The following is a 115,343-nucleotide window of genomic DNA, read 5'->3' on the forward strand; positions in this document are numbered from 1 at the left end:
CGTGACGTCGCACTCGGCCGGGTCGCACCGCAGTATGGCGCCGTTCACCGGCCAGCCACTGGTCGACCTGCCCGTCTCGAGCACGCAAGACGTCGAACGCGCCGTCGACCGTGCCCGGGACGCCCAGCGGTTCTGGGCCGGGGTGCCCGTGCGCGAGCGCGCGCAGGTGCTCCTGCGTCTGCACGACATCGTCCTGACCCGGCAGTCCGAGGTGCTCGACCTCATCCAGGCGGAGTCGGGCAAGACTCGCGCCAATGCCTTCGAAGAGGTGGCCGATGTCGCGCAGGTGACCCGCCACTACGGCATGCGGGGACCTGCTTACCTCGCGCCGCGCCGAGTGCGCGGGATGCTGCCGATCCTGACACAGACCCGGGTGAACCGGCTTCCGGTGGGGGTTGTGGGCGTCATCGCGCCGTGGAACTACCCCCTGACGCTGGCGCTGGCGGATGTGCTGCCCGCCCTCGTGGCCGGGAACGCCGTCGTGCTCAAGCCCGACCCTCAGACGACGCTCACCGCGCTGTGGGCCGCGGCCGCGCTCGAGGCGGCCGGCCTGCCCGAGGACGTGCTGCAGATCGTCGCCGGCGGCGGCGACGTCGGGGCCGCGCTCATCGACGAGGTGGACCACATCGCCTTCACGGGGTCGACGGCCACCGGCCGCAAGATCGCCGCGCGCGCGGGTGAGCGGCTGATCGGGGCGACCCTCGAGCTTGGCGGCAAGAACCCGCTCTACGTCGCGGCAGACGCGGACGTCGAGGCCGCGTCTGCAGGCGCCGTGCGCGCCTGCTTCGGCAACACTGGGCAGCTGTGCATGTCGATCGAGCGCCTCGTGGTCCACGAGGCGGTCGCAGATTCCTTCGTCGCGAGCTTCGTGACCAAGGTCAAGGCCCTGACGCTGTCCCCGGCGATGGACTACTCAGCGGACGTCGGCTCGTTGACGAACGCGGCTCAGCTCGAGCGGGTGGAGAACCACGTCGACGACGCGATCGCGCGCGGCGCGCGGATCCTCACCGGGGGAGTGCACCGCGGTGACGTCGGCCCGCTGTTCTACGCCCCCACCGTGCTCGACGGCGTCCCCCCGGACGCGCTGTGCGCCCAGGAGGAGACGTTCGGCCCGGTCGTGTCGGTCATGGTGGTGCGCAGCGACGCCGAGGCGGTCACGGTCATGAACCAGACCGAGTTCGGGCTCAACGCGAGCATCTGGACCCGCAGCGTCCCACGCGGGCGCGAGCTGGCGCGGCAGGTGCGCGCCGGGACGGTCAACATCAACGACGGCTACGCCGCCGCCTGGGGCTCGGTCGAGGCGCCGATGGGCGGCTTCAAGGCATCCGGCCTCGGCCGTCGGCACGGCAGGGAGGGGATCGAGGAGTACACCGAGGCCCAGACGGTCGCCGCGCAGCTCGGGGTCGGCGCGGGGTTGTCCCTGGACGCCCTGTTCGCACTGCCGAACGGGCGCGGGCAGGCGATGCTCACCGGGGGGCTGCGGGTGCTCAAGTCGCTACGCGCGCGCTGAGCCGCGTGCTGGTCCGCCCAGGTGGACCTGTCGCCCGGATCCTGCCCGCGGATATCCGTTCACCCCCGCTTCTGTCCGATAACAACGGTACGAAACGTCTCTCTCGGGCATTTGGTGCCGTCAACTGTGAAGGTTTTTTTGTTTGGAGTTGCATTCAAAGATAAACGGGCGTAGACAAGTCCATACAGACATCCGAGCCGTCGGCGACTCGGATCAACGATGGAGTTGGACGTGTACGCACCTGAACGCCACCAGCAGATCCTGGCACTCGCCCGCACCGCGGGACGTGTTGACGTCAACAGCCTCGCGCTGACTCTCGACGTCACCCCCGAGACGGTCCGCCGCGACCTGTCCGTGCTCGAGCGCCATGGCTTCGTGCGGCGGGTCCACGGCGGTGCGATCCCGGTTGAGCGCCTCGGCTTCGAGCCCGGCATCGCCGACAAGGAGGCTCTCCTCTCCACCGAGAAGGAGCGCATCGCCCGTGCCGCCCTCGCCGAGCTGCCCGACGCCGGGACGATCGTCCTCGACGCCGGGACCACGACGGTGCGCCTCGCCGAGATGCTCCCCATCGACCGAGAACTCCAGGTCGTGACGAACTCCTTGCCGATCGCCACGGTCCTCGCGGCCCGCTCGAACATCTCCCTGCACTTCGTCGGCGGCGCGATCCGCGGCCGCACCCTCGCCTCCGTGGGCCCGTGGGCCGAACGGGCCCTGGCCGACATCCACGCCGACGTGGTCTTCCTGGGGGCGAACGGGATCACCCCGGACCGCGGCGTCACGACCCCAGACCTCGGTGAAGCCGCCGTCAAGCGGGCCCTCGTGCACGCCGCACGCCGCGTGGTGGTGCTGGCCGACCACACGAAGATCGGCCGGTCCGACTTCGCACGGATCGTCGGCCTCGACGAGATCGATCTGCTCGTGACGGACTCGGCGATCGACGACGAGCTCGTCGCCGAGCTGGAGACCGCGGGCCTGTCTGTGATCCAGGCATGATCATCACCGTCACCCCCAACCCCAGCCTCGACCGGACGTTCGAGGCCACCACGATCGAGCTCGGTGAGGTCAATCGGGCGCACGCGACCCACATCCACGCCGGTGGCAAGGGCATCAACGTGACCCGGGCGCTCGTCGCCGGGGGCTTCGACTCTGTCGCGGTGTTCCCCGCCGGCGGGTCCGACGGCGACCGTCTCGTCTCCGACCTGCGGCTCCGCTCGGTCCCGGTCCGCCCGGTCCGCGTCGAGGCCGACACTCGATCCAACGTCACGCTCGTCGACGCCGGCGGCGTCACCACGAAGATCAACGCCCCAGGCGCCGCGCTCACCCCGCAAGCTGTCGACGCACTGCTCGCCGAGCTGGCCGAGGAGATCACCCGAGCCACCCGTGCGGGCACCGTCCCGCTCGTGGTCGGCGCCGGCTCGCTGCCCGACGGCGCGGGGCCGGACTTCTACGTCCGGGTGACCGCGCTGGCTGCCGAGCTCGGAGCCCGAACGGTTCTCGACACCTCCGGTGAGCCGCTTCGAGCCGCCGTTGTTGCGGGTGGGTTGGCCCTCGTCAAGCCCAACGACGAGGAGCTCGCGGAGCTCGTGGGCCGGGAGCTGGTCACCGTCGCCGACGTGGTCGACGCGGCCCACGAGGTGATGGCCTCCGGCATCGATGCGGTCCTTGTCTCTCTTGGTGCGCACGGTGCCCTCCTCATAGGACCCGGCGAGCCGGCCTGGGCCGGTGGTGCCCCGCTCGTGCCGCTCTCGACCGTGGGTGCCGGCGACATCACGCTCGCTGGTTTCCTCTCCGGGCTCGCGCCGTCCACCCCGACGTCGCCCACCTCGTCCACCTTCACCGACGCGCTCGTGCGCGCCGTCGCCTGGGGCAGGGCAGCCGTCCTGCTCCCCGGATCAGCAGTACCGACGCCCGCCGACATCCACCCGGCAGACGTCACGCTCGCCCACCCACCCCGCCACATCGCACTGAAGGAGCTGTGACGTGAGCACTTCATCTCCCGCCGCACTGATCACCCCCGAGCTCGTTGCACTCGACCTGGTCGCCGCCGACCGTGACGAGGCCACCCGCCACCTCATCGACCTGCTGGCCGCGGCCGGTCGGGTCACTGACGCCGACGGCTTCCACGCCGACGTGCGCGCCCGCGAGGCGCAGATGGCCACCGGTATGCCGGGCGGCATCGGGCTGCCCCACGCCCGGTCCGAACACGTCACGGTGCCCTCCCTCGCGCTCGCGCGGGTGCCGGCTGGTGTCGACTTCGGCGCGCCGGACGGACCAGCGACGTTGATCTTCCTCATCGCCGCCCCCGCCGGCGGAGACTCCGACCACCTCAAGATCCTCGCCGCCCTCGCCCGCCGCCTCGTGCACGAGTCCTTCCGGGACTCCCTGCGCGCCGCGCCCGACGCCGCCACGATCGCCGAGATCGTCACCCGAGAGGTCGCCCCGTCATGAAGTTCGTCGCCGTCACCTCCTGCCCCACGGGCATCGCCCACACCTACATGGCCGCTGAGGCCCTCGAGCAGGCCGGCAAGGCCGCCGGCCACGACGTCCAGGTCGAGACGCAGGGCTCGGCTGGGACCATCGCGCTCGACCCGGCCGTCATCGCCGCGGCCGACGGCGTGATCTTCGCCGCCGACCTCGAGGTCAAGGACAAGGAACGGTTCGCCGGGAAGCCGACGATCGACGTCGGCGTGAAGAAAGCGGTCCACGACGCCAAGGGGGTCCTAGCCCAGGCGATCGCCGCCGTCGAGGCGGGTGTCGTCGCCCCCGCGGGTCCGACAGCTGCCGCGGGCGCTGCGTCCGGAGGCCTGTCGACCAAGGTCGACAAGAACGCCGGCGTCGGCACCCGCGTCCGCCAGTGGCTGATGACCGGGATCTCGTACATGATCCCCTTCGTCGCCGCGGGCGGGATCCTTATCGCCCTTGCCTTCATGCTGGCCAACCTGGCCTGGGACGTGGACGGCCCGATCAAGGTCACCCAGGTGACCGCGGAGCAGCTCATCAACAGCTTCTCGGTGACCTCCGGCCAGGACTGGGCCGCGCTGCTCAACCTCACCGGCGGTGCCGCCTTCGGCTTCCTCGTCCCGGTGCTCGCCGGGTTCATCGCCTACGCGATCGCGGACCGCCCGGGCCTGGTCCCCGGATTTGTCGGTGGTGCGATCGCCGTGACCGTCGGCGCCGGGTTCCTCGGCGGCCTTGCTGCCGGGTTCGTCGGTGGCTTCCTGGCCCTGTGGATCAGCCGCTGGAAGGTCCCGCGCGGAGTGCGCGGCATCATGCCGGTCGTCGTCATCCCGCTCGTGTCGACGTTCATCACCGGGCTGCTCATGTTCGTCGTGCTCGGCCGCCCGATCGCCGCGCTCATGGACGGCCTCACGGACTGGCTCAACTCCCTCTCCGGCGGCAGCACGATCCTGCTCGGCGTGCTGCTCGGCGCGATGATGGGCTTCGACCTCGGGGGACCGGTCAACAAGGTGGCCTACACCTTCGCGGTCACCGGCCTGGCTACCGAGGGCCTCGCATCCGACGCGACCCAGTACCGCGTCATGGCCGCGGTCATGGCCGCCGGCATGGTTGCTCCGCTCGCCATGGCGCTGGCCACGGTGGTCCGCAAGTCCTTGTTCACGCACGCCGAACGGGAGAACGGCAAGGCAGCCTGGCTGCTCGGTGCGTCGTTCATCTCCGAGGGAGCCATCCCCTTCGCCGTGGTGGACCCGCTGCGCGTGCTCGCCTCGACGATCGTGGGCTCGGCCGTCACCGGCGGGCTCGTCATGGCCTTCGACTCCACCCTGCGCGCCCCGCACGGTGGTATCTGGGTCCTGCCGCTCATCGGCAACCCGATCCTCTTCGTCCTCGCCGTGATCATCGGCACGGTCGTCTGTGCCGCCATCGTCATCGTGCTCAAGAGCCTCGGGACCAACTCGGTCGTCGCGGCCGAGCAGGCGGCCGACGCCCTCGCGGAGTCGCAGGAGACCACCGGCGTCACCGCTCCCGCCTCGGCCTGACGGCCGCACCCACCAGACGTTCCGACCACTCAGCTAAGGACACACCATGTCGACTCGCACCGTTGCCGTCGCCTCCAGCTCGGGGCTGCACGCCCGTCCCGCCTCGATCTTCACCCAGGCCGCCGCCGACTCCGGCATCGACGTCCTCATCGCCCATGGCGACGAGGATCCCGTGGACGCCGCGAGCATCCTGCTTGTCATGTCCCTCGGTGTCCCCAGCGGCGCCGAGGTGACGCTCAGCGCCGACGGCCCGGACGCCGACCGCGTGCTCGACGAGCTCGTCGCACTGCTGGCCACGGACCTCGACGAGGAGCCGTGAAGCTCACCGGAGCGGGGGTCGGACGTGGGGCGGTGATCGGACCCGTCGTCCGGATCGCGCCGGCCCCGGCCGCCCCTGCCCACGAACCCGTGCCCGAAGACCCGACGTCGGCCGCGGCCGACGTCGTCGCGGCCTTCGACGCGGTCGCCGCCGGCCTGCGCGCCCAGGCGGGCTCGGCCGAGGGGGCAGCTGTCGCGGTCCTCGGCGCGACCGCACAGATGGCCGAGGACCGCGCGCTGCGCAAGCAGACCCTCGCCAAGGTCGCGGCGGGCGAGGGGCCGGTCACGGCCCTCGACTCCGTCGTGGGCGGCTTTGTGGAGATGTTCACCAAGGCCGGGGGCATGCTCGCCGAGCGGGTCACCGACCTGCGCAGCGTGCGTGACCGGGTGGCCGCGCACATCCTCGGCGTCCCGGCCCCGGGTGTCCCGCACCTGAGCGTCCCCTCTGTCGTCGTCGCGCAGGACCTCGCACCCGCCGACACCGCGGCCTTGGACCTCTCCCTCGTCCTGGCGATAGTCACGGAGCTCGGTGGCACCACGAGTCACACCGCGATCATCGCTGGGCAGCGGGGAATCCCGTGCCTGGTGCGGGTTGCGGGAGCGCTTGAGCTCGCCGAGGGCGCCGTGGTCGCCGTCGACGCAGCCGCCGGTACGCTCGAGGTGGACCCGGGCCCGGAGGTCGCCGAGGCGTTCGCCCTGCGCGCCGACGTCGCCCGCCGCCTCGCCGAGGACGTGTCGCCCGGGGCGACCGCGGACGGGATGCCGGTCAACCTGCTCGCGAACATCGGGACAGCGGCTGACGCCGCACGCGTCGCCGGGGACGCGTGCGAGGGGGTCGGGCTCTTCCGGACCGAGGTGCTCTTCCTCGACCGCACGAGCGCACCTACCCGCGAGGAGCAGGCGGAGGTCTACGCCCAGGTGCTCCGCTCCTTCGCCGGACGCAAGGTCGTGGTCCGCACCCTCGACGCGGGGGCGGACAAGCCGCTGGCCTTCGCGACCCAGCTCGACGAGGAAAACCCGGCGCTCGGGGTGCGTGGCTACCGCCTCGTGCGCACAGCCCCCGAGCTCCTGGAGACCCAGCTTGCCGCACTCGCCGACGCCCAGCGGGTCACCGGGGTCCAGCCCTGGGTCATGGCACCGATGATCTCGACGCCGGGGGAGGCGCGCGACTTCGCGGCGGCCGCCCGCCGGCACGGCCTGACCACGGTCGGCGTCATGGTCGAGGTCCCCGCGGCCGCGTTGCGCGCGGACGCGATCCTCGCCGAGGTGGACTTCGTCTCGATGGGCACCAACGACCTCGCCCAGTACGTCATGGCCACCGACCGGTTGCGCGGGGAGCTCTCTGACCTCATCAACCTCTGGCAGCCCGCTGTGCTCGACCTCGTCGCCGCGACCGCGGCGGCAGGGCGTCGCGCCGGTAAGCCGGCCGGGGTGTGCGGGGAGTCGGCGGCCGACCCGGTCATGGCCGTCGTGCTCACCGGCCTGGGCGTGACGTCTCTGTCGATGTCCGCCGGCGCCGTGCCGCTCGTGCGCTACGCCGTCGCCCAGCACACCCTCGCCCAGGCGGAGGCTGTGGCGCAGGCCGCACTCGCGGCCGACTCTGCCGAGGCCGCCCGCGCCGCCGCGATCGCAGCACTGGTTCCCGGGGTCGCGGCGACGCTCGGGCTCTGAACTGTTGCCGGGTCAGACCTCGAGCTTGAGCGCCTGGCGCCAGCTCAGCGCGGTCCCGCCCTGCATGACGGCCCGCTGGTAGACACGTTCACCGAGGCGCAGCAGGGCGTACGCGGTCGCGATGACGACGAGGAGAGAGACGAGCGGCTCCCACATCGCCACGTTGCCGTCGAGCAGGCGCACCGGCATGGCGACGGAGGAGACCACCGGCACGTAGGACGCGACCGTGAGCCACGTGCCGTCGGCGAAGATCCCCGCGAACAGGGCGACCATGATCACCGTCGTGATCGGACCGGTGTTGGACTGCAGGTCTTCGCTGCGGCTCGCGAGCGAACCGAGAACCGCCCAGACGGCGGCGAGCGCGGTGAACCCGGCGACGAAGAACGCGATGAACCAGCCCGAGGCACCGAGCAGCCAGCCGAAATCGCTCGCGGCGCCGGTGAGGTTGAGCCCGACGAGCGCGACCACGGCGAACAGCCCGATCTGGGCGAAGGCCAGCAGGGAGTTGCCGATCACCTTGCCGTAGAGCAGCTGGCGGATGGGGATGGCGGTCGCGAGGATCTCCACGACCCGGTTCTGCTTCTCCTCGAGCACGGAGTTGGCGATCGCCATCCCGAAGATGATCGCGGCCATGTAGAAGAGGAAGGCGAAGGCGAACGAGGCGGCGGACTTGAGCGCGTTGCGCTCGTCGCTGCCCTCGAGGAGCTCGGTCGTGACCTCGGAGCCCGCGGTGAGGGTGGCAACGGTCGTGCCGGCGGCTTCCGCGTTGGCCGCCAGGACGGAGGAGGTGACGCTCGCGCTGAGCGCCCCGCCGAGAGTCCCGTCGACCGAGTCGCGGCCAACGAGGATCCACCCCTGGTCCGTGAGCACGAGCGCGACGTCGGCATCGCCGTCCAGCACCTGCTGGCGGGCGGCCTGCTCGTCGGCGGCCTCCTTGATCGTGAGGGTGTCGCCGGAGTCGCCGGAGGTGATGGTGTTGGTGGCGCCTGAGGCAACCTCGCGGCCCTCGCCGGAGGTCACCACGACGGTGTAGTCCGCGGTCCGCGACCCGAGGAAGGCCGACAGCCCGATGCCGGCGACGATGAGAACAAGCGTGAGCACGGTCGAGAGGAGGAAGTTGCGGTCCGTGAGCTTGACCGTGATCTCCCGGATGGTCACGACAAGCCAAGGGTTCTTCACCGCCGGCAGGTCGGTGGGCGCCGAGCCGTCATCGAGCCGTGGTGAGTGTGTCGCAGGGGCGGTGGTGCTCATCGTGTGACCTCCCGGTAGATGTCTGACAGGGACGGGACGAGCGGGGTGAACTCGCTCAGGCCGCGAGCGACCGCCTCGCGCAGGACCCGGTCCTGGGTGGCGGCGTCGTCGAGCTCGAGGACGGCGCGAGCGCCGTCGACGTCCACGACCTGCACCCCGGGCATGCCGCGGAGCCAGCCCGCGTCGGGTGCGGTCGTGATGGCGAACTGCCGGGGTCCACGCGCGCGCAGCTCGGCGCTCTTCCCGGCGGCCATGACCTTGCCGCCGGCGAGCACGACGAGCGAGTCGCACAGACGGTCGACGAGGTCGAGCTGGTGGCTGGAGAAGAGGACGGGGACACCCTCGCGGAGCCGGTCGCGCAGCAGGTCGACCATCGAGTCGACGGCGACCGGGTCGAGCCCGGAGAACGGCTCGTCGAGGACGAGTGCGGCGGGCCGGTGCAGGAGCGAGGCGGTGATCTGCACGCGCTGCTGGTTGCCCAGCGACAAGGACTCGAGCTTGTCCTTGAGCCGGTCGCCCAGCCCGAAGCGCTCGAGCATGCGCGTGGCCTCGGAGGCTGCGTCCTTGCGGGTCATCCCGCGCAGCTGGCCGAGGTAGATCAGCTGGTCGAGGATCGGCTGCTTGGGGTAGAGCCCGCGCTCCTCGGGCATGTAGCCGAAGCGGGTCCGGTCCCGCGCGGTGATCGGACGATCACCCCACAGGACCTCGCCCCCGTGCACGGTCAGAACTCCCATGATCATCCGCATGGTTGTTGTCTTGCCGGCGCCGTTCGCGCCGACAAAACCTGTCATCTGGCCCGGCTCGACGGTGAACGAGACGTCGTCGACCGCCGTCTTGTCGCCGAATGAGCGCATGAGATTGCGCACCTCGAGCGATGGCGTGTGGTTGGTCATGGTGACCCCTCTCCTGCGTCTCCTCCAGCCTAAGGAAAACGACCCGGGCGCAACTCCCCCACCAGGGGGAATGCCGACGCCGGATCGGCTGGGGGGAGGGTGCCGCCTCCCCCGCGCGGGGGAGGCGGGCGTATGCGGCTTACCCGCGGGGGTGGAGTCCGTTGCGGTAGGCGTAGATCACGGCCTGGACGCGGTCGCGGGAGGCTGTCTTTGCGAGGATGTTGGAGACGTGCGTCTTGACGGTCGCCTCGCCGAGGAAGAGCCGCGCGGCGATCTCGGCGTTGGAGAGGCCATCGGCGAGCAGCTCAAGCACCTCGAGCTCGCGGGGGGTCAGGCGTGGGGCGACCGCCCGCGCGATCGCTGGCGTGGCCGGCGACGCGGCGACCAGGTCCTGTGACGCACCGGGGGAGGCCTGCGTGAGCCGGGCGATGACCTTGAGCGTCGCCTCGGGGGCGAGCAGCGCATGGCCGTCGGCCACCGCGCGCACGGCCTCGACGAGGTCGCTCGGGTCGGCATTCTTGAGCAGGAAGCCGCTCGCTCCGGCCGCGAGACCGTCGAAGAGGTAGTCATCGCGGTCGAAGGTCGTCAAGATGATGACCTTGGCCAAGCCCGCGGCGACGATCTCCCGGGTGGCCGCGATGCCGTCCAGGACGGGCATCTGCACGTCCATGAGCACGACGTCGGCGGGGTGCTCCGCGAGGACGGCGAGGGCGGCCCGGCCGTCGGCGGCCTGACCGACCACCTCGATGTCGTCCTCGACCGAGAGCACCATGGCGAATCCCGAGCGGACGAGGGCGTGGTCGTCGACGAGCAGGACCCGGATGGCGGTGGTCATGAGGAGAGGCTCCCTTGGGTGGAGTCGAGCGGGGCGGCATCGATCGGGCTGAGGGGCAGCCGGACCCGCACCCGCCAGCCGGCGCCGGTCCGGCGCGGGCCGACCTCCGCCTCGCCGCGGTGCAGCAGGACCCGCTCGCGGATGCCCCGCAGACCGTATCCGGACCCGGCGGACCCGGCGCGGGGCTGCCCATCGTCGACGACCTCGACCTCGACCCAGCGTGGGCCGGTCTCGGGGGCGCCCGTGCGCACCGTGACCCGGGCGCGGGCCGCAGTCGAGTGCCTGGCGGCGTTGGCCAGCGACTCCTGCACGGTCCGGAAGAGGGACAGTGCGACCGGGCTCGGAACCGTGGCCAGGCTGCCGGCGTCCTCGACGACGGTGAGATCCACCTCGAGCCCGGAGTCGCGGTGCACTGCGATCAGGTCGCCCAGCTCCGCGAGCCCCGGCTCGGGGGCGCGACTGCGTCCGCTGGCACGCTCGGTGTCGGTCTCGGTGCGCAGCACGCCGAGCAGCGACCGCATGTCGCTCACGGCCTGCCGGCTCGATCCCTCGATGTTCCGCAGCGCCTCGGAGGCGGCCTCGGGGTCGCGGGTGAGCACCGTGCGGGCCGCGCCCGCCTGCACACCGATGACGGACACGTGGTGGGCGACGACGTCGTGCAGCTCGCGGGCGATGCGCAGGCGCTCGTCGACGACGGCGCGGCGGGCGAGCTCGTCGCCCTGCGCGCGGATGCGCTCGGCCTGCTGGCTCAGCCGGGCGCGCTGCAGGGCGCTGCGCCACGAGGCCCGTCCGGCGGCGATGGCGCCGCCGAAGTAGGCGAAGTTGATGAGCGAGGTGTAGACGACCGCCGCGACGAGCGGGGAGACCAAGCCGTCGGGGTCCACCTCCGGCCGGATGGTAGCCCCGTAGCCCGAGACCAGCGTGAACGTGATGACGAGCCAGAGGGTCATGGTGAGGATCACGAGCCCCATGGCGATCCACAGGGCCCGCCGGTTGCGGGCCCACGCGACGGCGGCGTAGAGCGCCGCGAAGTAGGCGATCTGGAACGCGATCTCGTACGCGGCCGACGGCGCCGCATAGCTGAGAGAGAGGAACAGCCCGCTCGAGACCACGAGGACGGTCAGCGGGAAGCGCCGGCGCACCGCGAGCGGGGCGATCATGAGGCAGAGCGCGCCATAGGCGTCCCAGGGGCCTTCGGCGTCGGGCATCCCCTGGACGCTCCGGGACATCACGAGGGTGACCAGCGCGACCACCATGAGCGTGAGCGCGCCGTAGACGTCGTGGCGCATCTGTCGCGGCGTCGGCGACGGTCGTTCCCACAGCGGTTCGTCGACGTCGTTGAGCCACGCATTGAGCCGTTCCGGGAGTTTCACGCGGGTGGTCGTCGGGTCGGCCATGGCTGGCACACTACGCCATCGCCCAGTACGCCATGGCCGACGACGCGATAGCAGCGAGGACCCCCGCTGCAGGTGCGCGGCGGGGGTCCTCGGAGTGGTGGCGGTCAGCCGTTGATCAGCTCAGGCGTCGATCATCGCCACGCACTGGCGGGCGATGGCCAGCTCCTCGTTCGTGGGCACGACCATGACGAGCGTCGAGGTCCAGTCGGGGGAGATGATGCGGGGTTCGCGGGAGCGCTCGTTGTTGCGGGCCGGGTCGATCGCGATGCCCAGGCTCTCCAGGCCGGCCACGGTGAGGCTGCGGACGATGTCGTCGTTCTCCCCGGCCCCGGCGGTGAAGACGATGACGTCGACGCGTCCCAGGATCGCGTGGTAGGCGCCGATGTACTTCTTCAACCGGTGGATGTAGACGTCCAGGGCCAGCTTGGCGCCCTCGTTCCCGGCCTCGATGAGGTCGTGCAGACCGCGGAAGTCGTTGTCCCCGGCGAGGCCCTTGAGGCCCGACTTCTTGTTCAGCACGTCGTCGATCTCGTCGATCGAGAGTCCGGCGTTGCGGTGCAGGTGGAAGATGATCGCGGGGTCGATGTCCCCGGACCGGGTGCCCATGACGAGGCCTTCGAGGGGGGTGAGGCCCATCGAGGTCTCGACCGCGACGCCGCCGCGGATCGCCGACGCGGACGCGCCGTTGCCCAGGTGCAGCACGATCTGGTTAAGGTCCTCGAGCTTGCGGCCCAGCACCCGGGAGACCTTGCCCGAGACGTACTGGTGGCTCGTGCCGTGGAAGCCGTACCGGCGGATACCGTGCTCCTTGGCCAGCTCGGCGTCGATCGCGTACGTGTACGCGGCCTCGGGCAGGGTCTGGAAGAACGCGGTGTCGAAGATCGCCACGTGCGGGATGTCTGGCAGCAGCGCCCGGGCGACCTCGATGCCGCGCACGTGCCCCGGGTTGTGCAGGGGGGCGAGCGGGATGAGGGACCGGATGTCTTCGACGACCTGGTCGTCGATGATCACCGGCCCGGAGAACTTGCTGCCGCCCTGGACCACCCGGTGACCGACGGCCACGACGTCGGCCGCGGCGAGGTCGGGCCCGAGCTCGTTGAAGAGGTCGAGCACGATCCGCAGCGCCGTGCCGTGGTCGGGGACGTCCTGCACCCGCCGGGTCGTGTTGCCGGCGAACTTGTGGGTGATCTTGCCGTCGTCCTCGCCGATCCGCTCGATCAGGCCGGAGGCGATGGCCTCGCCGCCGATCGGGTTGACGAGCTGGTACTTGACCGAGGAGGACCCGGAGTTGATGACCAGGACGGTTTCGGAGGCCCCGTGGGCACTGAAGGAGCTGAGGCGGTCGCCGGTACCTGTCGACGGGTTCATGCGGTGTGAGCTCCTTCGGTTGCGCGTGCCTTCTCGGCCGAGAGCGCTTGGGCTTGGATGGCGGTGATCGCCACGGTGTTGACGATGTCTTGCACGAGCGCCCCGCGGGAGAGGTCGTTGACGGGCATCCGCAGGCCCTGCAGGATCGGCCCGACGGCGACCGCCCCGGCGGACCGCTGGACAGCCTTGTACGTGTTGTTCCCCGTGTTGAGGTCGGGGAAGACGAACACGGTGGCCCGCCCGGCGACGGCCGAGTCGGGCATCTTGGAGGCCGCGACCGAGGCGTCGACCGCGGCGTCGTACTGGATGGGGCCCTCGACGTAGAGGTCCGGGCGGCGCTCGCGGACCAGCGCCGTGGCGGCGCGGACCTTGTCGACTCCGGCCCCGCTCCCGGACTCACCGGTCGAGTAGCTGAGCATGGCGATCCGCGGCTCGACGCCGAACTGCACGGCGGTGGCCGCCGACGAGATCGCGATGTCGGCGAGCTGCTCGGCGGTCGGGTCGGGGTTGACGGCGCAGTCGCCGTAGACCAGGACCCGGTCTTCGAGGCACATGACGAACACCGAGGACACGACGGACACCCCGGGCACGGTCTTGATGATCTCGAAGGCGGGGCGGATCGTGTGCGCGGTCGTGTGCGCGGCGCCGGAGACCATGCCGTCGGCGAGGCCGAGCTGGACCATCATCGTGCCGAAGTAGGACACCGAGGAGACGATCTCCCGGGCCCGGTCCACGGTCATGCCCTTGTGGGCGCGCATGACGGTGTACTCCTGGGCGAAGCGCTCGTGCAGCTCGCCGCTGCGCGGGTCGATGACCCTCGCCTCGGAGATGTCCAGCCCGAGCTCGACGGCGCGGGCCCGGATGGACTCCTCGTCGCCGAGGATCGTCAGGTCGGCCACCTGGCGCTGCAGCAGGGTCGAGGCGGCCCGCAGGATGCGGTCCTCGGTGCCCTCGGGCAGCACGATGTGCTTGCGGTCGGCCCGCGCCCGGGCCAGCAGCTCGTACTCGAACATCAGCGGGGTGACCACCTCGGGACGTTCGACGTCGAGGCTCGCCAGCAGGGCCGCGCCGTCGACGTTCTGCTCGAAGAGCGCGAGTGCGATGTCGACCTTGCGCTGGGAGTCCTTGGACACCCGTCCCCGGGCCGACGCTGCGGCGCTCGCGGTGCGGAACGTGCCCAGGTCCGTCTGGATGATCGGCACGCTCGGGGCGAGGTCCTTGATGAGGGCGGTGACGGAGGCAGGCGGGTAGAACCCGCCGTTGAGGATGATCCCGGACAGCGACGGAAAGCTCTTCGCCGTCTGCGCGGTGAGCAGGCCGAGCAGCACCTCGGTGCGGTCACCGGGGGTGATGACCACGGCGCCGTCGGCCAGCTTGTCGAGCAGGTGCTCGAAGTTCATGGCGCCGACGAGGACGTCGAGCACCTCGCGGCCGAGCAGCTGGGGGTCGCCCATGATCTGGCGCCCGCCGACCGCTCGCATGAGCTGGTTGACGGTCGGGGCCGTGAGGAAGGGGTCTTCCGGCACGGTCCACACGGGGACAGCGGACTTGCCCTCGAACTCGGCGCGGACGGCTTCCAGGTCGGTGGGCAGGCACCGGTTCGCGACGACGCCGATCACCTGGGCGTGGTTGGCCTCGAGCTCGTTGATCGACACCTCGCACATCTGGTGGATGCCGGCCGGGGTGCGGCGGTTGCCGGAGACCACGAGGAGCACGGGCGCGCCGAGGTTCGCCGCGATCCGGGCGTTGTAGGCGAGCTCGGTCGGGCCGGCGACGTCGGTGTAGTCCGTGCCGACGATGACCACGACGTCGCACTGCCGGGAGACCTCGTGGTACTTTGTCACGATCTGTGACAGTGCGGCGTCGGGGTCGGCGTGCAGGTCGTCGTAGGTGACCCCGACGCACTGCTCGTACGTGAGGTCGACGCCGTCGTGCGCGAGCAGGAGCTCGACGACGTAGTCACGCTCGGGCGCCTGGCCGGCGGGCGCCGCGCCGGTGTGCCCGGTCCGGGTGACCGGGCGGAACACACCGACCCGCTGTACGCGACGAGTCAGCAGGTCGAGCACTCCGAGGGCGATCGTCGATTTCCCGGTCTCGCCCTCGGGGGACGTGATGAAGATGCTGCGAGCGGAAGAGCTCACTCGTTATCGCCTCCAGTGGCAGTGGTGGCCGACTGTGGGCCACCGATCGTTGTTGCAGTGTCGCCCGCGTCGGGCCAGACCCAGTCGCGCACCTCGGGGAGGTCCTCGCCGTGGGCACGGGTGTACTCCCGGGCCCGCAGCCGGGCGTCGGACATCTCCTGGCGGAGCACCGCAGCCTTGGAGCCCAGGTGCGGCACCCGGTCGATGACGTCCATGACCAGGTGGAACCGGTCGAGGTCGTTGAGCATGACCATGTCGAAGGGGGTGGTCGTGGTGCCCTCCTCCTTGTAACCGCGCACGTGGATGTTCGCGTGCCCGGCGCGGCGGTAGGTGAGGCGGTGGATGAGCCACGGGTAGCCGTGGTAGGCGAAGACGACCGGCTTGTCCGTCGTGAACAGGGTGTCGAAGTCACGGTCGGAGAGCCCGTGCGGGTGCTCCTTCTCGTCCTGCAGACGCATGAGGTCCACGACGTTGACGACCCGCACCTTGAGCTCGGGCAGGTGGCGGCGCAGCAGGTCGGCCGCAGCGAGCACCTCGAGCGTGGGCACGTCACCCGCGCAGCCGAGCACGACGTCGGGGTCCTCGCCCGGGACCTCGGTGCCGGCCCAGTCCCAGATCCCCAGACCACGGGTGCAGTGCGCGACGGCCTGCTCCATGGTGAGGAAGTTCGGCGCGGGCTGCTTGCCGGCAACGACGACGTTGACATAGTCGCGGCTGCGTAGGCAGTGGTCGTAGGTCGAGAGCAGGGTGTTGGCGTCCGGCGGCAGGTAGACCCGGACGACCTCGGCCTTCTTGTTCATCACGTGGTCGATGAAGCCGGGGTCCTGGTGGGAGAAGCCGTTGTGGTCCTGGCGCCACACGTGGCTCGAGAGCAGGTAGTTGAGCGAGGCGACGGGCCGGCGCCACGGGATCTCCCGGGTGACCTTGAGCCACTTCGCATGCTGGTTGAACATCGAGTCGACGATGTGGATGAACGCCTCGTAGCAGTTGAACAGGCCGTGGCGCCCGGTGAGCAGGTAGCCCTCGAGCCAGCCCTGACACTGGTGCTCGGAGAGCATCTCCATGACCCGGCCGGCCCGATCGAGGTGGTCGTCGAAGTCGGAGGCAAGGTACTCGGCGTTCCACTGCTTGTCCGTCACGTCGAAGACGGGCTGCAGCCGGTTGGAGGCGGTTTCGTCCGGCCCGAAGATCCGGAAGTTCTCCGGGTTGAGCCGCACGACCTCGGCGAGCCACTGGCCCAGGACCTTGGTCGCCTCGCTGATCGACCCGCCCGGGGTGGGGACGTCGACGGCGAAGTCACGGAAGTCAGGCAGGCGCAGGTCCTTGAGCAGCAGTCCACCGTTGGTGTGCGGGTTCGCGCTCATCCGCAGCTCACCGGCCGGGGTCAGCCGGGCGACGTCGGCGTCGAGGCGGCCCTCGGCGTCGAAGAGCTCATCGGCACGGTAGGACTCCAGCCAGCTCTTCAGCACCTGGAGGTGCTCGGGTGTGTCCCGGGCGCTCGCGAGCGGCACCTGGTGCGAGCGCCAGGAGTCCTCGGTCTTCTTGCCGTCGATCTCGGGCGGGCAGGTCCACCCCTTGGGGGTGCGGAAGACGATCATCGGCCACATGGGCCGAGTCAGGTCGCCGGCGGCCGCGCGGGCCTTGATCGCGGCGATGTCGTCGAGCACGTCGTCGAGCAGCGCGGCGAAGCGGGCGTGGACGGTGAGGTGGTCCTCGCCGTCGAAACCGCCGACGAAGAAATACGGCTTGTGGCCGTAGCCAACCATGAGAGAGCGGAGCTCTTCGTCCGAGATCCGCGCCAGCACGGTCGGGTTGGCGATCTTGTAGCCGTTGAGGTGGAGGATCGGCAGGACCACGCCGTCCTTGGCGGGGTTGACGAACTTGTTGGAGTGCCAGCTCGTGGCGAGCGGGCCGGTCTCGGCCTCGCCGTCCCCGACCACGGCGGCCACCAGCAGGTCGGGGTTGTCGAAGGCCGCGCCATAGGCGTGGGAGAGGGCGTAGCCGAGCTCGCCGCCCTCGTGGATCGACCCAGGGGTCTCGGGAGCGACGTGGCTGGGGATGCCGCCGGGGAAGGAGAACTGGCGGAACAGCCGGCGCAGGCCCTCGGAGTCCTGGGTGATGTCCGGGTACGTCTCGGTGTACGTGCCCTCGAGGTAGGAGTTCGCGACGAGGCCCGGCCCACCGTGCCCGGGGCCGGTCACGTACATCGCGGAGACCTCGCGCTCGCCGATCGCCCGGTTGAGGTGGGCGTAGAGGAAGTTGAGGCCCGGAGTCGTGCCCCAGTGGCCGAGCAGGCGGGGCTTGACGTCGTCGCGGGAGAGCTCGGTGCGCAGCAGCGGGTTGGACAGGAGGTAGATCTGGCCGATCGAGAGGTAGTTCGCGGCGCGCCACCACCCGTCGACCCGGCGCAGGGTGTCCTGGGTGAGCGGCCCATCGGGTCGGGTTCGCCAGGCAGGTGCGCCCGGTGGGGTGGCGAGAGTGTTGTCGTCAGCTGCTGCGGTGGTGCTCATCATGATCTCCTACCGGCGTTGTGGATGACGCTTTCATGTAACCGTATCCGGTGGAGGTTCGCACTAGGTCTTTGGTGCGAGGTGAGTGTGTTGCGGTGTGCTAGAGGGCGTGAGCGCGCTGGTGAGTTCCGTCACGACTCCCGGAGCTGCGGGGAAGCCGAGACGACCACAGACTCGGGGTAGCCTGAATCTGTGCCAGATCGAGTGACCGAGGAGCCCCGAGCGAGCGAGCTTTCCGGAGCCACGGAGGTTCCCGGAGAGACCGAACGGCCCGGCCGGGTGTCGATGCTCACGGTGGCCCGCCGGCCCCGGATGATCGTGCTGCTCCTCATCTTCCTCGCCGCGGCCGCGGTCTGCGCCCGGCTCGGCGTCTGGCAGCTCGACCGCGCTCAGGAGCGCGGCGAGCTGGCCGCCGCTCACGCGGCCGCCGAGCTTGCCAGCCAGGGGCCGGAGAGCCTCGGATCGATGCTCGAGCCGCAGACGACGTTCCCCGGTGACCTCGTGGGTCGCCAGGCCTGGGTCGAGGGGGAGTACGACCCCGCTGGGCAGCAGCTCGTCGCAGGCCGCGCCCACGACGGGCAGGAGGGCTTCCTCGTGCTCACCCCGATGCGCGTCTCCGACGACGGGACCGGCGGGGCCTCCTGGGCCGACCTGTCCGGCGCGCCGATCCTTCCCGTCGTGCGCGGGTGGGTTCCCGCAGACCCGTCGGGGCAGTCTGCCGCGCTGACGGCCGAGCAGCTCGCGCCGCCGCAGGGCACGGTCCGGCTCACCGGCTACCTGCAGGCCTCCGAGGCGAAGGGCTACGCCAAGCTCCCGGAGGGGCAGACCGACTCGATCAGCTCCGCGGCACTGGCGAACGTCTGGGGCGGGCCCATCTACGCCGGCTACCTCGTGGTCGTCTCCTCCGCCCCCGGCCAGGACGTGGCCCTCGCGCTGCTGGACCGCCCGAGCATCGAGGGCGGGGACGGGCTGAACCTGCAGAACCTGTTCTACGCGCTGCAGTGGTGGATCTTCGGTGCCTTTGCGGTCGCGCTGTGGCTGCGCACCGTTCGTGACGAGGCCCGGGGCAGCGACGAGACGGTCGACGTCAATCCGTTTGCTGCGCTCGACTGAGAAGCGCTCAGCGTCCGAGCTGGAGCAGCATCTCGACCGTCCCGGCATCCTCGACCTTGACGAACCCAAGGTTCGGGGCGTCGACGCCGTAGTCGGAGAAGGTCACCGGGATGGAGCCGCTGACCTCGACGCCGTCGGCCGTGGTCTGCGCGCTGAGCGCGACCGTGACCGACCGGGTCACGCCCGCGATGGTGAGGTCACCGGTGGCATCCACCGTGACCACCCCGCCGGTGATCGCGGAGATGTCGACCGGGCTAGTGAGCGCAAAGGTCGACGTCGGGTGCTCCGACGTCGACAGGATGTCCAGGAACTGCCGGTCGCGGCTGGAGTTGTCGGTCGCGACCGAGGTCATCGACACGGTGACGTCGGCCGCCACGAGCTCGGGCCCGGTGATCGTGACCGACCCGGTGACGTCCGTGGTGCGGCCCACGACCGTGACGTTCTGCCCGTTGAGCACCTCGGCGACGCGGTAGCCGGCCTGGGAGCCGTCGCTGATGGTCCAGGCTCCGGCGAGGGAGTCGAGGGTCACGGGGCCGGCGGGGGACGCGGCGTCGGCCGACGCCGTGGCCGTCGGGGTGCTCAGGGCGAGCTCGTCGGGGGCCTTGTTGTTCTCGATCCGGGCGTAGAGCGCCGTCCCGCCGACGACGGCGATGATCGCGACGACGACGACGGCGAGGGCGATGATCCACTTCTTCTGCATGGCCTGTCCTGACGCTCGAACGGTTGAAGGTCCAAGTAATTCAGACGAGTCTGTGAAATGTCTGGAACCGTCTCATGCTTCGATCTGTCTGCCCGGATCTGCCTGCCCGGATCCGTCCCACACCCGGTCAGGCGCGGGATCGGCGCCTTCCGGCCCAGGAGACGACCATCGCGACGACGACCAGCGTTACGAGCGCCAGCCAGGCCCAGATGATGGCCGAGCCGGGGACGAGCGCCGCGACCGCGACGCCGACCAGGGCCGCGAGCACCCACGCCAGGATCCGCCGGCCCAGGGGCCGTCGCGGGGCGTCGTCACCGATGTAGGCGTGCGGGTCGACGGGCCGCATGGGGCCAGGGCCGTGCGCGTCCGACGACGTGCCCACGACATGCTCCGCGAAGTCCCCCACGACTGCCTCCTGTGTCAGGCCTGCTGCCAGCTGTGCCACAGTCTGGCATGTTCGCCGTCGGCGACCGACGCCCCTCTCGCGGTGGGGCCGAGGACCGCTGTGGGGTGCTGGCACGTACTGAACCCCTCTGACCTGCAGACCCACCACCGACTCCGCTGCTAGTATCAATATACATTTTGATCGCTGGGGGATCTCGTGGGTCGCAAGCTCTATCAGCAGGTGTATGACTCGTTGCGCGCACGGATCGAGTCCGGGGCTATCCCGGTCGAGGGCAAGCTGCCCACGCAGGATGCGCTCGTCGTCGAGTTCGGTGTCTCCGCGATCACTGTCCGGCGAGCGCTCGACATGCTGCGCGACGACGGGCTGATCGTGCGCCGTCCGCGCATCGGATCCGTCGTGGTCTCCGACGTCGTCACGACGGACACGAGGTCGGGGCGCGAGCTGCCGTTGCTCGGCTGCCTGCTGACCAACTTTGACGACACCTTCGGCACCCATGTGCTCACCGGTGTGCTGGATGCGGCTGAAGGGCACGCCGAGGTGATCGTCAAGCGGTCCCTGGGCGGGCACACAGCTGAAGAGCACATGCTGGCGGAGCTCATCGACGCCGGATGCGCGGGCATCATGCTCCTCCCGTCGTCCTCCCTCGTGGTGCCCCCGGCGGTTCTGCAGCTCACGGCGGAGAGGTTCCCGCTGGTCATCCTCGATCGCATCTTCGACACGCTGCCGGTCTCGACCGTGTGCTCGGACAACTTCGCCGGTGCGCAGTCAGCGACCGAGTACCTCTTCTCCCTCGGGCACCGCAACCTTGGACTCATCCTTCCGCGGTCGACCGTCTCCACGATCGACGAGCGCCGGAACGGGTTCATCTACGCCCACGCGGCCCTGCACATGGCGTACCTGCCCGAGCACGAGTATCACGAGGTCAGGTCGGTCGTGCCCGGCGACATCGCCCCGATCGAGGAGGACATCAGCGGCCTCATCGACTTCCTTGAGGCGAACCCGCACCTGACCGGCTTCCTGGTCTCCGAGTACAAGGTGGCGCAGATGCTCGTCGAGGCGGGGCGCCAGATCGGGCGACGCTGCCCGGAGTCGCTCTCGGTCGTGTGCTTCGATCACCCCCCAGTCGGCTTCGAGCCGCAGAACTCCCACGTGACCCATGTCCGCCAGGACCAGGCGCGCATGGGGCGCACGGCTCTCGAGCAGGTCCTGCTCCAGGTTGCTGACCGAGGGGCCGTCGCCAAGCACGTCCTGCCCACGAGCCTTGTTGTGGGTGGCACGACTGCGGCCCCGACCGTCGGCTGACGTTCGGGGCTGCAGGTGGGACGTCTGGGGCTCAGCGTTCGGCGCGGGCCCTGACCTCAGTCGCCATGATGGCTGAGAGCATCGTCGAGTAGGGCATGGACACCGTCGGCGCAGCGTTCCAGTCGTTGCCCGGGAACAGCCATCCGTCCACAGGCGACGACGCCCACAGACGATCCGTCGACGTCTGGACGAACTCGCTCAGCGCGGGGACCGCACGGACGGCGAGCAGGGTCTGCAGGTAGCGGTAGTAGACGCCCTTGAACAGCCCTTCGTCGCCGTCCGTTCCTTCCTGGGTGAACACCCCGTCCGTCGTGAGCTCACGCACAGCCGTCAGTGCGGTGCGCTCCGCCGCATCCAGGAGAGACGCGTCCCCGGTTGCGGCCGCGAGCTCGACGCAGGCTCCGATGTAGAGGCCTTGGTTGTACGTGAAACGCCACTGCAGGTCGATCGCGTGATCCTCGGCGCGGTTGATGCCGTCCTCGACGAACCCATCTTTCGGATTCACCAGCGTCTGCGTCAGCCAGTCGAAAGACTGCTTACCGTAGGTGAGGAACTTGTCGTCTGCGGTGTCCACGAACAGCCGCGCGGAGAGGATGATGAACGGACCGTTGGCTGGGGCGTTCTTGTAGTACGGCTGTTGGGTGCGCCAGGACAGCGACGCTCCTTCGATGTCGTTCCACCCGTGGGCGACTGTGTGCTCCCAGACGGCCACTGCCTCGGCGTGGAACGTCTGGTCGCCGGTGGCTGCCGCCAACCGGTGCAGCGCGAGCGCGAACCACAGCATGTCGTCGAAGTAGTCGTTGAAGAGAGAGTCTTCGTTGCGCGCCAGGAGATTGCTGCGGATGGCGAGCGCCTGCTCGAGCCGGAGGGGGTCGCTCGTGCGCTCGAAGGCGTCCAGCCTGGCGTCGAGCGCGTGGGCCAGCCACCAATAGTTGAAGGTGTCGTTCGACCCGGGAGCGGCCGGGACCCAGTTCGTGAGGAACTGGGGCTCGGGTGCCCCGTAGAAGTGGTCGAGGCTGTCCTGGGCGAGGTCAGCGCGAGCTGACCAGTCGATCGGGGAGGGGGAGGTCATGGAGATCCTTGCTCGAGGTGGTGCAGGGGGTGGTCGTTCTCGCACCTGGTGGCCGGGTGGGCCCGGCCACCAGATGCGGAGGCGGACAGCACAGTCGCCGCCCGGATGTTCTAGCGGCCAGCAGCTGCCTTGCTCAGCAGGGCGTCGCCCTCGGACTGGGCGGTCGACAGGGCCGTCTCGGCTGACGACTCGCCCGAGAGGAACTTCTGCAGCTGGGGGATGAGCGCAAGTCCCTCGACGTCGCTGTAGCCCGCGACGATCGGACGAACCTTGGCAAACTCCATCGTGGCGATGAGCCCGCCGTAGTGCTCGTCGTCGACGAAGAACGAGTTGTTCGCGGCCTCGACGTTGGCGGGGATCCACCCGGCGATCTCGCCGAACTTCACGCCGTTCTCGGGCTGCGTCGACCACCAGGTCATGAAGTCCCACGCGCCGTCGACGTTCTTGGCGCCTTCGGGGATGATGAGCCCGAACCCGCCCATGCCGGCGCCCTTGTCGCCATTCGGTCCTGTCGGCGGCTCGACGACGCCGTAGTCGAGACCCTCGACCTTGTTGTACGTCGAGATGGCCCACGGCCCGTCGTACTTCATGGCGAGCTTGCCCTCGGCGAAGGGGTCTGTCCCGTCGCCGAACCCGAGCTTGTAGACCTTGTCCTGGTTGAGCAGCTGATCCCAGAACGTGAGGACGGACAGACCGGCGGGGGAGTTGAAGGCGGTCGTCGTGCCGTCCTCGCTCAGGAGGTCGCACCCGGCCTGGTAGCACCAGATGTTGAAGAGACCCGCGTCGTCGAGCGAGAAGCCGGCCTGTTTGAGCGAGCTGCCGTCCCAGACGGTCAGTGCGCTCGCGGTGGTCGCCAGTTCGTCCCAGGTGGTCGGGGGTGTCAGACCGGCCTCCTCGAACAGCGTCTTGTTGTAGAAGATGGAGCGGTTGTCCACGGTGAGCGGGAGCCCGAACAGCTTGTCGTCGTGGGTCATCTCGAGGACGGCCTGCTCATAGAACTGGCTCGTGTCGACCGAGTCCTTCGCGACGAGGTCAGTGAGGTCGTGCAAGACGCCCTTGCCCGCATACAGCGCGGTCTGATTGCGATCCCACAGCACGACGTCGGGGACGTCGCCGCCGGCCATCGCGGTGAGCAGCTTCTGCTCGACGATCTCCTGGGCCTGGTAGGTGACGTGGTACACGTCCTGTGACCCGTTGTAGAGGTCGATCATCTCCTGGGCCTGGCGCTGCTGGTCTCCGGACCAGGTGCCCCAGAAGGTCACTTCTTTGCCTTTGGACGGGCTGCTGTCCGGTGCGGCTGAGCTGCATGCGCTGAGGGCGAGCGTCGCGACAGCAACGCTGGCGCACACGGCGAGGAACTTGTTTCTCTTCATGGCCTATCTCCTTTGATGAGGTGTGATGAACGAGCGGGTCTTACTTGTTGCCGACGTGTGAAACTCCTTCGATGATGTAGCGCTGGCAGACAAGGAAGACGACAAGGACGGGGATCATCGAGATGACGGTTCCGGCCATGAGAGGGCCGTAGTCGGTCTCGTAGTCGTTCATGAACGACGCGAGCCCCACCTGGACGGTCATCATCTTGGGGTCACTGAGGACGATGAGCGGCCACATGAAGTTGTTCCATCCGGACTGGAACGTGAGGATCGCCAGGACAGCCATTCCGGGCTTGGCCAGCGGCAGGTAGATCCGCGTGAAGATACGGAACTCGGACGCGCCGTCCAGCCGTGCTGCCTCTGCGTAGGAGTCGGGGATGGTCTCGAAGAACTGCTTCATCATGAAGATCGCGAAGGCCCCGACTGCGCCGGGCAGGATGACAGCCATGTACGAGTTGATGAAGCCGGAGCCACCCTCTCCGAGTATCGAGTTCCCGCCGACGAGCGGGAACTTACGAAGCACGAGGAAGGTGGGGATCATCGTGACGATCGACGGCACCATCATCGAGGCGAGGAGCATGGCAAAGAATGCCTTTGCCCCCCGGAACTTCAGCTTGGCGAAGGCATAGCCCGCGAGAGAGCCGAGGAACACGTTGCAGACCACCCCGGCGAGGGCGAGGATCGTCGAGTTGAGGAAGTACCTGCCGAAGGGCACGCTCTGCCACACCGTGACGTAGTTGTCGAAGGTCCAGGTGCGTGGGAGGAAGTCCATGCCACCCGAGAGGATCTCCCCGGCTGGTTTGAAGGACGTCAGGAGTGTCCAGACGAGCGGCAGAACCGTGACCAGAGAGATGGCGATGACGGCTGCATACCACGCGACGTCGCCGAGGACGCGTCGTTTCATTGTCGTATTCATGGTCATCCCCTCAGTCCTGTGCCTTGTTGGTGATCCGGGCATTGACGAGGGAGAACACGATGATGATGAGGAACAGCACGAACGACATCGATGACGCGTACCCCATCCGCAGTCGGCCGAAGCCCTCGTTGTAGATGTAGTAGACGAGGGTCAAGGTCGAGTTGCCCGGGCCGCCCTTGGTCAGCACGAATGCCTGGTCAAACACTTGGAACGCGCCGATGATGAGCAGCGTCGTGACGAGGAACATGGTGCGCTGCAGCTGGGGGATCGTCACGTGCCAGAACCGTTGCAGCACGTTCGCTCCGTCGATGCGGGCTGCTTCCAGGAGGTCTCGGGAGATGCCTTGGAGCCCGCCGAGGAAGATCATCATGTTGGTTCCGAACGTGGCCCAGGCGCTCATGATTACGATGGCGACCATGGCCCATCGTGAGCTGTACAGCCATGCGGGGCCGTCGATGCCGATCCAGCCGAGAGCAATGTTGATGAGCCCGAAGTCGGGGTTGAGCAGCCAGTACCAGATGGTCGCGGCGGCGACGCTCGAGCACACGACCGGGATGTAGAAGAAGGTCCGGAAGAGCTTGACCGCGCGGATGCGGCGGTTGATGATCAGTGCGGTCCCGAGGGCGACCGTGAGGCCGAGCGGAACGAACAGGGCGGTGTAGATGGCCGTGTTCTTCAGGGACAACCAGAAGTAGGGGTCGTCGATGAGGGCGGCAAAGTTCGCCCCGCCGACCCAGGTGGTCGTTCCGATGACCGAGTAGTCGGTGAAGCTCATGACGAGGGCCATGACCACCGGGATGACCGCGAAGACAAGGAACAGCAGGAGCGGGACGGCGATGAACAGGTAGCCGTAGCGCTGCTGAAGCTTGAGGGAGGTGCCGCGCGCTCGGGTCGTGTGCCGGGAGGGGGAGTCCTCGGTCGGAGGCTTCGTGAGCGTCGCGGTCATCGTGCGTGTCCGGGACGCAGGAGAGCGGTCACGGGCTGACCGACCATGTCGAGGACAAGCTCGCAGAACATCGAGTTCGCCCAGGAGAACCACTTTCGGGTGAACTGGTTCGGGTCGTCGGCCAGGAAGGACTCGTGCATCATCCCGGTCCCGCCGTCTGTCTCGCGCAGCGTGGTGAGCATGCGGAGGCGCTCGTCGGGGTCGGTCGAGGTGATGCCCTGGACGCACAGGGCGATGGGCCAGATGTGCCCAGGGGGAGTGTGCGGACTCCCGATGCCTGAGGCATGGGTGCCTTCGACGAAGTACGGGTTCTCCGGGGAGAGCACCAGCTGCCGTGTGGCGCGATAGACCGGGTCGTCCGGGGGGCAGACGCCGAGCATCGGGAGCGAGAGGAGCGACGGGACGTTGGCGTCGTCCATGAGGAGGGTGTCACCCAGGCCGTTGACCTCGTAGGCGTAGACGGGCCCGAGCGTGGGGTGCTCGACGATCCCGTGCTGACGGATGGCCGTGCGGATCTGGGTCGAGAGGGCAAGCGCCCGACGGCTCAGGTCCGGGTCGGCGAAGGCGTGGGTCGCGAGCTCGGCGAGCTGGGCCAGGGACTGGGCGGCAAAGGCGTTGCCGGGAATGTTGAATCCGTAGGTGCAGGCGTCGTCGCTCGGGCGGAAGCCGCTCCAGGTGAGTCCGGTGGGGGCCGTGGGCGGCCCGAAGCCGTCGTGGGTGAGCGTGTCCGTCGGCGCGGGAGCATTCGGCCGGCGGAACTGGTACGGGGAGAGGACCTCGTGGTTCTGCTCGACGGCGATCGTGCGGACGATGGTCCGGGCGGCCTCGGCGAAACGGGGGGTGGCCCATGAGGTGTCGCCGGTCGCTCGCCAGAACATGTAGGCGAGCTGGAGGGGGTAGCTGAGCGAGTCGACCTCGTACTTGCGCTCCCAGACCCAGGGATTGAGGTCGGTCAGGTCGTCCTGGTGGCCACGGCCGTCAGCCGTGCGGTTGAAGGCGTTGGCGTAGGGGTCGCGGAGGATGAGCTCGGCCTGCCGGGCGATGAGGCCGCGGAGCATCCGGCGCAGCTCGGGGCTCGCGGCGGCGAACAGCAGGTAGGGCCGAATCTGCGTGACGGAGTCGCGCAACCACATGGCGGGGATGTCCCCGGTGATGATGAAGGTCGAGCTGTCGTCCAGCTCGCTCACCGTCGTCTCGAGAGTGTCGTCGAGGCAGGTGAGGAACATCTCAGTGATCGTTGCGTCCTTGAGTCCGTCTCTGACGGCGGCGGCAGCGGCATCCCTGAGGGAGGGGTCCATGAGTTTCACTCGGCACATCCTTGTGGTCGAAGCTTCCTCGCGAGTGAATTAATATACTTATTAATCTCAGCGAGATAGCCTGACCATAGATAGGAATTTCAAGGATTGCAAGCCCCCGTCCCTCAAGGGAATTCCGGAGTCCTCAAAACGGCAGTATTAGTATACAAAATACGCCGCGGGGATCGTCGGTTGTGTGCGGTAGCCATGGCCGACGCAGGCTCGTCCTGTGCCTGCTACTCACCAAGCAGGAGCAGCATCTTGACCGTTCCGGAGTCCGCGAACCTGACGAACCCATAGTCCGGGGGCACGACGGCGACGTCGGAGAACGGGATCGGGATGGATCCGCTCACCTCCACGTCCGTCGCCGCCTGCTGGGCCTCGAGCGTGGCAGCGACCGGCTGGGTCGTTCCCATGGTCGTGGGGTTCCCGGCTGCCTCGACGCTCGCGGCCCCGAGGTGATCCCTGAGATGTCGACGGGGGCGGTCAGCTCGAAGGTCGCGGTGGAAACTGACCCGTCCTCAGGAAGCTGAGGAAGTGGTCGTCGCGGTCGGAGCTGTCGGTGGTGACCGTGGTCATGTCCACGGTCACGGAGGCCGCGGTCAGTCGACCCTGCTCGACCGTGACGGTTCCGGTGACGTCGTCGGTGCGCCCGACGACGGTTACATCCTGGCCATAGAGCACCTCGGCGACGCGGTACCCGGCCTGCGACCCGTCGCCGATCGTCTAGGTCCCTGCGAAGGAGTCGACGGTCGCCTCGCCAACCGTCGACGTGTCGCCATCAGCTTTTTGCGCACGGAGAGGTCCTGACCCTCGAAGGATTGGCGGGTTGGACTCCTTCGGCTACGCCTGCTGCCAGCTGTGCCACAGTCTGGCATAGTCGCCGTCGGCTGCCACGAGCTCGTCGTGCGAGCCGATCTCGGTGATCAGCCCACCGTCGACCACGGCGACGCGGTCGGCGTCGTGCGCGGTGTGCAGGCGGTGCGCGATCGCGACGACGGTTCGCCCGGCGAGCACCGCGTTGAGCGAGCGCTCCAGGTGACGCGCCGCGCGCGGGTCGAGCAGGCTCGTGGCCTCGTCGAGGATGAGCGTGTGCGGGTCGAGCAGCACCAGCCGCGCGAGCGCGACCTGCTGCGCCTGAGCGGGGGTGAGTACATACCCGCCCGAGCCGACCTCGGTCTCGAGACCCTCGGGCAGGGCATCCGCCCAGGTCCGCGCGTCCACGGCTTCGAGGGCGTCCATGAGCGTGGCGTCGTCCGCGGTCACGTCGGCCAGGCGCAGGTTCTCCGCGAGCGACCCCACGAAGACGTGGTGCTCCTGGGTGACGAGTGCGACGTGACGACGCAGGTCTTCGAGGGGCAGCTCGATGAGCGGCACCCCGCCGACCTTGACCGATCCACCGGTGGGAGGGTGGATGCCCGCGAGCATCCGGCCTAGCGTCGACTTGCCGGCCCCGGACGGACCGACCACCGCGAGGCGTTCGCCGACGGCGAGGTCGAGATCGATCCCGTGCAGCACGTTGTGCCCGGGTCGGTAGGCGTACTCGACGCCGTCGGCGACGATGTGCTCGTCGGAAGGCGTGCGTTCGCCCTGCTCACGGTCGCGCTCGACGAGCCCGACCCCGATGATGCGGGCCATCGACGTGGCGGCGACCTGGATCTCGTCGAGCCAGAAGATGAGCTCCCACACCGGGCCGACGAGCTGCATGGAGTAGAGCACCACGGTCGTCACTGCACCGATGGTCACGTGCCCCTGGGAGAGCAGGTACCCGCCCCACAGCAGAACCGCGATCGGCCCGATGACGAAGGCGCTGTCCATCCCGGGGACGAGCACGGTGCGCAGGTTGAGGGTGCGGGTCTCGGCCGCGAAGGCCTCGCGCAGGTCCGCGTCGATCTTCGCCCGACGGCGGGCGCCCAGGCCCAGGGCGTCGACCGTGCGGGCGCCTTCGACGGACTCGGTGATCGAGCCGTTGAGCGCCGCGTAGGCGGCCGACTCGCGCAGGTAGGCGGGCGCGGCACGCTTGAGGTACCACCGACCGATCACGAGGATGATCGGCGTACCGACGAACATGCCGAGCGCGACGAGCGGCGCTGTGAAGAACGCCGCGATGAACGTCAGGACGATCGTGACCGAGGCGACGAGGATGCGCGGCACCCCGAAACGCACCGAGTGCTGGACGCGGTCGACGTCGTTGGTCGTGCGACCCACGAGGTCACCGGTCCCGGACCGCTCGACGGTCGAGAGGGGCAGCTCGGTCACCGTCGCGAGGAAGTCCTCGCGCAGGTCCGCGAAGACCGTCTCGCCGAAGATCATCGCGTTGCGCTGGGCGAAGCGGATGAGCACGGTCTGGGCGATCACCGCGGCGACGAGGATGCCGACGACCTTGTTGACGTACCCGGACGTCGTTCCCTGGGTGACGGCGTCGACGAGCCCGCCGAGCAGCAGCGGACCGACCAGACCGGCGAGCGCGGCGAAGGTGTGCAGAGTGATCACACCGGCCAGAGGGCGCTTGTTGGCGCGCAAGAGCATGGCGGTGTGCTTGCGCACCGTCGCGCCGTCCGCGATGGGGAGCTTGTTGTTCATCGGGTCACCTCCTGTGAGGACTCGTCGGTGTCGGGGGTCGTTGCGCCGCTGTGAGCAGGTTCTTCAGCCAGGGACCGGCCCACCACGGACCGGTAGTGGTCGTGGGCCTCGCCTACCCCGGCGAGCAGCTCGCGGTGGGTGGCGCGGGCGATGACCTCGTCGTCGCGCAGCACGATCACCTCGTCGACGTGGTCGAGCACGAGCGGGCTCGCTGTGACGATGAGCGTCGACCGTCCCGCGCGGGCGGCGACCAGCCGCTCGGCGATGCGTGCCTCGGTGTGCGCGTCGACCGCGCTCGTCGGCTCGACGAGGATGAGGTATTCCGCCTCGGTCAGCAGCGCACGGGCCAGGGCCACGCGCTGGCGCTGGCCTCCGGAGAGAGAACGACCCTTCTCGGGGAGCTCGCCAGCCAGTCCGTCTGGGGTGGAGTCGAGCACGTCCTGGGCGTCGGAGACGACGAGGGCAGCGTAGATCTCGTCGTCGGTCGCCCGATCACGGACGTCGAGCTCGTCACGGAGCACGCCGGAGAACAGGTGAGAGGTGGCCTCAGCAACCACGATCCGCTCGCGCAGCACGGCCTTGTCGATCTCGCGCAGCGCGGTGCCGCCCAGGTGCACGGGTGTGGCAGCCTCGGCGTCGTCGTTGAAGCGGCCCATCCGGGTGGCGACATTGGCGGAGTCGTCCGGGCGTTCGCTCACCAGGGCGACGATGCGGCCCGGTGCGAGGGTGACGCCTGTCGTCTCGTCGCGGAGCACGGCGCCCGGCTGGGGTGCCGGCGCGGTTCCGGGCTCGTGCCCGGCAGCGGGGACGACCTCAAGAACCTTGATGATCTTGCGTGAGGACACAACTGCTCGGGTGGTGATCTGCAGCGTCTGGGTGAGGTTCTGCAGCGGCCAGGACAGGAAAGCGGCGTAGCCGTAGAAGGTCACCAGCTGTCCAGGGGTGATCTCCCCGGTGATGGCCTGCTGGGCGGCGATCCATAGGACGAGTGCCACGAAGAGCCCGGGCAGGAGCACCTGGAGCGCGTCGAGGTAGGACTGGGTCGTGGCCACCCGGACAGCGGCGGCACGCACGCGCTGGGACTGCGCGCGGTAGCGGTTGGTGAAGACGGCTTCGCCGCCGATGCCGCGCAGGATGCGCAACCCCGAGACGGTGTCTGCACCGAGGGTGGTCAGTCTGCCGGACGCCTCACGCTGGGCGCTCTGGCGGGCTTGCAACGGCTTGACAAGCAGGCCGAGGATCGCGGCGACTACAGGCAGCCCGATGGCGACGATGATGCCGAGCTTGAGCGAGGTCACCAGCATGAGGATCGCCACCGCGATGTAGGCGACGAGACTTCCGATGAAGCGGGCGGAGTTGAAGAAGAACTCCCCGATCCGTCCGGAGTCGCTCGCCACGGTCGCGACGACCTCACCGGTCGGGATGGTCTCGGTCACGGCGTCACCGCTGCGGCTGACCTTGTTACCGACGAGCTGGGAGACGGAGAACGCGGCACGGAGCCAGTTCTCGACGTCGTAGCGGTGTCCGAAGGCGCTCGCGACGACCTGGACGGTGCCCGCGGCAAGCATGAACCCGGCCCACTTGACCAGCTCCCGGCCGAGGCCCTGCTCGAGGCCCTCGTCGAGGGCATGGCCGAGGGCGTACGGCATGACGGCCTGAGCCAGGAAGGTGATGATGCCGAGGGTGACAGCCACAGAAAGCACCCCCCACTGGCGGCGAGCCTGCCAGGCGAGGAACGAAGAGGCGGATGTCAGCGGGGGAGTCCCGGGGTCGGGGAGGGGAAGGGGGCGCACGGTCATTAACATTAGGTCGTGGCACTGACACTCGGCCACAGTTTATTCGGAAGGCTTCCCATGACGTCCCCCACAGACCACGACGCACAGACTGCCTCGTCACAGGCGCCTGCCGCCACAGACGGCTCCTCCGAGGCGGCCCAGGCCGCCCGGGCGAAGATCATCGGCGCCGCTCGTGGCGCCCTCAAGCGCTACCGCATCATGGCGTACGTCACAGGCGTGATGCTGCTGCTCCTCGTTGTCGAGATCTTGGTCAAGATCTTCGCCGGCGACGACGCGGTGAAGTATGTGAAGTGGATCCCCTTCGCGCACGGCTGGATCTACGTCGTCTACCTCGTGACGGTCGTCGACCTGTGGTCGAAGATGCGGTGGCGCTTCGGCCGCCTGGCCGTCATGGTGCTCGGTGGCGTCGTGCCGGTCATGTCCTTCGTCGTGGAGAAGAAGGTCCACGCCGACGCCGACGCCCGCATCGCGGCCGCCCGCGAGGTCTGACTAGGCCATGACCCGCAGCCCGGGCGCGGCGCTCGCGCGGTTCGGTGCGGTGGTGCTCTCGGTGGCCGTCGCGCTCGGGGTGTGCCTCGCGCCAGCGTCGGCCTCGCCGGCCGGCGCCGCTGTACCCGGCGCCGCTGTGCCCACTACCTCAGTGCCCGACTACTCGACCGGCCCCTTCGCTGGCCGCCTGTGCGGCGGCGGCCGCGGCGACTTCGTGTGCGTCGCCGCCCGCGCGGTCACGGCGATGACACAAGGCAGCGGGCACCGGGCCGACGCCGTAGCGCAGGGCCGGACCTGCGAGGTCCAGTCCGGCCTGTGGGTCTGCTTCGGGATCGAGTCGATCCTCGCCCAGCGTGGCGGGACGACGTACGGGGACACCTTCCTCACGTCCCGGGGCGCCGAGGCGCTCGCCCCCGGCCTCCTCGCGCACGAGAGCGAGCACGTGCGCCAGTGGCGGCTCTTCGGTCCGGACTTCGCCCTCCTGTACCTGCTCGAGGGCACCGACCCGTGCGCCAACTACTTCGAGATCGCGGCGGGGCTCGATGCAGGCGGATACACGTGCCCCTGACGGGGCCCACGTGGCGACCTCACCCGTGTGGTTGGGTGGACGGGTGACCTCCACCGCTTCCGCCCTCGCCACCCTCGGCCCCCTCGTGGCCGAGTCCGCGCCGCTTCCCCCGGCCGAGCTCGCCCGGTACGCCCGCCAGATCACGCTGCCGCAGATCGGTATGAGCGGCCAGCGCCGGCTGAAGAACGCCCGTGTCCTGGTCGTGGGCGCGGGCGGGCTCGGCAGCCCAGCGCTCCTCTACCTCGCCGCCGCAGGGGTGGGCACCCTGGGCGTGGTCGACGACGACCGCGTCGAGGAGTCCAACCTGCACCGTCAGGTGATCCACGGCGTGGGCGACGTCGGCGCGGCCAAGGTCGACTCGGCCCGGGCGGCGGTCGCCGCGATCAATCCCCACGTGGTCGTGGAGACCCACCCTGTCCGTCTCACCGCGGCCAACGCCCTCGACATCCTCGGCGGCTACGACCTCGTGCTCGACGGCGCCGACAACTTCGCCACCCGCTACCTGGTCAACGATGCCTGCGAGATCCTCGGCATCCCGTGCGTGTGGGGCGCGATCTTGACCTTCCACGGTCAGGTCAGCGTGTTCTGGGCGGCCCCGCCGTCCGGGGTCGAGGGCGTCACCTACCGCGACATCTTCCCCGAGGCGCCGCCCGCGGGAAGCGTCCCGAGCTGCGCCGAGGGCGGGGTGCTCGGTGCGCTGTGCGCGACGGTCGGCTCGGTCATGGTCAACGAGGCGATCAAGCTCATCACCGGCGCGGGCCGGAGCCTGCTCGGTCGACTCGCGCTCTACGATGCCCTCGAGGTCAGCTGGCGAGAGCTGTCGATCGGCGCGGACCCGAGCCGGATGCCGGTGACCGAGCTGATCGACACGGTGGTCGCGTGCGAGGTGCCGGCGCCGGGCACGGGTGTGGGCGCCGGTCCGGACGCTGGCGCCGCGCCCGTGGAGATCACCGCCCGCGGCCTCGCCGCGCTGCTCGCCTCCGGGACCGACGTCCACGTCCTCGACGTCCGGGAGGCCTTCGAGCGAGAGATCGTCGCGATCGAGGGCTCGGTCCACGTGCCGATGGCTCAGCTGCTGGCCGACGGCGGCCTCGCCGCGGTGCCGACCGACCGCCCGGTTGTCGTGCACTGCAAGGTCGGGGGGCGCTCACAGGCCGTCGTCGACGCCGCCCGCCGAGCGGGCATGACGAACGTGGCGAACCTCACCGGTGGCGTGCTCGCCTGGGTCCGCGACGTCGACCCGAGCCTGCCGACCTACTGAAGCTGTTGGCTCGACGTACCGAACGACTCGCGCGAACCGCACCAGCAGCGCGTGCTCATCGGGTGGTCTCCGGTCCAAAGCGTCGTGGGTCGGCGGCACCCAGGACCGCCGCCAGGTCAGGATCGTCGCTGGGTGCCGCGCCGAGCAGCCCGCCCACGGCCACAGCGGTGAGCGGGGTGAGCAGGATCCCGTTGCGGAAGTGCCCGGTCGCGGCGAGCAGCCCGGGCACACCGGTCTCCCCGATCAGCGGAAGGCTGTCCGGGGTGCCCGGTCGCCCCCGGTTGGTGACCTCGACGAAGGACAGCTCGTCGATGCCGGGCACGAGCGCTCGGGCGTCGCGCAGCAGCGCGAACACCCCACCGGCACTAGCCATGTCCTCGGCGTCGCGCTCCTCGCTCGTGGCGCCGACCACCACGTCCCCGCCCGCCCGGGGAACGATGTAGATCGGGCGCATCTGGACCGTCCCGCGCACCACGTGCGCCAAGTCGAATCCGGGGGAGGTGCGCAGCCGCAGGGTCTGGCCTGTCACTGCCCGGACGGGCAGTCGCACGTGCCGCATCGGCGCCACCAGCCTGCCCGACGCCGTTCCCGCGGCCAGCACGACCGTCCCGGCATGGTGGACCCCACCATGGGCATCGGTCGCGCCGATCGCTCTCCCGTCGCGACCGAGCAGCAGCTCGGTCGCGCTCGACCGAATGAATGTGGCGCGCGGATCGGCGGCCAGCACGGCGAGCAGCGCGCGGTGCACGGCCCGCGGGTCGACCTGGTGGTCGCCCGCGACCCACAGGGCGCAGGACAGCTGCGGACCCAGGAACGGCTCGCGCTCGCGGGCCTGGGCGACCGTGATCGGCTCCGAGCGCAGGCCGAGCCGCGTGTGCAGGGCGTGCAGGCGGTCCAGCTGCGCGGCGTCGGCCTGGTCGTAGCCGACCGTGAGTGTCCCGCTCGTCTCGAAGCCGAGGTCCATCCCGGCGGCATCGGCCAGCTCGGCTGCAAAGGCAGGCCACAGGGATGCCGAGGCGACGCACAGCGCGGTGAGGGCGTCTTCCCCGACCGTCGCCTCGGTGACGGGCGCGAGCATGCCGGCTGCGGCGAAGGTCGCCCCGGCGCCGGGGGAGGGATCGAGGTACGTGACGCTCTGGCCACCGCGCAGCGCCTGCCAGGCGACCGCGGCCCCGATGATCCCCGCGCCGATGATGAGGACGTCGTTCGTGGAGGGGTGCGTGGAAGGCAGTGGTGGGGACAGTTGCGGAGAGGTCGCTCGTGGCGCAGACGACCGCCTCGCAGGTGCGCGCATAGGACGGTGCTCCCTTCGCTGGCATGACCCAGAGCAGGTTCGACGGTCGGCATGCTGCCCTCTCGGGCCCGCCCGTGCACCGATGCTCGCACGGACCGCGCAGGACCGCGCGACGCGGACCACTTCTGTGTCGGTCCGCTCACAGTGGCCGTTGGCTGAGCGGCCCACCTCGCGGGGCGACTATCCTGGGTCCGTGACGCACACCCCACCCACTTTGCCGCGCCCGGTCCTCGTTGTTGACTTCGGCGCGCAGTACGCGCAACTGATCGCACGCCGAGTCCGCGAGGCGAAGGTCTACTCCGAGATCGTCCCGCACACCTTCTCCGTCGAGCAGATGCTCGCGAAGAACCCGGCGGCGATCATCCTCTCCGGCGGTCCCTCCTCGGTGTACGCCGACGGCGCGCCCTTCGTGGACCCCGCCCTGTTCGACGCCGGCGTGCCGGTCTTCGGCATCTGCTACGGCTTCCAGGCGATGGCCAAGGCCCTCGGCGGGACCGTCGCCCAGACGGGTCTGTCCGAGTACGGCGGCACGTCGGTCGACGTCTGCGAGGCCGGTGCCCTGCTGCACGGCTCGCCCGAGCAGCAGACCACGTGGATGAGCCACGGCGACGCCGTGCACTCTGCCCCTGAGGGCTTCCGGGTCTTGGCGACCTCGGCCGGCTCCCCGGTCGCGGCCTTCGAGAACACCGAGCGTCGCCTCTACGGCGTGCAGTGGCACCCCGAGGTCAAGCACTCCCCGCTCGGCCAGCAGGCGCTCGAGAACTTCCTGTACAACGGTGCCGGACTGGCCCCGGACTGGACGCCGAGCAACCTCATCGCCGACCAGGTCGAACTCATCCGCGCCCAGGTCGGTGACGCCCGGGTGATCTGCGGGCTGTCCGGCGGCGTCGACTCCTCCGTGGCCGCTGCCCTCGTGCAGAAGGCCATCGGCGATCAGCTCACCTGCGTCTTCGTCGACCACGGTCTGCTCCGCGAGGGCGAGGCGACCCAGGTCGAGGAGGACTTCGTCGCTGCGACCGGCGTCCAGCTCAAGGTCGTCGATGCCCGCCAGCGCTTCCTCGACGCGCTCGCCGGTGTGAGCGACCCCGAGACCAAGCGCAAGATCATCGGCCGCGAGTTCATCCGCGTCTTCGAGATCGCCGCGCGGGAGGTCGTCGAAGAGGCTGGCGAGTCCGGTGCCGAGGTGAAGTTCCTCGTCCAGGGGACGCTCTACCCCGACGTCGTCGAGTCTGGCGGCGGCGAGGGCGCGGCCAACATCAAGAGCCACCACAACGTCGGCGGGCTCCCCGACGACCTGGCCTTCTCACTCATCGAGCCGCTGCGCGCGCTGTTCAAGGACGAGGTCCGGGCCGTCGGCCTCGAGCTCGGCGTGCCTGAGGTCATCGTGTGGCGCCAGCCGTTCCCGGGCCCTGGTCTCGGCATCCGCATCGTCGGCGAGGTGACCGCCGAGCGCCTCGACATCCTGCGCGCGGCAGACCTCATCGCCCGCGAGGAGCTCACCAAGGCAGGCCTGGACCGCGAGATCTGGCAGTGCCCCGTGGTGCTGCTCGGCGACGTGCGCTCGGTCGGCGTGCAGGGCGACGGGCGGACCTACGGTCACCCGATCGTGCTGCGCCCGGTCTCCTCCGAGGACGCGATGACCGCGGACTGGACCCGGCTGCCCTACGACGTCCTCGCGACGATCTCCACCCGCATCACCAACGAGGTCAAGGACGTCAACCGCGTTGTCCTCGACGTGACGAGCAAGCCACCGGGCACGATCGAGTGGGAATGACGGCGCGAGCTGTCTGATCAGCGGTGACGGCGGGGCAGGTCTGCGGACCTGCCCCGCCGTCCTGCGTCCAGGGCCGCGCGACACTCCTCGATACCAGAGCGCGAACATCCGTCCTGTTCGCTACGGTGTGTCCAAGAGCCACATGAGGTAGCGGCCTCGACGAGGCCCGCCATCGAGCGCTTCCATCTTGAAGGAGATCAGATGTCGAGCAAGGTCACGATCAGGCAGAGCAAGGGCGTCAGCGTCGTCGGCCTCCTCACGCTCATCGCGGGGGTCGTTCTGATCCTCGCCGGTGGCGTGACGTGGTGGGCAGTCTCGGACAAGCTCTCCCAGGAGGGGATCACGGTCTCGGACGACGCCTCCTTCCTCGCCGGCCGTCACGTCAACGACCCGTTCTCGGCCTTCGCCCAGGCCGAAGTCATCAACAAGCACGCGCTTGCCATGACCGACGGCAAGACCTACGCCGAGCTGCCGCAGGACGACCCGCGGCGTGAGACGGTCATGAACGCCTCGTTCTTGCGGGCCTCGCTGTTCACCTCGGTCGTGTCCTTCGGCGTCGCGGCCCTCGTGATGGGCCTGGGCGTGCTGTTCATCCTCGTCGGTTGGGCGCTGCGCCGTCTCGCCGGCGGACCGCCCGTCATCGTGGAGACCACGGGTGCGCACGGCGCGCACGCGCTCGCCCCCCAGGCACCGGCCGCGGCCGGACCGCGCCACCAGTCCCCGCCCTCGGCGACTGCAGAGACGGCAGCCGACGCTGCTCCCGCTGCTCCCGCGGCTGCTGCGGCGCCTCTTGCGCCGACTGCTACACCCCCGGCTGCCGCGCCGGAGGATCCGATCCGGCGTAGCCGCTCCGAGCGCTCCGTCCCGACCTCGTCCCCGTCGCCCGCGGGCGAGCGCCCCGAGGCGAGCACGACGAGGACGCCGGTGTTCGGTTCGTCCGACGCGGACGGCGCCGCACCTGACAGCGCTGCATCCGCCAGCCCCGCGCCGGTAACCACCCCGCCCGTCACGCAGCCAGCTGCCCCGCAGACGCCGGCCGAGCCCGCGGTACCGACCGACGCGCCACAGGCAGACGAGCGCCCGGCCGGGTGGGCCTCACCGGCCGATCGTGTCCCGCCGGTCGAGAGCACCTCGGACGAGAACGGCACCACCAAGTAACGGCGCACCAAGAACGACACAGGCCGGGCAGGACCGCGAGGTCCTGCCCGGCCTGTGTTGTTCCGCAGCTATCTCTTGCGAGTGGCAGAGACGATCGAGGTGGCGACGAGGGCCACGCCGGCAACGCACAACAGGGCGATGAGCGCGAGCTCGTTGTCGAACTCGGCCCCGAGGGCCCGGGCGAGGACCCCCGCGCCGACCACGATGATGATCAGTCCCCACACGACCGTGCTCATCCGGACCGGCGGGCGCGAGGCAGCTGTGGGAATCTGCTCGACCGGCCGCGCGTCGTCGGATCTCGTGGAGCCGGTGAGGGGGGGCTCGGCCTGAAGGTCTTCCGCCTCTGGGCGCTCTGTCGAGTCGTTCATGACTCCTCCTTGATGAGAATGTCGCCCGCGCCGGCCTGGATGTCCAGGTGGATCTGCGGAGTTGCGCCGTCGCGGACGTCGGAGGTCTGAAACTCGACGATGCGGTTGCCGACCCCGCCGCGGCTGAGGTCTGCGTCCTCGACCCGCCATGTGGCGTTCCCGGCCCCCAGGCGGACCTCGGCCGAGGCGGATGTGTCTTCAGGCAGGATGATCGTGAGGTCGCCGACCCCCATGTTCACCGGGACCGTGATGGCGTGGCCGGAGGTCAGGGGGAGATCGGTGAGGTCGATCGTGAGATCTCCCGCGCCGATCGAGAACCCGTCGGTGGCCTCCTGCATGGTTGTCGGCGTGAAGGTCCCCTCGCCGATGAGCGTCCCGCTCGAAAGCTGCGTGCCGAACACAACGAGCGAGAGCGGGCTGACCAGCACCGCCATGAGGGCGATGAAGCCCAGAATCCCGGAGGACCGTCCGCGGAAGCCCGCCACGACGATCCCGGTGCCGGCCAGGATAGTTGCGGCCCCGAGGGTCGTGAAGACGATCCGACCGTCCGACCCGTCGTAGGCGCCAGCCCGGTCGGCGAGCAGCAGCCCCGCGAAGGTCAGCAGTGCGAGCCCGACCACGACGCCAAGCGATGCCGCTCCGGGACCCTTGACGGGCGGGCGTGAGTCCTTGGCCTTGACGGCCTTGACGGCCTTGACAGGCTTGACCGGCTGGCCGGGCCATCCCTGGGGGGCCGGTGCGGCGTAGGGGACGTAGGGAGCCTGCGGCGGGACGGACTTGGACAGGTTCGGCGGCGCCGGAGCTGTGATCGGCTGAGGTCCGCCGTCTTGTGCGGCGGGGTAGGACGGGGTCGGCTGCGGCGTCGTCGGGTAGGTCGCGCTGGGGGACTGCTGACCGTGCGGCGGCAGGGCCCCGGACTTCTCCTTGCGGACCGTGACGAAGAGGTAGATCGCGAAGATGGTCAGCGCGAGCCAGAACAGCCCGTCGAACCACCCGTAGCCCCACGTGCCCCACCAGCCGAACTGGCCGGTGCGCCAGAAAAGCCCGATGAACAGCACGATCCCGGCCCCGGCGATCGCCGAGTCGAAGCGGCCGCGGATCGCCTCTTGCAGGTGGATCCTGCCGTCGCTCTGTTCGGGCAGCAAGGCCCAGCCCGCGGCGTAGAGGATGAATCCGACGCCCGAGAGCAGCATGAGCACACCGAAGGCAGCGCGGATGAGCAATGCGTCGACCCCGAGCCGCAGGGCCAGGCCGGAGGCCACCCCGCCGATCCATCGGTCGTTCGTGCGCACGATGCCGCCACGGCGGATCGAGTCGAAGAAGGCGTCGATCCGGTCGGGACCGTTCGGCGGTGTCGGCCCAGGCTGCGGGCCTGACGTCCCACCGGGCGACCAGGGCGGTGCGCCGGGCCCGGTGGGGGGGAGGGGGGAGTCGTCGCTGTTCATATGTAGATCCTGGTCCCTGCGGCGGCCCTCTGGCTATCGGGTGACACCCTGACCCGACCCTGATCTGCGCGCAGGTCAAGCCCTGATTCCTCCCTGGTTCCCACCGAATAGGCTAGAGGGACCCCACTGTGCGGCGCCGCGCGTGTGACCATCAAGGAGTGACCTTCGCAGTGAACTCGTCTCCACCAGCCGCACCGGCGCCGGCGCCAGCTCCCGGGCAGCCCGCGCGGCTCCCGCTGCGCCGTCCCCAGCGGGGCCGGATCGTGGGCGGGGTGTGCCTGGGCGTCGCCGCGCACCTTGATCTGCCGGTGCGCACGGTGCGGCTGTTCGCCGTCATCCTGGCCTTCGTCGGGGGCGTCGGCATCCTTGCCTACCTGTTCCTGTGGACGCTTGTCCCGTCGGGCGACCCGGCGCAGATCGCGGCCGACGAGCGTGACCCGGCGCTCGCGCGTCTGGCACCTCGCGCGGACCTCACCCCGGGCACGAGCCGCCTCGACGACTGGCTGTCCAGGTTCCCCGTCCGCGACATCCTCATCGGCGTGCTGGCCCTCGTTGGCGCCACCGCGCTCATCGCGAGCCGCTTCGGGGTGCGGATCGAATGGTCCTGGGTGCTCCCCGTGGTTCTTGCCCTGGCCGGGATGGGACTCGCCTGGAGCCAGCTCGACGAGACGCAGCGCGGGCAGTGGCTCACCCGGGCCGGCGGGCGCACCACGAACGGGATCCTGCGTCTCGCCGCCGGACTGGTCCTCGCCCTCGTCGGGGTGCTGCTCCTGGTCAGCCAGGACATGCCGTCCGCTGCGATGCTCCCGGCGGCCGTCGCGGCGCTCGCGGTGCTCGCCGGCGCGGCGATCGTGCTGGCCCCGTGGTGGCTGCGGCTGGGCCGTGAGCTCGGTGAGGAGCGGGCGGCTCGCGAGCGGGCGAACGAGCGCGCGGACATCGCCGCCCACCTGCACGACTCCGTCCTGCAGACGTTGGCCCTCATCCAGCGCAGCGCCGAGCGTCCCGGGGAGGTGACCCGGCTCGCCCGCAACCAGGAACGCGAGCTGCGCGAGTGGCTCTACACAGACCGGTCGGCCGCCGGGACGTCTTTGGCAGCGGACCTCGTGGCGCTCGTCGCGGAGGTGGAGAACACCCTGACCGAACGCTCGGGCGGCGGGGAGTCGATCTCCGTGGACACCGTCATCGTGGGCGACGCCGTCCCGACCGAGGCGACCAGCGCGCTGCTGCAGGCCACCCGCGAGGCCCTGGTGAACGCCGTCGTGCACGGGAAGCCGCCGGTGTCGCTGTATCTCGAGGTCAGCGCGGATGCCGCGGAGGTGTTCGTGCGGGACCGCGGTGACGGGTTCGACCTGGACAGTGTCCCGCGCGACCGGTTCGGGGTGCGCGAGTCGATCCTCGGGCGGGTTCAGCGCCGCGGCGGTGAGGCGAGCGTGCGCACCGGACCCGGGCGCGGGACCGAGGTCCGCCTGCGGCTGCCGCTGACCGACGCCGCGCACCCGAATCCGGCCGCGCACCCGAACCCCACCGCGCAGAACCCCACCGATCCCGCAGGAGAGCACCCATGACAGCCGCCGAAACGATCCGCGTCGTCCTCGTCGACGACCACGACATGTTCCGGGCCGGGGTGCGGGCCAGCCTCGACGCCCACGTCGAGGTGGTCGGTGAGGCCGGGGACGTCGACTCCGCAGTCGAGGTCATCCGCGCGACGGCGCCCTCGGTCGTGCTCCTGGACGTCCACCTCCCCGGCGGAGCGGGCGGCGGCGGGGCCGAGGTGCTCGCCCGCTGCGCGGACCTGCACGCCGCGACCCGCTTCCTCGCGCTGTCCGTCTCCGACGCGGCCGAGGACGTCGTCGCGGTCATCCGCGCGGGTGCGCGCGGGTACGTGACCAAGGCGATCTCCGGACCTGAGCTCAGCGCGGCAATCGACCGGGTGGCCGGGGGGGACGCCGTCTTCTCACCGCGACTGGCGGGATTCGTGCTCGACTCCTTCGGGACGCAGGCGGCCGACGTCGCGGTGGCAGACGACGAGCTCGACCGGCTCTCGGCCCGTGAGCAGGAGGTCATGCGCCTGATCGCCCGGGGGTACTCCTACCGGGAGGTCGCGAGCGAGCTGTTCATCTCGATCAAGACGGTCGAGACGCACGTCTCGGCGGTCCTGCGCAAGCTGCAGCTCTCCTCCCGGCACGAGCTCACCCGGTGGGCGGCTGCCCGCAGACTGCTCTGACCCTGCCCGCGGTCGGCAGAGACAATCCGAAAGATCACCCTCCATCTTTGCGAGCCCGCCGTGAGGTCGGGCACGATGGGAACATGGACAACGACGCCTTCACCGACGACCTCGAAGGAACCGATCATCACCCGGTGCTGATCGCCTGCTCGCACGGAACTGACAATCCGCAGGGGCGGGCGGTCGTCAGCCACCTCGTCGGTCAGGTGCGTGAGCTGTTGCCCGACATCGAGGTCCTCGAGACGTACGTGGACGTGCAGTATCCGCAGGTCGACGAGGTCGTAGCCAGCGTCGCCCCCGGGCGTGGGGTGGTTGTGGTGCCGTTGCTGCTCTCGGGTGGCTTCCACGTCAATGTCGACATCGCATCGGCCGTGAGGTCCCGCGTCTCGACCGGTTCCCCTACGGTAGCTGCGTCCCCTCTGGGTCCGGACCCGCGCCTGGCGAGCATCCTCGTCGACCGTCTCGACTCCGCGGGCGCACTGCCCGGCGACGCGGTCGTCGTCGCGGCAGCCGGGTCGAGCGACGCGGCCGCGGCGGCCGACGTCGAGCAGGTCGCGGCCGACGTCGCAGAGTCCTGGGAGGGGCCGGTGAGCATCGGCTACGCGGCCTCGGCGACGCCGCGCGTGGCCGTCGCGACCGACCTGGCGCGGTCCGCGCTCGGCGGCGCCGAGCACGGTCGGGTGGCCATGGCGACCTACCTGCTCGCACCTGGATTCTTCAGCAATCGCCTGGCGGAGGCGGGGGCCGACATCGTGGCCGAGCCGCTCGGTGCGCACCCGCTCATCGCGCAGATCATCGTGGACCGGTTCAACGAGGCGCTCACGCAGCTGCCGGCGGCCGTCTAGGCCTGTCTTCTGCCGTGCGGTCTGCTCGGTAGTCCGCGTGCTTTCGCTGTGGTCGCGGGGCATCCTTGTCCCATGGACACCCCGCTACGCGTCACCGACACCCTGAGCCTCGCCCCGAGCGAGCTCGGGTGGCGCTTCTCGCGGTCCTCGGGCCCGGGCGGCCAAGGTGTCAACACCGCCGACAGCCGGGTCGAGCTCACCTGGGACCCGACGACGTCGCTCGCCGTCGCGGGGCTGCCACCCTCGGTCAGGGATCGCCTCATGACCCGGCTCGAACCAGTCCTGGTCAACGGCAAAGTGGTCATCGCTGCCTCCGAGCAGCGGGCGCAGCTCCGCAACCGGCAGGCTGCTCGTGAGCGGCTGGCCCAGATGCTTCGCGAAGGCATTGCGCCGCCCCCTCGCGCGCGACGTTCCACCAAGCCGACCCGCGGCTCGATCGAGAGGCGGCTGGTGGCCAAGAAGTCTCGGTCGCGGATCAAGTCGGGACGGTCAGGCCGCCATTCTGGTGCTGACTCTTAGGCAACCGCCCCGAACAGCTCACCGTCTCGACCCTCGCCGCGGCAGCAGGAGTCAGCGGCCAGCTCCTCTACAGCCGACCTGACCTCATGGAAGGGCTACGCCGGCACCAGGAACAGCACCCCGATACCGGCACCGGCCCACTCCGAGCGGCACGCACCGCGGACCTGGTCAACGTCCACGACACCATCAAGAGACTCAAGGGCGAAATCCGAGAACTGAATCGGAAGCTCGAGGCGGGCCTCGCCGCCCAAATCGAGCTGCGCGACGAGAAGCGGATCCGACAACTCTACGAACAACGCGGCCACGAAATCGAACGCCTGCTTACCCACAACGCCGATCTGATCCGCACCGTCACGCAGCTGCGAGAACTCGTCCGTAGCCTCGAAGACGACCTCGCGGTCGAACGCACCGCTCTGCGCGAGCTCACCGGTCAACCCGCCAACGTCACAAGCATCCGGTTTGGGGAGTGTCTCACAAAGCCCGCCGATCGGTTGTTGCGTTTGAGATACCTGAATGCGAATTCTTTACGGGCGGGTCATGCGGGCACAAGGCCGGCACGCGCGGCGCGGACCCCAGCGTTTGCCAGGGAGTGCCCGCTGAGCCTCCCGCTTACGGGCGAGCAGTCAACGGCTTCCGGCCGGGGCTTTATCCCAACATCCCGACCTTTGTGCTGACGGCCGACCAGAGTATCGATGCCGCCTCAGGGTCCAGGCCACCCTTGCCTGGTTTGCGTACTTTCGGATTGCCCTTGATGCTTCCGAAACCGCTCGGACCGATGTAGGCATTGCCGTCCACATTCTGGGTGGCCGCGAAGAGAGTGGGTAGGGCGCCGTGCTCGGGGTCGTTCAGCAGGAACGAGAGCCTGTTGATGGCGTTCGAGGACGAGTGCGCGGCCAGCGTCGTGGTCGCGATTCCCGGGTGCGCCACAACGGAACGCACCGTTGATCCTGCCGCGGTCAAGCGCCGTTGGAGTTCGAGGGAGAACAGCACGACCTGAAGTTTCGAGTCGTTGTAGGCATCCATGGGCTTGTATGCGCGCGTTTCCCAGTTGAGGTCGGCAAGGTTCAGGTGCCCCATTCGGTGCAGCTGGCTCGTCACCCACACGACCCGGTCGGTGATGTGGGGCAGCAGCAGGGCGGTGAGCAAGAACGGACCGAACGAGTTCGTTACCGTTTGTACATCCAGTCCGTCGCGGGAGCGCGACAGAGGAATATCCATGACGCCGGCGTTGTTCACGAGGACATCCAATGACCCGGTCCACGCGTCGGCGAACGCTCGCACGCTCGTCAGGTCGGACACGTCCAGTTGGCGAACCTCGGTGTCGCCGACCATCCTGGTCGCGACGTCGTGTCCCTTCTCGAGGTTGCGAACTGCGAGCACGACGTGGGCCCCTGCTGCAGCGAATTCGCGGGCGGTGATGAGTCCGATACCGCTGGAAGCGCCGGTCACCACCACGGTCTTGCCTGTCATGGCCGGCATGTCTGCTGTGGTCCACTTGCTCATGGCTCTCCTCCTTTATTCGCGGCCATTCGTTCGGCTACGAAGACCAGTTCACCGTCTGGTTCCACGGTGTACAAGGACACGTTTATCCACTGAACGCCGTGCACTGGATGAGAATCGCAAGAAGAGGCAGAGTGGCAGAGACGAGAGAGGGAAGGCAGCACACACATGGACCAGATCGGGGTCGGACGTTTCATCCGCAACCGCCGCGAGGCGCTGCAACCCGAAGACGTCGGACTGCGGCGCGGATCCCGTCGTCGCAGCATCGGGCTCCGACGCGAAGAGGTCGCCGAACTTGCGGACATGTCAGCCGACTACCTCTCACGACTAGAGCGCGGCGCCGGCCCGCAGCCGTCGGAGCAGATGATCGGCGCACTCGCCCGCGGCCTGCGGCTGACCGTTGACGAACGCGATCATCTGCTGCGCCTCGCCGGCCACCAGCCATCAACGAGGCCCGGATCATCTACTCATGTCAATCCCGGGCTGATGCGAATCCTCGACCGTCTCATCGATACGCCGGCACAAGTCATGGGGCCGCTCGGTGAGACTATTACCCAGAACCCCGCCGCCATCGCTCTCCTCGGCGACGAAACCCATTACACCGGGCCCATGCGAAGCGCCACCTACCGGTGGTTCACCGACCCGACCTCACGATCTCTCTACCCCCAAGACGACCACGAGCATCACAGTCGGGTTCACGTATCCCAGCTCCGCACCGCAGCTGCCCGTCTCGACCCCGCGAGCACCACGCCACTGATCCTGCACCTGCGCAAACACAGTGCGGAATTCGCTCGCCTATGGGAGACAAACGAGGTAGGACTCCGTCACTCGCAAGAGAAGCGATTCACGCACCCCGAAGTCGGTGACCTCACTCTTTTCTGCCAAGTGACCCTCGATCCCGACGAAATGCAGACCCTCCTCGTATTCACCGCCACGCCCGGGACCATAAGCGCAGAGCGACTCCAGCTCCTCACGGTCGTCGGATCAACTACTCTGACCTCCCGCTGACCGTTCCGCTATCGAACACTCCTGGAAAGGAAGACGAGAGGTCCGCGCTCATCGCCTTCTACACGCTCTCGCTCAAACCCGAGAGCCTCGAGCGCGCGGAGAGAAGCCTCGTTCCATTCGCGGACAGTGGCCCACACCTGTTCAAACCCGGCTCGAGAAGCCGCTGCAACCACAGCACCAGCGGCCTCTCGACCAAAGCCCTCCGAATCCTGGAACACGCGCAGATCCCATGCGCGCCGCCTGCAACTTATCCATCATCTCCGGCATCAATAGCCCCCTGAGACAACCGTATCGAGCAGAACCACGAACGACAGTGCCACGACGGAGTGATCCTGGCGGCCACGCGCAGCGCCCTACTTGACCCACTCCGGCGCGCGCCGCACGACGTCCCCGATGACCGTGATCGCCGGCGGGCGGACGCCCGCCTCGACCGCGCGGGCGGCGATGGTCGCCAGGGTGCCGACCGTGGTGCGCTGGCGCGGGCCGTAGCCGTCCTCGATGATCGCGGCCGGCGTCTCGGGGTCGCGGCCGTTGGCGAGCAGGCCGGCGGTGGTCAGCGGCAGGTGTGCGACGCCCATGAGCAGGACGACGGTGTGGTCGCTCGCGGCCGGCACGCGGCCGACGTCCTCGTGGCCGGTGAGGATCGTGAACCCGCGGGACAGCCCGCGGTGGGTCACGGGGATCCCGGCGGCGGCGGGCACCGAGATGGCGCTCGTCACGCCGGGCACGACCTCGACGGGGATTCCAGCCGCGACGCACGCGTCGAGCTCCTCGCCGCCGCGGCCGAACACGTAGGGGTCCCCGCCCTTGAGACGCACGACGGCGTAGCCCGCCAGGGCGCGCTCGACGAGGATCGCGTTGATCTCGTCCTGGGGGATCGGGTGGTGCCCGGACGTCTTGCCGACGTCGATGATCTCGACGTCCGCAGGCAGCTCGTCGAGGATCGCCCGTGGCGCCAGCCGGTCGATGACGACGACGTCGGCCGCGGTGATGAGGTTGCGTCCCCGGACGGTGAGCAGGTCGAGCGCGCCCGGCCCGCCGCCGACCAGGGCGACCGAACCGGTCCTCATCCTGCTCGCGCCGCCCCCAGCAGGACCGTCGCTGCGCGGCGGCGTAGCGCGCACCGGGAGCGTCCCGGTGCGCAGGCTCGCCTCGATCGCGTCCCGGACACGGATGGACCGGCGCGGGTTGCGGTCGCTGACCGACGCCGACGTCACGGACACGACCGAGTCGCCGACCCGGGCCACAGCGGGCACCCAGGCGGTTGCGCCCTCGCCGTCGCCGGCGGCCACGCAGAACGTCTGCTGGGCCTCGGCGTCCGCGCTGACCTGCGCGTCGACCGCCGGGTCGCCCGTGGCGACGTGCACCAGCCAGGCGCCGGCGAGGTCCCCGTGGGCATACTCCCGCCGCTGCTCCCACGCGACAGCGCCCGAGGCGACCAGCGTCGCCAAGGCCGAGCACGCGCCGGGAGCCACAAGAAACAGGCGAGCACCGGCGTCGGCCAGGGTCTGGGCGCGGCGGGCGGAGACGGGGCCTCCGCCGACGAGCACGACCCGGCGGCCGGTGACGCGGAGCCCGAGCGGGAGGATGTCGACGGAGAGCGCGGGGGAGAGCGAGGGCGAGAAGGTCACGAGCCAGACTCTAACGGTCAGATCGTGTACTGGACCGGGCGGTCCTCGGGGTTGCGGGCGGCGGAGAGCGCGTCGCCGACCATGCCGGCCGCGAGCGTGCCGCCGTCGGCCGCGTCGATGAGCAGGAACGCCCCGGTGCGCCGGGAGACGAGGTACTCCTCCGCCGCGATCGGGGACGCCAGGCGCAGCGTGACTCGCCCGATGTCGTTGAGCTCGAGCCGCTCGGCGGGCTCGAGGGTCGCGGAGTCGAGGTCGAGCTTGCCGACCACGTCCCGCACGACCGCCTGCACGGTCTTGGTCGTGTGCTTGAGCAGCACCCGGGACCCGGGCAGCAGCGGGCGCTCGGCCAGCCACGCCACGGTGCCCACGACGTCCTGGGTGACCTCGGGCGCGTCGGTCGCCGTGGCGATCAGGTCGCCGCGGGTCACGTCGATCTCGTCGCTCAGGCGCAGCGTGACCGACTGCGGCGCGAAGGCCTCGGCCAGCTCGCCGTCGGCCGTGTCGATGCCCTCGATCGTCGAACGCTTGCCCGAGGGCAGCACGACGACCTGGTCGCCGACGCGCACGACGCCGGCCGCGATCTGCCCGGCGTAGCCGCGGTAGTCCGTGTACCGCGGGTCGCGCGCCGCGCCCTGGGGGCGGATGACCGTCTGGACCGGGAAGCGGAAGGACTCCGCGCTCGGCTCGTCGGCCTGGGGCAGCTCCTCGAGCAGCTCGAGCAGGCTCGGGCCGTCGTACCACGGAGTCTTCTCGGACCGGTCGACGATGTTGGCGCCCTCGAGCGCGGACACCGGGATGGTCACGAGGTTGGCCACGCCGAGGTCGGCGCCGGCCGTGCTGATCTGCGCGGCGAGCTCGCGGTAGCGCGCCTCGTCGTAGTCGACCAGGTCGATCTTGTTGACCGCGACGATCACGTGGGCGACGCGCAGCAGGCTGGCAACCGCGAGGTGGCGCCGGGTCTGCTCGAGCAGACCCTTACGAGCATCGATGAGCAGCACGACGACGTCAGCCGTGGAGGCCCCGGTGACCGTGTTGCGGGTGTACTGCACGTGACCGGGGCAGTCCGCGAGGATGAAGGAGCGCTTCGCCGTGGCGAAGTACCGGTAGGCGACGTCGATCGTGATGCCCTGCTCCCGCTCGGCGCGCAGGCCGTCGGTGAGCAGCGCGAGGTCGGGGGCGTTGAGGCCGCGGTCGCGGGAGACCCGCTCGACGGCGTCGAGCTGGTCGGCCAGGACGGACTTGGAGTCGTAGAGCAGGCGGCCCACGAGGGTGGACTTGCCGTCGTCGACGGATCCGGCCGTAGCCAGGCGCAAGAGCGTGGACTGCCTGGCGGGAGTGACGGGTGCGAGAGTGCTCATCAGAAGTACCCAACCTTCTTGCGGTCTTCCATGGCGGCCTCAGAGATGCGGTCGTCGGCGCGGGTCGCGCCGCGCTCGGTGATGCGGGTCGCGGCGACCTCGGTGATGACAGCCGCGACGTCGGCGGCGTCGGACTCGACCGCGCCGGTGCACGACATGTCGCCCACCGTGCGGTAGCGCACCTGCTCGGTGATGACGGCTTCGCCCTCGCGGGGCTGGGAGTAGGGCCCGACGGTGAGCAGCATGCCGTCGCGCTCGAAGACCTCGCGCTGGTGGGCGTAGTACAGCGAGGGGAGTTCGATGTTCTCGCGCTCGATGTAGCGCCAGATGTCCAGCTCGGTCCAGTTGCTCAGCGGGAAGGCACGCACGTGCTCACCCGGACGGTGGCGGCCGTTGTACAGGTTCCACAGCTCGGGGCGCTGGTTGCGCGGGTCCCACTGGCCGAACTCGTCGCGCAGGGAGAGCACGCGCTCCTTGGCGCGGGCCTTCTCCTCGTCGCGGCGGGCCCCGCCGAACAGCGCGTCGAACTTGTGGGCGGCGATCGCGTCGAGCAGCGGCTGGGTCTGCAGCGGGTTGCGCGTCCCGTCGGCGCGCTCGCTGAGCCGGCCGTCGTCGAGGTAGTCCTGGACGGAGGCGACCTCGAGGCGGGCGCCGAGGCGGGCGACCGTGGCATCGCGGAAGGCGAGCACCTCGGGGAAGTTGTGCCCGGTGTCCACGTGCAGCAGCGGGAAGGGCACGGGCGCGGGCCAGAACGCCTTCTCGGCGAGGTGCAGCATGACGACGGAGTCCTTGCCGCCGCTGAACAGCAGCGCGGGACGCTCGAACTCGGCCACCACCTCACGGATGATGTGGATGCCCTCGCTCTCCAGGGACTCGAGCTGACTGAGTCGGCGCTCGGGTGCGGCTGCTTCGGCAGCGGCCACGGCGGTGGCGGCAGTGGTAGTGACGTCGGTGACAGTCATACGTGGAGCCCACATTCGGTCTTGTCGAGTCCGGACCAGCGTCCGGAGCGGGGGTCTTCGCCGGGGGCGACGCGCTTGGTGCAGGGTGCGCAGCCGATCGACGGGTAGCCGTCGTTCAGCAGCGGGTTGAGGATCACCTGGTGCTGAGCCGCGTAGGCGAGCAGGTCATCGAAGGTCCAGGCCGCGAAGGGGTTGATCTTCACGAGGCCGTTCTTCCCGTCCCAGGTGACCAGGGGAGTCGTGGTACGGGTGGGCGCCTCGTCGCGGCGCACGCCGGTGACCCACAGCTCGTAGCCGGCGAGGGTCCGCTGCAGGGGCTCCACCTTGCGCATGGCGCAGCACGCGGCCGCGTCGCGGGAGAAGAGGTCCTTGCCATGGACGGCATCTTGCTCGGAGACGGTGAGCCGGGGCAGCACGTCGACGATGGTCACGTCCATCTGCTGGGCGACGGCGTCCCGGGTGCCGATCGTCTCGGCGAAGTGGTACCCGGTCTCCAGGAACAGCACGTCCACCCAGGGGGCGGCCGCGGCGACCAGGTGCGGGAGCACGGCGTCGGCCATCGAGCAGGCGACGGCGATCGAGTGGCCGAACTCGCGGGCGGCCCACGCCACGACCTGCTCGGCCGTGGCCTCGTCGGGGGCGCCCAGGCCGGACCCGTGCAGCTCGGCCGCGCCGCGCTCGACGATCTCCTGGAGCTCGGCGTCGCTGCGCTTGGGGCGGGCGTTCGCCGCACGGTCGGCAGTGTGGGCGTCCCGTGATGCGGTGCGCGACGCCGTGCGCGCCTTGGCAGCGGCGCGCAGCGAGGCGAGCGGGTCGGTGCTGATCGGGGTGGTGCTCACAGGAGCGCCTCCTCGTCCGCGGTCGCGGCCCACTCCGCGAAGGACTCCTCGCCGGCGCGCTCGGACTCGAAGCGGCGCACGACGCGCTCGACGTAGTCGGGCAGATTTGCAGTCGTGACCTTGAGCCCGCGGACCGTCCGCCCCATGCCGGCCTCGGTGCGGTCCTGGTTGGCCAGCCCGCCGCCCAGGTGCACCTGGAAGCCCGGCTCCTGCTCGCCGTCGTCGTTCATGACGAGCTGGCCCTTGAGGCCGATGTCCGCGGTCTGGATGCGGGCGCAGGAGTTGGGGCAGCCGTTGATGTGCAACGTGATCGGCTTGAGCCGGGTGATGTCGCCGAGGCGCTCCTCGAGCGTGTCGATGGCGACCTTCGCGGTCTCCTTCGTCTCCACGATCGCGAGCTTGCAGTACTCGATGCCGGTGCAGGCGATCGTCGAGCGGCGGAAGTTGCTCGGCTCGGCCTCCAGGCCCAGGGCGCGCAGGCTGGTCACGACGCCGGCGACCTCGGCCGGGGGCACGTCGAGGACAAGGAGCTTCTGGTGCGGGGTGAGCCGGACGCGCTCGGAGCCGACCGACTCGGCGAGGTCGGCGACCGCGGCCAGGGTCGAGCCCGAGACCCGGCCGACGTAGGGCGCCGCGCCGACGTAGAAGTTCCCGTCCTTCTGCTCGTGCACGCCGACGTGGTCGCCGGGGCTCGTGGGGCGCGGGGCGGGCGGGCCGTCGGGGAGCTTGTACCCGAGGTACTCGTCCTCGAGGATCTGGCGGAACTTCGCAGGTCCCCAGTCCGCCAGCAGGAACTTCAGGCGGGCCTTGTTGCGCAGCCGGCGGTAGCCGTAGTCGCGGAATATGCGCACGACGCCGTGCCAGACGTCAGGCGCCTGCTCGGCCGTGACGAAGGCGCCGAGGCGCTCGCCGAGGCGGGGGTTGGCGCTCAGTCCGCCGGCGACCCACAGGTCGAAGCCGATGCCGAGGTCGGGGTGGGTCAGGGCGACCAGGCCGATGTCGTTGATCTCGTGGACGACGTCCTGACTGGGGTGGCCGGTCACGGCGGTCTTGAACTTGCGGGGGAGGTTGGCGAGCTCGGGGATGCCGATGTACTTCTCGGTGATCGCGTCGATGATCGGCGTCGGGTCGATCAGCTCGTCCTTGGCGATGCCGGCGACAGGGCTGCCGAGCACGACGCGGGGAACGTCGCCGCAGGCCTCGGTGGTCTGCAGGTTCACGGCCTCGAGGCGGCGCCAGATCTCCGGGACGTCCTCGACCTCGATCCAGTGCAGCTGGATGTTCTGGCGGTCGGTGATGTCCGCGGTGTCGCGGCCGAACTCGGTCGAGATCTCGGCGATGACGCGCAGCTGCTCGGTGGTCAGGCCGCCGCCGTCGATGCGCACCCGGAGCATGAAGTAGCGGTCCTCGAGCTCGTGCGGCTCGAGCTGGGCGGTACGCCCGCCGTCGATCCCGGGCTTGCGCTGGGTGTACAGGCCCCACCAGCGGAAGCGGCCGTGCAGGTCGTCATCGGTGATCGAGTCGAAACCGTCGCGGGAGTAGATCGTCTCGATGCGCTCGCGGACGGAGAGCCCACCGTCCTCCTGCTTCCACTTCTCGTTGCCGTTGAGCGGCTCCTTGCCGTCCACGGCCCACTGGCCGTTGGGGCGGGCGGCGCGCGCGGGGCGGGCCGGGGCTGGAGTGGCGAGCTCGGCCGTGGGGGCGGTCGACGGCGACATGATGACTTCCTCGGGATCGTCGTGGGCGCGAGGGTCGCCGGGAGGTCAGCGGAAGCGACCGGAGGGGCGGGGGAACCTCACGCGCCCTGGTCTGTGGTGCCCAGCGGGATGGAATCCGGGAGGGCAGGTTCAGGCGCGAATCAACAACAGCAACAACAGGTGCTGCTGGGGGCGCACGTCGTCAGGGCGCGACGGGAGGTCGCTTCCTGGGTGCTCCGAGCCGTGGTCATGTCGACGACGGTACGTGCCAATTCGGGCGCCTGTCGAGGGTGTCCGCATGTTGGTCCCGTGTGTCGAAATCTGAGATGGGCGTTTTCCCTGGTCGCGCCACGCCGGTCTGGTTGTCGACCCGGTGTCACAAAACTACGATGCAGGCATGGAATTCCTCTATCACGTGTTCACGGTCCTGCACTTCGTCGGCTGGGCCATCGTCCTGGGCGGCTACTTCGTCTCGATGCGGACGCCGGGCCTGAACAAGGGCGTGTTCCACGGCGCCGCGACGGCCGCCGTCTCGGGCATCCTCATGGTCGGCGTGGCCGAGATGGGCGGCCTGTGGGACGACGGCGGACCGTCGATGGGCAAGATCGGCGTGAAGCTTGTCATCGCGGTCATCATCGCGATCCTTGCCTTCCTCGCGGTGAAGAAGGGCGACAAGGTCACCCCTGCGCTCAAGCACTCGATCGGCGCGCTGACGCTGGTCAACATCATCGTCGCGGTGTTCGTCTGAGCAGGTCCGGCTAGTCTGTCCGGCGTGAGCGCAGCCCAGGAGATCGTCGTCGGCGTCGTCATCCTCCTGGGGATCGTCGGCGGCACCACCCAGCTCGTTCCGGGCGGGCTGATCGTCCTCGGCGCGATCCTCGTCTGGACCCTCATGACCGGGGGAGCGCTCGCCTGGCTCGTCCTCGCCTTCGCGGTGGTCGCGATCGTGGGCTCCGGCGTCGTCAAGTACGTCTTCGCCGGGCGGCACATGAACCGCGCCGAGGTGCCCGCCTCGACCCTCGTCGTCGGCATGGTCGCCGGTGTCGTCGGGTTCTTCGTCATCCCGGTCGTCGGGCTGTTCGTGGGCTTCGTCGGCGGCATCTATGTGTGCGAGCTGTCCCGGCGCCGCGACCACGCGCTTGCCTGGACGGCGACCAGGGCGGCGCTCGCGGCCACCGGTCTGACGATCCTCGTCGAGCTCGCGGGATCGCTCGTGGCGGGCGGCACCTGGCTGCTGGCGGTCGTGCTCGGCTGAGACACTCATGACCCTCGCGCGGTGGCCGATAGAGGACTCAACGTCCCTGCGACTTCTGCGAGTGCCAATGCTGTCACGCCTGAGCTCCACGTCCATCATGACCCGCCTGGTCGTCATCGTCGCCGTCTCCGCCCTGGGGATGGCCCTTCTTGCGGTCATCGCCTCGAGCGTGGCGCGCGACCGAATCATGACCGAACGGCAGGCGGCGACCCGGGCCGTCGTGGAGACCGCCGCCGGGATCGTCTCCTTCTACGGTGACCAGGCGTCCTCGGGGGAGATGACCACGACCGAAGCCCAGACCGCGGCCATCGCCGCAGTCGGCGCGCTGCGGTACGCGGGCGCGGAGTACTTCTGGATCAACGACGAGACGCCGGCGATGATCATGCATCCGATCAAGCCCGAGATGGACGGGACCGACCTGTCCGCGAACGCCGACCCCGACGGCAAGCTGCTCTTCGTGGAGATGGTCCGGGTGGTCCAGGCGGACGGGGCCGGATTTGTCGACTACCAGTGGCCAAAGCCGGGCTCCGACTCGCCCCAGCCGAAGATCTCCTACGTCCAGGGCTACGAGCCGTGGGGATGGGTCATCGGCTCCGGCGTCTACGTCGACGGCGTGCAGGGCGCAGCGCTGGCCGACGCGGGGAAAGTGCTGCTCGCCGCGGCGGGGCTGACGCTGCTCAGCGCGGGTGTCGGCGTCGTCATCGCCCGCTCGATCGTGCGGCCGATCCGCCGCGCCGCCCAGGTCCTCGCCTCGGGCGACCTGCACGTGCGCCTTGACCCCGGTCGCGGGAAGACCGAGCTCGAGCATCTTGCGGAGGCGCTCAACGCGACGCTCGACAGATCCTCCTCGATCGCCCAAGAGGTCTCGACGGTCGCCGCGCACCTGGAGTCCGCCGCCTCCCAGCTGCTGCGCAGCGGGGACGAGATGACCGTGGCCTCCCGGGTCACGGCCGAGCAGACCTCGCAGGTGACCGACTCGGCCATGGGCGTCAGTGCCGGGATCGACTCCGTGGCCGCCGGCACGCACCAGATGGGCGCCTCGATCTCGGAGATCGCCCGCAACGCCAACCTCGTGGCGAAGATCGCCTCGGACGCGGTGACCGCGGCCGAGGCCACGAACCGCACGGTGACCGAGCTGGGGGAGTCCTCCGCGCAGATCAGCACGGTCGTCAAGGTCATCACGTCGATCGCCGCGCAGACGAACCTGCTCGCCCTCAACGCCACGATCGAGGCGGCTCGGGCCGGAGACGCCGGCAAGGGCTTCGCGGTCGTGGCGAGCGAGGTCAAGGAGCTGGCCCAGGAGACGGCTCGCGCGACCGGTGGGATCTCCACGCGGGTCGACGCGATCCAGGCTGCCGTCGAGCAGGCCGCGGGGGAGATCACCCAGATCTCTTCGATCATCGGCCAGATCAACGACCTCCAGGTGACGATCGCCGGGGCGGTCGAGGAGCAGACGGCGACGACGTCGGCCATGGCGCAGACGGTCTCCTCGGTCGCCGACGGCGGCCGCAGCATCGCGGAGTCCCTGCGCGGGATCCAGGAGTCCTCCCAGACGACCTCCGGCGAGATCGACGCGATCCGCTCGGCGGCCTCCGAGCTCGCGGCCACGTCGCGCCAGCTGCAGTCGACGGTGACCGCCTTCTCGTCGTGAGCACGTCCCCGCCGTCGTACCGGCCCGTCTGGGTCTGGCTGTCGGTGGGGACGCTTAGGCTGGGTGGGCTATGACTTCTCTCTTTGATCACCTCCCCGGTTTTGACGGCCTGCCGGGCGCGCCTGCGCCCGCGAGCGCTGCGCTGCCCGACGACGCCCCCGCCCCCGGCCCCGCGGCGTCGGCCTTCGCGCGGGTCGCCGCCTCCCACCCCCAGGACTGGGAGGCGGAGGCGGAACAGGCCCGTGCCGCCTCCGCGGCCACGGCCGACGCACTGCTCGAGGGCCTCAACCCCCAGCAGCGCGAGGCCGTCATGCACTCGGGCGGCCCGCTGCTCATCGTGGCGGGCGCGGGCTCGGGCAAGACCCGTGTGCTGACCCATCGCGTGGCGTACCTGCTGGCTACCCACCGGGCCCGACCGAGCGACATCCTCGCGATCACCTTCACGAACAAGGCCGCCGCAGAGATGCGCGAACGCGTCGCTGCGCTCGTGGGACCGGCCGCGGGACGGATGTGGGTCTCGACCTTCCACTCCGCCTGCGTGCGGATCCTGCGCCGGGAGGCGACCGCCCTCGGGCTGCGGCAGTCCTTCTCGATCTACGACTCCGCGGACTCCCAGCGGCTGCTCACCATGGTGCTGCGCGAGCTCGACGTCGACCCCAAGAAGTACCCGGTCAAGCAGCTTGCGCACAAGATCTCCGCGCTCAAGGACGAGCTCGTGGGACCCGAGCGGTACGCGCTCGAGTCCGGGGCCTCCGACCCGTCCGGGAATGCGGCGAACGAGTTCGACCAGATGCTGGCGTCCGTGTACTCCCGGTACCAGGCCCGGCTGCGTCAGGCCCATGCCCTCGACTTCGACGACCTCATCATGAGCACGGTGCGCCTGCTCCAGGAGCACCCGGCGGTCGCCGAGCACTACCGCCGCCGGTTCCGGCACGTCCTCGTCGACGAGTACCAGGACACCAACCACGCCCAGTACACCCTCGTGCGCGAGCTCGCCGGGGTGAGTGCGGGCGGGGCGAGCGCGCTCGCCCCCGGCGAGCTCACCGTCGTCGGCGACTCCGACCAGTCCATCTACGCATTCCGGGGCGCGACGATCCGCAACATCCTCGAGTTCGAGGTCGACTACCCCGACGCCCGCACCATCCTGCTCGAGCAGAACTACCGCTCGACCCAGAACATCCTCTCCGCGGCCAACGCCGTCATCTCCCGCAACACCGACCGCCTGCCCAAGCGGCTGTGGACGGACGCGGGGGCCGGGACGAAGATCATCGGCTACGTCGCCGACAACGAGCACGAAGAGGCGCGGTTCATCGCCCAGGAGATCGACCGCCTCGGTGACAACGAGCAGGTCCGCCCCGGCGACGTGGCGATCTTCTACCGCACCAACGCCCAGTCCCGGGCGCTCGAGGAGGTGCTCATCCGGGTCGGCCTGCCCTACAAGGTGGTCGGCGGCACCCGCTTCTACGAGCGCCGCGAGATCAAGGACGTCATCGCCTACCTGCGGGCCGTCGCCAACCCCGACGACGACGTCAACATGCGCCGCATCCTCAACGTGCCCAAGCGCGGGCTGGGGGACCGCGCCGAGGCGATGGTCGTCGCCCAGGCCGAGCGCAACCGGTCTTCCTTCAACGAGGCCCTCGACCACCTCGAAGAGATCCCCGGTCTGACCACCCGTGCGCTCAACCCGCTCAAGGCCTTCCGCGCGCTCATGGATGCCTTGCGCGTGCTCGCCGAGAAGGGCGCCGGCCCGGCCGAGATCCTCGGCGAGGTGCTCGACCGCACCGGCTACCTTGCCGAGCTGCGCGCGAGCGACGACCCCCAGGACGAGTCCCGGGTCGAGAACCTCGCCGAGCTGCACGCGGTCGCGAGCGAGTTCGAGGAGTCCGAGCCAGAGGGCACCCTCGCGGACTTCCTCGAGCGCGTCTCCCTCGTCGCCGACTCCGACCAGATCCCCAGCGCCGACGACGCCGGCCACGAGGGCGCCCCGGTGATCGATCCTGGAGTCGTGACTCTGATGACCCTGCACACCGCCAAGGGGTTGGAGTTCCCGGTCGTCTTCCTCACCGGCATGGAGGACGGCACCTTCCCGCACATGCGCTCACTGCACGACGACGTCGAGCTCGCCGAGGAGCGGCGCCTCGCCTACGTGGGCATCACCCGGGCGCGCGAGCGGCTCTACGTCTCCCGCTCGGCGGTCCGCTCGGCCTGGGGGATGGCGAACGAGTTCCCGGCCAGCCGCTTCCTCGACGAGATCCCCGAGGAGCTGTGGGACTGGCGCCGGCGTGAGTCGTCCATGTCCACGCTGCGCGGACCGGGCGGGTACACCGGCGGCTACGGCCAGGGAGGCTACGGCTCGGGCAACCGGCGCAAGTCCTCCGAGGACGACGACTTCGCCCCGCCGATCGGCTCGGGCGGCTACCGCAGCGAACGCGGCTCCCGGTCCGGCGGCTCGTCCGGCGCCGGGTCGTGGAAGAAGCCCGCCGAGCCGGCGAGCCCGAGCTTCGGCTCGGGCGGCGGCAAGGCTGAGGGCGACATCCCGTCGCTGTCGGTCGGGGACCGGGTCACCCACGACTCCTTCGGCCTGGGGACCGTGGTCTCGGTCGAGGGATCCGGGGCGAAGGCCGTCGCGAAGATCGACTTCGGGGCGGACGGCACCAAGCGGCTGCTGCTGCGTTTCGCCCCGGTCACCAAGCTGTGATGACACCAACTGGAAGAAGCTCCATGTACCTGCGCACATCTCCCGCTCGGATTCGGACGACCATCGGCGGCGTCCACCGAGCTCGAGCGGCGGTTGCGCTCGTGGTCGTCGCGCTCGTCGCGGCCGGCTGCTCGAGCTCGGGCGACGCGGACCCCGGCCCCACTGCGACGACCCCCTCGACCGACGGGCCGACGTCGTCGACCCAGCTCGTGGACCCCGACGCGGCCTCGGTCGTGACGCAGACGGCAACCCTGGGCGGGGTCGACCTGACCCTGACCGTGGGGCCGGTTGCCGTCGCCGACGGTGTGGGTATCCTGCGGGTGGCGGCAGCCCCGACCGGCGGCGAGGGGGCGGTCGACCTCTCTGAGCGGTTCGGCCTGTCGTGGACCGCGGGTGACACGATCGACGCCGTGCGGCTCGTGGACCTCCCCGATGGGCGGGTCTACCTGCCCGCGATGGACGCCGAGGGCGCATCGATCGGGTCGGAGGGCAACACCTACCTGCGCCCGGGCGACGGGTCGGAGACCTTCTTCGTCGCTTTTGCCGCCCCGACCGCAGGATCGGTCTCGGTCATGGTGCCGGGGGTCGCGCTCTTCGACGCCGTCCCCGTGCTCGACGCCGCGGACGCCCCCTCGGTCGCCCCGCTCACCGACCTCACCTCCGTCCCGGCCGCCAAGCTGACCTTGGCCTCGCCCGCCCTCGACTCCTTCACGCAGGACGTCGCCGGGCAGGTGAGCACCCGGGTCGCCGACGACGTGACCGTCGCGATCGACTCCGACGTGCTCTTCGCCACGGCCTCCGCATCACTGTCTCCGGAGGCCGACGGCGCGCTCGTCAGCGCGGGCGACCAGCTCGCGCGCTTCCCGGTGGGGACGATGCGCGTCGTCGGGCACACCGACGACGTGGGGGACGCGGCCGAGAACCAGGTGCTCTCGGAGCAGCGCGCCCAGGCCGTGACCGACCGCCTCGGTCAGCTTGTGGATCTCTCCGCCTACTCCGTGACGGTCGAGGGCATGGGCGCGACGCAACCTGTCGCGGAGGGCACGAGCGACGAGGCGCGGGCGCTGAATCGTCGGGTCGAGCTGGTCATCGAGGCCAGCGCCCCGGGCGAGGCGACGTCGACGGTCGTCGCGGACCTCCCGCCAGCGCAAGGACCCGAGGCGGCAGGCTCCGACGGGGTGTCCATAGTCCAGCCGCGCGACGGGCAGACCGAGCTGACCTGGGACGTCAAGCTCGACCACGTGCGACGCGTCGACGGCGCGATCGTCGGTGACGTGCAGCTGACGAACACCGGTACGGAGGCCGCATACTCGGTGACGGCTTTCGGTGGGACGACGTGGGACGCGCGGGGCGAGGGCTCGGCGTCGCTCATCACGGGCGCGACGAAGCTCACGCTGCTGAGCGGCGGCATGCGCCTGTATCCGCTCGACTACGTGATCGACGACTCGCTCTACAACGTGGACGGCAGCGGGCGGGAGCCGCTCGCGGATCGTCAGCTGCCCCCGGTCGAGGCGGGGGAGACCATCATCGTGACCGTCGTGTGGCCCGACGTCCCGGGCGACACGGTGGTGCTTGACTCGGCGACGGTGACCACGGAGTCCGGCTTGACCGGCGACTTTGGCCCGGCGTTCCGATTGACTGGTGTTCCTGTAGTCGGCTGAGGTCTAGCGCGGGCGCCGTGCTGCTTCTCGTTCCTCCCGCCGCGCTCTGGCACGCTGGTAGCCTCGCGCGATGGAGACGAGTTTTGATGTCAGGTCGGCGATCCAGCGTGACGTCCCCCAGATGGCACGGCTGCACGTGCAATCGTGGCGCGAGACGTATCGGGGCCTGATGGACGACGCGGTTCTCGACGATCCAGGCTTCGTCGGTCGGCGCGAGCGATTCTGGACCGCGGCGCTCACCGATCCTCGGTACGGAGCCAACGAGATTGCTGTCGCACTGCGCGACGACGTGCTCGTTGGCATCGCGATGGCTGGCCCCGCTGCAGAACCTGACACCGACTGGTCCGCTCAGCTCTATGTGCTGTACGTGTCCGTCGTCGTCCACGGCATGGGTGTTGGCGCGTCTCTTCTCAATGCGGTTGTTGCGCCGCCGACACATTCAGGCCTGTGGGTGGCAGACCCCAACCCGCGGGCGCAGGCGTTCTATCGCAAGCACGGCTTCGCCCTGGACGGCGAGAGCAAGGTGGAGGACGGAATGCGCGAGGTCCGCATGGTTCGTCGCTGACGAGCCTCACCGCCGCCGGTAGGGCTGTGACGGTCCCTATTCATGGGATGTAAATACATCCATTCATGGGATGCGAGTGCCCCCATTGGTGTTCACGAACGCCTGTCGGTCCGGATCCCTCTCGCTTGATTTGCTCGGGGGCGTGTCGAATCGGATTCTGACTACGGCAGAGGCGCGTCCTCTTCGCGCAATCCTGATGGGCCGGTCCATCATCATTGATGATCGCTCGCATGATCCGCGAGAAGCTACATTTGACTGCGCATTCCTCTTGCCGAACACGTGTTCTCTGGATAGAATGGAAAACGTAGCCAATCAGGCGGTGCGACAAGGGTGGGAGGCGCGTCATGGATTCAAACAATTCATTCTCCCAGCTTGATGCTGCGCCTGTTGTTGAGCGTATTGAGTTTGCCCCTGGCGTGTGGGTCGATGTGGCGACGTGTCCGGTGAGCACTCTGGTCGAGGATTGTTTTGAGGCGGCGTTCGAGGATCTGATCCGCGCGGGCTGGCCGGTTGGTGCTGGAGAAGCTGGTGCCGGTGCTGGCGTCCACGCGCCTGTGGTGTTCGAGGACGTCGCGGACCCGGACGTAGTTGCGGATGGCGATCCGGGCGATGTTGATCCCGCCGCCGCCGACGACCGCGCAGGCGACCGCGCAGACGACCACGACGGCGACCGCGCCCGCGACGGGGCTGATGCGGGGGCGTCGGGTGCTGGTCTCTCGGTTGTGCCGGCGGGCCTGTTCGGGCAGCTGGATCTGATGGAGTCCCTGGTGGAGGTGATGGCGTCGGTGGACCTGACGGCGTTGTCGGGTCCGGTGGCTGCGGAGATGTCGCGGCGGATTCACGACGCGGTGGGCAGGTTGGACGCGGTGCGGTTGGGGTGCGTGGGCCGGGTGGAGGCCGACGGGTGCTGGCGGGCGGAGACGATGCATTCTTTCGGGTCGTGGGTGGCGAAGGCGGAGGGGTTGTCGAGGTCGTTGGCGGCCCGGACGGTCGCGGCGGCGGTTGCGGTGCGTGATCACCTGCCTGCCACGGGCGTCGCGGCTCGGGCGGGGTTGATCACCGGTGAGCATGTGGCCACGATGGTCAAAGCCACCACGACCGAGCCCCTGCGCGTGGCGTTGGCCAGTTCGGTGACCAGTGATACCCCCGAACCGGGTGAGGCGGCTGGCCTGGGCCAGGCGCCTGGATCGGGTGGAACGCCGGGGCGGGTGTGCACGGGTGAGGAGATGCTCCTGGGCCACGCCGGGGTGTGGGGGTTCCCTCAGTTCAACCGGATCGTCAAAGAATTCACGGTCGTCGCCGACCCAGCCGCGCAGGACAAGGCGTTCAAGGACGCCGACGAGCGGGAGTTCCTGCAGATCTCCCCGACTCTGGGTGGGATGCAGATCAGCGGGTTCGTCACGACCGAGAACGGCCAGACCGTCAACGCCGCGCTCCGGGCGGTCGCCGGTGTCCCTGCCGCCGATGACCTGCGTCCGGCGGACCTGCGTAAGGCCGGTTCCCTGATCGACCTGGCCCACCTGGTCCTGGACGGTGGGGTCGCCGGCAAGGGCGCCAACGTCCGCCCGCACCTCTCGGTGATGATCACCTGGGAGGAGTTCACGCGGCTCTACGACCACGCGAGCAGTGGTGAGGCCGGCGACCTGGACGGCACGTCGACGTGCTCGGGTCACCCTGCGACTGCGACTGCGACTGCGACTGCGACTGCGACCGCGGCCCCCGGCGAGAGACCCGCTGCGACCGCCGGCCCCGTGCCGGAGACGTCCCTGGCGCAGGCGATCGCCGCGTCCCAGGACAGTGGTCACTGGGGCCCGGGTCCTGTGGTCGCCCCGACGTGGACCCCGCAGACTCTCGAAGCGCGCCTGCGCGCCGGGTATGCGACCTGGGAAGACGGCACCGGCCCCATCCCCGACGCGGTCCTGAGACGCATCGCCTGCGACGGGGAAGTCACGCGGATAATCTTCGGACCCGACTCCCAGATCCTCAACATCGGCCGCACGAAACGGACCTTCACCAAAGAGCACCGCCGAGCCATCGTCGCCCGCGACCGACACTGCGTCTGGCCCGACTGCGACGCGCCACCCCACGTCTGCGAAGTCCACCACGCGATTCGGCACTGGGCCGACGGAGGGGAGACCACGCCGTCCAACGGCGCACTGCTGTGCCGTCACCATCACCACCGGGTCGACGGTGAGAACATTGCGATGACCTACGATAACGGCTGGCAGATCCACACCCCCGGCAGTTATGCGGCCGGCGAGCGAGCAGCCTGAAGCCTCTGCCCGAACGAGCGCAACGAGCGCAACGAGCGCAACGAGCGCAACGAGCGCTGCCGCGAGCTGCAACTGCGGCCGACGCGAACCCGGCCGGCACCGAAGCGGACTGATCCGTCCAGATCGGCTGCACCATCCGGGTGCGGTGCGCGGGCGCAGCGCACCCAACCAGCAGGTTCGGTGGAATGACGGCTGGCATGCCGCCCCGCCATCCTGTCGTCCATGCTCAGCCAACTCTTCGACCAGCCCCACGACGACGTGCACTCCGGAGCGGGCATCGTCGTCGTCCAGCCCTCCGAGGTGGTCTGAGACCATGCCACCGTCGGTCGATCTCACGCTGGTCATCCTCGCGGCTGAGGACCCCGCGGCGCTCGCCTCGTTCTACGAGGCCGTGACCGGCTGGGTGAGGGACGTCGACTCGCCCGTCTAGGTCGAGATGCGCTCACCCCAAGGGCGCCGCCTGGGCATCTACGAGGTCGGGGCCTACCTGCGCAACCTCGGGCTCGGGGCGCGAGCCGTGCCACCACCCGGCGGCATGGCTCTCTCCCGGACCGAGGTGTACCTCGGCTGCGAGAGCGTCGAGCGGTCGCTGGCGACGGCGCTCGAGGCGGGTGGCCGTCTGCTCGCCGCGCCGTCGGCCAAGCCGTGGGGTGACACCGTCGCCTACGTCGCGGACCCGGCTGGGAACGTCTGTGCCCTCGCGGAGCCCATCGGGCGACTGTGCCGGAGGCAACCGGGCGACTGTGTTGTACCTGACACCTTGTCAGGAGTCCCGATCCGCGGATCGGCACTAGTCTGTAAGAAAGTGTCTCGACGTCGAGACACATGTGTGTACCGGTCGACGGAAGGACGCAGCAGGGTGGACCTGTTCGAATACCAGGCACGCGACATCTTCGAGAAGCACGGCGTGCCCGTGCTGGGGGGAGTGGTCGCCACCACCCCTGAAGAAGCTCGCGCAGCAGCAGAAGAGCTCGGCGGAGGAACTGTTGTCGTCAAGGCGCAGGTCAAGGTCGGAGGCCGCGGGAAGGCGGGCGGCGTCAAGCTCGCCCACACCCCCGACGAGGCAGCCGAACAGGCCGCACAGATCCTCGGCATGGACATCAAGGGCCACACGGTTCACCGTGTGATGGTCGCAGCCGGCGCGAAGATCGCCGAGGAGTTCTACTTCTCCGTGCTCCTCGACCGGTCCAACCGCTCCTACCTCGCCATGGCGAGCGTCGAGGGCGGCATGGAGATCGAGCAGCTTGCTGTCGAGCGTCCCGACGCCCTCGCCAAGATCCCCGTCGACCCGATCGTCGGCATCGACGAAGCCAAGGCCATCGAGATCGCCGAGGCCGCAGGCTTCGCCGACGACATCAAGGCCCAGGTCGTCGACGCCTTCCAGAAGCTGTGGACCGTCTACAAGGAGGAAGACGCGACTCTTGTCGAGGTCAACCCCCTGGTCCGCACCGAGGACGGGCAGATCGTCGCCCTCGACGGCAAGGTCACCCTCGACGAGAACGCCGGCTTCCGTCACGCCGATCACGCCGAGCTCGAGGACAAGGCCGCGGCCGACCCCCTCGAGGCCAAGGCCAAGGAGAACGACCTCAACTACGTCAAGCTGGACGGGTCGGTCGGGATCATCGGCAACGGCGCGGGTCTCGTCATGAGCACCCTCGACGTCGTCGCCTACGCCGGTGAGCGTCACGGCGGCGTCAAGCCCGCCAACTTCCTCGACATCGGGGGCGGCGCCTCGGCCGAGGTCATGGCCGCGGGCCTCGACGTCATCCTCGGTGACGCCCAGGTCAAGTCCGTCTTCGTCAACGTCTTCGGCGGCATCACCGCCTGTGACGCTGTCGCCAACGGCATCGTCGGCGCCCTCAAGGTGCTCGGCGCCGCAGCGACGAAGCCGCTCGTGGTCCGTCTCGACGGCAACAAGGTCGAAGAAGGCCGTCGCATCCTCGCTGAGGCTGCCCACCCGCTCGTGACCCTCGCCGAGACGATGGACGGCGGCGCCGACAAGGCTGCCGAGCTGGCCAACGCCTCCGCCTGATCCGTACCCAGAGAGAAGAAGCGACACAACAATGGCAATCTTCATCACTGAGGACTCCAAGGTCATCGTTCAGGGCATGACCGGCTCCGAGGGGCAGAAGCACACCGCGCGCATGCTCGCCTCGGGCACGAACATCGTCGGCGGGGTGAACCCGCGCAAGGCGGGCACGTCCGTCGCCTTCGCGAACGACGAGGCGTCGGTCGACGTCCCCGTCTTTGGCTCCGTCGCCGAGGCCATGGCGGCCACCGGCGCCGACGTCTCGGTCATCTTCGTCCCGCCGGCCCACACCAAGGCCGCCGTCGTCGAGGCCATCGAGGCGCAGATCCCGCTCGTCGTGATCATCACCGAGGGCGTCCCCGTCAAGGACACCGCGGAGTTCTTCACGCTCGCGCAGGAGAAGGGCGTCCGGCTCATCGGCCCGAACTGCCCCGGTCTGATCAGCCCCGGACTCTCCAACGTGGGCATCATCCCCGCGAACATCGCCGGCGCCGGCAAGATCGGCCTCGTGTCGAAGTCCGGCACGCTGACGTACCAGATGATGTACGAGCTGCGTGACTTCGGCTTCTCCACCGCCATCGGCATCGGCGGGGACCCGATCATCGGGACCACGCACATCGACGCCCTCGCAGCGTTCGAGGCCGACCCGGCGACCGCCGCGATCGTCATGATCGGCGAGATCGGTGGCGACGCCGAAGAGCGTGCCGCCGCGTACATCAAGGAGCACGTGACCAAGCCGGTCGTCGGCTACGTCGCAGGCTTCACGGCTCCCGAGGGCAAGACGATGGGCCACGCCGGCGCCATCGTCTCCGGTTCCTCGGGCACCGCGCAGGCGAAGAAGGAGGCCCTCGAGGCCGCTGGCGTCAAGGTTGGCAAGACGCCGTCCGAGGCCGCCGAGCTCATGCGGGGGATCCTCTCCGCCTGAACTGCGTGAGCTGAAACACCTGGTCCCGCTCCGCGGGCCGCAACCGGCGCCCGTCCCGATGCCTTCGGGGCGGGCGTCGCTGCGTCGTCGGGCAGGTGCGAGCGCGTCGGAAGTCAGCGCGACGCGCCTCACAACCAGGCGCGCCGTCCCTCCTCCCGGCCCGGGGCGGACCTTCGAGAGACGATGACCACGTGACTTCTGCACCTCCCCCCACCCAGCCGCCGGGACGCCTGCGAGCCTTGCGCCAGACCCTCGAGCAACGGCTGCCGGGCGACTCCGTGCGCAGCTCGATCGACGGTGCGGCGCCGTGGGTCTCAGGGGTGCTCGCCGCCACCCAGGCGCTGATCTTCTCCTTCGCGGCCGTCGTCATCCCTGCGATCGCGATGGCCGTGACGGCCGCCGCACAGGTGGCCGGCGCATCGACCAGCTGGGGCGGGGCTGTGTCGATCTCCACCCGGGTGTGGCTGCTCGGGCATTCGGTCCCGCTCGCCACGGGCGTTGCCGATCTGACCATCGTGCCGCTCGGGGTGAGCGCCGTGGCGATCTTCGGCGCCTACGTCTGCGCGCGGCGCACCATGACACCGCACTGGTCCGCGCTCCTCGCGGGCCTAGGCACCTACCTCGCCGGTGTGCTGCTGCTCGCGCTCCTCGCCGGCGCCGTCAGCCCCGTCCAGCTGACCTCCGCGGCCGGTGGCGCCCTGGTCATCGGCGCGATCGGGCTGTCCTGGGGCGCGCTCGCCCGGCCCGACGCTGGCGACCTCGCGGACGGCCTGCACGCCGTCGTCATGCGGGTACACGTCCTCATCCGGGTGGGCACGCGCGGCGGCATGGTCGCGGCGAGCTCAATCGTCTTCATGGCCGGCGTGGTCGTGGCCACCTGGATGGTCGCCGAGCACACGACGGTGACCGACGTCGTGCGCGGGCTCGCCCTGGACAGCGCGAGCGGGGTGTCCCTCGCGGTCGCGCAGCTCGCGCTGGTCCCCAACCTTGTCGTGTGGGCGCTCGCCTGGCTCGCCGGGCCGGGCTTCTCAGTCGGCGCTGGGACGCACTTCGGCCTCGACGCGGTGACGTCCGCCCCGCTGCCCGCGCTGCCGCTGCTCGGCGCCCTTCCCGGCCCGACGACGGGCGCGGGCCTGGTCGTGTGGGCCCCGGTGCTCGTCGGGTGCGCGGGCGCGCTCGGGGGATGGTTCGTGCACCGCAGGATGGAACGGATCGCGTGGTGGCACGTGTTCGTGCTGGCGGCCCTCGTGGGCGCGGGAGCCGGACTCGTCTCCGGGGTCCTCGTGGCGCTGGCCTCGGGTGTCGGGGGACCGGGGCGTCTGGGTGAGGTGGGTGCGTCGGGGGTGTTCATCGGGCTGACTGTGGCCGCGCAGGTCGCGATCGGCGCGCTTGTGCTGCTGGTGTGCGTGCGCCACGAGGTGTGGTCCGCCGTGCACCGTGGATGGACAGGCCTGCGCGCCTCGATCCGGGAGCGGTCGCAGGGCTAGTCGGTGAGGGACTTCTGGTACCGGGTGATCGCCGTCTGGTAGTCGGCCTCGCAGGTCGATGTGGCCGAGATGGTGATGGCCTCGTTCAGGCACGCCTGACGGTCCATCTCGATCTGCCAGACCGGGATCACCGCGAGCGTGGTCAGGGCGAGCACGAAGGTCATGACGACCCCGGCCGACATGGCGGCCACGAGGAAGCCCCGCAGCCCGGCGCGCCAGATCCGGCGCAGCACGCGGATCCCCACGACGATCGCGACGAGCGCGATCGCGACGCTCACGAAGCGCCACGGCAGGGCGAGGGAGCTGGTGAGCAGCGAGGCCAGCATGAGCAGCCCGAAGTGCATGACTGAGCGGGTCGCGAGGCGGGCGGTCTCAGGGTCGACCGGCGGGGGCGGGGGCCTGTGGGCGCGGGCCGTCCTGGCCGGACTTGTGGCGTGCGGCGGGGTAGTGGCGTCGTCGGTGGTCGGCAGCTGTGGCTGGAAGGGCCGTGGGTCTGGCGGCGGGGTGCCCGGTGGCCTCGGTGCGTACGGGTTTCCCATGGATCTATCATCGCGCATGTCGCCGGGTGGCGTGCACAGACGTGGCGTGCACGAAGGGTGGAACGCCCACCGACCCTGGAGCCGGGACGCGTTAGTGTTCCGTCCGTGACTTCTCGCGCTCAGGACGACTCCGCCCGCACCCCGTCAGGCCACCCGGTGACCGTCGTGGGGCGCGGCCCCGCCGCGGCCGCACGCGTCGTCGTGCTCGCCTCCGGCGCGGGCAGCAACCTCGCCGCGCTGCTCGAGGCGCACGACGCCCCCGGCTACGGCGCACGCGTTGTGGCCGTCGTGACCGACAACCCGGCGGCCGGAGCGATCAATGTGGCGCACGACGCCGGGATCGCGTGCGCCGTGGTCAAGACGGCCGACTTCGACTCCCGGGCCGAGTGGGACATGGCCCTGGCTGAGACGGTCGCGGTCTTCAACGCCGACTACGTCGTCAGCGCCGGCTTCATGCGCCTGCTCGGGGCGGGCTTTCTCGCCCGCTTCGGGGGCCGGATCATCAACACCCACCCCGCGTTGCTGCCCGCCTTCCCCGGCGCGCACGGGGTGCGGGACGCGCTCGCCTACGGCGTGCGGATCACCGGATGCACCGTGCACCTGATCGACGAGGGCATCGACACCGGCCCGATCATCGCCCAGGCGGCCGTGCCGGTCGAGCCAGGCGACGACGAGTCGACCCTGCACGAGCGGATCAAGACGGTCGAGCGCCAGCTCCTCGTCGACTGGGTGAGCCGGATCGCGACCGGCACGTTGACGGTCGACGGCCGCCGCGTCACCGTCACCCCCGCCTGAGCTACATCGCCCGGGCGTTCCACCACGCCAGGGTGTCCGTCGTGATGGTGTCCCAGCTCGACGGGGTCACCGCGAGGACCTGCTCGGCGGTCGCTGACTCCATGACGAACGGCTCGGTGAACTGGTAGCCGATCCGGGCAACCTCCCGCAGCATCGGCTGCACGGTTCCCAGCGCGGCGACTGCCCAGAGGGGGACCGGACTGATCCGCGGCTCGGCCATGCCTGCTTCGCGGGCGAACCCGCACGCGACCTCGCGGAAGGTCCGCGCCTGCGGTGACGGCCCGTGCCACGCCTGGCCCCAGGCGGCCTCGGTCTCTCCTGCTGCGAGGAGCGCCCGGGCGAGGTCGGGCAGGTAGGTCCAGGTGTGTGGCTGGTCGGCGCTGCCGATCGGGCGGATCGTCTTGCCCGCGAGGAGCGGCTCGAGCAGGCGTTCACCCACGTGCGACGAGATCAGCGCGCGCGGGCCGATGTAGTCGCTGGCCCGGACCTCGGTGATGCGCACCTGGCCGGCGTCGTGGCGGCGCTTTGCCTCGAGCCACATCTGGGCGCGGACCTGGCCCTTGGTGTCCTTGCTCGCGAGCGGGCTCTGCTCGGTCATCGGGCCGAAGGTGGGGCCGTAGACGTAGAGGTTCGCGGCCGTGACCAGGACCGCGTCGTGGGCCTGCGCGGCGCTGAGCAGCGCATTGGAGATCGGCGGCCAGTCCGTGGCCCAGCGGTGGTAGGCGGGGTTGACGCAGTTGTAGACGACGTCCGCGCCGACTGTCGCACGGGTGAGGCTGGCGGCGTCGGAGGCATCCGCGGCGACGTGCTCGACGTCGTGCAGCGACCGGCGGCTCGTGGCATCCGGCGCGCCGGAGCGGCTGACCATCCGGACCTCCTCGCCGCGGGCGAGCAGCAGCTCGGCGGTCGTCGAGCCGATGGGTCCCTTGCCGATGATGACGTGGACGGTCATGGTCGTGCTCCGATCTGATCGATCCGGGGGCGACCCGGTCAAAACGAGAGCAGTGCTCTCCGTTGCGAACAATGCTCACACCCCGCGGCATGAGCTGTCAAGAGCGGTGCTCTCTTTTGCGTGCAGCGAACTCTCTGGGGCAGAGTGAGGCCATGATTCAGCCGGACCAGCCGAACGCGCCCCGCACCGCCCGCGAACGCGCTCGCGCCGAGGTCATGGCCGAGCTCCTCGCCGCCGCGAACGCACGCCTGGACACTGACGGCGCCGCAGCGCTGTCCCTGCGCGCGATCGCCCGCGACCTCGGCATGGCGTCCTCCGCGGTCTACCGCTACGTCGACTCTCGCGACGCGCTGCTGACGCTGCTCATCGTCGACGGGTACAACGCCGCCGGGCTGGCCTGCGAGGGCGCCGCGACGGCCGCCCGCGGGCGCGGGGACGGCCCCGCCCAGGTGTGGCTCGCCGTCGCGCGGGCGCTGCGGGCGTGGGCCCTGGCCCACCCCCGCTCCTACGAGCTCATCTACGGAACGCCCGTCCCCGGCTACCGGGCGCCCACCGACACGGTCGCGGCCGCGACCCGCCTGTGGGCCGTGATCATCGCCGTCACCCGCGACGCCGAGGCGGCCGGGACGCTCGCGCCCACCGGACCAGAGTTCCCCACCACGGGCCTCATCACGGCGGAGACCTTCGCCTTCGCAGGCTACGACCCGGCGTCGGGCAGTCCTGAGCAGACTCGCCAGATCGAGCTGATGATCGTGCGCTCCTTCACGCTCTTCTCCTGCGTCCTCGGCGCGATCAGCGCAGAGCTGTTCGGGCACTTTCACAATGTCACCGCCGACCTCGCCGGGGTCTTCGACGCGACGATCGCGACGGCCGCGGCGGGGGTCGGGCTGATCGTCGACGTCGGCTAGAAACCCGGTAGAATCGTCAACGGTCGCGACTGGCGAGGGTGGGGTTCACCACCGGGGAGCGGCCGGGAAGTCCCTGTGCAGGTTCTGGTTCAGCCGGAGGCTGCGTGGCGCCGTCCGCCTGGGCGCCTGGGTTCACCGAAGTGACAGACCGCAGATGCGGGTCACGCTCGAACCGCCACGACAGGAGAACACCAGATGTCCGCCGCTCACTCCTCCACACCGATCCCGGCGATCGCCGACGAGGCCCAGCGTCCCGTGCGCCGCGCCCTGATCAGCGTCTACGACAAGACCGGCCTGACGGACCTCGCTCAGGCCCTGCACACGGCCGGAATCGAGATCGTCTCGACCGGGTCGACCGCCTCGACGATCGCCGCCGCGGGCGTACCCGTGACCGGCGTCGAGACCCTCACCGGCTTCCCCGAGTGCCTCGAGGGCCGCGTCAAGACGCTGCACCCGCGCGTGCACGCCGGCATCCTCGCCGACACCCGTAAGGCCGACCACCTCGCCCAGCTCGCCGACCTCGGCATCGAGCCCTTCGAACTGGTCATCGTCAACCTTTACCCCTTCACCGCGACCGTCGACTCCGGCGCGACGCCTGACGAGTGCGTCGAGCAGATCGACATCGGCGGACCGTCCATGGTGCGCGCAGCCGCGAAGAACCACCCGAGCGTGGCCGTCGTCGTCGACCCGACGAGCTACCCGGCCGTGACGGCGGCCGTGGCCGCGGGCGGTTTCACCTACGCCCAGCGCAAGGCGCTCGCCGCGCAGGCTTTTGTCCACACCGCGACGTACGACGTGGCCGTGGCCAGCTGGATGAGCTCGGTCGTCTCCCCGACCGACGCCGTCGAGACCCCCGACGGCCCCGTCTCGACCGGCTTCCCGGCCTGGGTCGGTGCCACCTGGAACCGCTCCGACGTGCTGCGCTACGGCGAGAACCCGCACCAGCGCGCCGCCCTGTACACGAACGGCTACGGCCCCGCGGGCCTCGCCCAGGCCACCCAGCTGCACGGCAAGGCGATGAGCTACAACAACTACGTCGACGCCGACGCCGCCTGGCGCGCCGCGCACGACCACACCGGCCCCACCGTGGCCATCATCAAGCACGCCAACCCCTGCGGCATCGCGGTGGGCGAGTCCATCGCCGACGCGCACGCCAAGGCCCACGCCTGCGACCCGATGAGCGCCTTCGGTGGCGTGATCGCCGCGAACGCCGTCATCACCAAGGAAGCCGCGGAGCAGATCGCCCCGATCTTCACCGAGGTCGTCGTCGCGCCGGGCTTCGAGCCCGAGGCGATCGAGATCCTCACCGCGAAGAAGAACATCCGCCTGCTCCAGGTCGACGGCGCGCCGAGCGCCGCCGTGGAGCTGCGCCCGATCAGCGGCGGCCTGCTCATGCAGGCGGTCGACCGGATCGATGCCGCCTCTGAGACCGGCGGTGACTCGCCCGAGCACTGGACCCTCGCGACCGGTGAGGCCGCGGACGCCGCGACCCTCGCCGACCTCGAGTTCGCCTGGCGCGCGGTGCGTGCCGTGAAGTCCAACGCGATCCTCATCGCCTCGGGCGGCGCGTCGGTCGGCGTGGGCATGGGCCAGGTCAACCGCGTCGACTCGTGCAAGCTCGCGGTCGAGCGCGCCAACACGGGCGACACGGAGCGCGCCCGCGGGGCCGTGGCCGCCTCGGACGCGTTCTTCCCCTTCGCCGACGGCCTCCAGGTGCTGCTCGACGCCGGCGTGCGCGCCGTCGTCCAGCCCGGCGGCTCGGTTCGCGACGACGAGGTCATCGCCGCCGCACAGGCTGCGGGCGTCACGCTGTATCTGACCGGGACGCGGCACTTCGCGCACTGAGACGACCTGAGCTGACGGCGCCATCCCGACCGGGTGGCGCCGTTCGCGCGTCCCGCGAGGTCAGACGGCCTGCTCAGACGAGCGTCGCCCGCAGGGAGACCTGCGGGTCGGCGGCCCGCAAGAGATCGAGCTTGACCGGCCCGCCGACCATCATCCGGCGCGCCGCGGCGACGTCCTTGGGGGAGTCGACCACAAACATCCCGGTGACCAGGCCCGCGGGGGAGACGTAGAGGGCCGCCCACCCGGCGCCGGCGGGGTCGCCGCGCAGCACGACCGAGTCCGTGACCGGGTCGGGGAGACCGAAGAGCGCCAGGTCGTGACCGAGCTGGGTGGAGAACACGTACGGTGCGTGCCCGGCACCCGGCTCCAGACCCAGGATCTCGCGAGCGACCGCGTCGGGATCAAGCAGCGCAGCCGACCAGTGACCACCCGGCACCTGGTCCCACACCGGATCTGCCCGGGTGGCGCAGTCGCCGACGGCGAACAGGGTTCCGCCCGCCACCGTGCCGGTCTCGACGACCCTGCCGCGGGCGTCCACCCGGATCGCTCCGCGGGCGTCGCGGGGGAGAGCATCGGCCAACCAGTCGGTCGCCGGACGGGCGCCGACCGCGGCGAGGACGACGTCGGCCGGGATCGCCCGCGGGGTCGTCGTCCCCAGGTGGACGCCGCTCGCATCGACGCCCACCACGGGAGCGCCGGTCACCAGGGTGACGCCCGCGGCGTCGTACCAGCGGCTCAGGTGCGCGCCGACCGTGGGGCCAAGCTGGCGGTGCAGCGGGACCCCGGCGGCCTCGATCACGGTCACCTCGCACCCGGCCGCTGCGGCCGCGCCGGCGACCTCGGCGCCGATCCAGCCCGCGCCGATGCACACCAGTCGCGCGCCGGGCACGAGCCGGGAGCGCAGGTGGTCGGCGTCGGTGGCACCGTGCAGGGTCACCGCGTCCTCCCACCCGGCCGGTCTCACTGGCACCGACCCGCAGGCGAGCACGACGACGTCCGCGTGCACCCGGCGCCCGCTCGCGGTGGCGACGGAGACCGAGTGGTCAGCGAGCGGGACGGGGTGCTCGAGGTGCCGCGCGGCATCGCCGAGCACAAGCTCGTCGGCGAGCTGGGAGAGGTCGACGCCGAGCTCGTCGGTGAGCCACGCCGGCGCCCGCCGCGTGAACAGCTCCTTGGACAGCGGCGGGCGGTCGTAGGGGGGCAGGCCCTCGGCCCCCAGTACTGTCAGATGCCCGGTGAAGCCGTGCCCGCGCAAGGCCGCGGCGGTCTGCGTCCCGGCCAGACCAGCTCCGACGACAAGCACGGACCGTGGCGGGCGCACGCCCGGCTCGTCGGGGGCGGGCGTCGTGTGGTGCGTCGGTTCCATGGTCGCAACGGTAGTCTCAGTGCGGTGAAGTGCTCGTGGACGTGACAGGCAGCGTGATGGTCGACAACGGAAATCAGGTGCCGGCGCCCCAGAGCGCCGATGGCTTGCCGACCCCGGACGTCCCGACCCCTCAGCGTCCCCGTACCCCCGCACCACGGCGGACCACAGCCATGTGGACCATCTGCGCAGCGGTCGTCGTCGTGGCGGTCGTCACGCTCCTCGAGGGCGCGCGGCTAGGAGCCCTCGGCCTCGCCGGGGTACTGGTCGGCGCGGGGGTGGCTCGGCTCGTCGTCCCCGGCCCTGGACTGGTGGGCATCGCCATCCGCTCCCGCGGCCTCGACGCTGCGATGTACTTCTCTCTCGCCGCGGCCATCGCCGTGCTGGCGCAGACCGCCCCCAACATCTAGCACGGGCACCTGAACGCCGACGAGGTCGTCAATCTCGCTTGAGCGAGATAGACGACCTCGTGGGGTGGAGCTGGTCGAGCGAGCGGACCGGTGGGGCTACTTCTTGTCGGACTCGCCGTTGTCGGACTCGGCGTCGGGCTCGGCGGCCTTGACCTCCTCGACCACGACAATCTCCTCGACCACGACCTCCTCGACGACCACGTCGGAGGCCGCCGCGGCGTCCTCTTCGACCGCGATCTCGTCGAGCTCGAGGCCACCCTCGACCGCGACGTCGCCGTAGTAGACGTAGTCGACGACGGTCTCTTCACCCGCGAAGCCGCGGTAGAAGAGCGCGGCGATCGCGGCACCGACGAGCGGGGCGACCCAGAAGATCCAGACCTGGCTCAGCGCCCAGCCGTCGGAGAACAGCGCCGCGGCGAGCGAACGTGCCGGGTTGAGCGATCCGCCGTCGAACGGTGTGGCGAGCATCAGCAAGATGAAGAACGTGAGTCCGATGACGATCGGGGCGGACTTGGCCTTCACGCGCTTGTCGGTCACCGCGAGGATCACGCCGACGAACAGGGCGGTCGCGATGACCTCCATGATCGCGACGGCGGTCAGGTCGAACTTTGTGAACGTCGGCAGGACGAGCTGACCGGAGTTGATCGCGTCGTTGATCTGCGCCTGGGTCGCACCCTGAGCCAGGTAGGGGGCGAAGAACGCCTTCTGGGCCGAGGCGAAGGCGGGGGAGTGATCGCCGAAGCCGTTGGCCGTCGCCGAGAAGAAGTTCTTCAGGCTCGAGTAGGCCGCGGTGTCGCCGGTTGTGAGCGACTTCGGGATGGTGGCGAAGAGTGCGGCGGCCGCTGCGACCGCGCCGACGATCTGCGTGATCCAGTAGACCGGCACGAGCTTCCACGGCGTGCGGCCCGCGAGGGCGGCGCCGAAGGTCACGGCCGGATTGAAGTGGCCACCGGAGATGTGCCCGACGGCGGCGATGCCGGCGATCAGCGCGACGCCGAAGCCGAGCGCGACCTCGAGCGAGCCGATGCCCTGGAGGGAGGCGTAGAGCGCCATGCCCACACCCACGAACACCAGCAGGAAGGTTCCGAGCAGCTCGGCGCCGATGAGTGCGAACGGCGAGGACGTGAACAAGGCCGGTCGGGAGGAGTGCGCGTCGCGCTCGTGGTCGATGACCACGGTCTCCGTGATGGGTGTCTGCTGCGCAGAGGCGTCCTGAGACATGATGATCCTGTCGTGTGGAGGAGAGAGGTTCTCAAAGAGATGGGCCGAACAGATGAACCGTAGCGCTGCCTCGACGGCATGCATAGTTCCGCTTCGGAGTGAATAGTTCCATGATCACCTGTGAAACACATGACAGTCGAGGAGGCTTCTCACGGGGAGCTCCTCACGGCCCTGGACTCGGCGGGTTGCCCCGCCGCGCGTCGGACCAGTATCGACGTGCCGGATGGGCCACTATGAAGGGAGTGTTTGCGAACAAAGGAGTTGTGATGAACGCGATCGTCAATGTGACCGTCACCGGAGCGGCCGGCCAGATCGGCTACGCCCTCCTCTTCCGGATCGCCTCCGGTCAGCTGCTCGGCCCGGACGTGCCGGTCCGCCTGCGGCTGCTGGAGATCCCGCAGGGGGTCAAGGCCGCCGAGGGGACCGCGATGGAGCTCGACGACTGCGCCTTTCCCCTGCTCGCCGGCATCGACATCTTCGACAACCCCCGCGACGGCTTCGACGGCGCGAACATCGCGCTTCTGGTGGGTGCCCGCCCGCGGGCCAAGGGCATGGAGCGGAGCGACCTGCTCGAGGCCAACGGTGGGATCTTCCGCCCGCAGGGCGAGGCGATCAACGCCGTCGCCGCAGACGACATCCGTGTCCTCGTGGTCGGCAACCCCGCCAACACGAACGCGCTCATCGCCGCAAGCAACGCCCCCGACGTCCCCAAGGATCGGTTCAGCGCGATGACGCGCCTCGATCACAACAGGGCGCTGACCCAGGTGGCCAAGCGCGCCGGTGTGGCCGTGGACGACGTCCGCAAGCTCACCATCTGGGGGAACCACTCTGCGACGCAGTACCCGGACCTCTTCCACGCGGAGATCGCCGGACAGTCGTCGCACGTCCTGACCGAGGACTCCGCCTGGCTGACCGAGGAGTTCATCCCGGTCGTGGCCACCCGCGGTGCGGCGATCATCGCGGCGCGCGGTGCGTCGTCGGCGGCATCCGCGGCTAACGCGGCCATCGACCACGTCTACGACTGGGTCAACGGGACGCGCGAGGGTGACTGGACGTCCGCGGGCATCGTCTCGGACGGGTCGTACGGGGTGCCCGAGGGCTTGGTCTCCTCCTTCCCGGTGGTCTCGCGCGGCGGGTCGTGGGAGATCGTCCAGGGACTCGAGATCGGTGAGTTCTCACGGGAGCGGATCGACGCCTCGGTCGCCGAGCTGGTCGAGGAGCGCCTTGCAGTGCGGGCGCTCGGCCTGATCTGACGGACTGCTCGGACCCATGCGCGTCGCGATCCCCGTGTTCCCTCGGTTCACGAGCCTCGACATCATCGGCCCGTACCAGGTCCTGGTGAACCTGCCGGACGTGGAGGTCGTCCTCGTCGCAGAGTCCACGGGGATCGTGACGGACGACCGTGGTCTGATCAAGCTGTCCGTCGACGCGACCTTCGACGACGTCGACCACGCGGACGTCCTGGTGGTCCCGGGCGGCCCGGGGTCCAGGGTGCACGGAGACATGCCCGAGATGCTCGCCTGGATCCAGCACATCCACGCCTCGACCACCTGGACGACGTCGGTCTGCACCGGATCGTTGTTGCTGGGAGCGGCGGGGCTGCTCGACGGATTGACGGCGACCACGCACTTCTCGGCGGTCCGTGAGCTCCAGGCATGGGGAGCGACCTACGTCCCCGACCGTGTGGTCACCCAGGGCAAGATCATCACCGCCGCCGGGGTCTCGTCCGGGATCGACATGGCGCTGACCCTCGCCGCACTGCTCACCGATCAGGTGACGGCCGAGGCCATCCAGCTGTTGATCGAGTACGACCCTCAGCCTCCGTTCGCGGGCGGATCGGTCGCCTCGGCCTCCGAAGGCGCGCTCGCCAAGGTCCGAGCGCGGCTCGGGTCGGGCTGGGAGCCCTACGGGGTCACCTGATCGAGTGGTCGGCAGCCGACATGCGCCCAATAATGGGATGAATCAACTGCAAGAATGATGTGCGTTTTCATCCCGTATCGACCGCATTTTTGAACACCTTCAGGAACCGGTCTGCAACAAAATCCGCGTTGCTTGCTGCAACTTGCAGCAACGCGTACTGTCTGGCCCAATCAGTGATGCGCGCAACGATGCGCGCTTCGACGAAGGGGTCGTGCATGGTCCAGCCAGGTTTCCGTCTTTCCGCGTTGTCTCGAAGGTCCCGTCAGGTGCCGGCCCTCCTCGCGGCCACCGCGCTGGCGAGCGCGAGCCTGGTGGCACTCCCGGCGGCTGCGCCGGCGTCGGCCGCCCCGCCGGTCTATCGCCTTGTGGGTGATCTCCAGAGCGAGCTCGGGTGTGCAGCCGACTGGCTACCGGAGTGCATCGATGGCGAGCTCGTGGCGAGCACCATCGACGGCCTCTTCGCTGGCGAGTTCTCGCTGCCGGGCGGGTCCTACGAGTTCAAGGTGCTCTCCGGAGGGACCTGGGACGACCAGGCCTGGGGTCGCGCGGGCGCGACCGGACCGGACGCGGCCAACATCCGCCTCACGGTCGCCGGTGACACGACCATGACGGTCGTCTTCGACGAGGTGAGCGGCCGGACGAGCATCGTCCCCGTTGATCCCGTAGCCGCCCCGGTCGAGGCCGACGCGCCCGCCCCGGTCCGCCAGCCGGGCAGCGACGAGCAGTTCTACTTCGTCCTGACCGACCGCTTCGCCAACGGCGACCCGTCGAATGACAACGGCCACATCATCGTCGACGGCACCGCCTCGGCCGACCGCGCGGTCACCGGCTTCGACCCGACGGACAAGGGCTTCTACCACGGAGGAGACATCGCGGGCCTGCGCAACAACCTCGACTACATCGAGGGCCTCGGGACGACCGCGATCTGGCTCACGCCGTCGTTCAAGAACAACGCCGTCCAGGGGACCGGCGATGACATGTCCGCTGGGTACCACGGCTACTGGGTCACCGACTTCACGCAGATCGACCCGCACCTGGGGACGAACGCCGAGCTCGATGCCCTCATCGACGACGCGCACGCGCGCGGCATGAAGGTCTACTTCGACATCATCGCCAACCACACTGCGGACATCATCGACTACAAGGAGGGTGTCTACACCTTCCGTGCGCCGCCCGAGGAGCCGTACACGCCGTCCATCCCGGCGGGCCTGGAGACGATCAAGCAGCCCACGTGGCTCAACGACACGAGCTTCTACAACAACCGCGGCAACTCCACCTGGGAGGGTCCGTCGGTCATCCTCGGTGACTTCGACGGCCTCGACGACCTCGACACCTCGCAGCAGCCCGTCGTCGACGGCTTCATCGACATCTACACGTTCTGGGCGAAGTCCGGGATCGATGGCTTCCGCATCGACACGGTCAAGCACGTCGACTTCTCCTTCTGGGAGCAGTGGACCACGGCGATCAAGGCCGCCACGACGGACAACCCCGACTTCTTCATGTTCGGCGAGATCTATGACGCCGACCCCAGCAAGCTCTCGCCCTATGTGCGGGGCACCGACATGGACTCGGTCCTCGACTTCACCTACCAGTCCGCAGCCTCGTCCTACGCGAACGGCAACACCGCCAAGGGCCTGCAGCTCCTCTTCGCCGGCGACGACTACTACACGACGGCCACGAAGAACGCCTACGCGCTGCCCACCTTCCTGGGCAACCACGACATGGGCCGACTCGGCTTCGTCGTCAAGGACCAGCCCGATGCGCTCGAGCGCAGCGAGCTGGCGCACTCCCTGATGTATCTCACCCGCGGCCAGCCGGTCGTCTACTACGGCGACGAGCAGGGCTTCGTCGGCAGCAGCGGAGACGGCAAGGACAAGAACGCCCGCCAGTCGCTCTTCGACTCCCAGGTCCCCGAGTTCAACAACCAGGTGCTCCTGGACGGCTCCTCGGGCGCCGGCGACCACTACTCCACGAGCGGGGCGCTCTACACCCACATCGCTGAGCTGGCAGCGCTCCGCACGGCCAACCCGGCGCTGTCCGACGGCGCGCAGATCGAGCAGTACGTCTCCGCCGGGACGGGGATCTACGCCTTCTCGCGCGTGGACACCGCCGCTGCCGCGCCGGTCGAGTACGTCGTCGCCGTGAACAACGCGACCGAGGAGAAGACGGCCGAGCTGACCGCGCTGACCCCGTCCGCGGCCTTCGCCCCGCTCTACGGGACCACCGCAGGCGAGTCGTCCGACACCGACGGCACGCTGTCGGTGACCGTCCCGGCGCTCTCCGCCGTCGTCCTGGTGGCCGGCTCGCCGATCACTGCGGACACCACGGCGATCGCACCGACATTCACCACCCCGACTCTCGGTCAGGGCCTCGCCGGTCTCCAGGAGATCACGGTAGACCTCGGGACGGAGCGCTACGCGGAGACGTCGATCTCCTACCGGGTCGCAGGCGCGAGCGCCTGGACCCTGCTCGGGACCGTCGACGACGGCGCACCCCGCCTCTTCCAGGACATGAGCGCCCTCGCGCCCGGGACGGTCATGGAGTACCGCGCCGTCGTGCGCGACGCCGCCGGCAACCTGACCCAGGCCGTCACCTCCGCGAGCATCGGGGACGACCACGGCACGGGGACCCCCGTCGAGGTCGACCCGAGCGACCGGCTTACCATCCCGGGCAGCCACGGCGCTTCGATGGGCTGCGCCGGCTGGGACCCGGCGTGCTTCGACGCCGAGCTCCTCAAGGGCGCGAACGGCCTCTACTCGGGCACCTTCGACGTCACGGCCGGGACCTACGAGCACAAGTACGCCTTCGGCGGTGACTGGAGCAACAACTTCGGTGTCGGCGGCGTCCACAACTCGACCACCGGGAACTACTCCTACACCCACCCCGGGGGAGAGCGGACGTTCTACTTCGACCCCGCCACCAAGCTCGGGACGAGCGTGCCAGCAGGTTCGCCGCTCTACACGCTGGCCGGAAACTTCCAGACTCAGCTCGGCTGTGCCGCGGACTACTCCGACGCCTGCATCGGCGGCGAGCTCACGCCGGGCACCGACGGCACGTACACCTACGCCACGGACAAGCTCACGCCGGGGACCTACAAAGCCAAGGCGATCCAGGACCTGTCCTGGGACACGAGCTTCGGGGACGTCTCCGGAGCTGACGTGACCTTCACGGTCACCGCCGAGTCGCCGCTCGTCACGTTCACCTTCGACCCGGTGACCTCGGTGCTGACCGCCGTGGCTGCCGCGCCCCCGGTGACCGAGGGACCGGCCCCGCTCCGGGACGTCACGGTCTCGATCGCGGGCACCGTCAACACCGCGATGGGATGCGTCGCGAACTGGAAGGAGACCTGCGTCGAGGCCGAGCTCACCAACCGCACCGGCTCGGTGTTCTCCCAGTCCTTCGACCTGCCCGCCGGCACCTACGAGTACAAGGCGGTCATCAGCCACTCCTGGGGCGAGAGCTACGGGCTGACCCGGGTCTCGGGCGGGGACAACATCTCCTTCACCCTTCCGACCGACGCCACGGTGACCTTCGTCTACGACGACGCCTCGCACTTCGTCACGCACTTCTTCGACGGCAGCACCCAGGGCCGGATCGCGGTGGCCGCCGGAAGCTTCCAGAGCGAGCAGGGCTGCGCCGCGGACTGGGACCCCGCGTGCCTGGCGTCCTGGCTGCAGAACTACGACCGCGACAGAAAGGTCTACCACCTGGAGACCGACCGTCTCCCGGCGGGCACCTATGACGCCAAGGCGGTCTTCGGACTGACCTGGGACGAGGCCTACCCGGGCGGCAACGTCACCTTCATCGTGCCCACCGACTGGGCGAAGATGATCTTCCGCTTCGACCTCGAGCTCCAGGAGCTGGTGATCGCCGCGGACGACTCCGTCCCCGGAGATGGCGACCGGGCCTACTGGCTCGATGCGCAGACCCTCGCCATCCCGACGTCGGCCCTCCCGGCGGGCGCGGACCTCGCTGACCGGACGTGGACCCTGCACGGCGCCCCGACCGGTGGGATCACCGTCGCCGAAGGCGCCGTGACCACCCCGGTCGGAGGCGTCGACCTACCGCTGACCCTGCTCGATGGCGGCCTGCCCGCCGACCTCCGCGCGGCCTACCCGCACGTGGCGGGCTACCTCGCGCTGCGCCTCGGCGACGACGTCGACGCCGCCCAGGTGGCCGACGTCCTGACCGGCGAGCTGCGCCTGACGCAGTCCGGCCCGGACGCGCTGGAGTACTCCACCGGCGTGCAGATCGCGGGCGTGCTCGACGACCAGTTCACGGTCGACGCGGGCCGCGCGCTAGGCGCGACGTGGGCCGGCGCCGTGCCGAGCCTGGCACTGTGGGCCCCGACCGCGAAGTCCGTGACCGCGACCGTCTGGCCCGAGGGCAACGGCACCGCCACGGGCGAGGCAGTCAAGGTCTCGGCCACCCGGCAGAGCGACGGCACGTGGACCACCCCAGGTCAGGGAAGCTGGAAGAACGCCGCGTACGTCTACGACGTCGAGGTGTTTGTCCACTCGACCGGGGCGGTCGAGCACAACGTGGTCACCGACCCGTACTCGGTCGGTCTCACGCTCAACTCGAAGCAGTCCGTCCTGGTCGACCTCGCCGACCCGGCGTTCGCGCCGACCCTGTGGTCGCAGACGCCGGCCCCGATCGTCGAGCGGGACGTGGACCGCAGCATCTACGAGCTGCACGTGCGTGACTTCTCGATCACCGACACGTCAGTTCCGGAGGCCGAGCGCGGCACGTACAAGGCCTTCACCCGCGACTCCGCGGGGATGGAGCACCTGCGCACGCTGGCCGACGCCGGTATGAACACCGTCCACCTGCTGCCGACCTTCGACATCGCCACGATCGAGGAGGACCGTTCCGTCCAGGCCGTGACCGGAGACCTGAGCGGCTTCGCAGCGGACTCGCCCGCCCAGCAGGCGGCCGTGACCGAGATCGCCGACACGGACGGTTTCAACTGGGGCTACGACCCGCTGCACTTCCAGGTCGCCGAGGGGTCCTACGCGACCGCCGGCAACCAGGAGGGCGGCGCTCGCACCGCGGAGTTCCGCTCTATGGTCGGCGCGCTGCACGGCAGCGGCCTGCAGGTCGTGCTCGACCAGGTGTTCAACCACACGGCGGCGAGCGGTCAGGACGACAGGTCGATCCTTGACCGCGTCGTTCCCGGGTACTACCACCGCCTGAGCGCGACCGGGTCGGTCGAGACCTCGACCTGCTGCGAGAACGTCGCGACCGAGAACGCGATGGCCGAGCGGCTCATGGTCGACTCGGTCGTCACCTGGGCCCGTGACTACCACGTCGACGGCTTCCGCTTCGACCTCATGGGGCACCACTCGACCAGCAACATGCTGGCCGTGCGCGCCGGGCTGGACGCCCTCACGCTCGCCGACGACGGGGTGGACGGATCCTCGATCTACCTCTACGGCGAGGGCTGGAACTTCGGCGAGATCGCGGACAACGCCCGCTTCACCCAGGCCACCCAGGGTCAGCTCGGCGGGACCGGCATCGGGACGTTCTCCGACCGCCTGCGCGACGCCGTGCACGGCGGCAGTCCGGTCGACGGCGCCTCGCTCTTCCAGCAGGGTTTCGGCACCGGCCTGGGAACAGACCCGAACGGGCTCCCCGCCCGCCAGGGTGACGACTCGACCGTCAACGACGGCTCGGCCGAGGAGCTTGCGGACCTCGCCCACCAGAGCGACCTGGTCCGTCTGGGGCTCGCCGGGAACCTCCGGGCGTACTCCTTCGAGACGTCGTCGGGCGAGGTGCAGCGCGGCGATCAGATCGACTACCGCGGCGCGCCGGCCGGCTACGCCGACTCACCTGAAGAGGTCGTCAGCTATGTCGACGCCCACGACAACGAGACGCTCTTCGACATCCTCACGCTCAAGCTGCCGCTCGACACGTCCATGGCGGACCGGGTGCGGATGAATACGCTGTCGCTGGCCACGACCGCGCTCTCGCAGACGCCGTCGTTCTGGCACGCCGGGACAGACCTGCTGCGCAGCAAGTCCCTCGACCGGGACAGCTACAACTCCGGTGACCACTTCAACGCGATCGACTGGACAGGCACCCAGAACAACTTCGGGATGGGGCTGCCGCTCGAGGGCAAGAACGGTGAGAGCTGGGATGTGCAGGGACCGCTGCTGGCCAACCCGGCGCTCAAGCCCGCGACCGCGGACATCACGACCGCGACCCAGGGCGCTCAGGACCTGCTGCGGCTGCGCTACTCCACGCCGCTGTTCCGGCTCGGGACCGGTGCGTCGATCCAGGAGAAGGTCACCTTCCCCGGATCGGGCACCGGAGCGGTTCCCGGCGTGATCGTCATGCGGGTAGACGACACCGTCGGAGCCGACGTCGACCCCGCGCTGGCCGGCATGCTCGTCGTCTTCAACGCGAGCCCGTCCGCGGTCACCCAGACCGTGGACGGCCTCGTCGGGCACGAGCTGACGCTCTCGCAAGTCCAGACGGACGGCACCGACCCGGTGGTCCGCACGACGGCGTGGGACGCGACCGCCGGTCAGGTCACCGTGCCGGCACGCACGGTCGCGGTCCTCGAAGAGGTCCAGGCGACCGACCCGGTGGACCCGGTGGACCCCGTCGACCCGTCGGCGCCCACGGCGAGCGTGTCGCTCTCGGCGACGTCGGTCCGTCCGGGTGAGACGGTCACCGTGACCGGCTCCGGCTTCGCGCCGGGCGAGACCGTGCAGGTGTGGATCCACTCCACCCCGCAGCTGCTCGCCGCCCGGGTGGCGGGCGCTGACGGCACGTTCACGGCGGCGGTGACCGTCCCGGTCGACGCGACCGTCGGCAAGCACGCGATCCGGGTGGTCGGTCTGACCTCCGCGCTCGAGGCCAGCGCCCCGCTCACGGTGGTCGCCGTGGTCGGTGGCGGTGGGGAGCTCGGCACGACCGGGTTCTCGCCGATCATCGGCGTCGCCGGGGTGCTCCTGCTCATCCTCGGGGCGGGTGTCTACCTCACGGCCCGCAACCGCCGGGAGGAGCTGGACACGCTCTGACAACGATGCGGGGCCCGGATCCGACGTGCTGGATCCGGGCCCCGCGCCGAGCAGAGGGCCATCAGGTCGTGATGTCCCTTACTGGTAGCTGCTCACGTAGCTCGGGATCGTCGCAGTGCCCTGGGCGGGGCCGCCCGTGCCGTTGATCACGTGCTGGACCGTGCCGTTGCCGCCGAGGGAGACCGTCAGCAGGTTGTGCATCCGGACCCCCGGGGTGATCGGCACCTCGAAACCGTTGTCGAGGACGATCGTCGGGTCGGTCGAGAAGTACGTGTAGGCACCGAGCCCCCATGCCTCATGAGAGGTGACCGTGTCGGCGACCTTGTAGGCGGCGTAGCCACGGGTGGACCCGTTCTGATATGCGGCCTGGCTGGGGACGTCATAGGGCAGCTCGTTCTGGTAGAAGACCGTGCGGCCCCCGTTTCCGTTCCAGAGGGTGTTGTACTTCTGGAAGTGCTCCACAAACAGCCCGTAGGCCGAGACCCGGTCACCGTTGACCACGAACCCGTAGTCAGAGGTGTTCACGTCCCAGCCGATGCCGGCTCCGTGGTCACCACGCCAGGACCAGATGTGGTCGACGATCGTGTCGTCGCTGTTGATCTGGATCGCGGTGTCGACCTTGCCGGCGACGGCCCCGCCGACGCGGGCGAACACGTCGTGGATCGACGTCGGGTTGGCGGCGTGCGAGATGTGCGAGCCGGGGGTGCCGACCTGGAGCAGGAACGGGGACTTCGTGGTGCCGGCATCAAAGAGCAGAGCCGCGATCTTGACGCCGCCGACGTCGGCCACCTTCATGGCGGTCACGCCGCCTTCGGGGACGATCGTCGCGTAGCCGAGGCCAAGGACCACCGTGTTCGCGCGGGTGACGTTGATCGTCTTGTCCAGGTGGTAGACGCCCGGGGTGAAGAGCAGGTTGAGCCCTTGGGCCAGTGCCTGGTTGATCGTGTCGCCGGTCACGCCCGGCTTCGCCACATAGAACTGGCTGATCGGGATCGACGTGCCTGGGGTTGAGCCACCTGCCCAGGTGGTGCCGCGTGCGTTGGTGCGGACGCTCGGCACGAACACCGCGTAGTTGGAGCCGTCGAGGTACAGATACGGCTTCTCGGCGATGACCGGCGTGGTGGGCAGCACGGTGTGCGACGGGTTCGGGAAGTTCGGAACCGGTGACCCGTTGACGCCCGAGAACACCATGTTCCAGACCGAACCCTCCCACTTGCCGAGGGTCGAGTCACGCGTGAACCACTGCTGCTGGGAGTAGGACCCGACGGTGCCGTCGACGACCGAGTCGGCGATGAAGCCACCGCTGGCCCAGCCGTAGCTGGACGGTGCGAGGTTGAGGCTTCCCTTGACGTGCATCCGACGGAACGGGGCCGCCTGGGACACGGCCCAGCGGGCTTCGCCACCCAGCGGCTCGATGGCCATGTTCTCGGCCGACCGCCAGAAGTTCTGGGTCGCGTTGCCGTCGAACCAGCCGGCGTCCACCCAGATGCCACCCCTGATCGTGACGTCGTCGGGATTGCGCCCGAGCCCCGAGATCGAGGTGTTGAAGCCGATGTTGGCATTGACGTCGTAGGTGCCGGGGGCGAAGAGGAACTGGTCGCGCCGCGGCCCGAACTGGTTCTCCTCCTGGGCCGTGAAGGCCTCGTCGAGGCTGGCCTGGATGGTGGCCGTCGGCGTGGACGGGGTGAAGACGTGGACGTTGGGTCCCAGGTCTCCGCCGCCGGGAAGCTGCGGCCCGGTCGGGGTCCCGTCGCCGGTGCGCACGGCAACCTCCCAGAGCGAGTACCCGTAGCCGTTGGCCCGTCGAGTCAGGTCGAGCCGGACGTATCGGCCGGTCGCGGCGACGTCGAGCGACTGCTTCCCGCCGGTTCCATCTGTCACGGTGGTGGCCGTTGTCCAGGTGACCCCGTCGAGCGAGGTCTGCACGCGGAAGTCCTTGCCGTAGGAGGCCTCCCAGGTCAGGTCCACCCCGCAGATCGCGGTGGGTGCGCCGAGGTCGACCTGCCACCACTGTCCGTCGCTGAACTGGCTCGACCACCGGGTCGCTGCGTTCGCGTCGACCGCGGAGCTTGCCGGTGTGCCGCTGTTCTCTGTCGAGGAGGCGGTGGCCACCTTGCCGAGGGCCGCATTGGCAGTTCCGCACTGGCCGGGGGTGACGGGTGGGTCGGGATCGACCGGTTGGCCCCCGGCGGTGCCGAAGACCTGGACCTCCCACAGGGAGTAGCCGTATCCGGTGCCCCGTGCGGTCAGGGCGAGACGCACGTAGCGTCCGTGCCCGTCGACACCGAGCGTCTGCTCGCCGCCGGTGCCGTTCGTGACGGTCGCCAGCGTGGTCCACGTGGCGCCGTCCTCGGACGCCTGGACCGTGAAGGCCTTGCCGTAGGCGGCCTCCCACGTCAGGACGATCTCGGACAGCTGCGAGCTCTCGCCGAGGTCCACCTGGATCCATTGGAGGTCAGTGGCTGCGGACGCCCATCGGGTCGCGGTGTTGCCGTCGAAGGCGGCGCGGGCGCCAAGATAGTCGGGGTTCTCGGTCGACGAGGCCGTGACGACCTTGTCTTGGGAGAGCAGGGTCGCTGGCGCGGCCGTGGCTGGGGAGAGCGGTGCCATCGTGGCGCTGACGGCGAGGGCGAGGGCGAGTGCCGCCCAGCGGTACCGGGTTCTGGATCGGGTGTGCATGTTCTCATCTCTTCAATCGGGAAGTGCCCGGCGGGAGGTCCCTGCCGGGCAGGACGGGACGTGCGGGGGCCTCAGGCGGTCGAGACCGGACCGGTGAGGCCGGCCGCGGCAAGGAGGGCGGCCGTCACAAAGGACAGGGCGCCGTTGCTGGCGGTGCCTGGTCGCCAAAACCGGCGATGGGGACTGGGGCGATGGTGCACGGTCGACTTCGACACGAGTGGGACTCCTTCGAGAGGGGCCGAGAGAGGGCAGAAGGCTCGCGTCGCCGTCAGGACGTCGTCGTCGTTACGGTCGCGCAAGCACACAGTTCGTCATTGATCTGGTCGCTGCGGAGAATCCGAATGCTCAGAGAGCGCTCTATCAGAATCCCAGGGTGGGGGATGGTCTGGTGAGCTGTCGAGGGTGTCGAAGCAGTTCTGATGCCTCTTGAAGACCGTTATACCCGGTCTAGCGGGTGATTTGCTACCCCTGGGCGGATATTGCTCCGCTCGCGGTGCGTGGACGGTGAGCGGACGGCGCCTGGGTGGAGCGCGTGCGGAGCGCCTAGAGAAGGCTGCGGGCGAGACATCCATCAAGTTGAGAGCGCTCTCCTGGCGCCTGTTACGATCGTCCCATGTCACAGGAATTCCCTCACCGTGGGTCGCCCACGCTCGAGGACGTTGCCCGCGTGGCAGGCGTTTCCCGCGCAACCGTCTCCCGTGTGGTGAACGGCAAGCAGGACGTCGGTGAGAAGTTCGCCGTGCTGGTCCGGGATGCGATCGCGGCGACGGGCTATGTCCCCAACCGTGCGGCTCGCTCCTTGGTCACCGGGCGTGCAGGCACGGTTGTCGTTGTCGTCTCGGGGCTCTCCGAGGCAGGGACGGGCAGCTCGCCGGGTGCCGACTTCGACGACCCGTTCTTCGGCCGCGTGGTCAGCGGGTTGCTGCGCGCGCTGCGCCCCCGCGACCTCGACCCGGTGCTCATGCTCGCAGAGACGGACGAGGACCGGAACCGGGTGCTGGCCTTCCTGCGCAACGGGAGCGCCGACGGCGCCCTGCTGGTGACGACCCACTCCGACGACCCGTTGCCCGCACTGCTGGTCGAGGCGGGGGTCCCGTTGGTCACCTTTGCCCGGCCGGGGCTGTCGCTTCCGGTGAGCTTCGTCGATGTGGCCAACCGCGACGGTGGTGTCCTTGCCGCCCAACGGCTGCTCGCCCTCGACCGGGGAGCGGTCGTGACGATCAGCGGTCCCCTCGACGTCCCAGCCGCCCATGATCGGCTCACCGGGTTTCGTGACCACCTTGCGCGGTCGGGGCAGGCGTACGTCCCCACGGTCGCGGGTGACTTCAGCTTCGAGAGCGGCGCGGTCGCCATGCGGCTGCTGCTTGGCGAGGTCCCCCAGCTCGATGGTGTCTTCGCCGCGAACGACCTCATGGCACTCGGCGCGATGAGAGTCCTCCAGGAAGCAGGTCGGCGCATCCCGGAGGACGTCGCGGTGATCGGCTTCGACGACTCCAAGATCGCGGCTGTCTCCTCCCCGGGGCTGACCAGCGTGCGTCAGCCGATCGAAGGGATGGTCGTCGAGATGGCAACGATCCTGCTGGACCTGCTGGCCGACCCGACCCGTCGAGCTACCTCGGTCATCTTCGAGCCGACCTTGACCGTCCGCGGCTCCGCCTAGGAGGATCCGCTCGCGCAGGAGGGCTGGGCAGAGCGGACGGTGGCGCTAACCTGAGGCCAGGTGTCAGCGACGACGGACTGGTTGGAGATGAGCGCAGATGCGTCGAGGGACAAACCTGCCCCGCATGGGCGGCTACAACCAGATGGTCGTGATCGACGAGATCCGGCGCGCGCCGGACGGGGTGAGCCGCGTCGAGCTGGCCGGGTTGACGGGCTTGTCGCTGCAGACCATCTCCAACATCTGTGGGCGGCTGCTGACCGACGGTGTCATCGTCGAAGGCGAGAAGCGCAGCGAGGGACTCGGCAAACCGCGCACCATGCTGCACCTCGAGCCGTCCGCCGGCTATGCGCTCGGAGTCCATGTCGACCCGGTCGCGATGACCATCATCGTGGTGGATCTTGACGGGGAGATCTTGGAGAAGCGGGTCGTCGAGACCCCCGTCGGCGCCGAGAACGCCATCGCCGCGATCGTGACCACGGCGGAGGATCTCCTTGATCGTTCGGGCATCCTCCGATCCAAGGTCTTGGGGATGGGCGTTGCTGTTCCTGGGCCGATCGACATGGATACCGGCCGGGTGGTGCGCCCACCGCTCCTGGTGGGGTGGGACGACGTCCCTCTCCGTGATGCCTTGGGCGAGGCCTTGGACATGCCCGTCCTGCTCGAGAAGGACGTCAGCGCGGCCATGATCGCGGAGATGTGGCAGGAGGTCCGCCTGGCGAGGGGCACAGCGATCTTCTTCTACATGGGTTTCGGTGTCGCGGTGGCCTTTGCGCACGGCGGCGAGCTCCTGGCAGGGTCGTCGCGCAACGCCGGCGAGGTGGGACACCTCATCGTCGATGGCGATGGCCCGCTGTGCTCGTGCGGCAATCGAGGGTGCATCGGGGTGTCGTCGTCGCCGATGACCTTTGTCGACGAGGCGATCAGCCGGGGGATCCTGCCGGAGACGACGGTTGTGGCCATACCCGCTGATGTGGACCGTGCGCTGACGGTGCTGTGCGCCGCGGCGGAGGGTGGAGACGAGCGGGCGATCGACATCATCGAGACCTCCGCACGACGTGTCGCGCACGGGATCACGATCCTGACGGACCTGGTCGACGCCGACATCGTGGCGTTCGGTGGTCCGTGCTGGTCACGGTTGCAGGGGCGTTTTCTGCCGGCCGTGCGTGAAGAGCTGGCTACCCGCGCGACGTTGCGAGAGATGCACCCGGTAGAGATCCTCGGGTCCACGGTGGGGGAGCACGTGGGTGCGGTCGGCGCGGCGAGCCTGGTGCTCGATGATGCCTTCACCCCGCGGCCGTCGGGGTTGCTCGCAGGAGCTCGTCGCTCCTGATCGGTGCGAATGTGGCGCGAATGTGGTGTGGGTCACGCCGCAATCGTGACCAGATCGGGATGATCAAGGGCTCACTTCGTCTTGACAACACTTCTTCAATTTGATGGAGTTACTCCACCGGAGGGACTTGGCAAAGAAGCCAGGTCGACGGCGGCAAAGGAGCAACGATGCGACTCGCTAAACCACTTGTGGCACTCACCGCGGCAATCTCGCTCATCGGACTCGCCGGATGCGGGGGGAGCGACGACAGCTCAGACAGCAAGACAGTCAAGATCGCCTATCAGAAGTTCGGCAACTTCACGCAGGCCGACGAGCTCTTCCAGGGAGTCAAGAAGGAGTTCGAGGCAGCCAACCCCGGTACCACGGTCGAGCTGGTCCCCATCGAGGCCAGCCAGAACGACTACTTCACCAAGCTCGCCCTGATGAACCGCTCAGCAAGCACCGCACCGGACCTCATGTACGAAGACACCTTCATGATCAAGTCCGACGTCGAAGCCGGGTACCTCGCCCCGCTCGACGACTACCTCAAGGACTGGTCCGACTGGAGCCTCTACCTCGACGCCGCCAAGCAGGCCGGCAAGGGCGACGACGGCAAGACCTACGGCGTCTCCATGGGAACCGACACCCGGGCGCTCTGGTACAACAAGGAGGTCTTCGCCGCAGCCGGCCTGCCCACCGAATGGGCCCCCAAGACCTGGGATGACGTCCTCGAGGCCGCCCGCACCATCAAGGCCAGCGACCCGAGCGTCATCCCCTTCAACATGTACTCGGGCAAGCCCATGGGTGAAGCCTCCGTCATGCAAGGCTTCGAGATGCTCGAGTACGGCACTGGCGGAACCCTCTACGACGAGGCATCCTCCAAGTGGGTCGTCGGAAACCCGGACTTCATCGACTCCCTCGGATTTGTCAACACCGTGTTCTCCGAGGGACTCGCGCCCACCGCCGAGCAAGCCCTCGACGCGAACATCGGCAACACCGTGGCCTCGGACTGGTTGCCCAACAACAAGCTCGGCATCGCCCTCGACGGGTCGTGGATGGGTGGCACCTGGATGGAGAGCGGCGGCACGCCCTGGGCCAAGTGGACCGACGTCATGGGCGTCGCCCCGATGCCCACCAAGAACGGTGATGCCCCCGGATCAGTGAGCATGTCGGGTGGTTGGACCCTCGCCGTCGGTGCCAAGTCCAAGAACCCAGAGCTCGCTTTCAAGGTCCTGACGACGGCGATGAACGCCAAGAACTCCCTGGCCTTCACGATCGACAACAGCCAGATCGCCGTCCGCTCCGACGTCGCGGCTGACCCCAGCTACACGGCGGCGAACCCCACGATCAAGGCGTTCACCGACCTTGTCGCGGTCACCCACTTCAGGCCGGCGACGTCTGACTACGCACAGATCTCCAACGCCATCCAGGTGGCCATGGAATCCGTCATGACCGGCCAGCAGACACCTGAAGAAGCTGCCGCGGCCTACGACAAGGCCGTCATCGGCGTCGTCGGCGAAGAGAACACCACGTCGGGTTCCTGACGTGACCACGACCGTGGCTCCCTCACGAGTGTCACGGGCACCGGTGGATCCTGTGCGTCAGCGCGCCATGCGCTGGCGCACAGGGCGCCGCCTGATGCCCCTGCTGCCCGCCGTCGCACTGCTTGCACTGTTCATGCTCGGCCCGGTGCTGTGGTCCTTCTACGGCTCCTTCACCAACGCGGCGCTCACCGGTGTGAACGCCGCCAACCCTGACTGGGTCGGCCTCGACAACTACCGCAAGCTCTTCGCAGACCCAGACTTCCCCAAGGCGATCTGGCTCACGGTCGTCTTCGTCTTCGCCTCCGCCGTGGTGGGCCAGAACGTCCTCGGGGTGCTCCTGGCCATGCTCATGCGTTCGTCGCAGAAGATCATCCGCGTGGTCGTGGGGACGCTCATCGTGACGGCGTGGATCCTCCCGGAGATCGTGGCCGCCTTCGCTGCCTACGCGTTCTTCAGCAAGGAAGGCAGCCTCAACTCCTTGCTGGCCATCGTGGGAATCACCGGCAAGAGCTGGCTGTACGCGACCCCCATGCTCGCGGTGATCCTGGCGAACGTCTGGCGGGGGACGGCCTTCTCCATGATGGTCTACTCCGCGGCGCTCAACGACGTCCCACCGGAGATCACCGAGGCCGCGACGGTTGATGGCGCTGGCGGATACAAACGGCTCATCTACATCACCCTGCCCATGATCCGCCGCTCCATCTCCACCAACCTCATGCTCACGACCCTGCAGACCCTGTCGGTCTTCACGCTCATCTACGTCATGACCGCGGGCGGACCAGGGACGAACAGCTCGACCCTGCCGATCCTCGCCTACCAGCAGGCCTTCAAGTTCGCCCAGGTGGGCTACGGAACGGCGATCGCCACGATCATGCTGATCATCGGCGGAGTGTTCGCTGTCATCTACATCCGCACACTGAAGCCTGAGGTCGACTGATGAGTCAGATGACGATAGCCGCCCCTCGCCAGCGCTTTGCCCGCGGTGCCTCGAACACCATCCTCATCATCATCGGATTGTGCTTCCTCGTCCCGCTGGGCTGGATCCTCTTCGCGTCCTTCGACACCCGAGCGACGCTCGCCGTCGAATGGCCCAAGAACCTCTCGATCGACAACTTCACCGCGATCATGACGGTCGACCAGACCTGGCGACCGCTCTGGAACTCCACGCTGCTCTCCACGGGAGCAGCGGTCATCACCGTCCTGGCGTCCATCCTGGCCGCGTACCCGCTGTCGCGGTTCGCCATGCGGTTCAACAAGCCGTTCATGTACGCCGTGCTCTTCGGAACCTGCTTGCCCATCACCGCGATGATGGTCCCGGTGTACTCGCTCTTCGTGCGGCTCAACCTGCTCGACTCCCTCTGGGGAACCGTGTTCTTCATGGCGGCGACGTCGTTGCCGATGGCCATCTGGATGACCAAGAACTTCATGGACGGCGTCCCCATCTCCCTCGAAGAAGCCGCCTGGACGGATGGTGCCTCCGCGATGGTGACCCTGCGCGCCGTGGTGCTGCCGCTCATGCGACCCGGCCTGGCCGTCGTCTTCATCTTCGTGTTCATCCAGGCCTGGGGGAACTTCTTCGTCCCCTTCGTGCTGCTGCTCTCACCGGAGAAGCAACCCGCAGCCGTGAGCATCTTCGCGTTCTTCGGCCAGCACGGGGCTGTCGCCTACGGACAGCTCGCAGCATTCTCGCTCATCTACTCGATCCCCGTCCTGGGGCTCTACGTCCTCGTCTCCCGGTTCACCGGGTCGTCCTTCGCGATGTCCGGAGCCGTCAAGGGCTGACGCCCACGGTTCCCGTCTCGTTCGCCTGCCCTCACCTTCTGGAGTGCCTTCATGCATGACAAGAGCACGTTGATCACCGCCCGCCTAGACCGATTCGTCCGTGACCTGCTCGAGCCGGCCATCTACCGGGCGCGTTCGCCGCTGACCGTCACGTCCTGGGACGTGCCGGACGAACCCGTTCCGTTCGCCGAGGCCCGCGCCGCCGACTTCACGCCCTTCGCCGCTGGCTCGCCCTGGGGCAAGCCCTGGGGAACCGTGTGGTTCCACGTCAGCGGAGACGTGCCCGCAGAATGGGCCGAGCAATCCGACGTCGCGATCGAGGTCCTCGTCGACATCGGCTTCACCACGGCCCAGCCGGGGTTCCAGGCCGAGGGCACCGTGTACGGCCTCGACGGGCACATCATCAAGGGCCTCGAACCGCTCAACCAGCACATCCCTGTGACCCAGGGTCCCGGAGAGGCCCTCGAGATGTATGTCGAGGCGGCTTCCAACCCCGACGTCCCTGACGGCCAATGGACCCGCCCGACGACGCTCGGCGACGTGGCCACCGCGGGGGACCGCTCCCTCTACACGACGCGCGCCTTCGACGTCGCGCTCCTCGACGTGCCCGTCTGGGAGCTCCTCCAAGACATCTGGACTCTCGACGGCCTCGCCCGGGTGCTCCCCAAGACCTCACCGCGGCGCGCCGAGATCGTGCACACCCTCGACCTCATGGTCGACGCCGTCGACCCAGACGACGTGTCAGGGACCGCAGCAGTCGGCCGCGCCGTCGTGGCGCCGGCCCTCGCCCGACCGGCGAACGCCAGCGCGCACGTGGTGCACGCCGTCGGGCATGCGCACATCGACTCGGCGTGGCTGTGGCCGGTGCGCGAGACCGTGCGCAAGTGCGCGCGGACCTTCTCCAATGTCTTGGCGCTCATGGACGAGGACGAGCACTTCACCTTCGCGTGCTCCTCCGCCCAGCAGTACGCCTGGGTCAAGGAGCACTTCCCGGAGCTCTTCGAACGCATCCGCGAACGGGTCGCCGAGGGACGCTTCATCCCCGTCGGCGGCATGTGGGTCGAGTCGGACACGAACATGCCCGGTGGTGAGGCGCTCGTGCGCCAGTTCGTCACCGGCAAGAAGTTCTTCGCCGACGAGTTCGGGGTCGAACCGCGCGAGGTGTGGCTGCCGGACTCCTTCGGGTACACCGGAGCGTTCCCGCAGATCGCCGCGCTGGCCGGGTGCGAGAACTTCCTCACGCAGAAGATCTCCTGGAACGACACGAATGCCATGCCGCACCACACGTTCTGGTGGGAGGGCATCGACGGGTCGCGCGTCTACACGCACTTCCCTCCCGTCGACACCTACAACTCGGTGCTCAGTGGCGAAGAGCTCGCCCGCGCCGAGCACAACTTCGCCGAGAAGGGCCGCGCGAACACCTCCCTCGCGCCCTTCGGATTTGGCGACGGCGGCGGTGGCCCCACCCGCGAGATGGTCGCCGCGGCGCACCGCACCCGCGACCTCGAAGGGTCGCCGATGGTCAAGCTCAGCTCGCCGCAGGGGTTCTTCGACGCCGCACGCGAGGAGTACCCGGAGCCGCCGACGTGGTTGGGGGAGATGTACCTCGAGTACCACCGCGGCACCTATACGTCGCAGGCGCGCACCAAGCGCGGCAACCGCCGCAGCGAGCACCTGCTGCGCGAGGCAGAGCTGTGGGCGACGACCGCCGTCGTGCGGTCGGGCGCGGAATACCCGACGCAGGCGTTGGACCGCATCTGGCGGCTCGTGCTGCTGCAGCAGTTCCATGACATCCTGCCCGGCTCGTCGATCGCCTGGGTGCACCGCGAGGCGGAACGCAACTACGCCGCGATTGCCATCGAGCTCGACGAGATCATCACGACGGCGCTGACGACCCTGGCCGGGCCGGGGGAGCAGACCGTCGTCGCGAACGCGACGCCGTTCGCCCGCGGGGGAGTGGGCGCGCTGGGCACGAGCGTTGCGGCTGCCGAGCCGCGTGGGGGTTCGCTCACCGCAGAGGGCACCGGCTGGGTCTTCGCCTCCGACACGATCCGTGCCGTATTCGACGAGCGTGGCCTGCTCACCTCGTACGTCGACCTGGCCAGCGGCCGTGAGACCGTCCCTGCGGGCACGGTCGGCAACCTCTTCCAGCTGCACCGTGACATCCCCAACCAGTGGGAGGCATGGGACATCGAGCAGAACTACCGCCGGACGGTCACCGACCTGGTCGACGCCGTCGTGGTCGAGGCCGTCGACGACCGGACGCTGCGGATCGTCCGCGAGTTCCGGGCGTCGCGCATCGAGCAGCTCGTGACCCTGGCCGATGGGCCGCGGGGTGGGTTGCGGTTCACGCTGAATGTCGACTGGCACGAACGCCAGAAGCTCCTCAAGCTGGCGTTCCCGCTCGACATCCACACCGACCGGGCGACGTCCGAGATCCAGTTCGGGCACGTCCACCGCGCGACCCACACGAACACCTCCTGGGACGACGCCCGCTTCGAGACCGTCGCGCACCGGTGGGTGCACGTCGGTGAACCGGACTTCGGGGCGGCGATCATCAACGACTCCACCTACGGGTACGACGTCACGCGCTCGCCGGGGAACCAAGGCAGCAGCACGACCGTGCGGCTGTCGATCCTGCGCGCGCCGCTCTTCCCCGACCCGGAGGCAGACCAGGGGCAGCACACCCTCACGTGCGAGCTGGTCCTGGGGGCGACCATCGCGGACGCCATCGAGCACGGATACGCGCTGAACCTCCCCACCAGGGCGGTGACCGGTGGCGCCGGGTCTGCGCCGCTCGTGCGGGTCAGCAACCCGGCGGTCGTGGTGGAGTCCGTGAAGCTGGCCGAGGACGGCAGCGGCGACGTGATCGTCCGCCTCTACGAGTCTCTCGGTGGGCGGGCCGCCGCGTCGGTGAGCGTCGACTTCGAGCACACGGGCGTGCACGCGACCGACCTGCTGGAACGCCCCCTAGGCGATCACCCCGAGATCGCCGCGACGTCCGACGACGGCGCCCCGGCGTCGTACCCCGTCGCCTGTGGTCCGTTCCAGATCGTGACGCTCCGCGTGCAGAGGTAGCTGCACTCGGCACGGATCAGACCCGGTCGCGGCCGCGGCGCCCAGTGCGCCGTGGCCGCGACTTGTGTGTTGCAAGCTGGGCGAGTGAGGCGCTGCAACCGGCTTGGGTGTGAGTACGATCGAGACGCTCTGCACAAGGGGCGCATCTAGCGCTCACCTGACTTCTCGCCTTGGGCAGCTGCACTCCGATGACCAGGTCCCAGGACCATACGACACCAGGACGGCGACGATGACCTACCCTCCGCAGGACCCGTACTCCAAGGACCCCGCCGGTGGCCAGCCGCCGTACGGTCAGCAGCCCGGCCAGGGTGGTCAGTCGCCCTACGGTGGTCAGCCGCCCTTCGGTGGTCAGCCTCCTTACGGCGGTCAGCCACCCTACGGTGGTCAGCCGCCTTACGGCCAGGGGCCGGTGCCGAACAAGAACAGCCTCGCTGTCTGGGCGCTCGTCCTGGGCATCGTCGGGCTGCTGTGCTGCGGCCCTGCCGGGATCGCTGCGATCATCGTCGGCAACAATGCGAAGAAAGCCGTCGCCTCAGGGCAGGCGAACAATGGTGGCATGGCGAAGGCGGGCGTGATCCTCGGCTGGATCGCCATCCCGGTCTGGATCATCGCCCTCATCGTGAGGGCGAACGCTGGTGCCTTCAACTTCTAGCACCTCCTCCGAGGGTGCCTCGCGCCGGCCCGATTACGGTGTCGCCGGACTGCCCGAGGCGGCGGTGCCTCGTCACCGACGGCTGCGGCTCCCTATGGCAGTCGGCGCGGCGACCGCGGCGGCAACAGTCGTGGTCGCGTTCGTCGACCCGCACCGGCCCGGCCAGTTTGGGATCTGCCCCACTCTGTGGCTCACGGGATGGTACTGCCCGGGATGCGGTGCGCTGCGGGCCACCTTCGACCTCGCCCACCTCGATCTCGCGGCGGCTTGGGCCATGAACCCGTTGTGGGTCCTCGCTGTTCCCGTCGTGGCGGTGGTGTGGGCGGCCTGGTTGCGGCGCGCCTGGCGGGGCACCTCGGCCCGCCCGTTCCCAGGCTGGCTGGGCGTGGTCCTCCTGGTGGTGCTCGTCCTCTTCGGGGTGCTGCGCAATGTCCCGGCGCTGGCATCCTGGCTCGCCCCCGGTGGGGCGACCGGGGCATAAGTCAGTCCAGGCTCGGCGCGCAGAAGAACCCCGGACGGTTGTTGCCGTCCGGGGTTCCTCTGTGTCGAGCTCGGGTGTGCGCGAGGGCCCCGATCAGCCCTTGACGGACCCGGACATGAGACCGCCGATGAAGTACTTGCCGAGCAGGATGTAGACGATCAGGGTCGGGAAGCTGGCCAGCAGCGCCCCGGCCATGGACACCCCGTAGTTCTGCAGCATGGCCCCGTTGGCGAGGTTGTTCAGCGCGACCGTCACGGGGCCGTTCTGGCTCGAGGAGAAGAACACCGCGAAGAGGAAGTCGTTCCAGGCCGAGGTGAACTGCCAGATGAGCACGACGACAAAGCTGGGGATCGAGATCGGGAGCACAACCGAGTAGTAGGTGCGCAGCATCCCCGCGCCGTCGATCCGGGCAGCCTCGATGAGCTCGTGCGGGATCGACTGGTAATAGTTGCGGAAGATCAGCGTCGTGATCGGCAGGCCGTAGACGACGTGCAGGAAGATCAGGGTCGGCACGCCATTCGGCAGCCCGATGTCCACGACGAGCTTGGAGAGCGGGATGATCACCGCCTGGTACGGGATGAACATGCCGAAGAGGATCAGCGTGAACACCAGGTCCGCCCCGCGGAACCGCCACCGGGCCAGCACGAACCCGTTGAGCGACCCCAGGAACGAGGAGATGATCGCGGCTGGGATGACCATCTGGAAGGTCCGCCCGATCGCCGGGGCGAGGGTGTCCCACGCGGTCTGCCAGTTCTCCAGGGTCCAGACCTGGGGCAGGTTCCACGCGCGTGCCGGGCTCGCATCGCCGGCCCCCTTGAAGCTCGTGATGACCAGCACGTAGACCGGGATGAGCACGACGAGCAGGAAGAACAGCAGCAGCGCGTACTTGAGGGTCCGGCCCACGCTGAACCGGCCCACGGATGGCTTGCCGCCCGAGGCGGGCTTGATCGGCGAGGTCAGGTCGCGGGCTGCGACGGCGGTCATGACTTGCCTTCCCGGTGGTTGTGGATGAGGTACGGCACGATGAGCACCCCGACGATGATCAGGAGGATCGACCCCACCGCAGCCGCGTTCGCGTAGTCGAAGCTCGACTTGAGGACGTACATGTCGACGGCGGGGACCTTGGTCTGGTAGTTCGCAGGCTTGGAGATCGACATGATGAGGTCGAAGGCCTTGAGCGACATGTGACCCACGATGATCACCGCGGACAGGGCCACGGGGCTCAGCTGCGGGAAGATCACGTGGCGGTACAGCTTCCACTCGGTCGCCCCGTCCATCCGTCCGGCCTCGCGGAGCTCCTCGGGGATGCCGCGGAACCCGGCCAGGAACAGCGCCATGACATAGCCGGACAGCTGCCAGATCGCAGGGATGGCGATCGCGGCGATGCCGGTGTTGACGTTGTTCCACCAGTTGTTCTGCAAGAACCCGAGGCCGACCATCTGGAACAGCCGGTTCAGCCCGAGGGCCTGCTCGCCCTGGTTGGAGTTGAGCAGCCACCGCCACACGACACCCGAGGCGATGAACGACACGGCCATCGGGAACAGGTAGATGGACCTGAAGATCCCTTCGAAGCGGACCCGCCGGTCGAGCAACCAGGCCCACAGGAAACCGAAGGCCATGGTTCCCACGAGGAACACGACGGTGTACAGCACGAGGTTGCGCAGCGAGTGCTGGAAGTCGGCATTGCCCAGCAGGTCGAAGTAGTTGCGCAGCCCGACAAACGTGGTGGGGGCATCCCCGACCGACCGGGCGGCATCGTGCGCGTCCGTGACGGATGTCTTGAAGTTGACGGCTAGCAGCCCGTAGACGAACACGCCCAGCAGGAGCAACGTCGGGGAGATGAGCAGGACGGGCGGTCCCCAGTGCCTGATCTTTCGAAACACGGCAGGCCTCTTCCTCGAGAACGGGTGCGGCCCCGGGACGTGTCCCGGGGCCGCACCCTGTCGGCTACTTCGTGACTGCTGCTGCGAGGTCGCTCTGGTACGTCGCGAGGTCGGAGGCGCCCGTGGTGAACTTGCTGGTGGCGTCCGAGATCGCGTTCAGGGTGGCGATCGGAGCGGCCGCCCCGTGGGCGAGGGAGGAGACGATCGTGTCCTTGCCGAAGGACGTGATCGCGGTCTGCTGGTACTCGCTGAAGTCCTTCGGGTTGGCGTCGGTGCGAGCCGGGATTGAGCCCTTCGCCTTGTTGAACGCCGTCTGCCCCTCGAGGGAGCCGACGGTCTCGAGCCAGGCCTTGGCACCGTTCGGGTGCGGTGCGCCGACCGGGAGGGTGAAGGAGTCCGCGAGGAAGTCGAAGACGCCGTCGGTTCCCGGGACCGGGAAGTACGTGAAGTCTGTTCCCGGCTTCTTTCCGGCTTCTTCGAAGGCCGCCACGGCCCAGTCACCCATGACGTTGAATGCGGCCTGGCCGTCGATGACCTGCTGGGTCGCGTCCGGCCAGTCGAGCCCGTCGCGGTCGGTGTTGGTGTAGCTCATGAGCTTCTGGAAGTCGGTCAGGGCGGCAGTCACCTCGGGGCTCGTCCAGTCGGTCTTCCCGTCCCACAGGCCGGAGTAGCCGTCTGCGCCGAGGTCGGCGAGCAGGACCGTCTCGAGCAGGTTGACCTGGGTCCACGTGGTCGCGACCGACAGCGGCGTCTTGCCGGTGGCCTTGACGGCGTCGAGCGCCGGGAACCAGTCGGCGATCGTGGCGTAGGTGGCCGTCGGGTCGAGGCCGGCCTCCGTGAGCACGGCCGGGTTCGCCCAGACCATGTTGGCGCGGTGGATGTTGGAGGGGATCGAGTAGATCTTGCCGTCCACGGTGAGCCTGCTGAGCAGGTCCGCGGGGAAGACGTCGGTGAGCTTGAACTCGGTGTAGAGATCCGAGATGTCCTGGATCTGGCCGGCTGCGATGTAGTCGGTGAGCTCTGCGCCGGCGTGGGCCTGGAACGTGTCCGGCGGGTTCTTCGCCTGCAGCCGGGACTGCAGCAGGTCCTTCGCGGCGGAGCCGGCGCCGCCGGCGACCGCCCCGTTGACGAACTTGATGTCGGGGTGCTGGGTGTTGAAGACCCCGACGAGCGCGTCGAGTCCGAGCTTTTCGGAGCCGGAGGCCCACCAGGTGAACACCTCGACCTCGTTGTCGCTGCCGGATGCGGTGGTGCCGTCGTCCTTGTTGTCCGAGCCACATGAGCTCAGAGACAGTGAGGCGACCGCGAGAGCTGCGGCCACCGCTGTGAATCGCATGAGTTTGCGTGTCATTGTGCTTACGCCTCCGTTGCCGTAATGGGGTTCGTCGTCGCCGGTTGCGACCATGGGGAGCACCGTCGCGCCCCGTCTCGATCCATGTTCATCAAATGCCCCACAGGCCTTGGCGTCAAGAGGTGAAGACAAGGTTGGCCAAATCGTGATCTTGGCTTCAGGGTGTGGATTCGCGATTTTGCGCTGTTCCGCCAGATCATCCAGTGGTTGTACGCTGTGGCGCGTGAGTAATGACCGGGTGACGCCGGGCTCTCAGACTTCACTACGTGAAGCCAACCGGGCCCGCATCGTGAGTGCGGTCCAGCAGCGTGGCTCCCTCACGCAGGTCGAGCTGGCCGGGGTGACAGGGCTGTCACCAGCGACGATCTCCAACATCGTCAAGGAGCTTGCGGGCGCGGGCGTGCTCAGCACCGCGCCCACCTCACGCAGCGGGCGCCGCGCCCTCCAGGTCACCCTCGCGCGCAACCTCGGCCTTGTCGCCGGGATCCATTTCGGGTCACGCTCCCTGCGGGTCGCGGTGGCCGACACCGCGCACCAGATCATCGCAGAGCAACGCATGCCGTTGCCGCCCGATCACAGGGCAGACGCCGGCATGGAGCGAGCCGCGCTGCTCCTGACCGAGCTGGTCGAGCAGGTGGACGCACCGTTGGAGGAGCTGCTCGCGGTCGGGGTGGGGGTCCCGGCCCCGGTCGACGTGCGGACCGGGCGGGTCTCCGCACTGGGCCTGCTCCGGGGATGGGAAGGATTCTCCGTCTCCGAGGAGCTCACCCAGCGCTTGGGTGTGGCCGTCCACGTCGACAACGACGCCAACCTCGGTGCGCTCGCGGAGGCCCGGGTGGGTGCCGCGAGCGGCTTCCAGCACGTCGTGTACATCCGCGTCTCGCACGGCGTGGGCGCGGGGCTGATCCTCAACGGTCAGGTCTTCCACGGGCGCAGCGGGACGGTCGGGGAGATCGGTCACCTCACGGTCGAGGACCACGGCCCGATCTGCCGCTGCGGGAGCAGAGGCTGCCTGGAGATGTACGTCGGCGCCTCCCTGCTGCTCGACATGCTCACCACGAGCCACGGCAACCTCACCCTGCCCGAGGCCATCCACCTGGCTCAGAACGGTGACCTGGGGTGCCGCCGGGTGATCTCCGACGCCGGCCAGCACCTGGGGGTGGCCGCCGCGAGCATCTGCAACTTCATCGATCCCGAGCTCCTGGTCATCGGCGGGGAGCTGGCGCAGGCCGGTGACCTGTTGCTCGATCCGATCCGAGCAGTCCTGGGCCGCCGGTCCATCCCGTCCTTCGACGGGCCGGTCGGAGTGGTGGCGTCGGCTCTGGGCAGCCAGGCCGAGGTGCGCGGGGCGTTGCTGCTTGCGATGGACCATGCGAAGATCGCGGCCCCGATGGGAGGGGGACTGTGACACGACGACAGGGCAGGCCGAGGCAGGGCAGAGCACGGCTGTGCGTCGCGATGGCGGCGACCACCGCGCTCGTGGCGCTTCTTGCACTCACCAGCTGCTCCGACGCCGACGGCGCGTCCGCGGGGACGATCGCCTTCCTGCTCCCAGAATCCAAGACCACCCGCTACGAGTCGATCGACCGCCCGATGTTCGAGTCGGTCGTCTCGCAACGATGCCCGGACTGCACCGTGCTGTACTCCAATGCCAACCAGGACCCGGAGCGTCAGCAGGTCCAGGCCGAGGCCGCCCTGGCGCACGGGGCGACCGTCCTGGTGCTCGACGCCGTGGACACCGCGACCGCACAGTCCATCCTGGCGTCCGCCCGTGCCCGCGGGGTGGCCGTGGTCGCCTACGACCGCTTCCTCGCGGGCGCGGACTACTACGTGTCCTTCGACAGCCGGCGGATCGGTCAGATGCAGGGCGAAGCCCTGGTCCGCGCGCTCCGCAACAACGGGGTGACCGAGGGTCACATCCTCGTGGTCAACGGCGCGGCGACGGACCCCAACTCTGCCGAGCTGCGCGAGGGCCTGGCCCTCGCGCTCGAGAACAGCGACCTGACCATCTTGGCCGAGTACTCGACCCCCGACTGGAGCCCCGACTCGGCGCATGAGTGGGTCTCGGGGCAGCTCACCCGCTTCGAGGGGGATGTCGACGGGGTCTATGCGGCCAACGACGGGACCGCCGGAGGGGCGATCACCGCGATGCGCGCGGCTGGCCTGTCCCCGATCCCGCCGGTCACCGGCCAGGACGCCGAGCTCGCGGCGGTCCAGCGGATCGTCACCGGTGACCAGTACATGACCGTCTACAAGGCCATCAGCCAGCAGGCCTGGACCGCTGCAGAGTTGGCGGTGCGCCTCGTGCAGGGGGAGACCCCGGTGGCTACGGCCACCGTTCGCGGCGTCCCGGCGATGCTGCTCACGCCCATGGCGGTCACCCGCGAGACGATCCAGGGAGTCCTCATCGCCGGTGGGGTCTTCACGGCGGCGCAGATCTGCGTCCAGCCATTCACTCAGGCCTGCATCGACGCCGGCCTGCTCGACCCAGCGGAGAACTGACATGGCGCCCTCCGACCTGCCCGACGACGCGTGGCGCGCGGGCGCGCCCGCCCGCCCCGTGCTGGCCCTGCGCGGGGTGAGCAAGAGCTTTGGCGCAGTCCGCGCCCTCGTCGGAGTCGACCTCGAGGTCCACGCCCACGAGGTGCTGGCCATCGTCGGGGACAACGGCGCCGGCAAGTCCACCCTCGTGGAGATCCTCTCCGGTGCGCAGGTCCCCGACGCCGGCCACGTCGAGGTCGACGGCGAGGAGGTCACCTTCACCTCGCCAGGAGCAGCCCGCGCGCAGGGGATCGCCACGGTGTTCCAGGAGCTCGCGCTGTGCGAGAACCTCGACGTGGTGGAGAACCTCTTCCTGGGCAACGAGCTGGAACGAGGCCCGCTGCTCGACGAGGTGACGATGGAGCGCCGCGCCTGGGAGGTGCTCGGCCAGCTCGCCGTGCGGGTGCCCTCGGTCCGGGTGCCGGTCGGGGCGCTCTCGGGCGGCCAGCGCCAGGCCGTCGCCGTCGCACGGTCGTTGCTGGGGGAGCCCCGTGTGGTCATCCTCGACGAGCCGACCGCGGCTCTGGGCGTGATGCAGACGGCTGAGGTGCTCAATCTCGTCGAGAGGCTGCGCGAGCGAGGACTCGCGGTGATCCTCATCAGCCAGAGCCTCGCCGACGTCCATGCGGTCGCGGACCGTATCGCGGTCTTGCGCCTGGGCCGGACCAATGGCCTCTTCTCGGCGAGCACCACCACCTATGAGGATCTCTTTGCCGCCGTGACCGGGGTGCGGACCGGTCACCACCGCCCGGCCGACGGCGACCCGCCGACGGCGTCCCACGACGCCTCCGGGGGGTGGGCCCGATGAGTTCATCGACGCCGATGGTCGGCCAGTCGTTCATCCACCGAGTCCGCAGCGGCGAGCTCGGTTTCCTGCCGATCGTCGGCGCGCTGCTGGTCATCTGGGCGGTCTTCGGGCTGCTCAACCACACATTCCTGAGCAGCGACAACCTCGTCAACCTTACGCTGCAGTCCGCGGCGAGCGGGATCATCGCGCTGGGCATCGTGCTGACGCTGATGATCGGGCAGATCGACCTGTCGGTCGGCGCGGTGAGCGGGCTCGGCTCCGCCGTCGTCTCGGTCACCGTCATGCGCGCGGGGCTGCCGTTGTGGCTCGCGATCGCCGCCGCCCTCGTTGTCGGCGTCATGATCGGGGCGGCCTACGGGCTGCTGTTCACCCGGCTGGGCCTGCCCAGCTTCGTCTTCACCCTCGCCGGGCTGCTTGTGGTGCTCGGGATCCAGCTCAGGGTGCTCGGCAGCACCGGGACGGTCAACCTGCCCTACGAGTCGTGGCTTGTGCGGTTCTGCCAGCAGATGTTCCTCTCGCCGTGGCTGTCCTACCTGCTGGTGGCCGTCGTCGTCATCGGCTACGCGGCCTCGCTCGTGGTGACCCGGGAGCGGCGGCTGCGGGTGGATCTGCCGGCCGACCGATGGGCCTCGATCGCCCTCCGGGTGGGCGTGCTCACCCTGGTCGCCGTGGTGGCGACCACCTACCTCAACACCAACCGCGGCGTGCCGTACATGTTCGCACTGTTCCTCGCGCTCGTGGCCGGGACGGATGTCGTGCTGCGGCGCACCCGGTGGGGGCGTGCCGTCCGGGCCGTGGGGGGGAACCTCGAGTCCGCCCGCCGGGCGGGCCTGCCGGTGCGCGGCGTCGTCGTCTCGGTGTTTGTCGCCTGCTCGACGTTCGCGGTGATCGGCGGCGTGCTCTCCGCGGGCCGGCTCGCCTCGGCCTACCAGGGGACCGGTGGGACGGACGCGAGCCTCACCGCGATCGCGGCCGCCGTGATCGGCGGAGTGAGCCTGTACGGGGGCCGGGGGAGCGCGTGGTCGGCGTTGCTGGGCATCCTCGTGCTGCAGTCGATCTCCAACGGTCTGACGCTCATGAACATGGGCGCGTCCGCGACCTACACGGTGACCGGCATCGTGCTGGCGGTCGCGGTGATCATCGACGAGCTGTCCCGTCGGGCCCGGGGAGCCCGCGGGGCCAGCCGGGCCTAGATCACAGGCTCAGCCCGCCGGCTCAGCGGAAGATGACGGTCCGGTGGCCGTTGAGCAGCACCCGGTGCTCGGCGTGCCAGCGCACCGCGCGGGCCAGTACCCGGCGCTCGACGTCCTGCCCCTGGGCGACCAGCTCGTTCACGTGGCGGGAGTGGTCCACCCGCTCCACGTCTTGCTCGATGATCGGTCCCTCGTCGAGGTCCCCGGTGACGTAGTGGGACGTGGCGCCGATGAGCTTGACACCACGGTCGTGGGCCTGGTGGTAGGGCTTGGCGCCCTTGAAGCTCGGCAGGAAGGAGTGGTGGATGTTGATGATCTTCCCCTCGAGCTCGCGGCACAGGTCGTCGGAGAGCACCTGCATGTAGCGAGCGAGCACCACGAGCTCGACGTCGAGCTCACGGACGAGGGCGAGCAGGGCGGCCTCGGCCTCGGCTTTGGTGTCCTTGGTGACCGGGATGTGGTGGAAGGTCTTGCCGTAGAACTCGGTCAGCGGCTCGAGGTCACGGTGGTTGCCCGCCACGGCCACGATGTCGATCGGCAGGTTCTCCGACCGCTGGCGGAAGAGCAGGTCGTTGAGGCAGTGCGCGGCCGTGCTCACCAAGATCAGGGTGCGTACCGGGCGGCCGACGACGTCGAGCGACCAGGTCATGTCAAAGTCCGCTGCGAGGGCCGTCAGCGCGGCGCCAAGATCGGCTCGCGAGGCTGCGGACTCGACCTGGACCCGCATGAAGAACAGGTGCGTGTCCGGGTCGCCGAACTGCTGGGACTCGGTGATGTTCCCGCCGTGCTCGGCGAGCAGCCCGGCCACGGCATGCACGATCCCAGGGCGGTCCGGGCAGGACAGGGAGAGCACCCAGTGCTCGGGGGATCGCTCGGGGGATGCGGAGGCGTCGGAGGTCGTCACCCGCTCAGAGTAGTTTGTGCGGCGCGGGTGCGGGGAGGCCGCCACAAGTCTGAGACGATACGTACATGAGCGATCTAGACATCACGATCAGCCTGGTGACCGACGAGGCAGCCGGAGAGCTCCTCACGCTGCGGCGTGCCGCGTTCGTCACAGAGGCGCAGGTCTACGGAGACCCGAACATCCCGCCCCTGACGCAGACCCTCGGCGAGCTGCGCGCCGACCTGCGCGCTCCCGGCGTCGTCACGCTCGGGGCCTGGTCCGGGCACCGCCTCGTGGGTTCTGTCCGGGTGGAGATCGAGGATGACAAGGCCACGCTCGGCCGCCTCGCCGTCGCCCCCGACCTGCAGGGCAAGGGGATCGGCACACAGATGATGTTCGCGGTGCTGCCGCACCTGCCCGAGGAGACCAAGGAGATCTGGGTCTTCACCGGCAAGGACTCCAAGCAGAACCTCGCGATGTACCAGAAGCAGGGCTATGAGCACCAGTACGACCAGGTGGCCGGCGACCTGACGTTCGCGTACCTGCGCCGGATCCTCGGCGAAGCCGCACAGTCCGACGACGCCGATGCCGGCGACGCGCTCGACGCTGAGGACTGATCGCCGGCTCGGTCAGCGCGTCTGCGTCGAGAAGTCGGCCGCGCCGGTGATCGCGGCGATGATCTCCTCGTAGCTCGTCGAGTAGCCGGGGAAGCTGCCGTTGTTGCGGCCGTGCCGCAGCACCTCGATCCGGTCGGCGACCGCGCGCACGTCGCTCATGTTGTGGCTGATCAGCACCACGGCGTGGCCGAGGTCGCGCATTCGCTCGATGTGGGTGAGGACCTCGGCCGTCTGGGAGACGGACAACGACGCCGTGGGTTCGTCGAGCACGACGATCCGCGGGTTGCCCAGCAGCGTGCGGGCGATCGCGACGCTCTGGCGCTGACCGCCGGAGAGGGACGAGAGCAGGGTCCGCACCGACGGGATCCGTGAGGTGAGGTCGCGCAGGATCTTGCGCGCGATCTCCTCCATCGCGGCCTCGTCCATGTACCGCCCGCGCCGCAGCTCACGCCCGAGGAAGAGGTTGGAGACGACGTCGAGGTTGTCGCACAGGGCGAGCTCCTGGAAGACCGTCGCGATTCCCAGGGCGTGCGCGCTCGCGGGCGTCGGGATGGTCACGGGGATTCCCTCGGACTCGATGATCCCCGCGTCGGGGGTGATCACCCCGGCGATGATCTTGGCCAGGGTCGACTTGCCGGCGGCGTTGTCGCCGACGATCGCGACGACCTCCCGCGGGTAGATCGTGAAGTTGACCTCGGAGAGCGCCTGGACGGCGCCGTAGGCCTTGTCGATTCCCCGCAGCGACAGTGCTGGGGTGGAGGTGGTGTCGCTCACGTCAGTCCTCTGTTCGGGGAGTACCTGGAGGGGCTCTCTGGACGGCCACGTCGTCGTGGCACGGTGCGCGGCGGGGTCATGGCGCGGGTGTCCGGCGGGAACGGCCGGCCATGGACTCGTCGGTCAGGGTGCTGATGGTCTGGTGGTCGGTGGCGACCTCGGTGGACTGGAGCGCAAGGGTGAGCGCGCCCATCACCTCGGCCTGGGGGCCAAGCTCCCCGAGCACGACCTCGACGGGTGCGATCGTGTTCGGCGGGGTGTGGCGCAGGACGGCCTCGCGGAGCGGGCCGACGAGGATCTCGCCCGCTGCGGCGAGCTCGCCACCGACGACCACGACCTGCGGGTTGAGGGTGTTGACGACCTGGGCGACGACGGCTCCGATCCGGTCGCCGGCGTCGGCGATCACCCGGCGGCACCCGGGGTCGCCCTCGGTGGCCCGGGTGATGAGGTCGCGCAGCGTGAGGTCGCCATGGCTCGAGCGCACCAGGTCGAGCAGCGCGGTCGAGCTCACCACGGTGTCCAGGCAGCCGCGGTTCCCGCACCGGCAGATGTCACCCATGGGGTCGACCTGGACGTGCCCGATCTCGCCGGCGGTCCCGGCATACCCACGGTGCAGGTGGCCGCTGAGGAGGATGCCAGCGCCCGTGCTGTAGGAGGCGCGGACGAAGACCATGTCCTGGTGGCCGCGTCCTGCTCCAAGCTCGTGCTCGGCGAGGGCGCCGAGGTTGGCATCGTTGTCGACGATCACGGGACGGGCGAGGCGCTTGGACATGGTCTGCCCGATGTGCAGGTCGTCCCAGCCGCGCATCACGCCGCGCACCGAGATCATCCCGGTCGACGTGTCGACGGGCGCGGGGAGCGCCACGCCGATCGTGAGCAGCTCGTCCATGGACGCGCCGACCCGCTCGAGCAGGTCGACGACGAGCAGCGCGGCGCGGTCGAGGCCGGTGTCCACCCGGTGATCGAGGGGGAGCGGCATCTGCTGCTCGGCCACGATCGTGCGGCCGAAGTCGCCGAGGGCGACCTTGAGGTGGCGGTGGCCGAACTGGACGCCGGCGACGAGCCCGAGCTGGCGGGCCAGGGTGACCTTGAGCGCTCGGCGCCCCGACCGCGAGGTGGGGCGCGTGTCGACGACGCCCGCGCCGGTGAGCTCCTTGACGATCGTGGAGATGGTCGCAGTCGACAGGCCGGTGGTCTCCGCGAGCTCGATCTGGGTCAACCCACCGAAGCGCTTGACGGCATCAACGATGCGCGCTCTGTTCGCTTCTCGGAGAGAAGCCTGCGATCCGGGCGTGGATCGGTCGGTGGTCACACGGCCGAGCGTACCGCAGCACCCCTTCTGTGAGGTAGACCACCCTCTTGAGTTTGAGACTCGAACACAAAATGGTTACGAAGTTGTCTTTGTGCTTGACGGTCAAACTCAAAGGCCATAGTTTTCTCGACATCGGCCACGTGGAACGACCCACTCGGCCACCGGGCGACGCACTGGCGACGCCCACCACGCTGATTCAACGGTGAAAAGGACATGACGATGACGTCACTGCGCAAGACGATTGCCGCCCTTGCGGGCACGACCCTGCTCTTCGGAGCGCTCGTGGGATGCAGCTCGGAGCGTTCGGATGCCGAGACCACGGACGCCGCGTCCGACACGCCCCTGATTGGCATCGCGATGCCGACCAAGAGCCTCGAGCGCTGGAACAACGACGGCAAGCACCTCGACGAGCTGCTCAAGAAGATCGGCTACGAGACGACCCTGCAGTACGCCGACAACAAGGTGGACCAGCAGATCACCCAGCTGCAGAACATGATCAACGACGGCGCGGACGTCCTCGTCATCGCCTCGATCGACGGGACGGCCCTCGGCCCGGTCCTGCAGACCGCCGCGGACAAGAAGATCCCGGTCATCGCGTACGACCGCCTCATCAACGACACGGCGAACGTGGACTACTACGCCACGTTCGACAACGAGCTCGTCGGGACGCTCCAGGGACAGTTCATCGAGGAGAAGCTCGACCTCGCCGGCGGCGCCGGGCCGTTCAACCTCGAGCCCTTCGCCGGTTCTCCGGACGACAACAACGCGCGCTTCTTCTTCAAGGGCGCCTGGGACGTGCTCCAGCCCTATGTCGAGAAGGGCCAGCTGGTCGTCCCGTCCGGCAAGGGTCCGGCCACGCTCGATGACTGGACCACGATCGGGATCCAGGGCTGGGAGTCCGCCAAGGCCCAGTCCGAGATGGAGAACCGTCTCAACTCCTTCTACACCGACAAGAAGGTCGACGTCGTCCTCTCCCCGAACGACTCGCTCGCCCTCGGCATCGAGCAGGCGCTCTCCGGCAGCGGCTACACCTCGGCCGACTGGCCCATCATCACCGGCCAGGACGCTGACGAGGCCAACGTCAAGAACATGATCGCCGGAATGCAGTCGATGACGGTCTGGAAGGACACCCGCACCCTGGGCGACCAGGTCGCGAAGATGGTCGGCCAGATCATCGACGGCCAGACGGTCACCGTCAACGACGAGAAGACCTACAACAACGGCGTCAAGGTCGTCCCGGCCTACCTCCTCCCGCCCGAGGTCGTCGTCCCGGACACCATCCAGTCCCTGCTCGTGGACTCCAACTTCTACACAGCCGACAAGCTCGGCCTCTGATCCACCTGGTGTCGGCTCTGGTCGGTCACGACCGACCAGAGCCGACACCGCCCCGGATCGGCAGCAGAGCTGGCATGAGTGAGGAGCACGGATGGGTGACAACGACTACATCCTCGAGATGCGCGAGATCACCAAGGAGTTTCCTGGGGTCAAGGCGCTCAGCGACGTCACGCTGAACGTCCGACGCGGTGAGGTCCACGCGATCTGCGGGGAGAACGGGGCCGGGAAGTCGACCCTCATGAACGTGCTGTCCGGGGTGTACCCCCATGGCAGCTATGACGGCACGATCGTGCTTGACGGCAAGGACTGCGAGTTCCGGTCCATCCGGGACAGCGAGGCTCGCGGGGTGGTGATCATCCACCAGGAGCTGGCCCTCATACCGTATCTGTCGATCGCGGAGAACATCTTCCTCGGCAACGAGAAGTCCTCGGCCGGGATTATCGACTGGAACCAGGCCCTGCACGACGCCGCGGACCTGCTCGCGCGGGTTGGGCTCAAGGACAACCCGCAGGTCAAAGCGATGGACATCGGCGTCGGCAAGCAGCAGCTGGTCGAGATCGCCAAGGCCCTGTCCAAGAAGGTCGACCTGCTCATCCTCGACGAGCCCACCGCGGCGCTCAACGACGAGGACAGCGCCCACCTGCTCTCCCTCATCGCGCAGTTCCGCGACAACGGGATCACCTGCATCATCATCTCCCACAAGCTCAACGAGATCTCGGCGATCGCCGACCGGGTGACGATCATCCGGGACGGATCCACGATCGAGACCCTCGACCTGCACGGACCGGAACCTGTGACCGAGGACCGCATCATCCGCTCGATGGTCGGCCGGTCGATGGACAGCCGTTTCCCCGAGCACACCCCCGTGATCGGTGCGGAGGTGCTGCGGGTCGAGCACTGGACCGTCCACCACCCCGTCGACTCCGAACGTCTTGTCGTCGAGGACGCGAACATCAGCGTGCACGCCGGAGAGATCGTCGGACTGGCCGGGCTCATGGGCGCGGGGCGCACGGAGCTGGCGATGAGCGTCTTCGGGCGCTCCTACGGCTCCCGGATCAGCGGGACGGTCTACAAGGACGGCGAGCCGGTGCGGATGCGCACGGTGTCCGAGGCCATCGGCCACGGCGTCGCCTATGCGACCGAGGACCGCAAGCGCTACGGGCTCAACCTCATCCAGACGATCCGCGAGAACATCTCCGCATCCGCCCTGGGCAAGGTCGCGCGCTGGGGCATCGTGGAGGCGGAGGCCGAGATCAAGGTCGCCGAGAAGTACCGCGCCGAGTTCAGGATCAAGTCGCCCACGATCGAGGCGGTCGTCGGCAAGCTCTCGGGCGGCAACCAGCAGAAGGTCGTGCTGAGCAAGTGGGTCTACTCAGACCCCGACGTGCTCATCCTCGACGAGCCGACCCGCGGCATCGACGTGGGCGCCAAGTACGAGATCTACGGGATCATCAACGCTCTTGCCGACCTCGGCAAGGCCGTCATCGTCATCTCCTCCGAGCTTCCCGAGCTCATCGGGCTGTGCGACCGCACCTACGCGATGAGCCAGGGCCGGATCACCGGTGAGGTGGCGCGAGCCGATGCCACCCAAGAATCACTCATGCATTACATGACTATGGGCAAGGGAGCAGCAGTCCGATGAACGCCGTCAGGGAATACCTCGGTCGTAACGTCCGTCAGTACGGGATCGTCGCGGCGCTGATCGTGATCGTCTTGTTCTTCCAGGTGAAAACGGACGGGCGACTCCTCTACCCGAACAACGTCGCCGCCCTCTTCCAGCAGAACGCCTACGTGATGATCCTCGCGATCGGCATGGTCATGGTGATCGTCGCCGGGCACATCGACCTCTCGGTCGGGTCCGTCGTCGCCTTCACCGGCGGACTGTGCGCCATCATGCTCACCCGATGGGACATGCCGTGGCTGCTCGCGGTCGTGCTGACACTGCTCGTCGGCGCACTGGTGGGTATGTGGCAGGGATTCTGGGTGGCCTACGTCGGGATACCGGCGTTCATCGTGACGCTCGCCGGCATGCTCATCTTCCGCGGTCTGGCGATCATCCTCGTCGGAACGACGGTGGCCGGCCTGCCCAAGCCCTTCAATGCGATCTCAAACGGATCGCTGCCGAACTGGTTCGGCTTCGCCGGTAACCTTGATGTGGTCACGATCTGCGTCGGTGTGATCGCCATCCTCGCCTTCGCCCTGACCCAGTGGCGCTCCCGCGCCTCGCTGCGCAAGCACGAACTCGCGGTCGAGCCGATGGCCGCCTTCGTCATGAAGATCGTCTTCACGGCGGTGATCATCGGTCTCTTCACCTACTGGCTCGCGCAGAGCTCGGGCGGAACCCCGATCGTGCTGCTCATCGTCGGGATGCTGGTCATCGCGTACTCCTTCATGCTCAACCGCAGCGTGTTCGGCCGTCACATCTACGCGGTCGGCGGCAACCGTCACGCGGCCGTGCTGTCGGGTGTCAACTCACGACGGGTCGACTTCGGCATCTTCGTCAACATGGGTGTCCTCGCCGCGGTCGCCGCGGTGGTCACGACCGCGCGCGCCGGTGCGGGTGTGGCCACGGCTGGCACGAACTACGAGCTCGATGCGATCGCCGCCTGCTTCATCGGCGGGGCCGCAGTGACCGGCGGTGTTGGCAAGGTCTCTGGCGCGATGATCGGTGCGCTCATCATGGGCGTGCTCAACATGGGCCTGTCGATCCTCGCGGTCGACGCAGCCTGGCAGCAAAGCATCAAGGGTCTGGTGCTGCTCGCCGCGGTCGCCTTCGACATGGTGAACAAGCGCCGCTCCAGCGTCGGCTGATACCACCGGCCGTGAACGCCAGAACCGCCGGAGGGCGGGACGCAGCAGCCTTGCGTCCCGCCCTCCGGCGGTTCTGGCATCCGGGCAGGCTCATGCGTTAGGCTCTTCAACGTCGCGACTGGCGCAGCCGAACCGGCGGATCGACCCTGGAGACAGGGCGCATCCAGCGGATCGCATGGTGGACCACCACCGGGGAGCGACACGTTTTCAGACTTCGGGTCGTTCGCCTGGGCCCCGGTCACCCACACGTGTGTGCGGTGCCCGGATGAGCACATCTGGGCATCTCACACAGTAGGTACGTCGACTGAGCAGATCCGCACGGATCTGCCTGCCGCCTCCCGCTGCAAGGAGAACCATGACCGCCCAGAACGAGATTGTTATGAACCAGGGCCTGGCCCAGGTCGACCCCGAGATCGCCGCCGTCCTCGACGGCGAGCTGGCCCGCCAGCGCGACACCCTGGAGATGATCGCGAGCGAGAACTTCGTCCCGCGTGCCGTCCTCGAGGCCCAGGGCTCGGTGCTGACGAACAAGTACGCCGAGGGGTACCCCGGACGCCGCTACTATGGCGGCTGCGAGCAGGTCGACATCGCCGAGAACCTCGCGATCGCCCGCGTCAAGGAGCTCTACGGGGCCGAGCACGCCAACGTCCAGCCGCACTCGGGTGCGACGGCCAACGCCGCGGTGCTGCACGCCCTCATCAACAAGGGTGACAAGATCCTCGGCCTCGAGCTGGCCCACGGTGGTCACCTCACGCACGGCATGAAGATCAACTTCTCGGGCAAGCTCTACGAGGTCTCCGCCTACGGCGTCGACCCCGAGACGCACCTGGTCGACATGGACAAGGTCCGCGAGACGGCCTTGGCCGAGCGTCCCGATGTCATCATCGGCGGCTGGTCCGCCTACCCTCGCCACCTCGACTTCGCGGCCTTCCGGGCGATCGCGGACGAGGTCGGCGCGAAGCTCTGGGTCGACATGGCTCACTTCGCCGGGCTCGTCGCCGCCGACCTGCACCCGAACCCGGTGCCCTTCGCCGACGTCGTCTCCTCGACCGTGCACAAGACCCTCGGTGGCCCGCGGTCCGGCTTCATCCTGTCCAAGCAGGAATTCGCCAAGAAGATCGACTCGGCCGTCTTCCCCGGGCAGCAGGGTGGCCCGCTCATGCACGTCATCGCCGCGAAGGCCGTGGCCTTCAAGATCGCCGGCTCGGCCGAGTTCGCCGAGCGTCAGGAGCGCGTGCTGCGCGGGGCGAAGATCATCGCCGAGCGCCTCGTGGCCGACGACGTCACGAAGGCCGGCGTCTCGGTCCTGACCGGTGGCACCGACGTGCACCTCGTGCTCGTCGACCTGCGTCACTCCGAGCTCGACGGCCAGCAGGCCGAGGACCTCCTGCACGCCGTCGGCATCACGGTCAACCGCAACGCGGTGCCCTTCGACCCGCGCCCTCCGCGCGTGACCTCGGGCCTGCGCATCGGCACCCCGGCGCTCGCCACGCGCGGCTTCGGCGACAAGGAGTTCACCGAGGTGGCAGACATCATCGCGACCGCCCTGAAGAACGGCGCGGCGACCGACGTCGACTCCCTCAAGGCCCGCGTCGACAAGCTGGCAGCCGACTTCCCCCTCTACCCCGGCCTCCAGCAGTACTAACCCCATTCCGCCGAGTCCCCGACCCGCTGCGTCCCGATCCGCTGAGTGCGGTCAAACGGCTGCCCGATGTCCGTTTTAGGCAGCCGTTTGCCCGCACTCACCGCGGGTTTTGGCCGCAGTCGGCGGCCGGGTGGGCGCTCGGTAGACGTGCGCGGTGGTGCACGGTGGTGGGTGTGTCCGGTGGTTCGTGGATAAAGGAGCGCAACATGACTGCACAGATTCTTGATGGCAAGGCTGCCGCGGCGCAGATCAAGGCCGAGCTGACCGCCCGCGTCTCGGCGCTGCGCGCGAGCGGCTCGACGCCGGGGCTCGGCACCCTGCTCGTGGGCGCGGACCCGGGATCCACCTGGTACGTCGCGGGCAAGCACCGCGACTGCGCAGAGGTGGGCATCGAGTCCATCCGCGAGGATCTGCCGGCCGAGGCGACCCAGGACGAGATCGAGGCGGCAGTGCGCCGCCTGAACGACGACCCCACCTGCACCGGGTACATCGTCCAGCTGCCGCTGCCGCGCGGCATCGACACGAACCGGGTGCTTGAGCTCATCGACCCCGACAAGGACGCCGACGGCCTGCACCCGATGAACCTCGGCCGCCTGGTGCTGCGCACCAACGAGCCGATCACCTCCTCGCTGCCGTGCACCCCGGCCGGGATCATCAACCTCATCGAGCGCAACGGGATCAGCCTCGCCGGCAAGCACGTCGTCGTCGTCGGGCGGGGGACCACGGTGGGTCGCTCGATCGGCCTGCTCCTTACCCGACGCGCCGTCAACGCCACGGTCACCCTGACCCATACCGGGACCACGGACCTGCCGGCGCTGCTGCGCACGGCCGACGTGATCGTCGCGGCCGCGGGTGTGCCGGGCATCGTCCGCGCGCAAGACGTCAAGGCCGGAGCCGTGCTCATCGACGTCGGCGTCAGCCGTGCGACCGACCCCGAGACCGGCAAGTCCGTCGTCGTCGGTGACATCGACCCGGCCGCGGCCGAGGTGGCCGGCTGGATCTCGCCCAACCCGGGCGGCGTCGGCCCGATGACGCGGGCCATGCTGCTCGCGAACGTCGTCGACAGCGCCGAGCGGCGCCTGGCAGGACTGGCCGCGGCAGGAGCCTGACCAGCGCGGACGGGACCTTCTGACGCAAGATCAGGAG

At 69.3% G+C, this 115,343-nt stretch carries 96 protein-coding genes and 2 riboswitches (1 of these 98 cut by a window edge); of the genes, 54 read left to right on the top strand and 42 right to left on the bottom strand.

What is annotated here, in order from left to right; all coding sequences use genetic code 11:
* The 7 genes from BLQ50_RS06590 to BLQ50_RS06620 form a co-directional block, all read left to right on the top strand.
* Positions 1-1,510, top strand: the 3' portion of a protein-coding gene (locus tag BLQ50_RS06590; RefSeq protein ID WP_175559047.1) for a succinic semialdehyde dehydrogenase. The gene continues 125 nt to the left of window position 1, outside the view; the window shows 1,510 of its 1,635 coding nt (coding positions 126-1,635); its start codon lies beyond the left edge, outside the window; it ends in the stop codon at positions 1,508-1,510.
* A gap of 231 nt (positions 1,511-1,741) precedes the next feature.
* Positions 1,742-2,503, top strand: a complete 762-nt coding sequence (locus BLQ50_RS06595) for a DeoR/GlpR family DNA-binding transcription regulator (protein WP_093182225.1) — start codon at positions 1,742-1,744, stop codon at positions 2,501-2,503.
* A complete protein-coding gene (locus BLQ50_RS06600) occupies positions 2,500-3,489 on the top strand; it encodes a 1-phosphofructokinase family hexose kinase (RefSeq protein ID WP_093182227.1) in 990 nt (329 codons plus the stop codon). The genes BLQ50_RS06595 and BLQ50_RS06600 overlap by 4 nt, the downstream gene beginning before the upstream one ends.
* 1 nt (position 3,490) lies before the next feature.
* The gene (locus BLQ50_RS06605; protein WP_093182228.1) at positions 3,491-3,958 is read left to right on the top strand and encodes a PTS sugar transporter subunit IIA; all 468 of its coding nucleotides are present in this window, start codon (positions 3,491-3,493) and stop codon (positions 3,956-3,958) included.
* Positions 3,955-5,508 (top strand): PTS fructose transporter subunit IIC, encoded by a 1,554-nt coding sequence (locus BLQ50_RS06610; protein WP_093182230.1) that lies wholly within the window; start codon positions 3,955-3,957, stop codon positions 5,506-5,508. The genes BLQ50_RS06605 and BLQ50_RS06610 overlap by 4 nt, the downstream gene beginning before the upstream one ends.
* Before the next feature lie 46 nt (positions 5,509-5,554).
* On the top strand, positions 5,555-5,827 hold the full coding sequence (locus tag BLQ50_RS06615; protein WP_093182231.1) for an HPr family phosphocarrier protein: 273 nt from the start codon (positions 5,555-5,557) through the stop codon (positions 5,825-5,827).
* Positions 5,824-7,497: a putative PEP-binding protein gene (locus BLQ50_RS06620; RefSeq protein WP_093182233.1), complete on the top strand. Its 1,674-nt coding sequence runs from the start codon at positions 5,824-5,826 to the stop codon at positions 7,495-7,497. Before BLQ50_RS06615 ends, BLQ50_RS06620 begins: the two co-directional genes overlap by 4 nt.
* Before the next feature lie 12 nt (positions 7,498-7,509).
* On the opposite strand, the gene BLQ50_RS06625 is transcribed toward BLQ50_RS06620, so the two are convergent.
* From BLQ50_RS06625 to BLQ50_RS06655, 7 genes are all read right to left on the bottom strand, one after another.
* A complete protein-coding gene (locus BLQ50_RS06625; RefSeq protein WP_093182234.1) occupies positions 7,510-8,748 on the bottom strand; it encodes an ABC transporter permease in 1,239 nt (412 codons plus the stop codon).
* Entirely contained in the window at positions 8,745-9,641 is an 897-nt protein-coding gene (locus tag BLQ50_RS06630) for an ABC transporter ATP-binding protein (protein ID WP_093182236.1), read from the bottom strand. Before BLQ50_RS06630 ends, BLQ50_RS06625 begins: the two co-directional genes overlap by 4 nt.
* 139 nt (positions 9,642-9,780) lie before the next feature.
* Positions 9,781-10,476 (bottom strand): response regulator, encoded by a 696-nt coding sequence (locus BLQ50_RS06635; RefSeq protein ID WP_093182238.1) that lies wholly within the window; start codon positions 10,474-10,476, stop codon positions 9,781-9,783.
* Positions 10,473-11,873 carry a sensor histidine kinase gene (locus BLQ50_RS06640; protein ID WP_093182239.1) on the bottom strand — a complete coding sequence of 467 codons (1,401 nt, stop codon included), beginning with the start codon at positions 11,871-11,873 and terminating at the stop codon, positions 10,473-10,475. The genes BLQ50_RS06635 and BLQ50_RS06640 overlap by 4 nt, the downstream gene beginning before the upstream one ends.
* A 120-nt stretch (positions 11,874-11,993) precedes the next feature.
* A complete protein-coding gene (locus BLQ50_RS06645) occupies positions 11,994-13,241 on the bottom strand; it encodes an acetate kinase (RefSeq protein WP_093182241.1) in 1,248 nt (415 codons plus the stop codon).
* Positions 13,238-15,382, bottom strand: a complete 2,145-nt coding sequence (gene pta / locus BLQ50_RS06650) for a phosphate acetyltransferase (protein ID WP_093182243.1) — start codon at positions 15,380-15,382, stop codon at positions 13,238-13,240. The genes BLQ50_RS06645 and pta overlap by 4 nt, the downstream gene beginning before the upstream one ends.
* A complete protein-coding gene (locus BLQ50_RS06655) occupies positions 15,379-17,892 on the bottom strand; it encodes a phosphoketolase family protein (RefSeq protein WP_425424079.1) in 2,514 nt (837 codons plus the stop codon). The genes pta and BLQ50_RS06655 overlap by 4 nt, the downstream gene beginning before the upstream one ends.
* Positions 17,893-18,084: 192 nt before the next feature.
* Between BLQ50_RS06655 and BLQ50_RS06660 the strand changes: the two genes are divergently transcribed.
* Positions 18,085-19,005 (top strand): SURF1 family protein, encoded by a 921-nt coding sequence (locus tag BLQ50_RS06660; protein WP_245700934.1) that lies wholly within the window; start codon positions 18,085-18,087, stop codon positions 19,003-19,005.
* A 7-nt stretch (positions 19,006-19,012) separates the two neighbouring features.
* Here the strand turns inward: BLQ50_RS06660 and BLQ50_RS06665 are convergent, their stop codons facing one another.
* On the bottom strand, positions 19,013-19,705 hold the full coding sequence (locus BLQ50_RS06665) for a YceI family protein (RefSeq protein WP_093182245.1): 693 nt from the start codon (positions 19,703-19,705) through the stop codon (positions 19,013-19,015).
* A 127-nt stretch (positions 19,706-19,832) separates the two neighbouring features.
* Positions 19,833-20,111, bottom strand: coding sequence for a hypothetical protein (locus BLQ50_RS06670; protein WP_093182247.1), 279 nt, complete (start codon positions 20,109-20,111; stop codon positions 19,833-19,835).
* Positions 20,112-20,330: 219 nt separating this feature from the next.
* On the opposite strand from BLQ50_RS06670, the gene BLQ50_RS06675 reads away from it, so the two are divergent.
* Entirely contained in the window at positions 20,331-21,413 is a 1,083-nt protein-coding gene (locus BLQ50_RS06675) for a GntR family transcriptional regulator (RefSeq protein WP_139185759.1), read from the top strand.
* A 31-nt stretch (positions 21,414-21,444) separates the two neighbouring features.
* Here BLQ50_RS06675 and BLQ50_RS06680 read toward each other — a convergent pair whose 3' ends face one another.
* The 9 genes from BLQ50_RS06680 to BLQ50_RS06720 all read right to left on the bottom strand — a co-directional run bounded on the left by BLQ50_RS06680 (position 21,445) and on the right by BLQ50_RS06720 (position 31,397).
* Entirely contained in the window at positions 21,445-22,485 is a 1,041-nt protein-coding gene (locus tag BLQ50_RS06680) for a glycoside hydrolase family 76 protein (RefSeq protein ID WP_093182250.1), read from the bottom strand.
* 110 nt (positions 22,486-22,595) lie between these two features.
* Entirely contained in the window at positions 22,596-23,858 is a 1,263-nt protein-coding gene (locus BLQ50_RS06685) for an ABC transporter substrate-binding protein (RefSeq protein ID WP_093182252.1), read from the bottom strand.
* Positions 23,859-23,898: 40 nt separating this feature from the next.
* Complete coding sequence (locus tag BLQ50_RS06690; RefSeq protein ID WP_093182621.1) at positions 23,899-24,774, bottom strand: carbohydrate ABC transporter permease; 876 nt, start codon at positions 24,772-24,774, stop codon at positions 23,899-23,901.
* Between the two features lie 10 nt (positions 24,775-24,784).
* The gene (locus BLQ50_RS06695) at positions 24,785-25,720 is read right to left on the bottom strand and encodes a carbohydrate ABC transporter permease (RefSeq protein ID WP_093182253.1); all 936 of its coding nucleotides are present in this window, start codon (positions 25,718-25,720) and stop codon (positions 24,785-24,787) included.
* Entirely contained in the window at positions 25,717-27,018 is a 1,302-nt protein-coding gene (locus tag BLQ50_RS06700; RefSeq protein ID WP_425424083.1) for a glycoside hydrolase family 125 protein, read from the bottom strand. The genes BLQ50_RS06695 and BLQ50_RS06700 overlap by 4 nt, the downstream gene beginning before the upstream one ends.
* Before the next feature lie 233 nt (positions 27,019-27,251).
* A complete protein-coding gene (locus tag BLQ50_RS06705; RefSeq protein WP_093182256.1) occupies positions 27,252-27,431 on the bottom strand; it encodes a hypothetical protein in 180 nt (59 codons plus the stop codon).
* 70 nt (positions 27,432-27,501) lie between these two features.
* The gene (locus BLQ50_RS06710; RefSeq protein WP_093182258.1) at positions 27,502-27,738 is read right to left on the bottom strand and encodes a YceI family protein; all 237 of its coding nucleotides are present in this window, start codon (positions 27,736-27,738) and stop codon (positions 27,502-27,504) included.
* A gap of 120 nt (positions 27,739-27,858) precedes the next feature.
* A complete protein-coding gene (locus BLQ50_RS06715) occupies positions 27,859-29,598 on the bottom strand; it encodes an ABC transporter ATP-binding protein (protein WP_093182259.1) in 1,740 nt (579 codons plus the stop codon).
* On the bottom strand, positions 29,595-31,397 hold the full coding sequence (locus BLQ50_RS06720; RefSeq protein ID WP_093182261.1) for an ABC transporter ATP-binding protein: 1,803 nt from the start codon (positions 31,395-31,397) through the stop codon (positions 29,595-29,597). Before BLQ50_RS06720 ends, BLQ50_RS06715 begins: the two co-directional genes overlap by 4 nt.
* Positions 31,398-31,451: 54 nt before the next feature.
* On the opposite strand from BLQ50_RS06720, the gene BLQ50_RS06725 reads away from it, so the two are divergent.
* Genes BLQ50_RS06725 through moeB form a run of 3 tightly spaced genes read left to right on the top strand, consistent with a single transcriptional unit; the run spans position 31,452 to position 33,712 of the window.
* Positions 31,452-31,883: a DUF3817 domain-containing protein gene (locus BLQ50_RS06725; RefSeq protein ID WP_093182262.1), complete on the top strand. Its 432-nt coding sequence runs from the start codon at positions 31,452-31,454 to the stop codon at positions 31,881-31,883.
* Between the two features lie 7 nt (positions 31,884-31,890).
* On the top strand, positions 31,891-32,451 hold the full coding sequence (locus BLQ50_RS06730; RefSeq protein WP_093182264.1) for a hypothetical protein: 561 nt from the start codon (positions 31,891-31,893) through the stop codon (positions 32,449-32,451).
* Positions 32,452-32,482: 31 nt separating this feature from the next.
* Entirely contained in the window at positions 32,483-33,712 is a 1,230-nt protein-coding gene (moeB, locus tag BLQ50_RS06735) for a molybdopterin-synthase adenylyltransferase MoeB (RefSeq protein ID WP_245700968.1), read from the top strand.
* Between the two features lie 55 nt (positions 33,713-33,767).
* Here the strand turns inward: moeB and thiO are convergent, their stop codons facing one another.
* Positions 33,768-35,006 (bottom strand): glycine oxidase ThiO, encoded by a 1,239-nt coding sequence (thiO, locus tag BLQ50_RS06740; RefSeq protein WP_093182267.1) that lies wholly within the window; start codon positions 35,004-35,006, stop codon positions 33,768-33,770.
* A 193-nt stretch (positions 35,007-35,199) separates the two neighbouring features.
* Between thiO and guaA the strand changes: the two genes are divergently transcribed.
* Together guaA and BLQ50_RS19275 are read left to right on the top strand one after the other, a co-directional pair.
* Positions 35,200-36,780 carry a glutamine-hydrolyzing GMP synthase gene (gene guaA, locus BLQ50_RS06745; protein ID WP_093182623.1) on the top strand — a complete coding sequence of 527 codons (1,581 nt, stop codon included), beginning with the start codon at positions 35,200-35,202 and terminating at the stop codon, positions 36,778-36,780.
* A 201-nt stretch (positions 36,781-36,981) separates the two neighbouring features.
* Positions 36,982-37,938 carry a hypothetical protein gene (locus BLQ50_RS19275; protein ID WP_342672053.1) on the top strand — a complete coding sequence of 319 codons (957 nt, stop codon included), beginning with the start codon at positions 36,982-36,984 and terminating at the stop codon, positions 37,936-37,938.
* A 68-nt stretch (positions 37,939-38,006) separates the two neighbouring features.
* On the opposite strand, the gene BLQ50_RS06755 is transcribed toward BLQ50_RS19275, so the two are convergent.
* On the bottom strand, positions 38,007-38,306 hold the full coding sequence (locus BLQ50_RS06755; protein ID WP_093182268.1) for a hypothetical protein: 300 nt from the start codon (positions 38,304-38,306) through the stop codon (positions 38,007-38,009).
* On the bottom strand, positions 38,303-39,751 hold the full coding sequence (locus BLQ50_RS06760) for a PspC domain-containing protein (protein ID WP_093182270.1): 1,449 nt from the start codon (positions 39,749-39,751) through the stop codon (positions 38,303-38,305). Before BLQ50_RS06760 ends, BLQ50_RS06755 begins: the two co-directional genes overlap by 4 nt.
* A gap of 170 nt (positions 39,752-39,921) precedes the next feature.
* Here BLQ50_RS06760 and BLQ50_RS06765 point away from each other — a divergent pair, with 170 nt between their 5' ends.
* From BLQ50_RS06765 to arfB, 4 genes are all read left to right on the top strand, one after another.
* Positions 39,922-41,316: an ATP-binding protein gene (locus BLQ50_RS06765; RefSeq protein ID WP_093182271.1), complete on the top strand. Its 1,395-nt coding sequence runs from the start codon at positions 39,922-39,924 to the stop codon at positions 41,314-41,316.
* Positions 41,313-41,975: a LuxR C-terminal-related transcriptional regulator gene (locus BLQ50_RS06770; RefSeq protein ID WP_093182273.1), complete on the top strand. Its 663-nt coding sequence runs from the start codon at positions 41,313-41,315 to the stop codon at positions 41,973-41,975. The genes BLQ50_RS06765 and BLQ50_RS06770 overlap by 4 nt, the downstream gene beginning before the upstream one ends.
* An 83-nt stretch (positions 41,976-42,058) precedes the next feature.
* A complete protein-coding gene (locus BLQ50_RS06775) occupies positions 42,059-42,820 on the top strand; it encodes a sirohydrochlorin chelatase (protein ID WP_093182274.1) in 762 nt (253 codons plus the stop codon).
* Between the two features lie 72 nt (positions 42,821-42,892).
* On the top strand, positions 42,893-43,339 hold the full coding sequence (gene arfB / locus BLQ50_RS06780; RefSeq protein ID WP_093182276.1) for an alternative ribosome rescue aminoacyl-tRNA hydrolase ArfB: 447 nt from the start codon (positions 42,893-42,895) through the stop codon (positions 43,337-43,339).
* Between the two features lie 95 nt (positions 43,340-43,434).
* Here the strand turns inward: arfB and BLQ50_RS06785 are convergent, their stop codons facing one another.
* Positions 43,435-43,773: a hypothetical protein gene (locus tag BLQ50_RS06785; protein ID WP_093182277.1), complete on the bottom strand. Its 339-nt coding sequence runs from the start codon at positions 43,771-43,773 to the stop codon at positions 43,435-43,437.
* A gap of 211 nt (positions 43,774-43,984) precedes the next feature.
* The gene (locus BLQ50_RS06790; RefSeq protein WP_093182279.1) at positions 43,985-44,842 is read right to left on the bottom strand and encodes an SDR family NAD(P)-dependent oxidoreductase; all 858 of its coding nucleotides are present in this window, start codon (positions 44,840-44,842) and stop codon (positions 43,985-43,987) included.
* A 165-nt stretch (positions 44,843-45,007) separates the two neighbouring features.
* On the opposite strand from BLQ50_RS06790, the gene BLQ50_RS06795 reads away from it, so the two are divergent.
* Complete coding sequence (locus tag BLQ50_RS06795; protein WP_093182280.1) at positions 45,008-45,847, top strand: helix-turn-helix transcriptional regulator; 840 nt, start codon at positions 45,008-45,010, stop codon at positions 45,845-45,847.
* 8 nt (positions 45,848-45,855) lie between these two features.
* Here the strand turns inward: BLQ50_RS06795 and BLQ50_RS19335 are convergent, their stop codons facing one another.
* The 6 genes from BLQ50_RS19335 to BLQ50_RS06820 form a co-directional block, all read right to left on the bottom strand.
* Positions 45,856-46,065, bottom strand: a complete 210-nt coding sequence (locus BLQ50_RS19335; RefSeq protein ID WP_175559049.1) for a GNAT family N-acetyltransferase — start codon at positions 46,063-46,065, stop codon at positions 45,856-45,858.
* A 135-nt stretch (positions 46,066-46,200) separates the two neighbouring features.
* Positions 46,201-47,478, bottom strand: coding sequence for a uroporphyrinogen-III C-methyltransferase (cobA, locus tag BLQ50_RS06800; RefSeq protein ID WP_093182282.1), 1,278 nt, complete (start codon positions 47,476-47,478; stop codon positions 46,201-46,203).
* A gap of 17 nt (positions 47,479-47,495) precedes the next feature.
* Entirely contained in the window at positions 47,496-48,836 is a 1,341-nt protein-coding gene (locus BLQ50_RS06805; protein WP_093182284.1) for a sulfate adenylyltransferase subunit 1, read from the bottom strand.
* Complete coding sequence (gene cysD, locus BLQ50_RS06810) at positions 48,836-49,798, bottom strand: sulfate adenylyltransferase subunit CysD (RefSeq protein WP_093182285.1); 963 nt, start codon at positions 49,796-49,798, stop codon at positions 48,836-48,838. Before cysD ends, BLQ50_RS06805 begins: the two co-directional genes overlap by 1 nt.
* A complete protein-coding gene (locus BLQ50_RS06815) occupies positions 49,795-50,484 on the bottom strand; it encodes a phosphoadenylyl-sulfate reductase (protein WP_245700969.1) in 690 nt (229 codons plus the stop codon). Before BLQ50_RS06815 ends, cysD begins: the two co-directional genes overlap by 4 nt.
* Before the next feature lie 149 nt (positions 50,485-50,633).
* Positions 50,634-52,355, bottom strand: coding sequence for a nitrite/sulfite reductase (locus BLQ50_RS06820; protein WP_093182287.1), 1,722 nt, complete (start codon positions 52,353-52,355; stop codon positions 50,634-50,636).
* A 376-nt stretch (positions 52,356-52,731) separates the two neighbouring features.
* Here BLQ50_RS06820 and BLQ50_RS06825 point away from each other — a divergent pair, with 376 nt between their 5' ends.
* The 6 genes from BLQ50_RS06825 to BLQ50_RS06850 all read left to right on the top strand — a co-directional run bounded on the left by BLQ50_RS06825 (position 52,732) and on the right by BLQ50_RS06850 (position 60,164).
* Positions 52,732-53,082 carry a hypothetical protein gene (locus BLQ50_RS06825; protein ID WP_093182289.1) on the top strand — a complete coding sequence of 117 codons (351 nt, stop codon included), beginning with the start codon at positions 52,732-52,734 and terminating at the stop codon, positions 53,080-53,082.
* 24 nt (positions 53,083-53,106) lie between these two features.
* Positions 53,107-53,589: a DUF456 domain-containing protein gene (locus BLQ50_RS06830; protein ID WP_093182290.1), complete on the top strand. Its 483-nt coding sequence runs from the start codon at positions 53,107-53,109 to the stop codon at positions 53,587-53,589.
* 97 nt (positions 53,590-53,686) lie between these two features.
* The gene (locus BLQ50_RS06835; protein WP_245700935.1) at positions 53,687-55,240 is read left to right on the top strand and encodes a methyl-accepting chemotaxis protein; all 1,554 of its coding nucleotides are present in this window, start codon (positions 53,687-53,689) and stop codon (positions 55,238-55,240) included.
* A gap of 70 nt (positions 55,241-55,310) precedes the next feature.
* Positions 55,311-57,938, top strand: coding sequence for a DNA helicase PcrA (gene pcrA / locus BLQ50_RS06840; protein ID WP_093182293.1), 2,628 nt, complete (start codon positions 55,311-55,313; stop codon positions 57,936-57,938).
* A 23-nt stretch (positions 57,939-57,961) separates the two neighbouring features.
* Positions 57,962-59,599 carry an OmpA family protein gene (locus BLQ50_RS06845; protein ID WP_175559051.1) on the top strand — a complete coding sequence of 546 codons (1,638 nt, stop codon included), beginning with the start codon at positions 57,962-57,964 and terminating at the stop codon, positions 59,597-59,599.
* A gap of 121 nt (positions 59,600-59,720) precedes the next feature.
* Complete coding sequence (locus BLQ50_RS06850) at positions 59,721-60,164, top strand: GNAT family N-acetyltransferase (RefSeq protein ID WP_093182627.1); 444 nt, start codon at positions 59,721-59,723, stop codon at positions 60,162-60,164.
* Positions 60,165-60,523: 359 nt separating this feature from the next.
* Here BLQ50_RS06850 and BLQ50_RS18585 read toward each other — a convergent pair whose 3' ends face one another.
* Positions 60,524-60,826 carry a hypothetical protein gene (locus tag BLQ50_RS18585; RefSeq protein ID WP_175559052.1) on the bottom strand — a complete coding sequence of 101 codons (303 nt, stop codon included), beginning with the start codon at positions 60,824-60,826 and terminating at the stop codon, positions 60,524-60,526.
* Positions 60,827-60,919: 93 nt separating this feature from the next.
* Between BLQ50_RS18585 and BLQ50_RS06855 the strand changes: the two genes are divergently transcribed.
* The 4 genes from BLQ50_RS06855 to BLQ50_RS06870 all read left to right on the top strand — a co-directional run bounded on the left by BLQ50_RS06855 (position 60,920) and on the right by BLQ50_RS06870 (position 66,878).
* The gene (locus tag BLQ50_RS06855) at positions 60,920-62,437 is read left to right on the top strand and encodes an HNH endonuclease signature motif containing protein (RefSeq protein ID WP_175559053.1); all 1,518 of its coding nucleotides are present in this window, start codon (positions 60,920-60,922) and stop codon (positions 62,435-62,437) included.
* An 859-nt stretch (positions 62,438-63,296) separates the two neighbouring features.
* The gene (gene sucC, locus BLQ50_RS06860) at positions 63,297-64,469 is read left to right on the top strand and encodes an ADP-forming succinate--CoA ligase subunit beta (RefSeq protein ID WP_093182297.1); all 1,173 of its coding nucleotides are present in this window, start codon (positions 63,297-63,299) and stop codon (positions 64,467-64,469) included.
* Between the two features lie 31 nt (positions 64,470-64,500).
* The gene (sucD, locus tag BLQ50_RS06865; RefSeq protein ID WP_093182299.1) at positions 64,501-65,391 is read left to right on the top strand and encodes a succinate--CoA ligase subunit alpha; all 891 of its coding nucleotides are present in this window, start codon (positions 64,501-64,503) and stop codon (positions 65,389-65,391) included.
* A gap of 191 nt (positions 65,392-65,582) precedes the next feature.
* Complete coding sequence (locus BLQ50_RS06870) at positions 65,583-66,878, top strand: cell division protein PerM (RefSeq protein ID WP_139185760.1); 1,296 nt, start codon at positions 65,583-65,585, stop codon at positions 66,876-66,878.
* Here the strand turns inward: BLQ50_RS06870 and BLQ50_RS18300 are convergent.
* Positions 66,875-67,417, bottom strand: a complete 543-nt coding sequence (locus tag BLQ50_RS18300) for a hypothetical protein (RefSeq protein WP_139185761.1) — start codon at positions 67,415-67,417, stop codon at positions 66,875-66,877. The genes BLQ50_RS06870 and BLQ50_RS18300 overlap by 4 nt on opposite strands.
* A 105-nt stretch (positions 67,418-67,522) precedes the next feature.
* Between BLQ50_RS18300 and purN the strand changes: the two genes are divergently transcribed.
* Positions 67,523-68,212 (top strand): phosphoribosylglycinamide formyltransferase, encoded by a 690-nt coding sequence (gene purN / locus BLQ50_RS06880; protein ID WP_093182303.1) that lies wholly within the window; start codon positions 67,523-67,525, stop codon positions 68,210-68,212.
* 1 nt (position 68,213) lies between these two features.
* Here the strand turns inward: purN and BLQ50_RS06885 are convergent, their stop codons facing one another.
* Positions 68,214-69,164 (bottom strand): NAD-dependent epimerase/dehydratase family protein, encoded by a 951-nt coding sequence (locus BLQ50_RS06885; RefSeq protein ID WP_093182305.1) that lies wholly within the window; start codon positions 69,162-69,164, stop codon positions 68,214-68,216.
* Positions 69,165-69,316: 152 nt separating this feature from the next.
* Between BLQ50_RS06885 and BLQ50_RS06890 the strand changes: the two genes are divergently transcribed.
* Together BLQ50_RS06890 and purH are read left to right on the top strand one after the other, a co-directional pair.
* Positions 69,317-70,072: a TetR/AcrR family transcriptional regulator gene (locus BLQ50_RS06890; RefSeq protein ID WP_093182306.1), complete on the top strand. Its 756-nt coding sequence runs from the start codon at positions 69,317-69,319 to the stop codon at positions 70,070-70,072.
* Positions 70,073-70,087: 15 nt separating this feature from the next.
* Positions 70,088-70,203: riboswitch (ZMP/ZTP riboswitch) on the top strand.
* A 64-nt stretch (positions 70,204-70,267) separates the two neighbouring features.
* Complete coding sequence (purH, locus tag BLQ50_RS06895; RefSeq protein WP_093182308.1) at positions 70,268-71,917, top strand: bifunctional phosphoribosylaminoimidazolecarboxamide formyltransferase/IMP cyclohydrolase; 1,650 nt, start codon at positions 70,268-70,270, stop codon at positions 71,915-71,917.
* Positions 71,918-71,990: 73 nt separating this feature from the next.
* Here purH and BLQ50_RS06900 read toward each other — a convergent pair whose 3' ends face one another.
* A complete protein-coding gene (locus BLQ50_RS06900; protein ID WP_093182309.1) occupies positions 71,991-73,283 on the bottom strand; it encodes an NAD(P)/FAD-dependent oxidoreductase in 1,293 nt (430 codons plus the stop codon).
* A gap of 170 nt (positions 73,284-73,453) precedes the next feature.
* Between BLQ50_RS06900 and BLQ50_RS06905 the strand changes: the two genes are divergently transcribed.
* Positions 73,454-73,690, top strand: a complete 237-nt coding sequence (locus BLQ50_RS06905) for a DUF3017 domain-containing protein (protein ID WP_175559054.1) — start codon at positions 73,454-73,456, stop codon at positions 73,688-73,690.
* Between the two features lie 96 nt (positions 73,691-73,786).
* Here the strand turns inward: BLQ50_RS06905 and BLQ50_RS18815 are convergent, their stop codons facing one another.
* Positions 73,787-74,911, bottom strand: a complete 1,125-nt coding sequence (locus tag BLQ50_RS18815) for an MIP/aquaporin family protein (protein WP_093182312.1) — start codon at positions 74,909-74,911, stop codon at positions 73,787-73,789.
* 266 nt (positions 74,912-75,177) lie between these two features.
* On the opposite strand from BLQ50_RS18815, the gene BLQ50_RS06915 reads away from it, so the two are divergent.
* Positions 75,178-76,164 carry a malate dehydrogenase gene (locus tag BLQ50_RS06915; protein ID WP_093182314.1) on the top strand — a complete coding sequence of 329 codons (987 nt, stop codon included), beginning with the start codon at positions 75,178-75,180 and terminating at the stop codon, positions 76,162-76,164.
* A gap of 16 nt (positions 76,165-76,180) precedes the next feature.
* The gene (locus tag BLQ50_RS06920; RefSeq protein ID WP_093182315.1) at positions 76,181-76,831 is read left to right on the top strand and encodes a DJ-1/PfpI family protein; all 651 of its coding nucleotides are present in this window, start codon (positions 76,181-76,183) and stop codon (positions 76,829-76,831) included.
* A 67-nt stretch (positions 76,832-76,898) separates the two neighbouring features.
* Here BLQ50_RS06920 and BLQ50_RS18595 read toward each other — a convergent pair whose 3' ends face one another.
* Positions 76,899-77,048, bottom strand: coding sequence for a hypothetical protein (locus BLQ50_RS18595; protein ID WP_175559056.1), 150 nt, complete (start codon positions 77,046-77,048; stop codon positions 76,899-76,901).
* Positions 77,049-77,097: 49 nt separating this feature from the next.
* On the opposite strand from BLQ50_RS18595, the gene pulA reads away from it, so the two are divergent.
* Complete coding sequence (gene pulA, locus BLQ50_RS19005) at positions 77,098-83,859, top strand: pullulanase-type alpha-1,6-glucosidase (protein ID WP_245700936.1); 6,762 nt, start codon at positions 77,098-77,100, stop codon at positions 83,857-83,859.
* A gap of 78 nt (positions 83,860-83,937) precedes the next feature.
* Here pulA and BLQ50_RS06935 read toward each other — a convergent pair whose 3' ends face one another.
* Complete coding sequence (locus BLQ50_RS06935; protein ID WP_175559057.1) at positions 83,938-86,538, bottom strand: discoidin domain-containing protein; 2,601 nt, start codon at positions 86,536-86,538, stop codon at positions 83,938-83,940.
* Between the two features lie 613 nt (positions 86,539-87,151).
* Between BLQ50_RS06935 and BLQ50_RS06940 the strand changes: the two genes are divergently transcribed.
* The 8 genes from BLQ50_RS06940 to BLQ50_RS06975 all read left to right on the top strand — a co-directional run bounded on the left by BLQ50_RS06940 (position 87,152) and on the right by BLQ50_RS06975 (position 97,044).
* Positions 87,152-88,198, top strand: a complete 1,047-nt coding sequence (locus BLQ50_RS06940; protein ID WP_093182317.1) for a LacI family DNA-binding transcriptional regulator — start codon at positions 87,152-87,154, stop codon at positions 88,196-88,198.
* Positions 88,199-88,295: 97 nt separating this feature from the next.
* Positions 88,296-89,528, top strand: coding sequence for an ROK family protein (locus BLQ50_RS06945; protein WP_093182319.1), 1,233 nt, complete (start codon positions 88,296-88,298; stop codon positions 89,526-89,528).
* A 167-nt stretch (positions 89,529-89,695) separates the two neighbouring features.
* Complete coding sequence (locus tag BLQ50_RS06950; protein ID WP_093182320.1) at positions 89,696-91,051, top strand: extracellular solute-binding protein; 1,356 nt, start codon at positions 89,696-89,698, stop codon at positions 91,049-91,051.
* A 67-nt stretch (positions 91,052-91,118) separates the two neighbouring features.
* Positions 91,119-91,988, top strand: coding sequence for a carbohydrate ABC transporter permease (locus BLQ50_RS06955; protein WP_093182322.1), 870 nt, complete (start codon positions 91,119-91,121; stop codon positions 91,986-91,988).
* 8 nt (positions 91,989-91,996) lie between these two features.
* Positions 91,997-92,833 (top strand): carbohydrate ABC transporter permease, encoded by an 837-nt coding sequence (locus BLQ50_RS06960; RefSeq protein WP_093182323.1) that lies wholly within the window; start codon positions 91,997-91,999, stop codon positions 92,831-92,833.
* A 51-nt stretch (positions 92,834-92,884) separates the two neighbouring features.
* On the top strand, positions 92,885-95,911 hold the full coding sequence (locus tag BLQ50_RS06965; RefSeq protein ID WP_093182324.1) for an alpha-mannosidase: 3,027 nt from the start codon (positions 92,885-92,887) through the stop codon (positions 95,909-95,911).
* A gap of 229 nt (positions 95,912-96,140) precedes the next feature.
* Positions 96,141-96,563, top strand: a complete 423-nt coding sequence (locus tag BLQ50_RS06970; RefSeq protein ID WP_093182325.1) for a DUF4190 domain-containing protein — start codon at positions 96,141-96,143, stop codon at positions 96,561-96,563.
* Positions 96,564-96,657: 94 nt separating this feature from the next.
* Positions 96,658-97,044 (top strand): DUF2752 domain-containing protein, encoded by a 387-nt coding sequence (locus tag BLQ50_RS06975; protein WP_093182327.1) that lies wholly within the window; start codon positions 96,658-96,660, stop codon positions 97,042-97,044.
* A gap of 93 nt (positions 97,045-97,137) precedes the next feature.
* Here BLQ50_RS06975 and BLQ50_RS06980 read toward each other — a convergent pair whose 3' ends face one another.
* The 3 genes from BLQ50_RS06980 to BLQ50_RS06990 all read right to left on the bottom strand — a co-directional run bounded on the left by BLQ50_RS06980 (position 97,138) and on the right by BLQ50_RS06990 (position 100,263).
* Positions 97,138-98,028: a carbohydrate ABC transporter permease gene (locus BLQ50_RS06980; protein ID WP_093182329.1), complete on the bottom strand. Its 891-nt coding sequence runs from the start codon at positions 98,026-98,028 to the stop codon at positions 97,138-97,140.
* Complete coding sequence (locus tag BLQ50_RS06985) at positions 98,025-98,927, bottom strand: carbohydrate ABC transporter permease (protein ID WP_093182330.1); 903 nt, start codon at positions 98,925-98,927, stop codon at positions 98,025-98,027. Before BLQ50_RS06985 ends, BLQ50_RS06980 begins: the two co-directional genes overlap by 4 nt.
* A gap of 64 nt (positions 98,928-98,991) precedes the next feature.
* Positions 98,992-100,263, bottom strand: coding sequence for an ABC transporter substrate-binding protein (locus BLQ50_RS06990; protein ID WP_093182332.1), 1,272 nt, complete (start codon positions 100,261-100,263; stop codon positions 98,992-98,994).
* Positions 100,264-100,501: 238 nt separating this feature from the next.
* On the opposite strand from BLQ50_RS06990, the gene BLQ50_RS06995 reads away from it, so the two are divergent.
* From BLQ50_RS06995 to BLQ50_RS07010, 4 genes are read left to right on the top strand one after another with little or no spacing between them, the layout of a single operon-like run.
* Positions 100,502-101,686 (top strand): ROK family transcriptional regulator, encoded by a 1,185-nt coding sequence (locus BLQ50_RS06995; protein ID WP_093182334.1) that lies wholly within the window; start codon positions 100,502-100,504, stop codon positions 101,684-101,686.
* Between the two features lie 50 nt (positions 101,687-101,736).
* A complete protein-coding gene (locus BLQ50_RS07000; RefSeq protein ID WP_093182336.1) occupies positions 101,737-102,780 on the top strand; it encodes a substrate-binding domain-containing protein in 1,044 nt (347 codons plus the stop codon).
* 1 nt (position 102,781) lies between these two features.
* Complete coding sequence (locus BLQ50_RS07005) at positions 102,782-103,627, top strand: ATP-binding cassette domain-containing protein (protein WP_093182338.1); 846 nt, start codon at positions 102,782-102,784, stop codon at positions 103,625-103,627.
* The gene (locus BLQ50_RS07010; RefSeq protein ID WP_093182633.1) at positions 103,624-104,820 is read left to right on the top strand and encodes a sugar ABC transporter permease; all 1,197 of its coding nucleotides are present in this window, start codon (positions 103,624-103,626) and stop codon (positions 104,818-104,820) included. Before BLQ50_RS07005 ends, BLQ50_RS07010 begins: the two co-directional genes overlap by 4 nt.
* A gap of 22 nt (positions 104,821-104,842) precedes the next feature.
* Here BLQ50_RS07010 and purU read toward each other — a convergent pair whose 3' ends face one another.
* On the bottom strand, positions 104,843-105,724 hold the full coding sequence (gene purU / locus BLQ50_RS07015) for a formyltetrahydrofolate deformylase (RefSeq protein ID WP_175559058.1): 882 nt from the start codon (positions 105,722-105,724) through the stop codon (positions 104,843-104,845).
* Between the two features lie 65 nt (positions 105,725-105,789).
* Between purU and BLQ50_RS07020 the strand changes: the two genes are divergently transcribed.
* Positions 105,790-106,320: a GNAT family N-acetyltransferase gene (locus BLQ50_RS07020; protein WP_093182342.1), complete on the top strand. Its 531-nt coding sequence runs from the start codon at positions 105,790-105,792 to the stop codon at positions 106,318-106,320.
* 12 nt (positions 106,321-106,332) lie between these two features.
* Here BLQ50_RS07020 and BLQ50_RS07025 read toward each other — a convergent pair whose 3' ends face one another.
* Together BLQ50_RS07025 and BLQ50_RS07030 are read right to left on the bottom strand one after the other, a co-directional pair.
* Positions 106,333-107,094, bottom strand: coding sequence for an ATP-binding cassette domain-containing protein (locus BLQ50_RS07025; protein WP_093182343.1), 762 nt, complete (start codon positions 107,092-107,094; stop codon positions 106,333-106,335).
* Between the two features lie 76 nt (positions 107,095-107,170).
* A complete protein-coding gene (locus BLQ50_RS07030; RefSeq protein WP_093182345.1) occupies positions 107,171-108,406 on the bottom strand; it encodes an ROK family transcriptional regulator in 1,236 nt (411 codons plus the stop codon).
* 219 nt (positions 108,407-108,625) lie between these two features.
* On the opposite strand from BLQ50_RS07030, the gene chvE reads away from it, so the two are divergent.
* The 5 genes from chvE to BLQ50_RS07055 all read left to right on the top strand — a co-directional run bounded on the left by chvE (position 108,626) and on the right by BLQ50_RS07055 (position 115,306).
* Positions 108,626-109,741, top strand: a complete 1,116-nt coding sequence (chvE, locus tag BLQ50_RS07035; RefSeq protein ID WP_093182635.1) for a multiple monosaccharide ABC transporter substrate-binding protein — start codon at positions 108,626-108,628, stop codon at positions 109,739-109,741.
* 91 nt (positions 109,742-109,832) lie between these two features.
* Positions 109,833-111,383 (top strand): multiple monosaccharide ABC transporter ATP-binding protein, encoded by a 1,551-nt coding sequence (mmsA, locus tag BLQ50_RS07040; protein ID WP_093182346.1) that lies wholly within the window; start codon positions 109,833-109,835, stop codon positions 111,381-111,383.
* Positions 111,380-112,552, top strand: a complete 1,173-nt coding sequence (gene mmsB, locus BLQ50_RS07045) for a multiple monosaccharide ABC transporter permease (RefSeq protein WP_093182348.1) — start codon at positions 111,380-111,382, stop codon at positions 112,550-112,552. Before mmsA ends, mmsB begins: the two co-directional genes overlap by 4 nt.
* A gap of 106 nt (positions 112,553-112,658) precedes the next feature.
* A riboswitch (ZMP/ZTP riboswitch) is annotated at positions 112,659-112,792 on the top strand.
* A 115-nt stretch (positions 112,793-112,907) separates the two neighbouring features.
* Positions 112,908-114,197 carry a serine hydroxymethyltransferase gene (glyA, locus tag BLQ50_RS07050; protein WP_093182350.1) on the top strand — a complete coding sequence of 430 codons (1,290 nt, stop codon included), beginning with the start codon at positions 112,908-112,910 and terminating at the stop codon, positions 114,195-114,197.
* A gap of 206 nt (positions 114,198-114,403) precedes the next feature.
* Positions 114,404-115,306: a bifunctional methylenetetrahydrofolate dehydrogenase/methenyltetrahydrofolate cyclohydrolase gene (locus tag BLQ50_RS07055; RefSeq protein WP_093182351.1), complete on the top strand. Its 903-nt coding sequence runs from the start codon at positions 114,404-114,406 to the stop codon at positions 115,304-115,306.
* The last annotated feature ends 37 nt before the right edge of the window (positions 115,307-115,343 follow it).

The organism is Sanguibacter gelidistatuariae (assembly GCF_900096585.1).
Lineage (GTDB): Bacteria > Actinomycetota > Actinomycetes > Actinomycetales > Cellulomonadaceae > Sanguibacter > Sanguibacter gelidistatuariae.

Bases quoted from the DNA above. Each gene is read 5' to 3' on its own strand.
- BLQ50_RS06680 (WP_093182250.1), bottom strand. From the start codon at position 22,485: ATGACCTCCCCCTCCCCGATCGACTGGTCAGCTCGCGCTGACCTCGCC.
- BLQ50_RS06955 (WP_093182322.1), top strand. From the start codon at position 91,119: ATGCGCTGGCGCACAGGGCGCCGCCTGATGCCCCTGCTGCCCGCCGTC.
- BLQ50_RS06835 (WP_245700935.1), top strand. From the start codon at position 53,687: ATGACCCGCCTGGTCGTCATCGTCGCCGTCTCCGCCCTGGGGATGGCC.
- BLQ50_RS06615 (WP_093182231.1), top strand. From the start codon at position 5,555: ATGTCGACTCGCACCGTTGCCGTCGCCTCCAGCTCGGGGCTGCACGCC.
- BLQ50_RS18300 (WP_139185761.1), bottom strand. From the start codon at position 67,417: ATGGGAAACCCGTACGCACCGAGGCCACCGGGCACCCCGCCGCCAGAC.
- BLQ50_RS06715 (WP_093182259.1), bottom strand. From the start codon at position 29,598: ATGAACAACAAGCTCCCCATCGCGGACGGCGCGACGGTGCGCAAGCAC.
- BLQ50_RS06965 (WP_093182324.1), top strand. From the start codon at position 92,885: ATGCATGACAAGAGCACGTTGATCACCGCCCGCCTAGACCGATTCGTC.
- BLQ50_RS06990 (WP_093182332.1), bottom strand. From the start codon at position 100,263: ATGCGATTCACAGCGGTGGCCGCAGCTCTCGCGGTCGCCTCACTGTCT.
- BLQ50_RS06790 (WP_093182279.1), bottom strand. From the start codon at position 44,842: ATGAGCAAGTGGACCACAGCAGACATGCCGGCCATGACAGGCAAGACC.
- BLQ50_RS06775 (WP_093182274.1), top strand. From the start codon at position 42,059: ATGGACAACGACGCCTTCACCGACGACCTCGAAGGAACCGATCATCAC.
- arfB (WP_093182276.1), top strand. From the start codon at position 42,893: ATGGACACCCCGCTACGCGTCACCGACACCCTGAGCCTCGCCCCGAGC.
- cysD (WP_093182285.1), bottom strand. From the start codon at position 49,798: ATGACTGTCACCGACGTCACTACCACTGCCGCCACCGCCGTGGCCGCT.
- BLQ50_RS06665 (WP_093182245.1), bottom strand. From the start codon at position 19,705: ATGCAGAAGAAGTGGATCATCGCCCTCGCCGTCGTCGTCGTCGCGATC.
- thiO (WP_093182267.1), bottom strand. From the start codon at position 35,006: ATGCGCGCACCTGCGAGGCGGTCGTCTGCGCCACGAGCGACCTCTCCG.
- BLQ50_RS06980 (WP_093182329.1), bottom strand. From the start codon at position 98,028: ATGACCGCCGTCGCAGCCCGCGACCTGACCTCGCCGATCAAGCCCGCC.
- BLQ50_RS06630 (WP_093182236.1), bottom strand. From the start codon at position 9,641: ATGACCAACCACACGCCATCGCTCGAGGTGCGCAATCTCATGCGCTCA.
- BLQ50_RS06700 (WP_425424083.1), bottom strand. From the start codon at position 27,018: ATGGACCCCTCCCTCAGGGATGCCGCTGCCGCCGCCGTCAGAGACGGA.
- BLQ50_RS06935 (WP_175559057.1), bottom strand. From the start codon at position 86,538: ATGCACACCCGATCCAGAACCCGGTACCGCTGGGCGGCACTCGCCCTC.
- chvE (WP_093182635.1), top strand. From the start codon at position 108,626: ATGACGTCACTGCGCAAGACGATTGCCGCCCTTGCGGGCACGACCCTG.
- BLQ50_RS06945 (WP_093182319.1), top strand. From the start codon at position 88,296: ATGCGTCGAGGGACAAACCTGCCCCGCATGGGCGGCTACAACCAGATG.
- mmsB (WP_093182348.1), top strand. From the start codon at position 111,380: ATGAACGCCGTCAGGGAATACCTCGGTCGTAACGTCCGTCAGTACGGG.
- BLQ50_RS06640 (WP_093182239.1), bottom strand. From the start codon at position 11,873: ATGGCCGACCCGACGACCACCCGCGTGAAACTCCCGGAACGGCTCAAT.
- BLQ50_RS06915 (WP_093182314.1), top strand. From the start codon at position 75,178: ATGAACGCGATCGTCAATGTGACCGTCACCGGAGCGGCCGGCCAGATC.
- BLQ50_RS18815 (WP_093182312.1), bottom strand. From the start codon at position 74,911: ATGTCTCAGGACGCCTCTGCGCAGCAGACACCCATCACGGAGACCGTG.
- BLQ50_RS06635 (WP_093182238.1), bottom strand. From the start codon at position 10,476: ATGACCACCGCCATCCGGGTCCTGCTCGTCGACGACCACGCCCTCGTC.
- BLQ50_RS06950 (WP_093182320.1), top strand. From the start codon at position 89,696: ATGCGACTCGCTAAACCACTTGTGGCACTCACCGCGGCAATCTCGCTC.
- BLQ50_RS06795 (WP_093182280.1), top strand. From the start codon at position 45,008: ATGGACCAGATCGGGGTCGGACGTTTCATCCGCAACCGCCGCGAGGCG.
- BLQ50_RS06625 (WP_093182234.1), bottom strand. From the start codon at position 8,748: ATGAGCACCACCGCCCCTGCGACACACTCACCACGGCTCGATGACGGC.
- BLQ50_RS07010 (WP_093182633.1), top strand. From the start codon at position 103,624: ATGAGTTCATCGACGCCGATGGTCGGCCAGTCGTTCATCCACCGAGTC.
- BLQ50_RS06695 (WP_093182253.1), bottom strand. From the start codon at position 25,720: ATGACCGCGACGCTCACGAAGCCTCCGACCGAGGACTCCCCCTCCCGG.
- BLQ50_RS06690 (WP_093182621.1), bottom strand. From the start codon at position 24,774: ATGAATACGACAATGAAACGACGCGTCCTCGGCGACGTCGCGTGGTAT.
- BLQ50_RS06805 (WP_093182284.1), bottom strand. From the start codon at position 48,836: ATGAGCACTCTCGCACCCGTCACTCCCGCCAGGCAGTCCACGCTCTTG.
- BLQ50_RS06900 (WP_093182309.1), bottom strand. From the start codon at position 73,283: ATGGAACCGACGCACCACACGACGCCCGCCCCCGACGAGCCGGGCGTG.
- BLQ50_RS06975 (WP_093182327.1), top strand. From the start codon at position 96,658: ATGGCAGTCGGCGCGGCGACCGCGGCGGCAACAGTCGTGGTCGCGTTC.
- BLQ50_RS06970 (WP_093182325.1), top strand. From the start codon at position 96,141: ATGACCTACCCTCCGCAGGACCCGTACTCCAAGGACCCCGCCGGTGGC.
- BLQ50_RS06770 (WP_093182273.1), top strand. From the start codon at position 41,313: ATGACAGCCGCCGAAACGATCCGCGTCGTCCTCGTCGACGACCACGAC.
- BLQ50_RS06705 (WP_093182256.1), bottom strand. From the start codon at position 27,431: ATGGGAACGACCCAGCCGGTCGCTGCCACGCTCGAGGCCCAGCAGGCG.
- sucD (WP_093182299.1), top strand. From the start codon at position 64,501: ATGGCAATCTTCATCACTGAGGACTCCAAGGTCATCGTTCAGGGCATG.
- BLQ50_RS06685 (WP_093182252.1), bottom strand. From the start codon at position 23,858: ATGAAGAGAAACAAGTTCCTCGCCGTGTGCGCCAGCGTTGCTGTCGCG.
- BLQ50_RS06940 (WP_093182317.1), top strand. From the start codon at position 87,152: ATGTCACAGGAATTCCCTCACCGTGGGTCGCCCACGCTCGAGGACGTT.
- BLQ50_RS07055 (WP_093182351.1), top strand. From the start codon at position 114,404: ATGACTGCACAGATTCTTGATGGCAAGGCTGCCGCGGCGCAGATCAAG.
- BLQ50_RS06845 (WP_175559051.1), top strand. From the start codon at position 57,962: ATGTACCTGCGCACATCTCCCGCTCGGATTCGGACGACCATCGGCGGC.
- BLQ50_RS06850 (WP_093182627.1), top strand. From the start codon at position 59,721: ATGGCACGGCTGCACGTGCAATCGTGGCGCGAGACGTATCGGGGCCTG.
- BLQ50_RS06960 (WP_093182323.1), top strand. From the start codon at position 91,997: ATGACGATAGCCGCCCCTCGCCAGCGCTTTGCCCGCGGTGCCTCGAAC.
- BLQ50_RS06600 (WP_093182227.1), top strand. From the start codon at position 2,500: ATGATCATCACCGTCACCCCCAACCCCAGCCTCGACCGGACGTTCGAG.
- BLQ50_RS06655 (WP_425424079.1), bottom strand. From the start codon at position 17,892: ATGAGCACCACCGCAGCAGCTGACGACAACACTCTCGCCACCCCACCG.
- BLQ50_RS06755 (WP_093182268.1), bottom strand. From the start codon at position 38,306: ATGAACGACTCGACAGAGCGCCCAGAGGCGGAAGACCTTCAGGCCGAG.
- BLQ50_RS06825 (WP_093182289.1), top strand. From the start codon at position 52,732: ATGGAATTCCTCTATCACGTGTTCACGGTCCTGCACTTCGTCGGCTGG.
- BLQ50_RS06885 (WP_093182305.1), bottom strand. From the start codon at position 69,164: ATGACCGTCCACGTCATCATCGGCAAGGGACCCATCGGCTCGACGACC.
- BLQ50_RS06725 (WP_093182262.1), top strand. From the start codon at position 31,452: ATGACGTCCCCCACAGACCACGACGCACAGACTGCCTCGTCACAGGCG.
- BLQ50_RS19275 (WP_342672053.1), top strand. From the start codon at position 36,982: ATGTCGAGCAAGGTCACGATCAGGCAGAGCAAGGGCGTCAGCGTCGTC.
- purH (WP_093182308.1), top strand. From the start codon at position 70,268: ATGTCCGCCGCTCACTCCTCCACACCGATCCCGGCGATCGCCGACGAG.
- mmsA (WP_093182346.1), top strand. From the start codon at position 109,833: ATGGGTGACAACGACTACATCCTCGAGATGCGCGAGATCACCAAGGAG.
- pcrA (WP_093182293.1), top strand. From the start codon at position 55,311: ATGACTTCTCTCTTTGATCACCTCCCCGGTTTTGACGGCCTGCCGGGC.
- BLQ50_RS06920 (WP_093182315.1), top strand. From the start codon at position 76,181: ATGCGCGTCGCGATCCCCGTGTTCCCTCGGTTCACGAGCCTCGACATC.
- BLQ50_RS07000 (WP_093182336.1), top strand. From the start codon at position 101,737: ATGGCGGCGACCACCGCGCTCGTGGCGCTTCTTGCACTCACCAGCTGC.
- BLQ50_RS07005 (WP_093182338.1), top strand. From the start codon at position 102,782: ATGGCGCCCTCCGACCTGCCCGACGACGCGTGGCGCGCGGGCGCGCCC.
- BLQ50_RS06855 (WP_175559053.1), top strand. From the start codon at position 60,920: ATGGAGTCCCTGGTGGAGGTGATGGCGTCGGTGGACCTGACGGCGTTG.
- BLQ50_RS06820 (WP_093182287.1), bottom strand. From the start codon at position 52,355: ATGTCGCCGTCGACCGCCCCCACGGCCGAGCTCGCCACTCCAGCCCCG.
- BLQ50_RS18595 (WP_175559056.1), bottom strand. From the start codon at position 77,048: ATGCACGACCCCTTCGTCGAAGCGCGCATCGTTGCGCGCATCACTGAT.
- BLQ50_RS06905 (WP_175559054.1), top strand. From the start codon at position 73,454: ATGTGGACCATCTGCGCAGCGGTCGTCGTCGTGGCGGTCGTCACGCTC.
- BLQ50_RS06890 (WP_093182306.1), top strand. From the start codon at position 69,317: ATGATTCAGCCGGACCAGCCGAACGCGCCCCGCACCGCCCGCGAACGC.
- BLQ50_RS06720 (WP_093182261.1), bottom strand. From the start codon at position 31,397: ATGACCGTGCGCCCCCTTCCCCTCCCCGACCCCGGGACTCCCCCGCTG.
- BLQ50_RS06645 (WP_093182241.1), bottom strand. From the start codon at position 13,241: ATGAACCCGTCGACAGGTACCGGCGACCGCCTCAGCTCCTTCAGTGCC.
- glyA (WP_093182350.1), top strand. From the start codon at position 112,908: ATGACCGCCCAGAACGAGATTGTTATGAACCAGGGCCTGGCCCAGGTC.
- BLQ50_RS06610 (WP_093182230.1), top strand. From the start codon at position 3,955: ATGAAGTTCGTCGCCGTCACCTCCTGCCCCACGGGCATCGCCCACACC.
- BLQ50_RS06730 (WP_093182264.1), top strand. From the start codon at position 31,891: ATGACCCGCAGCCCGGGCGCGGCGCTCGCGCGGTTCGGTGCGGTGGTG.
- BLQ50_RS06760 (WP_093182270.1), bottom strand. From the start codon at position 39,751: ATGAACAGCGACGACTCCCCCCTCCCCCCCACCGGGCCCGGCGCACCG.
- BLQ50_RS07020 (WP_093182342.1), top strand. From the start codon at position 105,790: ATGAGCGATCTAGACATCACGATCAGCCTGGTGACCGACGAGGCAGCC.